Raw genomic sequence first — 115,343 nt, 5'->3', positions numbered from 1 at the left:
AGCTTGATAAACTGATTGCGCAGGAAACCGTCTGGTCGGTGCAGGGCATTTCAGCCCGCCGCAAACGCAACCAGGGCCGTCTGCGCCGTCTTTATGACATGCGCGCCCAGCGTTCACAGCAGGTTGACCGCATCGGTAATGTATCACTTGCGGCCGATGCCGGTGAGACATCCGGCAAAGTCGTGATCGAAGCGACCGATATCGCCAAAGCATTTGGCGACCGTCAGATTATCGCTGATTTCTCGACCCGTATTTTGCGTGGCGACAAGGTTGGCATTATCGGCCCGAACGGGGCCGGTAAAACCACGCTTTTGAAAATGCTGACCGGTCAGATCGAACCTGACAGTGGCACGATCAAGATCGGCACCAACCTTAATCCAAGCTATTTCGATCAGAAACGCGCCGCCCTTGATGACAGCAAGACCCTTTGGGATACGCTGTGTGATGTTGGCGGTGATCAGGTGATGGTGCGTGGCAATCCCCGCCATGTGGTCAGCTATCTGCGTGACTTCCTGTTTGATGAAAAACAGGCCAGAAGCCCGGTTGGCGCGCTTTCGGGCGGTGAACGCAACCGGTTGTTGCTGGCAAAGCAGCTTGCCAAACCGACCAACCTTCTGATCATGGATGAGCCGACCAACGATCTGGATATGGATACGCTCGATCTGCTTCAGGAAATGCTGAGTGACTATGAAGGCACGCTTCTTCTTGTCAGCCACGATCGTGACTTCCTTGATCGCGTTGTGACATCATCGATCGTCATGGAAGGCGATGGGACTGCCATCGAATATGCCGGTGGTTATTCCGATTACATCGCACAACGCAGACTTTCGCGCGCCGAGGCCGCCAAGGAAGAAAAGGCGGCCGCCAAACAGGTCAAAAAGGCCGCACAGGCATCTGCACCGAAATCAAAACCGACAGGCAAGCTCAGCTATAAGGATCAGCGCGAATACGACAATCTGCCTACTGCGATGGCCAAACTGGAAGCGGAAATCGCCACCCTTGAGGACGCGCTTTCTGATAGCAACCTGTTCACCAAGGACCCGAACGGTTTCCAGAAAAAGGTGGATCGCCTTGATGCTGCGCGCTCAGAACTTGAAGCATCCGAGGAACGCTGGCTGGAACTTGAAATGCTGCGCGAGGAACTTGGGCAGAGCTGACCAAGCTGGCACGAATTTCAAGACAGTTTAGGCATGAGTTGAAAACAACTCATTTGTGCTTTGGGCTAAAACATCGGATCAAGGAACTGGAACCCGTCTAAAAAACTTGGGCGGGTGTGCGTATCTATCTGATATTCTTGGGGTCATTATTGCCCCTTATTGCCGAAAGGCCCCGTCATGCCGATCAAAGCCGTAATTATGGCCTTTTCCGTCGCCGTCATTTGGGGCGTGAACATGCTGACCGTCAAAGGGGCGGTTGGTGAAATCCCGCCCTTCATCCTGACGGCGATGCGTTTTGCGGCTGTGGCGATCCTGTTGCTCCCGTTTACCCAGGTTCCGCGCGGCCGTTTTGGCAAGCTGGCCCTGATCTCGGTGACCTTTGGCGGTTTGCATTTCGGGGTTCTGTTCTATGCCCTTTCGATGATTGATGCCGGGCCCGTCGCCATCATCATTCTTTTGGGCGTGCCGTTTTCATCGATGCTTGCGACTTATTTCTTTAATGACCGGCTGGGCTGGAAACGGCTTTCGGGTATGGCGCTGGCCTTTATCGGTGTCACCATCATGTTCTGGGACCCGACTATGACCGAACTGCAATTACCACTACTACTCGTGGTATTTGCATCCTTCATGTGGGCGGTTGCCAATGTCATGATCAAGAAGCTTGGCGATATTGATACCTTCCAGCTGAATGGCTGGATGGCGCTGATGGCGGCCCCGCAACTTCTGATCATGTCCCTGATCTTTGAGCCGAACGGCTTTGAAGCTGTGATGAACGCAAGCTGGGTGGCCTATGCCAACCTTGCCTTCACGGTCGTGATGTCATCGATTGTTGCGTATGGCTTCTGGTATCATTTGCTGAAGACGCAGGATGTAAATGTCGTTGTGCCCTGGACCCTGTTGGCACCGGTGATCAGTGTGATGGGTTCGTTCCTTGTATTTGACGAGCCGTTTTCGCTGCTTAAAATCATTGGCGGCACAGTCGTTCTGTGCGGCGTGGCGGTCATCATGCTGCGCAAGCCGGTTCAACGCAAAGCACAGGGAATGGATTGATCCGCATGGGGGAAAAGATCACCAAAACGCGATCAGCGGGAAACATGATTTCCCACCCCTCCCCCAATTTCGGCGATCGTCCGGATGGATGCCCGATTGATATTCTCGTCCTGCATTACACCGGCATGCAATCAGGCGCCGACGCACTTGAACGCCTGTGCGATCCGGAAAGTTCTGTCTCAAGCCATTACCTGATCGAGGAAGATGGCCGCATCTTTCAGCTGGTTGATGAAGGCAAGCGCGCCTGGCATGCGGGGCTTGGCATTTGGCAAGATTGTAGCGATGTGAATTCTAATTCCATCGGGATCGAGATCGTCAATCCGGGACATGAATATGGCTATCGCCCGTTTCCGGAAATCCAGATCAAATCCGTTATAGATCTGACGCAAGACATCCTCAAACGCCATGAGATCCCCGCCAGCCGCATTATCGCCCATTCCGATATGGCCCCGGACCGCAAGGAAGATCCGGGTGAACTGTTCCCGTGGCAGCAGCTGGCCGAACACGGCATCGGTCTATGGCCCGGATGCCATGGCGTTGCTGAAATCAGTTCCGGCATTTCCGGCACAGCTGCCAGCCCGGATGAGTTCTATCGCCTGCTTGAGGCAATAGGTTATGGTCCGGCAGACAGCGACGAAGATAAAGCCAAACGCACCATCGCGTTCCAGCGTCATTGGCGGCAAAACGACATTTCAGGCGATGTCGATGGAGAATGCATCGCCATTGCCAAGGTGCTTGCCAGCGCGATCATCCGCTAGGCATCCCTGCCCGCACTGCTTTTTCTTGACGCCACCATGGATGTGACCTACATCCCGATCACCAGATGGCCGGATGGCTGCCCTGATTGCTTGCAATCGGGGAGGAAAGTCCGGGCTCCACGGAAACACGGTGCCAGATAACGTCTGGCGGGGGCGACCCTAGGGAAAGTGCCACAGAGAGTATACCGCCGGATCGCGCAAGCCATCCGGTAAGGGTGAAAGGGTGCGGTAAGAGCGCACCGGTCCTTCAGCAATGCGGGACGCATGGTAAACCCCACCGGGAGCAAAACCTAATAGGAATGGTCGGCCGGATGCTTCGGCATTGTCGGCAGGTGGGTTTTCGCACCACCATTCGGGTTGGTTGCAGGAGGCGTTCGGCGACGGACGTCCCAGATGAATAGTCATCCAGTGCGGTTCGCCGCATGGACAGAACCCGGCTTACAGGCCATCTGGTATTATCTTTTCAGACAGAAAAAAGGCGATGACAATTTCCCGTCATCGCCCGGATCGAATGCCTGCGATCAAGAACAGCAGATCAACCGCGCTCGGCAATGGATTGCGCGAAATACTTGTCTACTTCTTCCTGCGTGCTTTCGGGAATATCGGACGCTGTCTGATCCTTGATCATCTTGCCCAAGGTCGGAAGCGTTTTGCGTTCGATCCGGGTTTCCGGATCCCATAGCTTGGAACGCATCAGCGCCTTTGCGCAATGCAGGAAGGCTTCCTCGACCGTGATCTTGATTGCGGTTATTGGTGCCTTGGGCGTGTCGGCAAAAAGCCCGAGCAAAGCCGGGTCGGTGCTGATTTCAGCAACACCATTGATGCGCAGCGTTTCGTTCACGCCCGGCACGAAAAACAGCATCCCGACTTTCGGGTTGTCGACGATGTTTGACAGGGTATCGACCCGGTTATTCCCCGGACGATCGGGCATGACCAGTGTTTTGTCATCAACAACCTTGATGAAACCCGGGCCATCGCCACGCGGGCTGACATCTGCGTTGCCATTGGTATCTGACGAGGAAATGACCGCAAAGGGCGCAAGCGATATGAAGTGCTTGCAGTGCGGATCAGGCGCCGGCAAACATTTGCTGACAGCAAGTCCAAGCGGCTCTCCGTAAATGGCACGGAGCTTTTCCTGAGTATCGATTTTGGTCATTGCAGATTACCTTTGGCGAGAAACGAGGGCAGAAACTGCTTTAGTTGCGAACGCAAGTCAATTGTCGATTAGCCCGCAATGATTTCCACCGCTGTTTTCACCGCTGCAAACTCGCCATTCAGGCTGGCAAGCGCAACATCATGAACCATCTGGGCCGGGAAAACCCGCCCGTCTGGCAAACTGCGATCAAAGGTCGCACAGGCATCCGCCGCAATGGTGGCATCAAATCCAAGATTGGCCGCCATGCGGGTGGTTGTGTTCACGCAATGATCCGTGGTTATCCCGCACAGAACCAGTTTCGAAATGCCTTGCGCACGCAGATCGGCCTCAAGGTCCGTGCCGATCAGGGCAGAATTGACGTTCTTGCCATAGACCGGCTCATCATCCTTGGGCGCAAGACCCGGCTTGAAAGCGTTGCCGGGATGGTCGGGATGCAGGCGCGATTGCGGCTCTGTCGAGTTGTGCTTGGCGTGAAACACAGGCCAACCTTTGGCGCGCCAGTGTGCGAGCAGTTTTTCGCCGTTGGCTTCGGCGTCGGGGTTGTTGCGATTTCCCCAATAACTGAGGTCATCAAATCCATTCTGCCAATCAATCAGGATCAGGGCGGTTTTGCTCATTTGTGGGGCTCCGATATTTGGTGAATGTGCCGGTCAATCTAGCAGCGCAAAGACTGTCCAAAAGGACAGAAGCCCCACGCATTTCGCCATTTGGCCTAAAGCCATCCTTTGCGCTTGAAATACAGCAGCGGCAGGACAGCCGACAGTACCATCAGGCCGATTGCGACCGGATAGCCGAACTCCCACCCCAGTTCGGGCATGAATTCGAAGTTCATGCCATAGATGCTAGCGATCAGGGTCGGCGGCAGGAAGGCGGCCGCAGCAACCGAGAAGATCTTGATGATGTTGTTTTGTTCAAGGCTGATCATGCCAAGGGTCGCATCCAGCAGGAAAGTTACCTTGTTGGCGATGAAATTGGCGTGTTCGGTGATCGAAACAATATCGCGCGACAGGATTTTAAGCCGTGCCTTGGCATCCTTTTTAAGGCGCGCCTGTGTTGAGAGGAACAATCCCAAACGATGCAGGTTCAATAGACTGTCCTTGGCCTTGCCCGACAGGTTACCGGTACGCCCGATCTGACGCAGGGTTTCGCGGTGATCCGCATCCGAGCTCTTCTCGTCGGGGCTGATAAAGACCTGATTGGACAGGCTTTCAAGATCGGTCGCCGTTTGCTCCATCAGGTCGGCAAGTCGATCAACAATCTGTTCAAGCAGACCAAACAAAACGGCCTCGGCGCTATTGGCAAGCGACGGGCTGCGTTTCACACGACGGATGAAGGTCTTGAACGGTACTGGATCGGCATAACGCACGGTGATCAGGGTCTTTTTGACCAGAATAAACGTCACCGCCGTGGTTTGCGGCGCATCGGTGGTTGCCTTGGTCAGAACCGAAACCGTCATGAACAACGCACCGTCTTCGTCATACAAGCGCGATGACAGTTCGATTTCCTGCATTTCTTCGCGCGTCGGTATTTCAATGCCAAAGCGTTCTTCGATCTCGTGAATTTCATCGGGCGTCGGGGCATGCAAATCGACCCAAACCGGAAGGCGTTCGGCCTTGGCAGCAGCCGGTTTGGCGCCAGATTGTTCAGAAGACGTGTTTGCGGCCTCGGTTGCCTGCCCACTGTCACCGACGGCGCTATCAGAAGCAGCCGGACTGGCGGCATTGCCGCTGTCGGTGTTTGCGCGCACCGGGGCAAAGAATTCGTTGGTGTCCATGAGCCTCTCCGTCTCTTCCGGCTTGCCGATGGTTACGGATGCCAGTTTATTGAATGCTTGTCATGTGATGAATGCGTTTCCAAGCAACGCAGGCCTAGAATGGCAAAACCGTCTGGAACGAAAACGGATCAATGTCCGCCGCCGCTCCGCGCTTTTCATCATAGGTCGCATGCACCTGCGCCATGAATTCTTCCTTGCTGATCATCTTGTCACCATCGGCATCAAATTCCGGAAACAGCAATTCAAGTCGGCGGCTTTCGGTGCGCAACCTTTGTCGATTGGCATCCGAAGAACCCGGCAATTTTTCAACTGCGGCAAATTCGCGCGCCACCAAAACATTATCGCCCGTGATATCGCGCCGCCTGAACATCCAGCTGGCATAGGCGGCAGCCTCATCCGCGCTTATCCGGCCATCCTGGTCGATATCAACCGGGTGGTATTGTTCGCGATAGACTTTGACTTGTTCGGGGACGCCCGATGGGGCGACGCCAGCGCCGCCATTTTGCTGGGCAAGCGCCTTTGCAATTGCCTCGCTCAGTCCGGGGATGTTCGACACACCGTCGCCTGTCATACCGGGAACACCTGCACCGGAGCCATCCCCATTCAGGCCATTCAGCCCCGAAAGCCCGCCCAGTCCAAACTGAGACATCAGTTCCGGATTGTTTTGCAGCTGTTGCATGATCAAGGGCAGCAATTCACGCATCTGCGGCGATGAAACTTCGGGCGAATTTGATCCGCCACCGGCCGGGTCAAGACTCAGCCCCTGCGCCGTGGCCTCCCCACCCGTGATCGGATTTAGCCCGGGAACCAATGCGGCCCAGGAAAATGCGCAACCCATTAATAGAATGGCAGCTTTTATCCGCAACAATCGCTTCCTTCGTTTCACTGACGCTGCCCTGCGCCAGAAGACAACGCCCCATTCGGGGACATTTTCATTCGTGATGGCCGATCAAAACCATCAGAGATCATTTTGACATTTTGCAGGAGTTTGCCCGCGCATCAAACCCGATTGGCCATCAAATCGCAAATTGTCTTCGACAACCCCATTCAAATCCAATTCTTGAACTGGTCCATCAAAACCCAAATTCCGGTTTTTCGATAGTCTTCCCATGGGTCCCCATGGAACCGAATTGGGATTTTATGGGCAGAAGATGGATCGCCGCTGGTTTTCCCGCATTTTTGGCCGATTTCAGCCTTTCCGCATATACCGCGGAAACCCTCGGGAAGTGCCAAAACGTCACATTCTTGCCCATCAAATCCCATTGACCCCCATAATTTCCCATGGTACCCCATAAAGAGGCACAAATTCCGTGCCATGCGGGGCATATCCATTTCAGACACACCTCAGTCGCAAGACAGCCCGTCAGGGCCAGTGTTCTGAGATCGGTTTTTTGATCAGGGGAATGGCGAAGTGCTGTTCACAGGGACGCACATTCACAAGCTGGACCGGAAGGGACGCGTATCCGTCCCCAAACGGTTCCGTGCGGCCCTCGATACCGAAGAATTCGCCGGCATCTACCTGTATCAATCCCACAAGGAAAGCGCGCTTGAAGGCTGCAGCCACAGCCATATGGAGCGCATTGCCGCATCGCTTGATGAACTCGACATGTTTTCTGACGAGGCCGACGATCTGGCAGACACCATCCTTGGGTCCTCACATATGCTTCCTTACGACGGCGAAGGCCGCATCATTCTGCCCGCAGAATTGATCGAATTCGCCCGCATCGAAGATCAGGTCGCCTTTGTCGGCCGTGGTCGCACCTTCCGCCTGTGGAACCCTGACATCTTCAAGCCCCTGCAAGAAGCCAGCCGGACCCGCACGCTTAACCGTGGTGCGACATTGAAGCTCAAACCGATGACTGAACTCCCCAAAGGTGCACGTCCCGGCACCGTAACGGAGGAGGACGCATCATGAGCAGCAACGATCTAAGCTTTGCTACCGAAGATCGCCCGCACAAGCCGGTCTTGCTCCGCGAGGTCCTAGAAGCCCTTGCACCGCGTGACGGCGAGATCATGGTTGACGGTACCTTTGGCGCAGGCGGTTACTCCCGCGCCATTCTTGACTCTGCCAACTGCGAACTTTACGGCATCGACCGCGACCCGACCGCTGTTGCCACCGGCAGAAAGCTTGAAGCCGAATATGACGGCCGCTTCCACATGGTCGAGGGTTGCTTTGGCGATATGGCCAAACTTCTCCCGGCGGCAGGTGCGCAGCAGGTCGATGGTATCGTTCTTGATATCGGCGTTTCGTCGATGCAGCTTGATCAGGCTGATCGAGGATTTTCGTTCCGCGAAGACGGCCCGCTTGATATGCGCATGTCGATGTCCGGCCCGACGGCGGCCGATTTCGTCAACACCGCCGAAGAAGAAGACATCGCCAACGTCATTTACCGCTATGGCGAGGAACGCGCATCGCGCAAGGTCGCGCGCAAGATTATCGAAATGCGCGCAGAGGAACCCTTTACCACCACATCCCAGCTCGCGCGTGCCGTGCGTTCTGTGGTGCGCAAATCCAAGGACGGCATTGATCCCGCCACACGGACGTTCCAGGCGCTGCGTATTTACGTCAATGATGAGCTTGGCGAACTTGAACGCGCCATGGATGCCGCTGAAACGCTGCTGAAACCGGGTGGCCGTCTGGTGGTTGTGACTTTCCATTCGCTTGAAGACCGGCAGGTCAAAACATTCATGAAGGAACGCTCTGGCGATCCAAACAAGATGTCACGTCGCCTGCCCGGCGAACCGGAAGTCGCCATTCCGACCTTTACGACAATTACACGCAAGGCCGTCACCGGTCAGAAAGATGAAATTCGCGCCAACCCGCGCGCACGTTCGGCAAAACTGCGCGCTGTTGCGCGCAACGACCAACCGGCTACATCGCAGGGAGATCGCAAATGACCCGTGCGGTAACCATCATTGGCCTCGTTTTGACCATCCTGATCGGCACCGGCACCTATTGGGTCAGCCATCAGGTCGAACGTCTTGAAAAACGTTATGCAGATATTCAGTCCGACATTCTGGCCGAACAGGAAAGCATCCATGTTCTTCAGGCAGAATGGAGCTATCTGAACAATCCGGAACGTATCGAACGCCTGTCCAGGCAGTATCTGAGCCTTGCCCAGATTGATGTGCTTCAGATGGCAAGCATCGACGATCTGCCCGAAGACGCCGATCTGCATCAGTATCGCATCAACAAGTTTGGCGAGGCAGTTGCCTTCATGCCCGTCCCGCGCGCCCGTCCGGGTGATCTGATGTATGACGAGGCGGCTGATACCATGATCATTGATGCCCCGTCCGTCGCAACCGAAACGGGGGGTGCACAATGAGCCTGACCCGTTTTTCATACTGGCTGCGTGGCGACCGTCCGGAACTGGGCCCGGATCAGCGCGAACGTCTTGCGCTTGAAACTGCGCGCAACCGTATCTTTATCACCGGCGCGATGTTCATCATCGGTTTTTGCTGGATCACTTATGGCCTGATTGATGCATCGGTTCTGCGTCAGGGCAATGAACCGGCTGTCGCATCGGGAACCGATACCCGTGAACTCAAGACCGAGCGCGCCGATATCGTTGATCGCAACGGCATGCTGCTTGCGACCGATCTTCCGACCAATTCGCTTTATGCCGATGCCCGTGTCGTCAAGGACCCGGTTGAGTCCGCCGACCTTTTGTTGACCGTACTGCCCGATCTGGACCGCGATTCACTGATCCGTCATCTTAGCTCGCGCAAGGCATTCGTCTGGCTTCGCCGCAACCTGACGCCGGAACAGCAATATGACGTCAACTCGCTTGGCATTCCGGGATTGAATTTCCAGCGTGAAGAACGCCGCGTTTATCCGCATGGGCGTCTTCTGTCACATGTTCTGGGCTTCACCGACATCGACAATAACGGCATCGCCGGGGCCGAGCGCGAATTTGACAACGAATTGCGCATCAATAACGGCCCACTGGAACTTTCGCTTGATACTCGCGTGCAATATGCGCTTGCCGAAGAAGTCGAAAACGCGATGGAAACCTACAGCGCGGTTGGGGCGGCAGGCCTTGTGATGGATGTTTATACCGGCGAAGTCGTTGCGATGACATCGCTTCCGAACTTTGACCCCCATCGCCCGGGTCAGGCACCAGCCGATGCACGCTTTAACCGGTCTACGCTTGGCGTTTACGAAATGGGTTCGGTGTTCAAGCTGTTTAACACGGCCATCGCCCTTGAAACCGGCACGTCGACGCTGAATTCGGTCTATGACGCGACTGAACCGCTGGCAATTGGCGGTTTCCGCATTCGTGACTATCACGGCGAGAACCGCTGGCTGACCTTGCCGGAAATCCTTGTTCACAGCTCGAACATCGGATCAGCCCGCATGGCAATGGCCTTTGGCGGCGAGACCCAGCAAAAATACCTTAAAAAGCTTGGCATGCTCGACAAACCGGAGATCGAGCTTCCTGAAGTTGGCGGACCGCTTGTGCCCAATCCGTGGCGCGACATCAACACCATGACGATTTCATTCGGTCATGGTCTGGCCGTGACCCCGCTTCAGGTTGTCAGTGGCATTTCCACCCTTGTGAATGGTGGTATTCGCCGCCCTGCGACCATCCTCAAACAGGACGGCGCACCGGCAGGCGAACGTGTATTTTCCCAGAAAACGTCGGAACTGCTGCGTCGCCTGATGCGACTGGTCGTAACCGACGGTTCTGGCAAGAACGCCGAAGTGGCGGGTTACTTCCTTGGCGGGAAGACTGGCACTTCGGAAAAACTCGTGAACGGGCGCTATGTCAAGAACGCCCGCATGTCGACCTTTGTCGCCGCCTTCCCGATGCAGGACCCGAAATATGTGGTTCTGGTGACGTTGGACGAGCCCAAAGGCACTAAAGAAACTTATGGATTTGCCACAGCAGGTTGGGTGTCCGCCCCTGCAGTTGGCAAGGTTGTGACACGTATTGCTCCCCTTTTGGGCATTGAACCGGCGAATGCGAAGGCGCCGGAGATTGAGCAAGCGCTGCAGATCGAACTTCGCAAGGGGGAACGCAAACTTGCGTCTTTCTGAGCTCATGGCAGGTGATCAAGCGGCATTGAAACATGCCGAAGGACAGGACCCGGATATCACGGGCCTGACAGCAGACTCACGCACCGTGAAGGATGGCTATATGTTTGCCGCCCTGTCCGGTGCACGTGATGACGGTTCCAAGTATATCGCCGACGCGATCAAGCTTGGTGCCGCGGCCATCCTTGCAAAGGATGGAACGCCAAGACCGGCAGCCCCCACGGTTCCGCTGATCCCGGTGGAAAACCCGCGCAAACGTTATGCCCAGCTTGCTGCACGTTTCTATGGCAAGCAGCCGGCAAACATCGCGGCGATCACCGGCACCAACGGCAAAACATCCACAGCGATCTTTACCGAGCAGCTCTGGACGATCCTTGGCAACATGTCGGGATCGATCGGAACGCTTGGCATTCGGGCCGCTGGGGCAAAGATCCCCGGATCACTGACCACGCCCGATCCGGTTGCCCTACATCAAAGCCTTGATGAAATGTCTGGCATTGGTGTTACCCATGTCGCGATGGAGGCAAGCTCGCACGGGCTGGATCAATACCGCCTGGATGGCGTGAAGGTTACCGTTGCCGCGTTTACCAACCTGTCGCGTGATCATCTTGATTATCACGGCACGTTCGAAAAATATTTCGCCGCCAAGGCCCGCCTGTTCTCCGACCTTTTGGTTGCCGATGGTACGGCTGTGCTGAATGCCGATGTTGAACAGTTCGATCTTTTGAAAAAACTCTGCGCCAAGCGCGGTGTAAATGTTCTGTCCTATGGCCAGAACGCCGATGACATCAAACTGATCAAGGCAACACCAGACAGCTCCGGCACCAAGCTCCGCCTTCTGGCAAACAAGGGCGAATACAACATCCACCTGCCGCTGATGGGAAGCTTCCAGGTGATGAACGCGCTGGCAGCCCTTTCCATCGTGGTGGCATCTGGTGCCGACCTTGATCAGGCGGTTCTGGCCCTTGAAAAACTTGAAGGTGTTCGTGGTCGTCTGGAACTGGTTGGCAAAACCAGCTTCGGCGCACCGGTATTTGTTGATTACGCCCACACGCCCGATGCCCTTGAAACCGTGATCAAGGCGGTCCGTCCGCATTGCAAAGGCCGCATCGTTTGTGTATTCGGGGCCGGTGGGGACCGTGATACCGGCAAACGCCCGTTGATGGGACAGGTTGCGCACGATTTTGCCGATATCGCCATCGTCACCGATGACAATCCGCGCAGCGAGGACCCGGCCACCATTCGTGCGGCCATCAAGGCGAAATGCGACGGTGCTGTTGAGATCGGTGATCGCGCCGAGGCCATCAAACGCGGCATTGGCATCCTGCAGCGTAACGATGTCCTTATTATTGCCGGAAAAGGCCATGAAAGAGGCCAAGTTGTCGGCGATACGGTTCTTCCATTCGATGATGCATCTGTCGCCCGCAGCATCCTTGCTGGTGGCAATTGAACATAAATACCGTTACGGCGCTTTGGCCGTGATGGCCTGACCGGAAAGAAAGTGACGTTATGACGAAGGCTGTTTTATGGACGGCAAAGGATGCCGAAACCGCAACTGGTGGCAAAACCACCGGGGACTGGACGGTAGCCGGCATTACAATTGACAGCCGCAAAGTCAGCGAAGGCGATCTTTTCATCGCCCTGAAAGGCCCGAATTTCGACGGTCACAAATTCGCCCAGGCCGCCCTTGATGCCGGCGCACATGCCGTCATGGTCTCGGATGCCAAAGGCATCACCGATACCGACAAGGTTCTTCTGGTGGATGACACGATGGCCGCCCTTGAGAGCATTGGCCTTGCCGGTCGCGCCCGCAGCAAAGCCAAAATCGTCGCCATCACCGGCAGTGTTGGCAAAACCGGCACCAAGGAAGCGCTTAAATACGTGCTGTCCCAGCAGGGGAAAACCCATGCCAGCCCGGCCAGCTTCAACAATCATTGGGGCGTGCCGATTACTCTGGCAACCCTGCCCGCTGATGCCGACTTTGGCGTTTTTGAAATCGGCATGAACCATCCGGGCGAAATCAGCAAGCTTGTCAAAATGGTCAAGCCAAGTGTCGCAGTGATCACAACGGTGGTCGGCGCCCACACCGAATTTTTCAAGGACGAAGCCGAAATTGCCATGGCCAAGGCAGAGATTTTCGATGGCCTTGATAAGGATGGCACGGTCATTCTGAACCGTGACAACATGCACTACTTCGCCCTTGCCCGCCGTGCCAAGGAACTTGGCCTTGGCAACGTCAAATGCTTTGGCACCGATGCCATGGCGAACTATCGCCTGTTTGAAGCCAACATCGTTACCGATGGCAGTGCCGTCCGCGCACGTGTCGGTGGACGTGATCTGGAATATTTCATCGGCTGCCCCGGTGAACACTGGGTTCTGAACTCGCTTGCAGTGCTGGGATGTGTTGACGCGATTGGTGCGGACCCTGTACGTGCCGCGCAGGATCTCGCGGATGTCACGCCGCCTGCGGGTCGTGGTGAAACACACACGGTCAAGCTGCCCTCCGGGAATGGTACCTTTACCCTGATTGATGATGCCTATAACGCCAATCCGACCTCGATGATGGCGGGGATCAAGGTCCTGTCACAGACCAAACCGAGTGACGGCGGACGCAAGATTGCCGTTCTGGGCGAAATGCGCGAACTCGGCGATATTGCGCCGAAAATGCATGCCGATTTGCATCAACCGCTGACCGCACTTGAAATTGATCGGGTTTACTCGGTCGGGCCAATGATGGCTGAACTCGACAAAACGTTGCCTTCCGAACGAAATGCCGGCCATTTTGACACAGCCGAAGACGCAATTGAGCCAATAAAGGCCGATTTGCGCGATGGCGATGTGGTTTTGGTCAAAGGATCGCTTGGCATTTACGTTTCGAAAATTGTATCGGCCTTAAAATCCTGTGGCGTGGTGGAATAATCCACAACCGCAACAGGATGAGTCGCAAAAGGAACGACCAGAGCAATGCTCTATAATCTGCTTTATCAATTTGCTGATCAGATGCCGGTACTGAACCTGTTTCGGTATATCACCTTCCGTACGGGTGGTGCGATCATCACGTCGCTTGTGCTTGCCTTTGTGATCGGCCCGCACCTGATCAACTGGTTGCGTTCCAAACAAAGCGAAGGCCAGCCGATCCGCGAAGACGGCCCTGAAAGCCATCTTTTGACCAAAAAAGGCACGCCGACCATGGGCGGGCTTTTGTTGTTGCTGTCAACATCCATTGCCACCCTGCTGTGGGCCGACCTCACCAACCCTTATGTCTGGGCGGTTTTGCTGGTTACGATCGGCTATGGCTTCCTTGGTTTCCTTGACGACTTCCTGAAAGTTTCCAAGCGCAACACCAAAGGCCTTCCGGGAAAGCTCAAACTTCTTGGGCAGTTTTCCATCGCAGCCCTTGCCGCATGGTGGATTTCGTATAACACCGCTGATCCGCTTTCGACCGCACTTGCCTTCCCGTTCTTCAAGAATTTCCTGCTGGATCTGGGCTGGTTCTTTGTGCCGTTTGCGATGTTTGTCATGGTCGGTGCCTCGAACTCGGTGAACCTGACGGATGGTCTTGATGGTCTTGCGATTGTGCCGGTGATGATTGCGGCGGCAAGCTTTGCGCTGATTACCTATCTGATCGGTAACGTTCAATTCGCCGAATACCTGCAGGTCCATTACGTCGCCGGTTCTGGTGAGTTGACCATTTTCCTTGGTGCACTTGTTGGTGCCGGCCTTGGTTTCCTTTGGTACAACGCCCCGCCTGCGATGGTGTTTATGGGGGATACCGGCTCCCTCGCCCTTGGTGGTGCTTTGGGTGCGGTTTCGGTTGTCACCAAGCACGAACTGGTTCTGGCAATCATTGGTGGTCTTTTTGTTCTGGAAACCCTGTCGGTGATCATTCAGGTTGGGTCCTACAAACTGACCGGCAAGCGGGTATTCCGCATGGCGCCGCTTCATCACCATTTCGAGAAAAAGGGCTGGCAGGAGCCGACCATCGTGATCCGGTTCTGGATCATTGCCGTGATCCTTGCCCTGGTTGGACTTGCAACCCTGAAACTTCGTTAAGGACATACTGAATTGATTGATCTTTCACATCTGAGCGGCAAAACCATCGCGGTTCTGGGTCTTGGGAAATCCGGACTTGCCAGTGTGAAGGCATTGATCAATGCAGGTGCCATCGTCTGGGCGTGGGATGACAACGCATCATCGCGTGAACAGCTTGAACCGCTTGGCCTTGCGCCGATCAATCTGGCGGAATGTGACTGGACAGAACCCGACATGCTGGTGATCAGCCCGGGTATTCCGTCCACCTTCCCGACCCCGCATCCGGCGGCTGAAAAGGCACGCCGTGCGGGCAAACCGATCATTTGCGACGTCGAGTTGCTTTGTGTGGCGCAGCCTGATGTGCCCACACTTGCCATCACCGGCACCAACGGCAAGTCAACCACCACAGCACTGACCGCCCACATCATCGGGCAGGCAGGGATCAAGACGCAGGCGGGCGGCAACCTTGGTAACGCAGCCCTTGGGCTTGAACCCTCCACCGCCGATGATTGTCTGGTGCTTGAGCTGTCATCCTATCAGCTTGAACTACTGGAACATGCGGCCTTTGATGCCTGCGCGCTGTTGAACATCACGCCGGATCATCTGGATCGCCATGGCGGACTGGATGGCTATATCGGCGCCAAGCACCTGATCTTTGCCCGTGCAAAAGGTCCGAAATGGGCGATCATTTCCGTTGATGACGAGCCATGTGCAAAAATGGCGGTTGAACTGGCCCGTGAAGGCGGTCGGCACATCATCGAGGTTTCCGTCAAGCAACCGGTCGATCACGGCATCTATGTGGACGATCAGGGCTGGCTGATTGATGACATGACCGGTGCGCAAACCCGTATTCTGGATCTTGCGACAGTCACCCACATGCCCGGACAACACAACTGGCAAAACATTGCCTTTGCCTATGGCTTGTGCCGCGCACGTGATGTGGATGCCACCCGGATCATTGACGGGATCATGTCCTTCCCGGGTCTGGCTCATCGACAGGAACTGCTGGGCACCATTAACGGCGTCGTGTTTGTCAATGACAGCAAGGCCACCAATGCCGAGGCATCGGCAAAGGCGCTTTCGGCCTATCACAACATCTACTGGATTGCCGGTGGCAAACCCAAGGAAGGCGGAATTGATGGATTGCAGGAATTCTATCCCCACATCAAGAAAGCCTATCTGATCGGTGCCGCGACCAACGAATTTGCCGAAACCCTTGGTGATGATCTGCCATGGGAGAAATGCGAAACCCTTGATGTCGCAACCAAAATGGCCTTTGCAGATGCCAAGGCCAGCGGCGATGACAAACCGGTGGTGATGCTCACCCCGGCCTGCGCATCGTTTGATCAGTTCAAAAGCTTTGAGGCGCGCGGCGACGCCTTCCGCAATTTGTACAACGCATTAGCGGGTGGTGAAATGACCAGGAAGGCAAACGCATGAAGTCCCTGTTTGGTCATAACACGAATATCGCCTTTTCGCGTGCCGATACCTCGGTTCTCGGGATCTGGTGGTGGACTGTTGATCGCTGGTTACTGGCGGCCATCATCCTTCTGATGGGGATTGGCGCGCTTCTGGTGATGTCGGCAAGTCCGCCGGTTGCCGATCGCATCAATGTTGACAGTTTCCACTTTGTCACCCGCCAGTTCGTTTTCCTTGGCATGGCGACAGTCTGCATGTTTGCCATTTCGCTGTTGCCAGTGAAATGGGTGCGACGTTTGGCGTCCTTCATGTTTCTGGGCGTACTCTTTTTGCTGATCATCACCCCGTTCATCGGATCAGACATCAAGGGCGCAGTACGCTGGATCAACGTTGCCGGGATCAACCTGCAACCGTCCGAATTCCTCAAACCGGCCTTTGCGGTTGTCATTGCCTGGATGTTTGCCGAAGGACGTTTGAACCCGAACTTCCCGGGCTATATCGTTTCCAGCCTGATGTTGGCGGTGTGCATCTTCCTTCTGATGATCCAGCCGGACTTTGGTCAGACTGTTGTTATCACCTCGATCTGGTCGGTGCAGATCTTCCTTGCTGGTCTTCCGATCATTCTGGTGTTCTGTCTTGGGCTTGGCGCAGTTGGACTGGCCGTCACGGCCTATCTGATCCTGCCGCACGTTCAGTCGCGTGTGGACCGCTTCCTTGATCCGGCATCTGGTGACAGCTATCAGATCGAACGATCCATGGAAGCCTTCATGAGTGGCGGCATAATGGGCCGTGGCCCGGGTGAAGGTTGGGTCAAGAACTCCATCCCTGATGCCCATTCCGACTTCATCTTTGCTGTTGCGGGCGAGGAATTCGGGCTTCTGTTCTGTGTGCTGGTTGTCGGTGTCTTTACCTTCATCATCATGCGCGGTCTTTCGCGCCTGATGGGGGAACGCAACCTTTTCGTGGTTCTGGCCGTCACCGGCATTCTCGTTCAGTTCGGTTTGCAGGCCGTCATCAACATGGCGTCCACCCTGCAGTTGGTCCCGCCAAAGGGCATGACGTTGCCGTTCGTATCCTATGGCGGGTCGGCCACGATCGGGATTGCGATTGGCATGGGCTTTGTTCTGGCACTAACGCGAAAACGACCCGGCGAATAATTGCCATCACCCCTTTAAAACTTTCTGCATCAAAACGACAAAATCCGGTGTTACTCCACGCCCGGTTTGAAGGGATATTAACCTTTGTCGGGTTCTGATGGGGGTAACTGTCGGGGACCCTCCCCGCACTGCTGTCGTTTTAGATGTGGACAAGATGACTGACTTCACTAACCCAGAACTTTCTGCCGTCGAGACACCGCTCGCAGGTCAGGTGATCGCCGTTACATCCGGTGGCACTGGCGGGCATATGTTTCCGGCTGTTGCCTTGTCCAAATCGCTGGTGCGTCGTGGTGCAAAGGTCCTGTTTTTCACCGATGCCCGTGCTGCACGCTATACCGAGGGCGTTGAAGGTGTCGAAACCGTCATCCTGCCAGCCGGCGGCATTGCCGGCAAAGGCATCAAGGGCCGCCTGATCGGTGCTGTCCGACTTGGCCTTGGCACGCTTAAGGCCCTCAAACGGATCAAAAAGACCAGACCCGCGGCCGTGATCGGTTTTGGTGGATATGCCTCTATCCCGGCGACCATGTCGGCCAAGTGGCTTGGCATTCCCTATGCCATTCATGAACAAAACGCGGTGTTGGGCCGTGCCAACCGTCTGGTTGCCAGCAACGCACAGCGCATTGCGACGTCCTTTGCCAAGGTCACGATGATTGCACCAAGTGACGAGGCCAAAGTGATCTGGACCGGCAATCCTGTCCGTGCCGAAGTCGCAGCCCTTGCCGCAACCGAATACGACGCCCCGACCAGCGATGGTCCGATCCGTCTTCTGATCACGGGCGGATCACAAGGCGCACGCATCCTGTCAGAAGTTCTGCCAACCGCGTTGGTCAACCTGCCGGAGGCCATCCGCAAACGCCTGATCGTCACCCAACAGGCGCGCGAAGAAGATATCGATACGGTACGCAAGACCTATGACGGATCGCAGATTGACGTGACGCTGGCATCCTTCATCAATGATATCCCCGAACGCCTGCGCGATTGCCATCTGGTGATTGCCCGTTCGGGGGCGTCGACCGTGGCGGAACTGACCGCGGCTGGACGTCCGGGCTTTCTCGTACCCCTGCCCCATGCCATTGATGATCATCAACGCTACAATGCTCAGCAGATCGAAGACGCGGGTGGTGCGTGGCTGATGCCGCAAGAACGGTTTAGCAGCGAAGCCGTCACTGATCGTCTGGCAAAGCTTTTAACCAACCCCGCAGCACTTACCCGGGCGGCAAAGGCCGCCAAAAACAGCGGGCGCGCCAATGCAGCAGAGCGTTTGGCTGACATGGTGCTTGATATGCTGGGCCTGAACCCGGCAGGAAGCCCGGACAACAAGAACATGACGCAAGACCGAGGAGACTCTCAATGAACACCCTGCCGCTCAACATCGGCACCATCCACTTTGTCGGTATTGGTGGCATCGGCATGTCCGGTATTGCCGAAATCCTCAATAACCTCGGCTATTCCGTTCAGGGGTCGGACATTTCAGACAATGCCAATGTGCAGCGCCTGCGCGCCCTTGGCATCAAGGTCTTTGTCGGCCACAAGGAAGAAAACGTCGAAGATGCCAAGGTTGTTGTGATTTCAACCGCCGTCAAGCCGACCAACCCGGAAGTCGTTGCCGCGCGTGCCGCGATGATCCCGGTCGTGCGTCGTGCTGAAATGCTGGCCGAACTGATGCGCCTTAAGGCCGCCATTGCGATTGGCGGCACGCACGGCAAAACCACCACGACTTCGCTGGTTGCGACCATGCTGGATGCGGCCGGCCTTGATCCGACCGTGATCAATGGCGGGATCATTAATTCATACGGCACCAACGCACGTTTGGGCGAAGGTGACTGGATGGTAGTCGAAGCCGATGAGTCTGATGGTACCTTTGTCAAAGTGCCGTCGACGATTTCAGTGGTGACCAACATTGACCCGGAACATCTGGATCACTGGAAAGATTTCGATCAACTGCGCGAAGCCTTCAAGAACTTCGTTCAGAACATCCCGTTCTATGGCTTTGCCGTTCTGTGCATCGACCACCCAGAAGTCCAGGCCCTTATCGGGCGCGTGACGGACCGTCGCATTTTCACGTTTGGCTTTTCGCCGCAGGCCGATGTTCGTGCGGTTAGTGTGCGCACCAATATCGGCGACACCGTCTTTGATGTCGTGATCCGCGAACGCGTCGATAGCGAAGAACGCGTGATCAAGGATGTCCGCTTGCCGATGGTGGGCGATCATAACGTTTCGAACTCGCTGGCGGCGATCACGGTCGCGCTTGAACTTGGCATCCCGGATGAGAAAATTGTCTCCGCCTTTGATGGCTTTACCGGTGTTAAACGTCGCTTCACCAAAACCGGTGAAGTCGATGGTGTCACCATTATCGACGATTACGGTCACCACCCGGTTGAAATCAAGGCGGTGCTAAAGGCCGCCCGTCAGGCAACCCAGAACAACGTGATTGCTGTGGTTCAGCCGCACCGTTATTCGCGCCTGCATGACCTGTTTGAAGATTTCTGCACCTGCTTTAACGACGCTGACAGCGTGATCGTTGCCGACGTTTACGAAGCCGGTGAAAGCCCGATTGAAGGTGCTTCGCGTGATGCCCTTGTTGAAGGCCTGCGCAACCGTGGCCATCGCCATGTCAGCGCACTTGAAGGACCGGAAAAACTGGCCGAATTCATCAAAGCCGAAGCAAAGCCGGGCGATCTTGTCGTTTGCCTTGGCGCTGGTTCCATCAGCGCATGGGCAAATGCCCTGCCCGCCCAACTTGAAGCGATCAAGAACTGAGGCAGATATGAGCACGCCGAAACACCATACGCCCCTGATCGACCGCCTTCCCAAGGTGCGTGGCAAGCTGCGCGAAGGTGCACAACTTGCCAAAGTCACCTGGTTTCAGGTTGGCGGCCCGGCAGACGTGATGTTTCGCCCAGAAGATGAAGCCGACCTTGCCGCCTTCCTGAAAGGCAAACCGGCGGATATGCCGGTAACCGTGATCGGGGTTGGCTCTAACCTGTTGGTGCGCGATGGCGGTATTCGTGGCGTCGTCATCCGCCTTGGCCGTCCGTTCACCGATGTGGTGGTTAAGGATGGCGCGGTTCACGCCGGTGCCGGTGCGCTTGATCTCAATGTGGCGCAAACCGCACAGATGAATGGCATTGCCGGTCTGGAATTTTTGTCTGGAATTCCCGGCACCATCGGTGGGGCCTTACGCATGAATGCCGGGGCCTATGGCACCGAGATCAAGGATGTCCTTGTATCGGCAACCGCAATTGATGGCAGCGGGAACATTCATACCGTCACGCCCGATGAAATGGATATGACCTATCGCCACTGCGGGCTGCCGGAAGACTGGATTTTCACATCCGCTATCTTGCGCGCATCGTCCGGTGATCCCGAAGACATCGCCAAACGCATGGATGAAATCCAGAAGGCGCGCGCGGAATCGCAACCGATCAAATCACGAACAGGTGGGTCGACCTTTGCCAATCCGGTGCCTGATCGCGCCTGGGAGCTTATCGATGCCGCTGGCTGCCGGGGACTGACCATCGGTGGTGCGCAAATGTCCGAACAGCATTGCAATTTCATGATCAACAAGGGCGATGCCACGGCCCTTGATCTTGAACAGTTGGGTGAAGAGGTCCGCAGGCGGGTCAAAGAACATAGCGGCGTTGAGCTGCGCTGGGAAATCCGGCGCATTGGCGAACGCCTTGGCCACTCGATCATAGGAAAAGACGCATGAACAAACATGTCGCTGTCATTCTGGGCGGTTGGTCAGCAGAACGGGAAGTTTCCCTGTCCTCGGGACGCGAATGCGCCAAGGCGTTGCGCGAAAAGGGCTATAAAGTTACCGAAATCGACGCAAACCGTGATCTGGCCCATCAATTGGCGGCCATTGATCCCAAACCGGACGTGATTTTCAATGCCCTGCATGGCCGCTGGGGCGAAGATGGCGCGGTTCAGGGCCTGCTTGAAATCATGAACATCCCCTATACCCATTCCGGTGTTCGGGCATCGGCGATTGCCATGGACAAGATGTCCGCCAAGGCAATGTTTGCCGAATATGAAATTCCCTGCGCACGTCATGTCTGGGTGACGCGCGAAGACATCGCATCGGGCAAGGCATTGCCGCCGCCCTATGTTTTGAAACCCAATAACGAAGGGTCTTCTGTCGGGGTTGAAATCATCCTGACGGCCGAGGAAGAACAAAACATGCTGGCCCGTGATTGGGTCCATGGTGAAGGCGTCATGCAGGAAGAATTCATTCCCGGGCGCGAAATGACCGTGGCCGTCAAGGATGGCGAGGCGATGGAAGTCATCGAAATCCTGACCGGCAATCACGCCTTTTATGATTTTGAATCCAAATATGCCCAGGGTGGCTCCGAACATATCGTGCCTGCCGACATCGAAGGCGATTTGCGCGACCGCCTGCAACGTCACGCCGAAGAAGCTTATAAGGCGCTTGGCTGCAGGGGTGTGGCACGTGCCGATTTCCGCTATGACCCGGAAAACGACCGTTTGGTGATCCTTGAGATTAACACCCAACCGGGCATGACGCCGACATCACTGGTACCGGATGCCGCACGTCATGACGGAATGAGCTTTGCCGACATCGTTGCATGGATGGTGGAGGATGCATCGTGCGAACGCTAGAAGAACAGGCCCGCGAACGGCGCGAAAAGCTTGATAAACAACATAGCGTTGGCACCAACGTCAAAAAGATCGCGCGGGTCATGTGGTGGACCGGCTTCATTGGTGCCATCGTGATTGTTCCGACTGCCCTTGTTTATACCGGCAAGGCCGATAAATGGATGAGCCTGGCGACGCAGGAAAGTGTTCGGCTTTCTGCCGCGTTTGGCATGACGGTCCAGAATATCGAAGTTTCAGGGCGCGAAAAAACCGACCCGAATGCCCTTTTGGCAGCCATCGGACAGAAACCGGGCACGCCGATCATTACATTTGATGTCGACGCCGCCCGCGAACGCATCGAAGAGCTGTCATGGATCCGAAGTGCTACCGTCGAACGCCAGTTGCCCGACACCCTCATCGTTTCGGTTGTTGAGCGCAAACCACTGGCGATCTGGCAAACCGAGGGCCGCGATCATGTGTTGATCGATGGCGACGGCGAACAACTTCAGAATTACGAACTTGGTGATTACCTTGATCTGCCAGTTCTTGTCGGTGACGATGCACCGAAAAGTGCGGCGGAGATGCTGACCACCCTGCAATCCATCCCGCACCTTTATGAACAAATCACCGGTGCCCAGCGCATCGGGCATCGTCGCTGGAACATCCAGCTTGCCAACGGCATGTTCATTCGCCTGCCCGAAGAAAACATGGAAAAGGCATGGCAGCGCCTTGAAGTCCTTGATCGCGAACACAGTATCCTTGATCGCGATGTTCTGATTGTTGACTTGCGCTTGCCCGACCGGACATTTGTCCGCCTGACACCCGGTGCCGCAGAACAAAGGCGCAATCCGCCAAAGAAGGAGGGCGCGGTCTGAACTGACCGCCCCGACACCCTCCCCATCCTGCACCCCGTTTCAGACGCGTAAGGCACTGACTTGCGCAATATCATGATTGTTTTTCCACCTTCTTTGCGTACTTTCGCATGAAGATGCGTTATGCGACGGTCTGCCTTAACCAAATTGCAACCGCTTTTGGTCGAAAACAGGCTTAATAAGGTACGGTCAAAAAAGTCCGACCACATAACCCATAAAAATTCAGAGCATTCAATTGGCACGCGGCAAAACCAGATCAGGATTGATTGCGGCTTTGGACATTGGAACGTCCAAGGTCTGCTGCTTTATTGCGCGACGTGAAAAGGACCAACCGCCAAAAATCATCGGCATTGGTCACAACATGTCCAAGGGCCTGCAAAGTGGATCAATTTCCAATCTTGATGCCGCGCAGGAAGTCGTGCTTGCCGCGGTCAACGCCGCTGAAAAAATGGCGGGTCAGACCATCGACTCAGTCATTGTCAATCTGTCTGGCGGTCGACCGGAATCCGAAACCCACACGGTTGAGCTTCCGCTTGGCTCCCGCCCGATTGGCAATCTTGAGATCCGAAAACTCAATGACCAGAAGGAAGCCCTTCTGCGTCAGGCCGGTGATGAGCTGATCCATACTGTCCCGTTGGGGTTCCGCCTTGACGGTGCCAACACCATGAATGATCCACGCGGCATGTATGGATCGACCCTTGGCCTTGATCTGCATTTTGTCCGAACGCAAACCGCACCCTTGCGCAATCTTGGCACCCTTCTGGCACGCTGCCACCTTGCGATTGAGGAAACGGTCGTCACCCCGCTGGCATCGGGTCTCTCAGCCCTGACAGCTGATCAGCGCGATCTGGGCGCGACCGTGATTGATATGGGCGCAGGTACGACAAGTGTGGCGGTCTTTAATGCCGGTCAGGTGGTCTACACCACGTCTATTCCGGTCGGCGGCGCACATGTCACGCGCGATATCGCCTATGGGCTCAATACATCGCTTAACCATGCGGAACGTATGAAAACCCTGCATGGCAGTGCTTTAACCTCGCCGTCCGATGATCAGGAAATCCTCGCGGTTCCGACAATCGGCGATGAAGACGAAAACAATTTCAATCATGTGCCACGCTCGATGCTGATCAACATCATCAAGCCGCGTCTTGAAGAAACGTTCGAATTGATCCGCGATCAGCTGGAAGAACACGGCTTGTCGCAAATCGGTGGACGCAGCATCGTTCTGACCGGTGGTGCCAGCCAATTGAACGCTATTGCCGATCTGGCCAGTCAGATGTTTGAACGTCCGGCCACGATTGCCCTGCCGCACGGTGTTTCGGGCCTTGCCGAAGCCACCGCGGGCCCAGCTTTTTCGGCCTGTTCGGGGCTCTTGTTGCGGGCTGTTGCCCAACAGAACGATCCCCTGAGCGAAGCCATGGCGCAAATCCGTCAATCGGGTGGGCGTTGGGGCCGTTTGGGTGCCTGGTTCAAAGAGAACTTCTAGTTCGCACGCCCAAACGCACTTTTTTATCCATTTTCCCGAAAACTTTTATCCGCATTAAGAAGGCAATAACTCTTTGCCAGCTAAAACGGACTCGGAGGTCTTTGTGCCCGAAGTATTTCTGGCACGCACAGGCAAAGGGAAGGCCTGTGTGATCTTTAAGCTCTAAAGCGCGGAGAGGAAGAGCAAACAATGAGTACAATCAGTTTTTCCGTTCCTGAAACGGAAGAAAACCTAAAACCAAAGATCACCGTTATCGGTGTCGGTGGTGCCGGCGGCAACGCCGTTAACAACATGATCGCATCCGAACTTGAAGGATGTGACTTTGTTGTTGCCAACACCGATTCTCAGGCCCTGACCCAGGCAAAAGCAACACGCAAGATGCAGCTTGGTCGCAAGATTACCCAGGGTCTGGGTGCAGGCGCACGTCCGGATGCGGGTAGTGCCGCCGCCGAAGAATCCATTGAAGAAATTCAGGCGCAGCTTGAAGGCAGCCACATGGTATTCATCACCGCCGGTATGGGTGGTGGTACGGGTACCGGTGCAGCCCCGGTCATTGCACGTGCGGCCAAAGAAGCCGGCATTCTGACCGTTGGTGTTGTTACCAAGCCGTTCCATTTCGAAGGCACGCGCCGCATGCGCACCGCCGAACAGGGTATCGAACAGCTTCAGCAGTATGTCGACACCCTGATTATCATTCCGAACCAGAACCTGTTCCGGGTCGCGAATGAAAAAACAACCTTCGCAGATGCCTTCCAGATGGCTGATGACGTTCTGCGCAACGGTGTGCGTTCGATTACCGACCTTATGATGGTCCCGGGTCTTGTGAACCTTGACTTTGCCGACATTCGCACTGTCATGAGCGAGATGGGCAAAGCCATGATGGGCACCGGTGAAGCATCGGGTGAAAAACGTGCACTTGAGGCTGCCGAAGCTGCAATAGCCAATCCGCTTCTTGAAGATGCATCCATGAAGGGTGCCCGTGCGGTTCTGATCAACATCACCGGCGGCATGGATATGGCGCTGTATGAAGTTGACGAAGCCGCCAACCGCATCCGCGAGGAAGTTGCATCCGAAGCCAACATCATCTTCGGTTCGACCTTCGATCCGACCATCGAAGGTGCGCTTCGCGTTTCTGTTGTAGCAACCGGTATAGACGCCGAAGAAGTTCGCCGTCCGCAGCCGACCACTGTTTCTGTTGCACAAACTGTTTCCCAGAAACCGGCAGAACAGCACGCCGCTGCACCGTCCTTCGCACAACATGGCGCTGGCAACGCAGCAGCCGCTGCTACCCACAACACGGGTGCTGGTGACTATGCGGGTGGCGCGTCGGTTGATCACATTCCTGCTGATCGCTTTGCTGCCACCGGCAGCGCACAGCAGCCGGAAATCAACCATCAGGCCGAAACACAGGAAACCGGTTCGATTGAAATGGGCCAGACGGTCCTGAAACCGAAACCTGTTCTGCGTGCAGACAAGCCGGTCCAGAAACCCACCAGCAACGGCGACATGGCTTTCATTCCGCCGCGTGCTGTAACGCCAAGCGAAGCTGAGCATGCTCAGCACAGCCCGGACGTATTCGAAGCAGCCGATGCCCAGAATGCAACCTCGCCGCGTTCGGTTCTGAGCAGCCTGTTTGGCAAGAACAAGACCGCCAAGGAACCGCACAACTATGCGGAGCCGAAAGTCTCGCAGCCGCAGGCACCTGCACCACGCCAGACCGAGATGCCGCTTGGCGAAGACAGCGAACATGTCATGAAGAAGGAGCCTGCTTCCCGGGGCAAGACGCAAGGCGCGTCTGACGACCTTCTTGAAATTCCGGCCTTCCTTCGTCGTCAGGCCAACTGACGACGATCTCCGCGCGAAGATGGGGAAGGCTTAATGCCTTCCCCTTTTTTTTGGACGCTCCAGCTTGGATGACGCTGTAATTCGGCAATTGTGACCAAAGCCCGTAAGCTACACGGTTACAACCGGCGCAAGTTGCCGCGCAGAAATGCATTTTATCCATTAATTTCAAATCACTATGAAGTTTACAAAGCGTAACAAAGAGTGATTTGAGTGATTGTTCGATCAACAGTAGTGTTCCAAACTAACAAAGCAGGGGCCATCCGATTTGAAGATGGCTTTGAACATGCTTTGACGTTGATTGATGACAAACTGACTGACCTGATTTGGGGGTTCCTGTGAACAATATTGCCGATCTTGGTTCTGCTATCACGCAGACTGGCTTTTCCGGCGACGGTTATGTGCTCCAGCGCACGCTCAAAGCCTCTATCGGCTGTGCCGGTGTTGGTCTGCATTCCGGTCAGAAGATCCGCATTACCCTTCACCCTGCCCCTGCCGATCATGGCATTGTATTCCGCCGCACGGACCTGGATGACCAGCCGCTGTTTCCGGCACGTTACGATGGCGTGATCGATACCCGTCTTTGCACCTGCCTTGGTGATGCAGCCCGGGGCATCAAGATCGGGACCATCGAACATCTGATGGCCGCCCTTGCCGGTACGCGCATTGATAACGTGCTCATCGATATCGATGCCGACGAGGTTCCGGTCATGGATGGCAGCTCCGCCCCGTTTAACTTCCTGATTGATTGCGTTGGCATCGAAGAACTTGATGCGCCGCGTCATGTCATCGAAGTCCTGAAACCGATTGAAGTCGAATATAACGGCTGCACCGCACGGGTTGAACCGGCCAACGGGTTCGAGATCGATTTCGAGATTGATTTCGCCAGCAAGGCCATTGCCAACCAGCGCATGTCCGTAAAGTTCGATGACGGCGTGTTTGTGGCCGATATCGCACGTGCCCGCACCTTTGGCTTCTTGCATGAAGTTGAAGCCATGCGTTCTGCCGGTCTTGCCCGTGGCGGTTCGCTTGATAACGCGGTTGTTCTTTCCGGTGACGAAGTCATGAACGAGGAAGGCCTGCGTTACGAAGACGAATTCGTCCGCCACAAGATCCTTGATGCGCTTGGCGATCTTTATACTGCCGGCAACCAGTTGCAGGGCAAGGTCACCGCCTACAAATCCGGTCACCATGTCAACAATCTGCTGCTGCAGGCGTTGCTGGCAGACAAGGACGCATATCGTGTTGTTCCGCTGACCAAGGCGGCCTTGCGCGGCGTTTCTGAACCGATGCTTGCCACCGCCTGAAATCAGGTGTCACCGGCATCCAAATTATGAAAATGGCGGCCCGCGTGGTCGCCTTTTTTGTTTTCGGCGTTGGTTTTCAGTCTTCTTATCCGTGTCACAGCATTTAACATGGAATAAAAGTCGGCATTTGACGACACAACTACTTGCCCAAGCACGCCCTTCGCATGATATAGTCCGGCGGATTTTACGGTGAGTGCGTCAAAAATTTCGAGGATACGTCACAGTGCTAAGTACCGTTCGCGCCAAACACGTCATTGCAACTCTCGGCCTGTCGCTGATGCTTGCGGCATGTTCAAGCAATGATGCGCCGGAATATGTCGAACGTCCGGTTTCCGAACTGTATAACGGCGCGCAGGATCTGCTTGACGCCAAGGAATACCAACAGGCGGCCGAGGCATTTGACGAAGTCGAACGTCAGCACCCCTATTCGGTCTGGGCGACCAAGGCGACCCTGATGTCGGCTTATGCCTATTATCAGGACAACAAATACGACGATGCGATCAACGCACTGGATCGCTTTATCTCGTTGCATCCTGCCAACCCGGATGTGCCATATGCCTATTACCTCAAGGCGCTGTCCTATTACGAACAGATTTCCGACGTCGGTCGCGATCAGCAGATGACCCAGCATGCGATGGATGCGCTTGACGACGTTATCCGCCGCTTCCCTGACAGCAAATATGCCCGCGATGCCAAGCTGAAAAAGGACCTGACGGTCGATCATCTTGCGGGGAAGGAAATGGATGTCGGGCGCTATTATCAGGACCGCAACGAGTATCTGGCAGCGATCAACCGGTTCAAGGCGGTGATCGAAAACTATCAGACCACCACCCACGTTCCCGAGGCCCTTGCACGCCTGACCGAGTGCTATCTTTCGCTTGGTCTTGAAGGCGAAGCCAAACGCACGGCAGCAGTTCTGGGCCACAACTTCCCGGGCAGCGAATATTACAGCGAATCCTATAGCCTCATGCTGGGCGAAGAAGCCCCAGAGCGCGAAGAGGAAAGCTGGTGGGACGCTACCACAAACTCCATCTCCAGCCTTTTCTGAATTAAGCTAACCAAACCGTCGCAAGGCCAACGGTTTGCTTGACAATCTGCCTTGCGACAATATAGAACAAAAAAAGAACAACTTGCGGTTAGCATCTGAAATTACTGCAGTTTGACCAAACGCCGTTGCCGTGACCGAATTGCAGACCGTTTCGCCTTCGCAAGGCTTGCAAGGCCGGGCGGGATTGGGCACTCTGCACATTCACCAACAAGTACCTGTCTGCTGCTCCGTTAACAACATCAGTACCCAGCAATGCTTCGACGCCTCAGCATTCGGAATGTAGTCCTTATCGACAAACTGGATCTCGATTTTCACGACGGGCTTAGCGTGCTCACGGGTGAAACCGGTGCTGGTAAATCGATCCTGCTTGATTCGCTTGGACTTGCCCTGGGTGCGCGCGCCGATAGCGGCCTTGTCCGTCATGGCTGCGACAAATGCAGTGTGACAGCAACCTTCAATCTGCCGCAGGGCCATCCGGTTTTCTCCCTGCTTTCCGATCAGGATATTGATCTTGAGGGCGAAGACCTTGTTGTCCGACGGGTGGTAACGTCAGATGGCCGGTCGCGCGCCTATGTGAATGACCAGTCCGTCTCGGTCGGGCTGCTGCGTGATGTTGGCGATTACTGCGTTGAAATTCAGGGCCAGTTTGATCAACACGGCCTTCTTGATCCCACTACACATCGCGCAACCCTTGATGCCCACGGCAATCTTGGCACCCTTGCCATGACCGTGCGTGATCATTGGCGCGCCTGGCGTGAAACGCAAAAGGAACTCAACGCTGCCCGCGCCCGCATTGACAAGGCGCGCGAGGAAGAGGAATGGCTGCGCCACGCCGTCGATGAGCTTGAAAAGCTTGCCCCCGAAGAAGGCGAAGAAGAACGCCTTGCCGAGGAACGCCAGTTCCTGATGCATGGTGAAAAGCTGGTTGCGGCCCTTAATGATGCCGGCACGGAACTTTCGCGTGGCAAGGGTACGGAAAGTGCCCTTCGTAGTGCGCAGCGGTGCCTTGAACGTGAACTTGAAAAGGCCGATGGCCGGTTTGAACCGATCATCGAGGCCCTTGATCGTGCCGCGATCGAACTTGAAGAAGCCAACCGGGCGATCTCGGCCACCTTGGCTGATCTTAATCTTGATACCGGTCATCAGGAAAATGTCGAGGAACGCCTTTTTGCCCTGCGCGCAGCCGCCCGCAAATACAATGTTCCGGTCGATGGGCTGAATGCGCTGATGAAGGATTTCCGGTCCCAGATCGATCAGCTTGAATTCGGCGAGAAGGAACTGAGCCGCCTGACCGCCGCCGTAAGCGATTATCGCAAAGCCTATATCGAAGCCGGCGAGAAACTTCATGCCGCGCGCAAGGAAGCCGCCGCCAAGCTTGATGGCGCGATCAATGCCGAATTGCCGCCGCTTCGCATGGAAAAGGCGCGCTTTGTTACAGACATTGCCGAACTTGAAGAACCCGAATGGGGTCAGGACGGCATTGACCGGGTGCAGTTCACGGTTGCCACCAACCCCGGCAGTCCCCCGGGCGCGCTCAACAAAATCGCATCGGGGGGCGAGCTTTCGCGCTTCCTGCTGGCGCTCAAGGTCGTTCTGGCGCGCGTTTCTGCCGTACCCAGTTTGGTCTTTGACGAGGTCGACAGTGGTGTCGGCGGCGCGACGGCAGCAGCGATTGGTCAGCGCCTGCATCTTCTGGCACAGGAACGCCAGATCCTTGTCATTACCCACAGCCCGCAGGTCGCCGCCCGTGGCCGCACGCATTTCTATATTGCCAAGCGCGAGGCAGACGGCACCATGGTGACCCGCGTCGATGCCCTTGTCGATGGTGCGCGGCGCGAAGAAATCGCCCGCATGCTGGCCGGTCATTCCGTGACGGCCGAGGCACGTGCCGCCGCCGACAGCCTGCTTGAACAACCCAATTGATCCCGGCGTCAACACGTCGGCCCAACCTTGAATACGGAACAAAAAGAATATGAGCGCCGAACACGCGTCAAACATGTCCGAACTTCCCGAATTGCCGTCTTCGAGCACGGAGGCGCGCAAACAGCATGCCGAAATTTCTGAACGTATCCGGTCTTATAACGAGGCCTATCACGTCAATGACGACCCGCTGGTTTCGGATGCGACATATGATGCGCTGTTCAATCGCCTGATCGAACTTGAATCCCACTATCCGACGCTTAAGAAAAACAGCCCGACACAGGAAGTCGGTGCCGCCCCGGCCGAAGGCTTTGCCAAGGTCAAGCATGCCCGCCCGATGCTGTCACTTGGGAATGCGTTTTCGCGCGAAGACATTGTCGATTTTCTTGCCCGTATTCGTCGCTTCCTGAACCTGACGGCGCACAGCCCGGTTGAGGTGGTTGGCGAACCCAAGATCGATGGTCTTTCGCTGTCGCTGCGCTACGAGAACCGCCAACTGGTCACCGCCGCCACCCGCGGTGACGGGTCAGAAGGCGAAGACGTTACCGCCAATGTCGCCCATATTGACGACATCCCCAAGACACTTCCAGATGATGCGCCCGATGTGGTCGAAATCCGGGGCGAGGTTTATATGGCACGCTCTGCGTTTCAGAAACTGAACGCGACCCAGGCCGAAACCGGCGGCAAAACCTTTGCCAATCCGCGCAACGCAGCGGCAGGATCGCTTCGCCAGCTTGATCCATCGATCAGCGCCAAACGCCCGCTTCGTTTCTTTGCCTATAGCTTTGGCGAACTGTCCGAAAGCCTGGCTCAGACGCAGTGGAATTTCCTGCAGAAGGTTGAAGGGTGGGGCTTTGTCACCAATCCGCTGACCCGGTTGCTTCATAACGCCGATGACATCATGGCGTTCTATGACGAACTGGCAACCCAGCGGCCGGACCTTGATTACGACATTGATGGCATCGTCTATAAGGTCAATGACTTTGAACTGCAGCTGCGCCTCGGCTTCGTCAGCCGGTCACCGCGCTGGGCGATTGCGCACAAATTCCCGGCCGAGAAGGCTCGCACTCGGATCAAGGCCATCGACATTCAAGTTGGTCGAACAGGTGCCCTGACCCCGGTCGCTCGGCTGGAGCCGGTTACGGTTGGCGGTGTCGTGGTATCCAACGCCACCCTTCATAACCGAGATGAGATTGACCGCTTGGGCGTTTGGGTTGGCGATCTTGTGGTTGTGCAACGTGCCGGTGACGTTATTCCCCAAGTCGTTGAGGTCATTCTGGACGAGGATGGCAATCATCCGAATGATGCAACACCTTACGAATTTCCCACCGAGTGCCCAAAATGCGGCAGCCACGCCATGCGCGAAGAAGGCGAAGCCGTAACCCGGTGTACCGGCGGCCTAATCTGTCCGGCACAGGCGGTTGAGCGCCTGAAACATTTCGTATCGCGCACGGCCTTTGATATCGATGGCCTGGGCGCAAAGAATGTCGAGGCGTTCTTTGAACTGGGTTGGCTGAAGTCGCCTGGCGATATTTTCCGCCTTGAAAGCGATCACGGCGATGCCATCCGCAAGCTTGAAGGTTGGGGCGAGAAATCCGCAACCAAGCTGTTTGACGGCATCAATGAACGGCGCACCATCGGGCTCGACAAGTTTATCTATGCACTTGGCATTCGCCAGATCGGTCAGGCAACCGCAAAGCTTCTGGCACGCCATTATGGATCGCTTGCCGAATGGCGTAGCGCCATGGTTGCCGCCAATGAAGCCGACAGCGAAGCCCTTCGCGAACTGATCAACATTGATCAGATCGGCCCAGGTGTCGCCAAGGACCTGATCGAATTCATGGCCGAAGATCACAACCGAGAGGTTCTGGATGATCTGCAAGGACTTTTGACCATAACCGATGTCGAAGCCCCGCAGGTCAGCGACAATCCGGTCAATGGCAAAACCGTTGTCTTTACTGGCAAGTTGGAGCTGTTTTCACGCAACGAGGCCAAGGTCAAAGCCGAAAGTCTTGGTGCAAAGGTCGCCGGATCCGTATCGGCAAAAACCGATTATCTGGTTGCAGGACCGGGTGCGGGCTCCAAATTAAAGAAAGCAGAAGAATTAGGTGTTACAGTGCTTGATGAACAGGGATGGCTTGATCTGATTGCCACGGAATAAAAATGATCTAACCGGGGAGTGTGTGCTGATGGAAGACCTTGGAAGTTTTTTTCGCCGTTATGTCGATGCCCATCTGAAGCTTGAAGAAAACGCACTTGATGATTTCTTCCACTTCCCGTGCCTGATCAATGATCTGTCCGGCGTGCAGGCTATTGGCAGTTCAGACGATCTGCACAAATACCATCACTCATTCTTTGATGAACTGAAAAATGCTGATCTTGCCATGGCGAAATCCATGGTGATTGAACAACATTCCGCCCTTCCCGGTGGGGCGCGTGCAATTGTTTCGTTCCGCTTCGGCAATTCGGAAAACAACCTGATCTTTGATTGCGACTATGCGTTCGCGCTGCTCAAGCAGGATGAAAAGTGGAAAGTCATCTTTGCCCAGCTTGATGAAATCAGATACAGCGACCTGTATTGAGGCCCGCATGGTGCCCGCCCTTCCCCACCGCCTGATCACACTTGGTTTTGCCCTGATGCTGGGATGCGTTCCAGCGGTATCAAAGGCCGATCCGGATTTTGATACCCTGTCGGGCCCGGCGCGTGCGATTGATGCTGATACGCTTGAGTTCGGCTTCAAACGTGTTGATCTGTGGGGGGCGGATGCCATGAACCGTTTTCAGGAGTGTCTGATTAACGGCCAAAGCACAGCTTGCGGGGCAGAGGCATGGCAGGTGACCACCAACCTTCTGGTCGCAACACCGATCACCTGCGAAGTGCGTGGGAAAAACCGGTATCATCGCAACATGGCCGTTTGCCGAAATGCCGACGGGGTTGATATTGGACAAAGCCTGATTGTTCGGGGCATGGCGGTTGCCCGCCCCGATCAGATGCCGGAATACGAAGCCTATGAAAATCAGGCGCGACAGGCACGCACCGGCGTCTGGGCAGGAGAATTTATCGATCCCTTGAAATGGCGGCGCGGTGAGCGTTTACCCGAACATGAAATTGAAGTTCGCCGCTGGCAGCGCGACGAATAACATCAAACCCGATTAGCGTTGCGACGTCCCGCCCGATGCGAATGGCCGTGCCAGCAACCTGCCCAGCCCCGCCAGCGTAAAGCTGTTTTTAAGTGACGCCACACCGAGTGTCACCACCACAAACCCGACCAATTGCGGCACTGTGAGCACCTCACCCAGGAACAGCCAGGCGGCAAAGAAGGTCATGGCTGGCCCGGAAAGCGATATCAGCGAAGCCTGCGTCGCACCGACCCTTCGAATGCCCTCGTACAGCAGGAAGAATGGAATAACGGTGCAAAAAATCGAAATGCCTGCCGTCCACATGATGCCCGCCACGTTCAGGTTCAGCGGGTTTTGGACGATCAGTTGGTAAATCACCATGCAAATACCGGCCATGGTGTTGATCAGGGCTGCAAAATGCATCGACCCGATAACGGTAATCATCCGCTGACCGAAATAGAGATAAATCGCATAGGTCACAGCAGAACCGAACGCCCAAGCCGCTCCGTACCAAAGCGCCGGCGAAACTTCGCCAAACCCGCCCGGTGCCAGGACCAGAACAAGTCCGACATAGGTTATGACAAAGCAGACAATCTGTCGAAATGGTGGAAAGCGCCGTTTATGGAGCGCCTCAAGGATCATCACAACAGCCGGAAACGTAAACAGCACGATCCTTGAAACGGTCACTTCAATCAACGAAACAGCGGTAAAATCAAACAGGGCCGCAAGGAAAAACAGCCCGCCATAAAGCCCGCCCCACGCGAGATCGACCGGTTTCATCTTGCGGTCGCCCGGCCGGTTCTTGCCAAACAAAACCACACCAAGCCAGAAGAGCGGCATGGCAATCAGAAACCGCAACAGCAACAAGCCATCCACTGTCATGCCCGTGGCATAAACAAATTTTGCCAGAAGGCCTTTCATGGCCAAGGCAGCTGTCGCAAGCAACACAATGGTCAGTGCGGAACCGGCCGGCGACACGACAGGCGTGACACCCTGTTGCCCGGGCTCAGAAGGTGACGGTGGTGGCGTCATGGGTTTCTCCGATCCTCTATCGGTTGCCATAGTTACCCGTGAACTGCCATTATTCAATTCGAATTAATTGCTATCAGATATCAGCTTTGGCTATATCTAGCAGGCACATGGATGCGCAAAGCTGCTCAGGATCACGCCCGATGGATATCAAACAACTTCGAAGCTTTGTACATATTGCCGAACTCGGCAGCCTGTCACGCGCGGCAGAGCGGCTTAATTTGTCGCAGCCCGCACTCAGTAGGCAGCTTAACCTTCTCGAAGAGGCCCTTGATACCAAACTGTTGGAACGCACCGGACGCGGCGTCAAATTGACCGAAGCAGGTCAGATGCTTGCCGAACGGGCCCGCGTAATCCTGACCGATCTTGCCCGTCTTGAAGCCGATCTGTCGGCCCGCAGCAGTCAGGTGACAGGCCATGTGCATGTCGGCGTTCCGCCCAGCGCCGGGATCGTGATTACCGGGGCACTGATTGAAACTCTGCGCGATCGGTACCCTGACCTTAACATTACGGTCGCCGAAGACCTGACAGGCGATGTGCAGGAAGGATTGCTGTCCGGGCGACTTGATATCGGCATCCTACATGACGGCATGATTTCACGCAGCCTGCATGCCGAACAGCTATGGCGCGAAGACCTGTTTCTGATTTCCCACCCGTCACAGGTCGGCGAACAGGAAACCGAAATCGCCTATGAAGATGTTTTGTCCCTGCCACTCATCATGCCGACCAACAAGCACGGGCTACGCGCCATGATGCAGGAGGCGGCATTTCGGGCGGGACGGCCGTTGACCCCGGTGGTTGAGGCCGATGCCCTTCGCGTTTTGGTCGATCTGGTGACGCGTAATGTCGGTCATACCGTCTTGCCGCGCAGTTCGCTGGTTCAGGAACTTTCGACCGGGCGCCTAAAGGCACGGCGCATCACCAACCCGGAACTGTCGCGCAAGGTAATGCTGTCATGGTTACAGGATCGCCCGCTGAGTACCGGGGGCAAGGCGGTTGTCGATACATTGCGTGATCTTGCCGGCACCGTTCCGATGGCCAACCAAAAATAAGCCAACACTGGCTCTGATAAACAAAACCCCGACCGAAGCATCTTTCGGTCGGGGTTTTTATCATTGTATCAATCGTTGGGATCAGACGGGTGCCTGACTGTCCGACGACTTCTGCCAAAGATTGATACCGGCATCGCCGGCATATTTATCAATTTCGGCCAACTCGTCTGCACTGAATTCAAGGTTATTGAGCGCATCAAGGCTGTTATCAAGCTGCTGAACATGCCGCGCCCCAATCAGGGCAGAGGTCACCTCGGGACGGCGCAGCACCCAGGCAATCGCCATCTGGGCCAAGCTTTGACCGCGGCGTTTGGCGATTTCGTTCAGTGCTCGAACGCGATTGATGTTTTCCTCGGTCAGCATGCCTTTCTGGAAAGATCCTTCGAGGGCGGCACGGGAATCCTCGGGCACGCCATTCAGGTACTTGTTGGTCAAAAGACCCTGTGCGAGCGGCGAAAAGGCAATGCAGCCCATGCCAAGCTCGGAAAGGGTATCAAGCAGACCATCCTCGACCCAGCGATTGACCATCGAGTAGGACGGCTGATGAATCACGCATGGCGTTCCCATGTCCTTGAGGATCGCATGCGCTTCACGGGTCATTTCCGGCGAATAGGACGAAATCCCGACATAAAGCGCCTTGCCCGAACGCACGATCTGATCAAGTGCGCCCATGGTCTCGGCAAGCGGGGTGTTGGGATCAACCCGGTGGGAATAGAAGATATCGACATAATCCAGCCCCATCCGCTTAAGGCTCTGATCAAGGCTGGAAATCAGATATTTGCGTGATCCCCATTCGCCAAACGGCCCCGGCCACATGCGATAGCCAGCCTTAGTGGAAATGATCAACTCATCGCGATGGCGTTTAAGATCCTGCGATAGAACCTTGCCAAAGTTTTCTTCGGCCGAGCCCGGCGGCGGGCCATAGTTGTTAGCAAGATCAAAGTGGAACACACCGCGATCAAACGCGCGACGGATCATCGCCCGCTGGGTTTCATAGACATCCACGCCACCGAAATTCTGCCACAGACCAAGCGTGATTTTCGGCAGAAGCAATCCACTGCGCCCGCAACGGTCCCAGTTTTCGTCGTTATAGCGATCAGGATTAGCCATCCACTGCGCTTCGACTTCAGCCATATATTCCTCCTGCTTTCAGAAGCGGTTTACCGCTTTTCTTGAATCGATCCAATGCAGTCTTAATAGGGCATTCGACCCTGTTTGTCAGTGCCAAGTACGCAGCGTGAAATCAGTCCGATTTCTTTTTGATCGGCGCTGTTGCGTTTTGCAGCCATTCACGATGATCATCATCGAGATCATCGGCATACATCGCATAGACCTGCGCGTGGTAATCGTTAAGCCACTGCAACTCGTCCCTGGTCATCAATTCCGGATCGATCAGTTTGCGGTCAATCGGCGAGAAAGTCAGCGTTTCAAAGCCAAGCATCTTGCGATCTGCCCCAATCGGCGCATCGATTTCAGTTACCGCAATCAGGTTTTCAATGCGAATGCCGTATTCGCCTTCCTTATAGAAGCCCGGCTCGTTCGAGAGGATCATGCCCGGTTTCAGGGCCACCGTGTTCGGGGCCTTGGAAATGCGTTGCGGACCTTCATGCACACCAAGGTAGCTGCCAACGCCGTGGCCGGTGCCATGGTCAAAATCAAGCCCGGCTTCCCAAAGCGGCATGCGTGCCAGCGTATCAAGCTGTTGGCCTGTCGTTCCAACCGGGTATATGGCGCGGGCAAGCGCAATATGCCCCTTCAGCACGCGGGTGAACCGGTCGCGATGTTCCTGCGTCGGGTTCCCGATCACGGTCGTCCGCGTGATATCGGTGGTGCCATCAAGATATTGCGCCCCGGAATCAATCAGGAAAATCTCGCCCGGGGTCAGATTGCGGTTGGTTTCCGGGGTATTGCGGTAATGGCAAAGCGCCCCGTTCGGGCCACTGCCCGGAATGGTTTCAAAGCTTGAATCACGGAACAGCGGATCTTCGGCACGCATCGACAGCAACATATCAGCAGCGGCGCGTTCATCGATATCACCGGTGGCCGCGGTTTCATCAAGCCATTTGAAATAACGAATGATCTTTTCGCCGTCGCGTTTGTGGGCCTTGCGCGAACCTTCAAGTTCGACCTCGTTCTTGCAGGCCTTCGGAATGGCGACCGGATCACGCCCAACACGCACGGTGGCACCGGCGTCGGACAATTTCATGCGCAGCCAGTCGGCTGCAGTGGCTTCATCCAGACGGACGGCCTGATTGCCCATCGCCTTCAGGGCATCCCCGAGTTCGCCCGGTGCCCGCAAGGTTGCCTCACCTGACAGCCATTTGAGCGTTTCTGGCGCGACCTTGCGTTCGTCCATGAAAAGTTCGACCGAGGCATCGCCGTTGATGATCGCATAGCCAAGTGCAAGCGGTGTTTGCGGCACATCGGCACCACGGATATTCAAAAGCCACGCGATGCTGTCAGGTGCCGACAGAATGGCGCTGTCGCACGAAATGCGCGACAGGATTTCGGCAATCTGGGTGCGCTTTTCAAAGCTCGATTTACCGGCATATTCCATCGGATGTGGCCGAACCGGGCCAAGCGGCAGGTGCGGCTGGGCATGCCAGATGGCGTCAATCGGGTTGGTATCAATCGCAATCAGTTCCGCCCCGACCGCCTCACAGGCAGACCGCAGATGGGTCGCCTGTTGGACCGTATGCAGCCAAGGATCATAAGCCAGCTTCTCACCCGATTTCAGGTGGTCATGCAACCAGCCGACGACTGGTTCTTCGACCAGGTGGCGGTACTCGAACAGATCACGGTTAACTTGCTGGCGCACCTGAATGGTGTAACGGCCATCGACAAAAACGGCGGCCTTGTCGCGCAAGACAACAGCCGCACCCGCAGATCCGGTAAAGCCGGTCAGCCACGCCAGACGTTCGGCCCGTGCCGGTACGTTTTCACCCTGATGTTCGTCCGCACGCGGCACAATAAAGCCGTCAACGCCCTTGGCCGCCAGATAGTTGCGCAAGGCATCCAGTCGATGGGCGGCGTCAAAATCATCCTTGGCCATTTTAAAACGTGTTTTGCGTTCATCCCGCAGGGCCAGCAATTCGGCTCGCAGGGCATCATCCGGGGATTGGCAAATCAGATCAATCCAGTCTTCTCGCGTGCTGCCCTGGGCTGCGGCCAGAACACCGTCAATCAGGTCGATGACAGCGCTAACATCCTTGTCGACATTGGCGGCTTCAAGCAGTTTGGCAAGTTGAGCATCACCGGAAATGGCCATGAAGATCCTCTTTAAAACATGTGGGGCATTGGGCAGGTGGTAAGACCTATGTAAGGGTTTGTGCCGATGTCGCGCAAGCACCAAAGAACTTTCGGACATACTACGCCCTTTTCCCCGCCCGAAACACCGGCGCATGCATCCCGCGTATGAATGCGTTGCAACCTTCGCAATGCACATTAGCCAAAGGTTAACGTATGACAGTCCCGCGACAAAAAGATGGCCCGTCGGGACGTCAATTTGCTGGAGACCATGAACGGTGATCCGTTTTCCTATTACTGCCTTGAGCGTCATACAATCCCGTCGTCGCCAGACGGCCTATGACGGCCTTGAGCGCCTGGCCCTTGGTCAGAAAACTGCGCTCGGTCTTGATACTGGCCCTGCCCATCCGGCAGACGACATTGCGGATCGAACTAAAACCGACCCGCAAGATGCCAAGGATACGGAATAACGGATCAATCCCGCCCGGGTTGGTCTGCATCAAAAGACGAAGCGCAGGATCACGGTTCATGATCCTTGCGGCATTTTTGTCTTTTCCCTCTGAAACGGCCCTGCTTCTCCACAGCAGGGCCGTTTCTTTTTGACCAGTCGCAGGCCAGCACGCCATAGTGCCCCAAACAGTAAATCATCATCACGATGCGGAGTGGAAATGACCAAGACAGTTCTGATCACCGGTGGATCACGCGGTATCGGACGCGCAACTGCTGTTCTATTTGCCGCCAAAGGCTGGAACGTTGCGCTAAGCTTTGTTGGCAATCAGGAAAGTGCTGATGAAACATGTGCGATGTGCGAGCGCGCCGGATTTACCGGCAATGTGATTGCCCGCAAATGCGATGTCCGCGATGAAGACAGCGTTATTGCCTTGTTTGAGGCCGCACGTGATCGGTTTGGCGCGATTGACGCCGTGGTCAATAATGCAGGCATTGTCGCCCGGCAAAGCACACTTGCGGATATGGATATTGATCGCATGAAATCCGTGTTCGATACCAACGTGCTTGGGGCCTATCTGGTTGCACGCGAAGCCGCACGAACCCTTCGTTCCGGTACCGCCATCGTAAATGTTTCGTCCATTGCGGCAAAGCTTGGGTCACCTGGCGAATACATTGATTACGCCGGATCAAAAGCGGCAATCGACACGCTGACCATCGGCCTTGCCAAGGAACTCGGTCCGAAAGGGATCCGTGTCAATGCCGTGCGCCCGGGCATCATCGAAACCGATATTCATGCCAGTGGTGGCCGCCCGGAACGGGCCCATGAACTCGGCCCGAATTGCCCGTTGGGACGTGCCGGCGACCCGCAGGAAGTCGCCCAAAGCATCTTTTGGCTGATCTCGGGTGACGCGTCCTATGTCACAGGCAGCATCATTGATGTATCCGGTGGCCGGTAGCGCAACCGATCAAGCCTGATACCCGACCACTTTCTGAATTTAGTTACTCTTAGGGGGTTTCAGGCTTTCCCGGCAAATCGGCAGACACCATCGCCACGTCCTTTGTTTCGCCAAACACCGCGGCCAAGCCATCATGCAGTTCAATGATATCAAGAGGCTTGGCCAGTATGCGCGCAACCCCCAAAGCATTGAAGGCGTCGGTCACCTCGTCTGAGGCATACCCGGTCATGACGACAACTGGGATTTCGTTACCAGCCTCTCGCAGCTTTTCGATCAATTTCTGGCCGGTCATGCCCGGCATGGTCTGATCGGTCAGAAGCGCATCAAAATGTGCATCCGGAGCACTCAGCGCTTCAAGCGCCTTGGCGGCCTCGTTAAACGTATCGACGGAATATCCGATCCGCTCCAACATCCGTGCGCACAGCCTGAGGTTCTTTTCCTCATCATCCACGACCGCAAGATGCCCGCCCGCACCTGCCGACAGACTGCGGGTTTCGCGCTTTTCGTCCGTGGCTTCGCGATCATGTTCCGGCAACAGGATTGCGAACCGGGTTCCCTGCCCCAGACGGCTATAAACCGATATCTCGCCCTTGTGACCGGTCACGATGCCATGCACCGTAGACAGGCCAAGACCAGTACCCTTACCCGGCTCCTTGGTGGTAAAGAACGGATCAAAGATCCTTTTGGCTGTTTCCGGCTCCATACCGACGCCGTTATCCACGACGCTAATCTGGATGTAGCGCCCGACCGTCAACAACGGATGTATTTCCAGACTGTCTTCGGTGACTTCGAAGCGGCTTGCCTTTACGCGAATTTCACCCTGATCGCCGACCGCATGACAGGCATTGGTGATCAGGTTCATCAGGCACTGATCAAGCTGTGTTGCGTTGCCCATGACGGTCATGGATTTCGCCCCCAGTTCGACCTTGATCGACACACTCGATGGCATGGACCCGCGCGCAAAACGAACCGTACCCGTGATCATCAAACCGACATCAATCGGGGAACGCTCGGTTTCGGAATTCCGACTGAATGCCAAAATTTGCCGCACAAGATCACGTGCCCGATCAGCCCCTTGGCGAATTTCCATGACATCGTCACGCAGCGGAGAATCTTCGGGCAGATCGGAATAAAGCAGTTCGGCATAGCCACTTATTGGCTGCAGGATATTATTAAAATCATGTGCAATCCCGCCTGCCAGAACACCGATAGTTTCCATCCGCTGGGAATGACGCAATTGCTCTTCGAGTTTTTCACGTTTGCGTTCGGATTGCAGCCGCTGGAGTTCGGCAGACGCACGGGACGCGAACACTTCAACGATGGATTTGGCCAGTTCCGGATCAGCAAGTGGCTTGTCAGATACGGTCACCAGAATACCAATCGGTCGCCCGTCGCTGTCATAAAGCGTAGCCCCGACATATCCAAGGACTTCAATATCAGTGACCTTTTGGACATCCTGCATCAACGCACGGAAATTATCTTTGCACACAAACGTCCCGGCCTTGATAACCCGTTCCGCCGCCGATCCAGCCAGCACAAAATCAAGTCCACCGCGACGGCCATCCGGGGAATGGAAGGCAACTGATTTCACCCGGTCACCGACAAGTTCAGCGATGTGGCAATAGGTCATATCAAGTGTTTCACACAGAACCTTTGTCAGGTTTTCAAAGAACCCGGCACCGACCTGATAGCGAATGCCACGATAAATCGATTCCAGTGTCTCCTGATGGCGTTCGCGATCCGTCACATCCAGTGCGAAACTGGCGATACAATCAAGTGCGCCATTGGCATCAAAGATCGGGCTTTCATACCATTCGCATATGATGCGACTGCCATCACGCGTGACGTTCTCGAACCGGTTATTGACGCTGTTTTGCGTTTCCATGATCCGTTCGATCAGAGTGCCAAGACGCGCCCGGTCTTCCTCTGGCACCAGAAGCTCAAGCTTCTTGCCGACCATCTCATTGGCACTATAGCCAAACAGCTGACAGGCGGTTTCGTTCACCTCGATGATGGTTCTGTCGGGCGTCCAGTAAAACACGCCGATTTTCGCATTGTTGAAGTGCGCGCGCAGACGACGCTGGTTGGCCTCCAGATCGCTTTTGGCAACCTCGAGATCCTGGCGATAGCGGATGCGTTCGGTGATATCGCGGCAACTGATCCTGATGCCAAGGTTCCCTCCGTCGCTATCAGCGATCGGTTGCCATGACATGTCGATACCGACCTTGCGGCCATCCTTGTGAACACCGGTGAATTCGCGGTCACTGCCTGACAGGCCATCAAGACCTTCGTCAATATAGTGGCGCACACGGTCACGATCCTCGGGCGCAACAAATGACAGCGGATAATCACCACACGCCATGCATTCCTCGACAGTGTAGCCCAGAACGCGTTCAATCCCCGGATTTACCCAGATCAGTTTGCCATCAGGCGCGATCCAGCTTTCCCAGCCATACGTGTAATTGGCAACCGCCTCAAAACGACGGCGCGAGAAGCTAAGCTCGTCATTGGCCTCCATGACATTTTTCATGCCTGCGGCGGCTGCCAACAACCCACCCGCCATATGCGCGAAAACGATTTCCTCAGGGCGCCATACTCTGGTCCGCCCGACAGACTCAAAGCACAATATGCCCATTCGGCCCGCAGCCGAAATCAACGCAACATCAAGGATTGCCTTGATATTCATCGGGATCAGATAAGCGTCTTTAAGTTCCGAAGTACGCGGATCTTCAACGGCGTTGTCCGCATCGACAATCTGCCCGGATTCCAGCGCTGAAAAATATCGCGGCAGTACAGCGCGTTTCAGAATCATGCCGTCATGTTTCGCCGACGGATCATTGGCATCAAACAGCCCGACGCACTCAACGTCACCATCATCTTTTTCCAACCACAGACTTGCCCGCTCGCAATTCATCAGGTTGGCAAAACGCTTCAATGTCGGTCGGAAAGACGCATTTTCGATGCGATCAAGTGACGAGAAATGGTTGGCAACTTCGGACGCACTTTCGCGGATTTGCTCAAGAAACTTTTTGCCCGACATCAGTTCGTTCTGCGAACGCAACTGGTCCATGCTGGTTTGCAATAGCGCCTGCCGCATCCAGACGATCCCGACAACAAGTGACGCGGTCATCCAGACATACCCAAACAGCGCCGATCCCCAAACCGGCAACGTGTAGGGAACGGTGCCACTATCTGTGATCAAGCCCCCGTCGAGGTTGAAAACACGCATCACGCCGACGCTTGCAATCGCGACAAAGCAGAACACCGCATATCGAATGGTGACGGAAAATCGCCAGAACAGCGCTACGATCACGGTCGACACAATCATCATCGCCATGCCGCTTGCGGGCGAAAACCTGACGATATAAAGCAACGACATGCTTGTCATTGCGGCGACAATCACAACCGACTTGGTAAAGGTCGATAAGCGCTTGCGCAGTACAAGACCGGCAACAACGGCCAGAAAAACCAAAAGATGGATGATCTCGACCGTGATCGAACGCTGGCTTGCTTCGCGCAACATCGAGGAAACCAATGCGGGCAAACCGCCAATCGACATCACAAACAGCATAAAGTCTGCGATGCGGTTTCTTGTCCGGTCCAGATTGGCGCTTAATCTTTTTGGCATGAGTTATCGGGCCCCATTCTCAGACCAACTGGTCGGGCATGCTGTTATAGATGCTTTCAAAGCGCAGATGATTATCGGCAAACAGCCCCAAAAGTTTCGGATCGAACATCTCCGGGGAGGTTCGCTCGTCACCTTTGGTGATGATATTGACGGCTTCCGAGTGGCCGTAGGCCGGTTTGTATCGGCGCGCACTGCGAAGGGCGTCATAAACGTCTGCCAGTGAGACGATCCGCGCAATCATCGGAATATCCGCGCCCGACAGGCCCACACAATAGCCCGACCCTTCCCAATGTTCGTGATGATAGCGCGCAATGATTGCGGCCTGTCCCAGAACCGGGTTGTCTGATGAATTGAGCATCGCAAAGCCGATCTCGGTATGGCGCTGCATGACCTTGAATTCGTCGTCAGTCAGCTTTCCGTTTTTCAGAAGTACCTCATCAGGCACGCCGACTTTTCCGATGTCATGAAGAATGCCGGCCAGACGGATTGTCCGTTGAACATTCTGATCCAGACCAGCCATCTCTGCCAGCAATTGGGAATAAAGACCAACGCGAACACAGTGCTCCGCGGTTTCGATGTCCCGATACTGGGAAATCAGGCTGAGCCGGTCGATCATTTCCTGTTCTGCACCGCCAAGTTTGCGGCTGATGTCATCAAGGGTTTTCGACTGACTGATATTTTCTAGTTCGAGTTTACGAACACGTTCGACTTCTCGGTCCCGTTCCTGCAGTCGTGCCTGCGCATCAAGTGCGGCGCGTTCAAGATCGGCACGTTCAATCGGCTTATCAAGAAATTCCCGAACACCAAGACGCAGTGCCGTCACGGCATCGGTCTTGTCACCATCCCCGGTCAGCAGGATGAATTCGAAATCCCGTTTGTATTCGTTGATTGCCCGTTTGACGAAGTCCAGACCACTGCAATTTGGCATGCGCAAATCAGAAACAACCAGACGCAATGATGCGTCCGATTTTACTGTCTCAAGCGCTTCAAGTCCGTCAGATGCAACCACCACTTCAAAACCGGCACGTTCCAAAATACGTGCCAGCAATTTTCGGATCGGCGGTTCGTCATCTACAACCAAAATGCGACGTTCAAGCTCACTCAATCACTCTGCCCCATGCCAGATATAAAATTCTACGAGCGAATAGATAAAACCTATCCGTTGGTATTGTATATTGCAACATACGCAAAAAGTGTGAGATCGGTTCTCAGGCTATTTTTTGCCCTGTTTCCAAGGGATTTCGCGGGAAAAGCAGTGAAAACCTTTGATTGAAATTTGATGGAGAAGTTCTGGTATCTCAGGGATTTCAGTTGCGACGGCCCGATTGCAATGCGAATCGAAGAAAATCAGCATACCGAAAATGGATCAAAGCAACCGGATCGTGCACCCGGTCATCATGCAACAGCGACCGACAAGGCGGTTTTGGTTATGGGCGTTTCCGCGTCCCGGTGCAAACCTGATAGGCATTGCCGGTTATCCGTGGGCACCTAATTGTCAAAAGTCTCGTGGCATTAATGCATAACGGCAATGCCACCCAAAAATCACAACGCAATATCGCATTGCCGCCAACTTGCTAAACTTTGCAGCATCGTATCCATGCCTGGAGCTTGCGGCGAAGATGGATGAGTTTTTCTGGTGGATCGTTCTGATTGGGTTTATCGCCCAATTGATTGATGGTGCCCTTGGTATGGCCTATGGCCTGACCTCAACTTCCCTTTTGATCACGCTTGGCTTACCCCCCGCACAGGCAAGTGCAACTGTTCACGCCGCCGAGATTGCCACCACCGCTGTTTCCGGTACGGCCCACCATTTTGCACGCAATGTCGATTGGCGCATGGTCCGTCAACTGGCACTTGCCGGTGCAATAGGCGGCTGTGCTGGCGCTGCTCTTTTATCATCGGGGATCGGGGACTATCTGGCACCGTTTGTCGCGGTATATCTTAGTGCACTTGGTGTTCTTGTAATTGCCAAGGCGCTTCGCAAAGTTCAGCCGCCTGCGGCGATCCGCGGGCTTACCCCGCTTGGCATGATCGGTGGATTTCTTGATGCAATCGGGGGGTGGCGGCTGGGGACCGATCGTATCAAGCACGCTGGTCTATCGCGGCAATGAACCGCACCGCATGCTTGGAACGTCTGCCGCGGCCGAGTTTTTTGTAACCGTGACGATTACCGTTACATTTGCCGGATCATTCGGATTGGAAAGCTTCGGCATGGCGGCACTAGCACTTGTAATCGGCGGTGTGCCGGCCGCCCCGTTGGCGGCCGTGCTTGTCAAAATCATCCCGCGAAAGCCGCTTATGATTGCGGTTGGCATCCTTATCGTCGGCCTTGGTCTTTTGGGGATATATCGCTTTGTCTTCGCCCTTTTGGCTTAGCCGACGACAAGTGTTGTCCAGTTTTCGACCTCGAAACGGTTGATCAGGGAAAGCCCGACGTCACGATAGGCCGACAGAACAAACTGTTCCTGATGCGAAAGAAGGCCCGAGAGGATAACAACACCGTTTTCCGAAAGCGTGCTGGTCAGGTCATGCGCCATGCCACGCAGCGGACGGGCAAGGATGTTGGCGCAGACAATGTCGTAATACCCGGCATCACGAATACGGGCATCCTGAAAACCGTTTGAATGAATAGCTGTGACAAGATCCGCGATCTTGTTGGTTTTGGCATTTTCGCGTGCGACCCGAACCGATGCGGCATCAATATCGGCCATCATCACCGGGCACCGCCAGGTTTTGGCACATGCCATGCCCAAAATGCCGGACCCACAACCCATATCAAGCGCATTCTGACGCGGTCCGCGTTTGGCCAGCCAGTCAATCGCAGCCAAGCATCCCTTGGTGGTTTGATGCTCGCCAGACCCGAATGCCAGACCGGCGTCGACCTGAAGCGCTGTTTTGGATACCGGGATTTCCTCGTTCCAGTGCGAACCATGGACAAAGAAACGTCCGACCGAGATCGGCTTGAAGCTGCGCAAGTTTTCGCTGACCCAGTCCTTTGGCTCATAGGTACCAAAGGTCACGGTTGGCGCATCAATACCAACTGCAGATGCCATGATCGACACTGCGGTCTCAACCGCACCCTTGTCAAACATCTCACCGGCAAAGCCTTCGATACGCCAAGGTCCATCAGGGTTGCCATCACGCTCGAAATGCGAAAGCGCATCGCAATAATCAAACAGCGCGTCGGCAAACATCTGTGCATAGGCGCCATCAACTTCGAATTTGAAGTTATAGCAAAGGACGGGTTCGGTCATATCGCTTCTCGCTCGTGTGGGCGGCAAATGTGCTCCGCCCGGTTAAATCGGTCATCCGAAAATGTTGTCCGGGGCTTACCCCGGCAGGATGAAGCTGTCGACCACTTTCTTGGTGCCGACACTTTCGAAATGGATTTCCAGTTTGTTGCCATCGACCGCACGGACGGTTCCCGACCCGAACTTGCGATGGCGCACCGTATCGCCCACCTTGTATTTCGATGAGTTGGAACTGGTGGAATAACTGGTTTCACCGTCGGGCTTCACATCAATCACGTTCTTGCGCACGCGATCCTGCCAACCGCTTGAGGCGAATTTACGCTCCCCCGCACCCGACACTGGATTGCGTGATGGGGTGCTGCTGTCACTCGCCCAGCTTGGCATTTTCATCCAGTCATCGGCACCCCACGCACCCGGCGAATGATTGCCACCATGCCCGCCAAGACCGGTATCGCTGCTGCGTTCGATATGTTCGTCGGGCAACTCATCAACAAAGCGCGATGGCAGGGCTGATTGCCACTGATTATAGATGCGCCGATTGGCGGCATAACAGATGGTCGCACGTTTGCGCGCCCGGGTAATACCGACATAGGCCAAACGACGCTCTTCCTCGAGGCCCTTGACCCCGTTTTCATCCATCGCACGTTGATGGGGGAAGACGCCCTCTTCCCAACCAGGAAGGAAAACGTAATCGAACTCAAGTCCCTTGGCGGCGTGCAGGGTCATGATGGTGACTTTTTCCTCATGATCGTTCTGCGCGTTTTCCATCACCAACGAGACATGTTCCAGGAAGCTGGTCAGGTTCTCGAACTCGCCAATTGCAGATACCAGTTCTTTCAGGTTTTCCAGACGGCCGGGCGCATCAATTTCCTTGGATGTCCGCCACATATCGGTATAGCCGCTTTCATCCAGAACGGTTTCAACGACTTCGACATGGCTGCTGTTGCCAAGCATTTCGCGCCAGCGTTTGAAATCCCCCAAAAGACCGCCGATACTTTGACGCATCTTGGGTTTGAGTTCCTCTGTATCCAACAAATCGCGCGCCGCCGCCGGCAGCGAAATCGCCTGATCACGCGAATATTGATGCAGTGTCTGAAGCGATGCCTTGCCAACCCCGCGCTTGGGCACATTCACGATGCGCTCAAACGCCAGACTGTCATCGGGCTGCGCAACAAGCCGGATATAGGCCAGCGCATCACGGATTTCCTGACGTTCATAGAAGCGCGGACCACCGACAACGCGGTACGGGATGCCCAGCGTGATCAGACGTTCCTCAAACTCGCGGGTCTGGAAACCGGCGCGCACCAAAATGGCAATCTGGGATGCGCCAACGCCCTTGCGCTGCAGGGCTTCGATATCTTCACCGATCAGGCGTGCCTCTGCTTCCCCGTCCCAGACACCTTTGACAAGCACCTTGTCGCCAGTATCAATCTCGGTCCACAGCTCCTTGCCCAGACGGCCATCGTTAAACGTGATCAGTTGGGATGCAGCGGCCAGAATATGCGGGGTCGAACGATAGTTTTGTTCAAGACGAACCACCTTGGCACCCGGGAAATCAGACTCAAAGCGCAGGATGTTGCCAACCTCGGCCCCGCGCCAGCTATAGATCGCCTGATCATCATCACCAACGCAGCAGATATTGCGATGAACCATCGCCATTGCACGCAGCCACAGATACTGGGCAACGTTGGTATCCTGATACTCGTCGACCAGAATATAGCGGAAGGTGTTCTGATACTGCTTCAGGACTTCCGGATGCTGCTGGAACAGGGTCAGGCAATGCAGCAACAGATCACCAAAATCGCACGCGTTCAGGACTTTGAGGCGTTCCTGATAAATCTTGTAAAGGTGCTTGGCCCCGCCATTGGCGAACTCAACACTTTCATTGACCCGTTCAGGTGTCAGACCCTTGTCCTTCCAGCGCTGAATGATCCCCATAAGCTGCTTGGCTGGCCATTTTTTCGGATCGATCTGTTCGGCATCCATGATCTGCTTAAGCAGGCGGACCTGATCATCGCTATCAAGGATGGTGAAGTTTGACTTTAACCCGATCAGGTCGGCATGACGGCGCAACAAGCGCGCTGAAAGCGAGTGGAAGGTTCCCAGCCACCAGCCTTCAACCGGACGACCAAGGGCTTGGGCCACACGTTCCTGCATTTCCTTTGCCGCACGGTTGGTAAAGGTTACGGCAAGTATCTGTTGCGGATGCAGGCGTTCGGTCTGTGCCTTGGTTTCCAGAAGATGCGCCAGACGCGTGGTCAAAACACGTGTTTTCCCGGTTCCGGCACCTGCAAGCACCAACAGCGGCCCATCCAGCGTTTCGACAGCATCGCGCTGCTCGGCATTCAGATTGTCGAGATATGCCGGGGTCGGTGTATCGGCCAGACGCATTTCGGGGCTGGCGGCGAATTCATCAATTTCGAAGGGATCATCCATCATGACCGCATATATATCACGCTGTGCGAAGGGGGCCAGTCTCGTTCCATATTGACCCGACGATTTTTACATTCTGCACCACATTGCGGGCATCAACCAAACCCTTCGCGGGAACGTTTGTATCAACCGGCTCTGCCCGGCAGAAAGGCTTCGAGTTCCCGAACAACACGCGACGCAGTCTTACCGTCCCAAAGCGGGATTTTGGTTGGCATCCGCTTGCAACCGTCGGAAACACTTAGCGCGGACATCACCGCATGGCTCAACTGATCAAGTCCTACAAGCTGATTGGTTCCCTGCGTGATCGTGATTGGACGTTCGGTTGAATTGCGCAGCGTCAGACATGGCACGCCCAGAAGACTGGTTTCTTCCTGCACACCACCGGAGTCTGTTACGACAACGCCTGCATCCTGCATCAAACTGGTAAACCCGACATACCCCATCGGCGGCAGCAAACGAACACCGGCAGTATGTAGCGCCGCCATCAAATTTGATGTCCGAAGGCGCTTTTCTGTTCTGGGATGAAGGACAAAACAGATGTCCGCTTTGGTGGTGAGCGCCATCAACGCATGGCATATCTGATAGAGCCGTCCGAGATCATCGACATTGCTTTGCCGATGCAGGGTTACAAGGACATAGCGACCTTTAACGAGATTGAGCTTGCGGGCGGCTTCCTCGTTATCAATCCTTCCTTTCATCATCGCCAACGTATCAGCCATGATATTGCCGACACGCTTGATGCGGTCGACCGTGATCCCCTCTGTCCGTAAATTTGCATCTGCATCCATCGACGGCGTCAGCAACAGATCTGCCTTGTGATCTATCTCGATACGGTTTTGCTCTTCGGGCATGTCGGGATCAAAGCATCTGAGACCCGCTTCCAGGTGAACAAGGGGCACGTTTATCTCAGTTGCAACGATGGCTGCGGCACGGGATGAATTCACATCCCCGACAACCAGAACCATGTCGGGCCGGTCTTCACGACAAAGTGCCTCATATGCCTGCATCATTCCGACAATGGGATCGCCATTTTCGAATGGCTCACAGTTCAGGACATGATCAGGGTCCGGCAATCCAAGCTCCCGCCAGATAGTCGAAGACATCGCGTCGTCGAAATGCTGGGCCGTATGGACAAAAGACGGACGGATTACTGGATGGTTCGCCAATCCGCGCAACAGCGGCGCGATTTTCATGAAGTTGGGTCTGGCACCGGCAACGAGATGAAGCTTCATCTTATATCGATACATCCTGCTTTTGGAAAAGCTTGGCCGTTTTCACATAGCCTAATAGATAAGTCCGGCTTCCCATAACCCTCTTTGGTATCGGTATTTTTTGCCGCAGGTCGTCACAGCTGCGGGATCAGAAATACCAAATAACATCATCAGCCTAATTCATGTTCTCTGTATGTGACTTGCTCACCCGCACTTTCAGCATCCATGGTCTGAAAATTGCTTTGATTTCCGATGGTATGCATGTCTGACGCCCCCGGAGGTCTTCTGGGAGTGCCAGCTGTGCTTTGTGCATCCCAGAAGAAAGGTATCTCGAAATGAGTGCTATTTTTGGATTGGGCAACGGGTTGCCGATATCAACCCGGGCCAGTTCTGCGGAACGGTCAGGTGCACCCGAAAGTATCGAAAGTTTTAGCGCAGGTAGCGCTGCACCTGTTTCAGGCGTTGCGGCAATCGGATCTGATGGAGGCTCCTCCACAAGCCAACTTTCGGACGCGATTCAAGCCGTCATGCTTGAATTCCAGAATATCGGAAGCGGGTCATCAAGCTTTGCTGCGGCCATGGACGCAGTCAAAGCCAATGACAGCGCAAATGGTATCAAGACCACTGATGACCCGATCTCGTCGAATTCCGATCCGGCAAAAGATGATCCTGCACTTGCAGAGCAGGATGCCGAGGAGGAATTCAAGTCTGCCGCTCGTGACAGTTTCAATCTACCGACAAAAGAGAAGGAACGTAACGAACAGGCTAGAATTGAGAAACGCAAAGAACGTCAGGAAATTGACGATGCAGCTCAACAGGCTGCAACGGATCTTCCAGAAAACGTTGCCGGTCTTGATAGCCGGGTTGCAGCCCAAGTCATGTCTGGTTCGCCAGCACGACAGCAACCTGCATTGGCCGCCTGATTAAATCGGCCTAAAAACCTTGAACGGAGCAGCGCAAAATAGCGCTGCTCTTTTTCATTGCGGATCGGACTAGAACAGCTTCGGCGGCGCATCACCGCGTTCTTCGCTTTGCAGTTCCAGCAAGGCGTTGTTATAGGCCATCATCGCATCCTTTTCATGAACGAAGCCGATGATATGGCGCTCCTCAGCGCTGTTAAGAACCGGCAGATGTTCTTCGCCGGTTTGCTCCATCAGCTTGATGGCCTTTTCGATATTGTCTGTCCGGTAAAGGACCGGCGGCTTTGAACGTGCGACCTCGCCCGCCGTGACTTCATCGCCAAGATTGGGATCAAAGGCAGCATGGCGCAAATCGGTCAGTGTGATCGTTCCGTGCAGTTTGCCCTGATCATCAATGACAAAAAGTTCCGAATAGGGTGCGTTGATCAGCTTTTCACGAACAGTCGTCAGCCCCTCGGTCAGCGGGACGGTTTCGTATTCGCGCTTCATGATCTCGTCCACCTTGATCGTACGCAGCAAATTGACTTCCCGGCCCCAGCGCGTCGACAAACCACGGCATTTCAATTGCCACTGGAAAAACGATCCGCCCTGGAACTGATCCATCACCACCGTCGCCAGCACAGATGCCACCATCACCGCAACCGTCAACGCATAGTCACCGGTCAATTCAAAGATGATCAGGGTCGTTGAAATCGGTGCACCAAGGATGGCCGCGGCAACAGCCCCCATCCCAACAAGCGTGTAGGCCGAATAGCCAGATGAAAGCTCGGGAAAGGCACTGGTTGCGATCATCCCGAATGCCCCGCCCAGCATCGCCCCAAGGAAAAGTGCCGGGCTGAACATGCCGCCCGCAAAACCAAGCCCCATGCAGATCGAAACGGCAAAGCCCTTGGCAAGCAACAAGCCGATCAGGAAAGTCAGGCTGTAGCTTTCATTAAGCGCATCGTTCATCGCCCCATAGCCAACACCGACAATCTGCGGAAAGACCAACGCAATCAGACCAACAATCAGCCCGGCAACCGCCGGTCGCAGCCAAAGCGGTGCATTGGTCCGGTTTGCGGTTTTTTGCACGACCGGGATGGCACGCACGACCAGAACCGCCGCCACACCGGCAATAATCCCCAAAAGTGCAAAGGCCGGGAACTCCCAGAAAGACTGGATTTCGTGACCGGGGATCAGGAAGGCGACCTCATCGCCGTAATAGATGCGTGTTATGACCGTACCGGTAACCGATGCCAGCACAATCGGCGCAAAAGCCGTCAGGGCATAATGCCCCAGTGCAACTTCGTGGGCGAAAAGGGCGCCTGCCAGCGGCGCATTGAATGATGCCGCCACCGCTGATGCCACGCCACATCCCAGAAGTGTTCGGGATGCCGAACGGCGCAAGTGAAGAATGCGGGCCAGCCACGCCCCAAATGATGCGCCCATATGGACAACCGGCCCTTCGCGGCCAAGAGATGCTCCACTGCCAAGCGATACCGCACTGGCAATCGCACTTTTGATCCCGCAGCGGGTCGACATGCGCGCATCATGGAACGATGCCGCGTCGATCACATCGGCAACCCCGTGCGGTCGTTTTTCCGGCAGGAACTTATAAATGAAAATCCCGACAATCAGACCGCCCACCGCCGGGGCCAGGATAAGTTGCCAAACGGGAATTTCACTGAGATGCCGATGCAGGGCTTCTTCGCCAGACCCGAAAAACAACGACTGGACAAGCAACAAGCCATCTCGAAACAGGATGGCGCCGCACCCGGCCAGTGCCCCGACAATCATTGCCAAAATCGACAGAACCAGTTGCTCGCTTTTGACGATGCGGCGCATGCGGTTCAAAAAGATGTTCGATTTCAAAAGCTTTTCAGCCATATCAGCAATACCGGGGTTGGCGAATTGATTGTGCGTATGATCTTAGGATCAGCTTTTCCTGCGAATAAAGGGTAAAGACAAGAACCACCATGTTTAATTTCGCATTCCTGACGCCCGTTGATTGATCAGGATAGATATGCCACAACAAGTGACCCGGATTCAGCGGATCCCCAGTGCCGCGATCCCGTTTCAGAAAACCGTCATTGCCAAAATCATACGAAATACAGCATTCTGCCCGTCTCGCGTGAAAGCAGGGCCAGAAACGCCACCAATCGTTCTCAACGGAACCAAAAACAATGAATGACCACCGACCAACGGGTACACAGGCGGCGCGGCCGCTGCCCGGTCTTGTTGAATTTATCTGTCTGATGGCAATCACCATCGGGCTTGTTGCCCTGTCGATTGACAATCTGCTGCCGGCCTTTGGTCCGATCGCGCAAGACTTTGGCATCGAAGACGGCAACCGCATGCAGATGCTCATTTATGTCTTCATGATCGCGTTTGGCCTGATGCAGATCGTTTATGGCCCGCTTGCCGATAGTTTTGGTCGCCGCCCCACCCTGATCGCAGGACTTGGCATTTATTGCATCGGCACCGTGATGGCGATCTTTGCCGACAGCTATGAGCACCTTCTTATTGCACGTTTCGTGCAGGGTCTTGGCGCGGCTGCACCGCGGGTTTTGACCATGGCGATCACGCGCGATTGTTTCGAAGGGCGTGAAATGGCCCGCGTCATGTCGTTTGTCATGATGGTGTTCATCATTCTGCCTGTGTTCGCCCCGGCATCAGGCAGCCTGATTTTGGCACTGGCCAACTGGCATATGATTTTCGTCAGCACCTTGGTCCTCGCGATTGCGATTGTGTGCTGGTACCTGCTGCGCATGCCTGAAACCCTGCATCCGGAATATCGGCATAAATTGTCGATGCGCCGGATAGCACGCGACATCAAAACCACCGTCACCAATCGTCAGACATTCGGCTATGCCACGGCGATGGGCGTCATGTTTGCCTGCCTGATGGCCTATATCGGATCGGCCCAGCAAATCTTTGAAACCGAGGTTTACGGGCTTGGTGTCTGGTTCCCGCTGGCCTTTGGCATGATTGCCGCCTGCATGAGTTTCTCGTCATTCATCAATGCACGACTGGTGCGCAAGATCGGCATGCACAAGATTTCTCATGTCGCGCTGTTCTTCTTGACCGCCAGCAGCCTGATCAATGTGCTGATTGCGCTGTGGTTTGACGGGCATCCGCCCCTGTTCGTCTTTGGCATCGGCCTGACAACGATCCTGTTCTGTTTTTCGCTGACCATGCCGAACTTCAACTCACTTGCGATGGAGCCGGTCGGCGCGATCGCCGGTACTGCCTCCTCGATCACGGGTGTTTACAGCACGTTGATCGGCGTCATTGCCGGCGGGATTATCGGGCAGCAGTTCAATGGCACCGTCATCCCGCTTCTGGTCGGTTACTTCGCGCTTGGCCTGATTGGCATTGTGATTGTTGGCATCACTGAACGCGGCAAGTTCTGCCACGCAACCCACTAGGCACCGATATTCCTGGACACAAAAAAGCCCCGCAGAGTGCAGTCTGCGGGGCTTTTCCTTGCGACCGGACAGGCGTTTATTTCGCCTGACGCGGATCGTAATTCAAATTTGGGGCAAGCCAACGTTCCGCCTCGGCCAGGGTCATGCCTTTGCGCTCGGCATAGCTTTCCACCTGATCGCGTTCGATTTTGCCAAGGCCGAAATACTTGGCACCCGGGTTGGCAAAATAAAAACCACTCACCGATGAAGTTGGCGTCATGGCATAGCTTTCAGTCAGCGACACACCAACATTCTTCTCTGCGTCCAAAAGATCCCAAAGAATGCCCTTTTCAGTGTGTTCCGGGCAGGCCGGATAACCCGGTGCCGGACGGATACCACGATATTTTTCGGCAATCAGATCATCATTGCCAAGCGCCTCGTCCGGTGCATAGCCCCAAAGCTCCTTACGAACTTTTTCGTGCATATGCTCGGCAAAGGCCTCGGCAAAACGGTCGCCCAGGGCTTTGACCAGGATGGCATTGTAATCATCATGCTCTGCTTCAAGCTTGGCAGAGATTTCTTCTACTTCTGGCCCGGCGGTAACAACAAAGGCGCCGATATAGTCGGTCTTGCCGCTGTCTTTTGGCGCGATATAGTCGGCCAACGCGCGGTTCGGACGCTTGTTGTTCTCGCGATACATCTGCTGACGCAGGGTATGGAGCATCACCGGCTCATTCTTCTCCGGTGCCGGGGTAACTTCGATATCATCACCGACCGAGTTGGCCGGCCACAGACCGACAACCGCCTTGGGCTTGAACCATTTTTCGGCAACGATTTTTTTAAGCATTTCCTGCGCGTCCGCATAAAGGCTACGAGCCGTTTCGCCTACCTTTTCATCCTTCAGGATGTCGGGGAAACGCCCATGAAGTTCCCAAGTCTCGAAGAACGGTTTCCAGTCAAAGCGCGACACCAGTTCTTCCAGATCGAAATCTTCAAACAGGGTGATACCGGGTTTAAGCGGAACCGGTGCTTCAAAGTTGTCCCAGTCAAGCTGAACCTTGTTGGCACGTGCATCGACAATCGAGAACCGCTTTTTCTGCAGTTGCTGTGCGGCATGCTTTTCAGCCATCGCGATATATTCGTTGCGGATTTCCTCAGCAAAGCGTTCGCCATTGGTTTTTGAAAGCAGATTGCTGGCAACACCGACCGCACGGGATGCGTCGATCACGTAAACCACCGATGATTTCAGATAGTTCGGCGCGATTTTAACCGCGGTATGAACCTTCGACGTTGTCGCGCCGCCAATCAGAAGCGGAATATCCAGCCCCTCGCGTTCCATTTCGGCCGCGACATAGGTCATTTCTTCAAGCGACGGGGTAATCAGGCCCGACAAACCGATCATGTCGACCTTTTCGGCCTTGGCGGTTTCGATGATTTTCTGGGTCGGCACCATCACGCCAAGGTCGATGACCTCGAAGTTGTTACATTGCAGAACCACACCAACAATGTTCTTGCCGATGTCATGCACGTCGCCCTTAACGGTCGCGAGCAAGATCTTGCCGTTGGTTTCGTGCTTGCCATCTTTTTCCTCTTCGATGAAGGGGATCAGATAGGCCACCGCCTTTTTCATCACACGCGCGGATTTCACGACCTGCGGCAGGAACATCTTGCCGTCACCGAACAGGTCACCAACGATGTTCATGCCGTCCATCAACGGACCTTCAATCACATGCAGCGGCTTGTCCGCCTGTTGACGGGCTTCTTCGGTGTCTTCTTCAACGAACTCGGCAATACCGTTGATCAGGGCATGGGCCAGACGTTCCTTGACCGGCTTTTTACGCCATTCAAGGTCGGCCTTCTTCTCTGGCCCGCCGGTACCTTTGTATTTCTCGGCCACTTCGAGCAAACGGTCGGTCGCATCCGATCGACGGTTCAGGATGACGTCTTCGACGCGTTCACGAAGTTCTGCCGGGATTTCTTCATACACAACCAACTGACCGGCATTAACAATCCCCATATCCAGTCCCGCCTTGATGGCGTGATAGAGGAAGACCGAGTGCATCGCTTCGCGGACCGGGTTGTTGCCGCGGAACGAGAAGGAAACGTTGGAAACACCACCGGAAATCTTGGCGTATGGCAGGTGTTTTTTGATCAGCTTGCAGGCTTCGATGAAGTCGACAGCATAATTGTCGTGTTCTTCGATACCGGTCGCGACGGCAAAGATGTTCGGATCGAAAATGATGTCTTCGGGCGGGAAGCCAACCTTATCGACCAGCACGTTATAGCTGCGCTTGCAGATTTCGAACTTGCGATCGACTGTATCGGCCTGACCTTTTTCATCAAAGGCCATGACGACAACTGCCGCGCCATAGCGGCGCAGTTTTTTGGCCTGTTCGATGAAGGGTTGTTCGCCTTCCTTGAGGCTGATCGAGTTAACAATACCCTTGCCCTGGAGGCATTTCAGACCGGCTTCGATCACGTTCCATTTGGAACTGTCGACCATAATCGGAACGCGGGCAATGTCTGGCTCGGCCGCAATCAGGTTGATAAACTTGACCATCGCCGTTTCGGCGTCAAGCATCGCATCATCCATGTTGATGTCGATGATCTGCGCGCCGTTTTCGACCTGCTGACGAGCGATCTCAAGGGCTGCATCGTAATCTTCTTCGACGATCAGCTTCTTGAATTTCAGCGATCCGGCGACGTTGGTCCGCTCACCAATATTGATAAATCTGGAAATGTCGGTCATGGGTCTTTTCGATCTCTTTTCAGCTATCAATATCAGATTTACGCAGCATCAAACGGCTCGAGGCCGGACAGACGCATTCTTGGCTCAAACTTGGGCACAACGCGCGGCTTGGCATCTGCCACCGCATCGGCAATCGCCTTGATGTGCGGCGGCGTCGTACCACAGCAGCCCCCCAGCAGATTGACCATGCCGGTATCGGCCCATTCCTTGACCAGTTCGGCCATTTCGGCGTCGGTCTGGTCATATTCGCCAAACTCGTTGGGAAGACCTGCATTGGGGTAAACCGAAACGCGGCATTCGGCAATGCGCGACAGTTCCTGAACATACGGGCGCAGCTGTGCGGCACCGAGTGCGCAGTTCAGCCCAATCGAGAACGGCTTGGTATGACGCACGGAATTATAAAACGCTTCGGTCGTCTGCCCCGAAAGCGTCCGACCGGATGCATCGGTGATCGTGCCGGAAATCAGCACCGGTACATCTTCACCACGTTCGTCGAGAACTTCGTCGATGGCAAAAAGCGCAGCCTTGGCATTGAGTGTATCAAAAATGGTTTCCACCAGCAGCGTGTCCGCGCCACCATCCAGCAAACCGGTCGTGGCTTCCTTGTATGCCTCTTTGAGCTGATCAAAGGTGATGGCACGGAAGCCGGGATTGTTCACATCCGGCGAAATCGATGCCGTGCGGTTGGTCGGGCCGATCGCACCATTTACAAAGCGCACATCCCCCGGATGGGCTGCTTCCCATTCATCACAGGCAGCGCGTGCAATCTTGGCACTTTCGAAATTGATCTCGTAGGCCAAGTCTTCCATGCCGTAATCGGCCTGGGCAATGGTTGTCGCGCTAAACGTGTTGGTCCCGTTCAGGTCCGCACCGGCCGCGATGTACTGCAGATGGATGTCCTTGATGATATCCGGCTGGGTCAGTGACAAAAGATCGTTATTGCCTTTGACGTCCTGCTTCCAGTCAGCAAAGCGTTCGCCGCGATAGTCTTCCTCGGTCAGCTTGTGCTTCTGGATCATCGTGCCCATTGCGCCATCAAGGATCAGTATCTTTTCCTCGGCCCGTTTGCGCAGCAGGGCAATGCGTTCCTTGCGATCATTCATCTTTTTCATCCAATCAATTCTTCATGCGTCCGGGTTACAGGGCAAAAGCACCTTCAGGCTGCAACCTGTTCGGTTCCGCGAATGCCCAGCGCATGGCAGATGGCATATGTCAGTTCGGCACGGTTAAGCGTATAGAAGTGGAAGTCGGTCACCCCTTCGCTGATCAAACCCTCCACCTGCGAAATGGCTTCGTGGAATGCGACCATGCGACGGGTATCGGGATCTTCATCAAGCCCTTCGAAACGCCAATGCAAACGCTGCGGCACAGAAGCACCACACATATCGGCAAATTTCAAGAGCGACGCAAAGTTTGTCACCGGCAAAATGCCCGGAACGATGGGCGCTTCGATGCCCGCAGCCACACATTTGTCACGGAACCGCAGATAGGTTTCGTTATCAAAGAAGAACTGGGTAATTGCCCGCTTGGCGCCCGCATCGATCTTGCGTTTGAGATAATCGATTTCGAAATCGGAACTCGGCGCATCCGGGTGCGTTTCCGGATAAGCAGACACCGAAATATCAAAATCGGCAATTTCCTTAAGGCCGGCAACCAGATCAACCGCATAGGCATAGCCACCCGGGGTCGGTTCATACTTATCGCCCGCGTCCGGCAGGTCCCCACGAAGGGCAACGATGGATCGGATACCCTCGTTCCAATAACTGCGCGCGATCTGATCGATCTCTTCCTTGGTGTGACCAACACAGGTCAAATGCGCCGCAGCCGGAATACCGGTTTCACCCTGAATGCGGGTGACACTGCCATGGGTGCGATCACGTGTGGTGCCGCCCGCCCCATAGGTTACCGAAACAAAAGACGGATTGAGCGGCGCAAGCCGATGGATCGACCGCCACATGGTTTCTTCCATCTTCTCCGTTTTCGGCGGGAAGAATTCGAACGAAACCTTGAGGTGTTTGCGTACTGCGTTGATTTCTGGAACCGTCATCATATTGATATCTCAATCCTGTCTTCGCTTTCCCGCAGGCTGAGCCCTTGGGTCGGTCTTTCTATCTGGTTATTTTCAATACATGCTGCGCGTTATTCCGCAGCCTTTTCAGAATTTCTTTGACTTTTGTCCGCTGTTTGGGTCGATGTCGGGCGAGCCATCCAGATCCGAACCGTCAGTGGTTTACCCGGCAAACTGACAACGTTACCAGGCTCAAGACCGCTGGCGCGGAACCAGTCATTGATGGACCCATCATCGAAACCAAGACGTCGATGCGCATGTTCTTCGCGCAGTTCTTCCTGTTCGTGCTGGGCAAAGTCGACAATGACAAGCTTACCCCCGGGGGCCAGAACGCGCGCTGCCTCGGCAAGGGCCGCCTCGGGCTTTTCAGCAAAATGCAGCACCTGATGCAGGGTCACCACATCAAACATGCCGCCGGGATAAGGCAATTGGTACATGTCGGCTTGTCGAACAAGGCAGTTGGACAGGTCTGCACGCTGCAAGCGTGCGCGCGCAACAGCCAACATTTCGCGCGACATATCAACGCCAACGCCCTCTTCGGCATTGCGCCCGAGAAGCTCAAGAATACGCCCGGTACCTGTTCCGACATCGAGAATCCGGCCACCGGTCAGATCACCAACCGCTTCAAGCAATGCTTTTTCAACAACCGCCTCGTCGACATGCAGCGAGCGAATCCGATCCCAGTCTTCGGCGTTGGCGCGGAAGTATTCTGTCGCGATCTTTTCCCGTTCTGCCTTCACCTGATCCAGACGGGCACGATCAAGTGCAAGCGTCTCGTCATCTTTTGGCAACAGATCCAGCACAGGCTGCACAAGGTCGGCACCCGGCCCGGAATGCGGTGTGCGATAGAAGACCCAAGTCCCTTCGCGGAACCGAACAAGCAGGCCTGCCTCGCACAATAATTTAAGGTGTCGGGAGACGCGCGGCTGGCTCTGACCGATGATCTGGGTGATTTCGCTGACGGTCAATTCACACTCGGCACAGATCGCCAGCAAGCGAAGCCGCGTTGCTTCAGCAGCTGCGCGCAATCTTGCCAGAACCTGTTCCATACCAATGCCCTCCACGTTGACAAGAAAGATATAAAGATATGTTTATATTTGTTCAAGCGCTATTTTCGCGTGAAAACTTGTTGCCTAAATGCAACACCTGAAAACCGCTTGATCCTGATCAACTTTTTGTATGCTGGTGTTTAATTTCACCCTATGCTAACCAAATGGATATCTGAGGCGTGCGCGTTACATGATCGCCCTTCGAGCAGGGGATTGATCGGTAACGTTTTTTGGTATTCCGCATCAAAAGCGTTTCGGGTCGGGGAAGTCTGTGTATCGAACATCGGTTGGCTAAAAATAATGAAGTTTCGAATTTTGCTTTCGCTTTGTGCCGCAGGATCGCTGTCTTTGCTGACCGCGTGCGCATCGACAGAACCCGCTCAGGACACGAGTGATTATGATCCGCTTGAGCCGGTGAACCGCGTGGTTCACGGTGTTAACGGCGCGGTCGATTTCATGGTCCTGTATCCTGCTGCAATGTGGTACCGCGACATTGCCCCGGAACCTGTTAAAACCTCCGTCGCGAGCTTCGTGCGCAACATCAACGAACCGTTGAACTCGTTCAACGCGTTGCTGCAGGGTGACCCGGATCAGGCTGCTGCCTCGTTCCAGCGTTTCATCATGAACTCGACGCTTGGCTTCCTTGGTTTCAATGATGTCGCATCTGATTTCGGCATTCCGTACCGTCGCGAAGATTTTGGTCAGACCCTTGCCCATTACGGCATTGGCGGCGGCCCTTACATTGTGCTGCCGCTGCTTGGCCCGTCCAACCTGCGTGATACAGCCGGCATAGGGGTTGACTATGTTGCCAACCCGCTGACATGGGGCGCACAGAACAGCGATACCGCCGAAGCCCTTTATCTTGGCTCGGTCGGTCTTACAGCCCTGCATTATCGTTACGCGACGATCAATCAGCTGAACGAACTGCAAAAGTCGTCTATCGACTATTACGCAGCCCTGCGCAGCCTCTATCGTCAGCAACGCAATCAGATGATTCGCAATGGTGGCCCGTCACCAGAATTCGCCGTAGAAGACGAAAGTGCATCTTTTGACTTCGACGATGCTGTCGAAGCGGCAAGCCAGTAAGAGCCAGTCATGGTAAACAGCAAAATCGCCATATCAACCGCCGCGATGATCGCCATCGCGGCCGCTTGGTCTGGTCCGGCATCGGCAACGGGTTTGTCTTCAAACGTTGTTGCCGAAGTCGCTGCCGAAACCAGCGCAGCAAATGTCATTCAGAGCATGGCTGACCAGGCCATGAATGAACTGACGGATCAAAGCCTTGCTGACGACGTTCGCCGCAAAAAGTTCGTGTCCCTGATGGACCGCTATTTTGCAATGGATGTCGTTTCGCGCTTCGTTCTGGGGCGTTACTGGCGTTCGATTTCCGAAGCGGAGATCGAGGAGTTTTCAGTCCTGCTTCAGAACTATCTGGCGCTCAACTACGCAAACCAGTTCAAGGAATTCAACGGCGAACAGTTTGTCGTCGGTGATGAGACTCAGAAGAACAAGGACACCTTTGTCGATTCGCAGTTCGTCCGCCCGGACGGCCCACCGGTAAACATTGTTTGGCGGATGCGGATGTTTGATGACAGCTACAAGATCATTGATGTTTCCATCGAAGGTCTGAGCATGGGCATCACCCAACGCGATGAATTCACATCGGTCATCCAACAGAACAATGACGATGTCGGCGCCCTGACCGCTGCACTCAAGGCAAAAACCGGTCTCTGATCAAAGCCCGCCTTAATATCCGAATATAAAAGCCACCATCCTTGCGACGGTGGCTTTTTTACATCTCGCATCCGGGCATAAAAAAAAGGCCACCCGAAGGTGGCCTTTAATCTCAAAGCACATAAACCGTTTTAGCGGGTCAGCGGCTTGTATTTGATGCGGTGGGGGCGACTTGCCTCTTCACCATAGCGACGTTTGTAGTCGGCTTCATATTCCTGATAGTTCCCTTCGAACCACTCGACATGCGAGTTGCCCTCGTAGGCCAGAATATGGGTCGCAATACGGTCAAGGAAGAAGCGATCGTGCGAGATGACCACAGCGCAACCGGCAAACTCAAGAAGACCTTCCTCAAGCGCACGTAGCGTATCAACGTCAAGATCGTTGGTCGGTTCATCAAGCAGCAGAACGTTCGCGCCAGATTTCAGCATCTTGGCAAGGTGAACACGGTTACGTTCACCACCGGACAACTGGCCGACTTTTTTCTGCTGATCTGCGCCCTTGAAGGCGAACTGTGACACATAGGCACGCGACGACATCGGACGCTTGCCCAAAAGGATCTCGTCGAGGCCGTCGGAGACTTCCTGCCAAACCGTTTTGTTCGGATCAAGCGAGTCACGCGACTGATCGACATAGCCCATCTTGACGGTATCACCGATCTTGAGCGTTCCTGCATCCGGGGTGTCAGCACCCGTCAACATTTTGAACAGGGTGGTTTTACCCGCACCGTTCGGACCGATCACACCAACGATACCACCCGGCGGCAGACGGAAATCAAGGTTTTCAAACAGAAGCTTGTCACCATAAGCCTTGGTCAGACCTTCGGCGGTGATAACTTCGTTTCCAAGACGCTCGGCAATCGGAATAACGATCTTGGTGGAATCCGGCACCGCTTTTGCGGCCTCGGCGACAAGATCGTCATAGGCACGGACACGGGCCTTGGATTTTGCCTGACGGCCCTTCGGGTTCTGGCGGATCCACTCAAGTTCGGTGGCAAGCTGTTTCTGGCGGCTGCCTTCCTGACGGGATTCCTGTTCCAGACGCTTTTGCTTCTGCTCAAGCCAGGAGGAATAGTTGCCTTCGAACGGAATGCCCTGACCGCGGTCAAGTTCCAGAATCCAGCCCGTGACGTTATCAAGGAAGTAACGATCGTGGGTGACCAGAATGACGGTACCCTGATAATCTTCAAGGTGGCGTTCAAGCCACGCAACCGATTCAGCGTCAAGGTGGTTGGTCGGTTCGTCAAGCAGCAGAATGTCAGGCTTTGCAAGCAACAGGCGGCAAAGGGCGACACGACGGCGCTCACCACCGGAAAGCTTGGTTACATCCGCATCCTTGGGCGGGCAACGCAGGGCGTCCATCGCGATCTCAAGGGTGCGTTCCAGATCCCAGCCATTGGCCGCATCGATGCGTTCCTGAAGTTCACCCTGCTCGGCAAGGAGATCATTCATTTCGTCATCGGTCATCGGCTCGGCAAACTTGCCGCTGATTTCGTTGAAGCGTGCAAGATCGTCAACAATCGAGCCACACCCTTCCATGACGTTGCCAAGAACGTCTTTCTCTGGGTTAAGCTGTGGTTCCTGCTCAAGATAGCCGACATTGACACCTTCGGCAGGCCAGGCTTCACCGGCGTAATCCTTTTCGATGCCGGCCATGATTTTCAGCAGGGTGGATTTACCTGCGCCGTTGTTGCCGAGAACACCGATTTTTACGCCTGGCAGGAAGGACAGTGTGATGCCCTTGAAAAGTTCGCGACCGCCCGGAAGGATCTTGGTCAGGTCCTTCATGACGTAAATATACTGGTAGGATGCCATTAAATTCCCCATCCAAAAGTCGTTGGGTCCGCCCTGTTGGGCTGAAACACTTCGGCATACTCATACGCATGCCTGAAATACTGTGCCCGTTTGTAACCGACAGGCAGGCTCTTAACAACTTCAAACCGCAGACAGCTCACATGCTATCAAAACATGCCAAGTGGCGAGCTGAAACAAGGTGCATCAAGCAATCTCGCGTCGGCGACATCAATCGGGTTAGGCAAACGAAATTTGCGTCGATTTCAGTCAAAAAATAGCCGTGTCGGACCGTGATGGGGCCTTTAAGTTATAAAAACGTCACTTTTTAGGCACTTAGACGCAATGTTTTTCAACCTTAAAATGCTGCAATGCACACAGTGAAAACCGCCCGGATTCTGTCACTATTTTTATTCGACGTTGGGGCAGAACACCTTCTAACACCCTGTTCTATACGACTAATGATTAGCTTATAGCGACTCTCGAAAACTGGTATCGAGCTTTACAGGCAATGAGTGTGTCTTGATGCATTCAACGCCACGCATTCATGCGGCCGACAAACACAGCATAAAAATATGTCGGCAGGGAAAGTTATCATTTCTAGGAAGGAGACGCGCGATGGATGAACAAAGCGCAGCCTACTGGAAGAGAAACGTGAAGCTGGTCTCGGTCCTTATCGCGATCTGGTTCATCGTTTCCTACGGTTTCGGCATCTTGTTTGTCGATGCCCTCAACTCTATCGAAATCGCGGGCTTCCAGCTTGGTTTCTGGTTTGCTCAACAGGGGTCCATTTACGTCTTTGTCGCACTGATTTTCGTCTATGTGGCCAAGATGAACAAACTGGATCGCGAATTCGGCGTTCGTGAAGACGACTGACGCAGGATCAGGGAGACAGACAAGATGGATCTTACCACCCTTACATATATTGCCGTCGGCTTGAGCTTCGCGCTGTATATCGGCATCGCGATCTGGGCCAAGGCAAGCACCACCGGCGAATTCTATGTCGCTGGCAAAGGTGTTAACCCGGTCGTCAACGGCATGGCGACCGCAGCAGACTGGATGTCGGCTGCTTCCTTTATCTCTATGGCTGGCCTCATTGCCTTCCTTGGCTATGGCGGCTCGGTTTACCTCATGGGCTGGACAGGTGGCTACTGCCTGCTGGCGATGCTTCTGGCACCGTACCTTCGTAAGTACGGCAAATTCACCGTGCCGGAATTCATCGGGGATCGTTATTATTCCAAAACCGCCCGTATCGTTGCTGTTATCTGCCTGATCTTTATCTCGTTTACCTATGTGGCAGGTCAGATGCGCGGCGTTGGTATCGTGTTCTCGCGCTTCCTTGAAGTTGAGCTCCTCACCGGCCTGATCGTCGGCATGGGCATCGTCTTCATCTATGCTGTTCTTGGCGGCATGAAGGGCATTACCTATACCCAGGTTGCACAATATTGCGTTCTTATTATTGCCTACACCATCCCGGCAATCTTCATTGCCTTCCAACTGACCGGCAATCCGCTGCCGCAGCTGGCATTTGGCTCGACCGTGAATGGCACCGGCGAATACATGCTTGATCGCCTTAACCAGGTTGTGACGGAACTCGGCTTCCTCGAATACACCACCACCAACAAGTCAACGATTGATATCTTTGCAATCACGCTTGCACTGATGGTTGGTACTGCCGGTCTTCCGCACGTTATCGTTCGCTTCTTCACCGTTCCGAAAGTACGTGATGCACGTTCTTCGGCCGGTTGGGCGCTGGTCTTCATCGCGCTGCTGTACACCACTGCTCCGGCAGTTGGTGCAATGGCTCGCCTGAACCTGACCGACACCATCCAGACCGGTGAAGTGGGCGCAGAAGACGGTAACCTCGTCTATGAAGAACGTCCGGACTGGATGAAGCGCTGGGAAGCAACCGGCCTTCTGAAGTTCGAAGACAAGAACGGTGACGGCCGCATCCAGTATTACAACGATGCGAACGCAGAGTTTGCGACCAAAGCAGCTGAATATGGCTGGGCTGGTAACGAACTGAGCGTTGACCGTGACATCATGGTACTTGCCAACCCGGAAATCGCACAGCTTCCGAACTGGGTCATTGCCCTGGTCGCAGCTGGTGGTATCGCAGCAGCACTTTCAACGGCTGCTGGTCTGCTGCTTGTGATTTCGTCGGGCGTTTCACATGACCTTCTCAAAGGCACGTTCACACCGAACATGACAGAAGGACAGGAACTGATGGCCGGGCGTGTTGCGGCTGCGGTCGCGATCGTGATTGCCGGTTATCTGGGCTACAATCCTCCGGGCTTTGTGGCACAGGTGGTGGCCTTCGCCTTCGGTCTTGCCGCATCCTCGCTGTTCCCGGTTATCATCATGGGTATCTTCTCCAAGAAGGTTAACCGTGAAGGTGCTATTGCCGGGATGCTGGTCGGTCTGATCTTCACCATGGGTTATATCATGTCCTACAAGGGCATCTTTATCCCGGTGTTGATCGAAAACGTCGAAGCAAACTGGCTGTTCGGCATATCGCCGGAAGGCATTGGCGTCGTTGGTATGCTTCTGAATTTCATCGTTGCTTTCGCTGTGTCGAAAGTCACCGCTGAACCGCCAGAGCATATCCAGCACATGATTGAAGACATCCGCGTTCCGAAAGGAGCCGGTGGCGCAGTTGACCACTAATCAGTCAACTGGTTTGCCAGGAACTGTTGCAGGCCCCCGGATCATTGATCCGGGGGCTTTTCTTTTCGGCCTTAGTCAGGCAACAATGCACTCAGGGCATGCCCTTGCGGAGGAAAACAGTCATGAGCATCGAACTCGAAGAAATTGCCGAATTTCTAAAACAGCACCACCCGTTCGATCTGTTACCTGACGAAGAAATCAACGCCCTGCCAAAGCGCCTCTCGGCCCGTTATTTCCGCGCAGGGACCAAGGTCCTCTCGCCCGAGGAACAATGCCTTCATCTATACATCATCCGCACCGGCGGCACCGAAACCCGCGACCCGAACGGGCAGTTGCTTGCCCGTCTGTCAGAGGGCGAATGCTTTGGTGTGCGCGCGATGTATCAGAATGGACGGGCCGCGAACAACATTACAACTCTCGAAGACAGCCTGTGTTACTTGCTGCCTGAAAAGGATTTTCATGCGCTAACTGGAAAGTATCCGCAATTCAGCTATTTCTTCGCCCAGATGGGTGGCGAACGCCTGCGCAGTGGCATGCAGTTGCTCGAAAGTCGCGATGACGATCAGCTCAAACTGATGAGTGTGAAGGTCAGTGACCTGATCGCGCGCGAACTGGTCAGCATCGACAAGTCCGCCTCCATCCTCGAAGCAGGCCAGTTGATGAGCAAGGAACGCGTATCCTGTCTGCTGATCACCGAAGGAGGTGACGGCGTTGCCGGAATCATGACCGACCGTGACCTGCGCAATCGTGTCATCGCCAAGGGCCGCAGTTATGATGAGCCAGTGACGGCCATCATGACCGAAAAGCCGATCTCGATCGATCCCGATCAGTACGCCTTTGATGCGCTTCTGACCATGACGCGCAACAATATCCGCCATCTGCCGGTGATGAAGGATGGCAAGGCAGTTGGCATGATCACCACCAACAACTTGCTGGCACGCCAGTCGCTGTCGGCTGTTTACATGGCAGGTCGGATCGGCAAACTGACCGAACCCGAAGAAATGGCAAAGGTCATCGCCCAAGTCCCCGAACTTCTTAGTCACCTTATTGAGGCGGGCGCGACATCGCAAAATGCCGGACATATCGTAACGACCCTGTCGGATGCGGCGACCGCCCGGCTGTTGCAACTGGCAGAGGAAGAATTCGGCCCCCCACCCGTCCCCTATGTCTGGATGGCAGGCGGATCACAAGGCCGTCAGGAACAAACGGCACTTTCGGATCAGGACAATTGCCTGATTATAGATGACGCCTATAACGCGGATCAGCACGGGGAATATTTCAAAAATCTTGCCGACTTTGTCTGTGATGGCCTGAACAAGGTTGGCTACGTTTATTGCCCCGGTGAAATGATGGCCAGAACAGATGAATGGCGGCAACCGGTGCGCACCTGGCAGCATTACTTCAACAAATGGATCGAACAACCCGAACCAAAATCCTTGATGCTGTGTTCGGTCTGGTTTGATCTGCGCCCGGTCCACGGCACCAAGAGCCTGTTTGAAGACCTGCATCGCATGATCATCTCCAAGGCCAAGGACAACCGTATTTTCCAGGCCTATATGGTGGGCAATGCGCTGAGCCATCACGTCCCGCTTGGTTTCTTCAAGAATTTCGTCATGATCCGTGGCGGCGAACATGACAAGACCCTTGATCTGAAACATAACGGCGTGGTGCCAATCGTTGATGTTGCCCGCATTCACGCCCTTGCCAACGGGGTCGAGGCCGTAAATACCTACGAGCGGCTCAATGCCGTAAAGGCATTCCCATCCATCAGTAATCAGGGGGCGTCAGACCTTCTTGATGCCTTTGAATTCATCAGCATCACCCGCCTGAAACATCAGGTCCGTCAGATCCGGCGTGGCGAAAAACCCGATAACTTCCTGCAACCTGAAAGCCTGTCGGCGTTTGAGCGCAGCCATCTCAAGGATGCGTTCTCGGTGATCAAGAACCTTCAGGGCGCGCTTGAGCACGCCTTTGGCAAAAGCGGGACGTAAGCCATATGGGATTGCGCCAGAAAATCCTCGACAGTCGGCTGTATCGTGACTTCATCCAGCGCAAGGCAACCGGGCCTTTGCGAACCTATTACGATGTGCCGCCTGCCGATCCTGAAAGATCCGTGATGGAAACCGAATTCATCGCTCTTGATCTTGAAACCACCGGCCTTGATCCCAAAAAGGACGAAATCGTCAGCCTCGGCTGGGTGATTATCCGTCAGCTTTCGGTCGATTTTTCAAGTTGCGAACATATTCTGGTGCGGCCAACCAAGGAGCTCAGCGAAAGCTCGGTCGTGGTCCACCGGATCTTTGATAGCGATGTCGCCGATGCACCCAGCATTGAAGCGGCCCTTGAGCATCTTTTGCCTCAGATGGCTGGCCGGGTTCTGTTATCCCATCATGCGCCGATTGAACTGGGTTTCCTTGGCCAAGCCTGCAAACAGTCCTTTGGCGCGCCGCTGCAAATCCCGACAGTGGATACCCTGGTTCTGGCGCTCCGTGACATCCGGCGCAGCGGTGAAACCATGAAATCCGGGGCGCTCCGGCTTGATACATTGCGCCGAAATCATAACCTGCCCCCTTTCCGGGCCCATAACGCATTGTCTGACGCGATTGCCGCGTCGGGCCTATTTTTGGCCCAGATCGCCAAACGTGATCCGAAAGGCGAACTTGAGCTCGACCGGATACTGCGCTAATCGGTTATCAGGGCTCAAAAAATGCCCCACCAATAATAACAGCAGATCGGGAGCCACCAGCCTATGTACGTCTTTATCTTCTCAACCGTTGTTATCGGGTTTGCGTCGGCTGGCGTGGTCATGTTGCTGTTCCGGCTTTGGGGCCGCAAGGCACCGAAATATGTCATTCCGCTCGTCGCAGCGATTGCGATGTTTGGCTACATGATCTGGGATGAATACACATGGTTTGATCGCTACGAGGCCCGCCTGCCTCAGACCATCAGCGTCATTCAGACCTTTACTGACGAAAACATTTTCGCGCCGTGGACACTGGTTTCCGCACCGACCAACCGCTTTACGGCGATTGATCGCGAAAAACTGGTATCCAATCCCCAAAACCCCGATGAAAAACGCGTCATGACCCTGCTGCTGCGCAAGGGTGGAGAAACCCTTGCCCTGACCCATCTTGTTGATTGTGCGCAAGGACGGCGTGGCTATATCACGCCCGATACGTCACTCGACAGCAATGGTTTCCCGACCGCAATGAATGAATGGTTTGATATGGATGCCGACGACCCACTGCGCGCGGCGGTCTGTTCCTGAACGCGTTTCCATCGCAAAATCGGACAATCTTTGGCCCGCCCTGTGGCGGGCCTTGTCATGTGTGGCAACAAAACTGATTTCGGCTATAGTGATGCAATCGTGCCCTTTTTCTTAAGTTACGGGTCCCTATGCCCAATTTTCGATCCCTATTGCCATCTGCAGCCACCTTCTTTCTGATCGCGGTCGTATTTGTCGGCAGCATCTCAACAGCGGCCCGTGCGCGCGATATCACTGTGTTTGCCGCCGCGAGCCTGACCAATGCCATTGAAACTGCGGCCGCCACCTATAAAAAGGAAACCGGTGATACAATACGCCTGTCACTGGCAAGTTCCTCGACACTGGCGCGCCAGATCGCCGCAGGGGCGCCAGCAGATGTCTTTATCTCTGCCAACGAAAAATGGATGACCTGGTTAAATGATCAGGGCTTGCTTGTCCCCGGCAGCCGTCATGACCTGCTGACAAACCGTCTGGTTATTGTCGCCCCCAAAGATAGCAATCTTAACCCGATTAAAATGACCAAAACATCAGACCTGACAACATTGATCGGACCCAATGATCGCATTGCAGTCGGCGACCCGGACCACGTGCCGGCTGGCATTTACGCCAAACAGGCACTGACATCCTTGGGGCAGTGGGAAACGGTCGCACCAAGACTGGCGCGTACTGACAATGTTCGTGCGGCCTTGGCGCTGGTTGAACGGGGCGAAGCACCGATTGGCATCGTCTATCAAACTGACGCCGGCATTTCCGATAACGTCAAAATCATCGGCACCTTCCCCGAAAACAGTCACCCGGTCATTACCTATCCTGTTGCCCTGACGGGTGATCCGTCCGAAACCAAAGCCACGAAATTCCTGCTATGGCTTTTGGGGGATGACGCGGGCCGCATTTTTGCCGACTATGGTTTTGAACCCGTTGCAACAACGCAAGCAAACGTGCCCGGAAAATGATCAGTTTGACCCCCGCCGAAATAGAGGCACTTCTGCTAAGCTTGCGCATCTCAGGCGTTGCTGTTGCTTGTGCCCTGCCCTTTGCGATTATTGTCGCAACTGCGCTTGCCCTTGGTCGGTTTCCCGGACGCTTTATTCTTGATGCGATTGTGCATCTACCGCTGATCCTTCCGCCCGTTGTGATGGGCTATTTATTATTGATCGCGATGGGCACCCGCGCACCCTTGGGTGCTTGGCTGTACGAGACCTTTGAGCTGCGCTTTGTCTTTAGCTGGACGGGCGCGGCACTGGCATCGGCGATTGTCAGCTTCCCGTTTCAGGTCCGCGCCATTCGGCTTAGTCTTGAAAACGTCAATCCGGGCCTTTATCAGGCTGCCGAAACCCTTGGTGCCGGGCCGATTGATCGGTTCTTTTCGCTGACATTGCCCTTGGCTCTTCCGGGCATCATTGCCGGTGCGATCACGGCCTTTGCCGCAAGCCTTGGCGAATTCGGTGCGATCATCACCTTCGTGTCAAACATTCCGGGTGAAACCCGCACCCTGCCACTGGCGATTTATACTGCGATCCAGACGCCGGGCGGTGAACTGGCCGCGGCGCGCTTGGCCGCCCTGTCGATCGGCTTGGCCTTTGCCGGGTTACTTCTGTCTGAATTGGCGCTCCGTCGTATTCGCAAGAGGGCCGCGTCATGAGCATCGGTGTCAATGTTGAACGCAATCTCAAGACTTTCCAGCTTTCCGCCGAGTTCAATATTCCTGAACCGGGGATAACCGCCCTGTTTGGCCCATCAGGCAGTGGCAAGACGACACTTGTTAACATGATTGCGGGTTTGGTCCGCCCGGATCGCGGCCATATTCAAATCAACGATCATGTACTGTTTGAACATTCACGTGGCATCAACCTTCCGGTTCGCAAGCGTCGGGTTGGCTGCGTGTTTCAGGATAATCGCTTGTTCCCGCACAAATCGGTGCGCGACAACCTGTTTTACGGGGCACGCCGCAATCCCCACAAACTGCCACAGGATGAACAACAGGCCATCCTTGAGATGCTTGATATCTGGGATCTGATGGATCGCCGCCCCAACCTTCTGTCTGGCGGGGAAAAGCAACGGGTGGCACTTGGGCGTGCGCTTTTGTCCAATCCGGACGTATTGTTGCTTGATGAGCCGCTTTCTGCCCTTGATCACGCCCGCAAACAGGAAATCCTGCCGTACCTCGAATGGTTACGCGATCATCGCAAAATACCGATCCTGTATGTCACCCACGCGATTGACGAGGTCGCCCGCCTAGCCGATCACATGGTAATCATTGATCAGGGCAAGACACTTGCGACCGGGTCGGTTTTTGACATGCTGGGCCGCACGGACTTGGCGCCGCTGGCCGGGCGCTTTGATGCCGGAACGGTTTTGGCCGCCCGAATTGTCAGTCGTGACCCCAAGGCTGAGGTCAGCTTCCTTGAATGTGGCGGGCAACGACTTGTCGTGCCCTATCTCGGCCGTCCGAAAAGTAATCGTGTCCGACTGCATATTCGTGCCCGTGACGTCATGATTGCCCGTACCCCGCCGCACGATATCAGTGCGAACAACATCATTCCCGTCACCGTCACCAAAATCAGTGACGAGCCCGGTGACACCATAGATGTGACCATGTGCTTTGGTCAGGATGCGGATGCCACCCTTCTGGCCGAAACCAGTGGCCGCCCCAAAATTCATGCCCGCATCACGAAATGGTCGGGATCACGCTTAAAACTGCAGCCCCATCAAAAGGTCTTTGCCGTGATCAAGTCGGTCACAGTCAATGGGCAGCTGCGCGATCGCTAAAACTGACACACCCAGAAACGACAAACCCCCGTCGGCATCCTCGACGGGGGTTTGTTTTAAGGCTTAAGGATGCTGATACGCACTGGGCGCTGGCCAGTCCCATTTATCCTGCAAGGCCGGATCGGTTTCATAAATCTCGACCTTTAGCGGATAACAGGCAGCCTCATCACTTGAATGGCCAGTGCTGCAATCCCCACCCGGGCAGGTCGACAGATTGCCCAGCAAATCGATCTCGGCAAACATTTCAAGATAGTCCCCCGGGCGTACCGGGCTTGCCTTCATGAAATACTGATGGGTGTCCTTGGTAAAGCCGGTGCACATGAAGACATTCAACACATCATGCACATAGTGATCGGCTTTCTGCATCGACATGCCGGTCTCATCACTGAAAGCCCGGCAAAGGTTGGAGTGGCAGCAATGATGATAATCATTGCCTGACAACAACCGGTTGGTAAACGGATCGCAGCGGGTGCCAATCACATCATGCACACTGCCGCCATCCTCATCAAAGCCATACCAATCAAGGGTATCTTCGCTGATGAGCGCCATCGAACGCAGATAGGGCATGTTGGACCACAAACGATCACCTGTGGTCAGGTGGGTCCGATGCAGGGCACGGGTCTTGCCGCTGAAAAACCGTTCCTTCAGGTCATTTGCATTCCAAAGGTTCAAATCACCGACCTGCGGCCCATCAACACTGACAATGCGGAAAAAGTATCCCTTGGGCACATGAAACGTGCGCGCATCGCGTGGTGGAACGATAACCTCGTTCACTTTCTTCATTGATGCCCTGAACTCGGAGAGCGTCGCAAAGTCAGGCTCGGACAGAGTTCCGTTGGGATAAACAACGACCGGCTTAATCGCGCGTCGCTCGGCGGCGTCTGTTGGGGCTTGGTGCTGGGGCTTGAAAGTCATGGAGTGGCCTCGATAACAGGAAAATAGATGGGCGACAGAATGGCACAGTGACAGGTTGACACAAACCTGTTTCAAGCTGTCCGACTGGCAGATCAAACAAACAACTAAACAAGCGGTGTGATCAATTCTCGGCGTTCGTCCCAGGCATCAAGATTATCAACAACCAGTTGGCCCATGGCATCGCGAGTTTCCACCGTTCCACTCGCCAGATGCGGATACAGCACAACGTTATCAAGCTTGGCAAATGCCGGATCGATGTCCGGTTCATTTTCAAACACATCGAGGCCCGCGCCGGCAACCAATCCTTGCTGCAAAGCCCGGATCAAAGCGAGTTCATCAATCACCGATCCCCGTGCGATATTGATCACGACACCATCTTTGCCAAGGGCTTTAAGCACCGCTTCATTGACGATCCCGTTGGTCGCGGCCCCACCGGGGCAGGACAACACCAAGATATCCGACCATGTCGCAAGTGCCGTCAGATCATCAAAGAACCGGTACTCGACATCCTTCTTGCTGCGCCCGAAATAGCCAACCTCTACCCCGCTTGGCATTGCGCGTGATGCGATTGCCTGTCCGATCCGACCCAGCCCGACAATGCCAAGCTTCTTGCCGCGTACACTTCTGGTCAGTGCCATCGGACCTTTTGCCGCCCACTTTCCGCTGCGCACCCAGTCGTCGCCCAAAACAAGCTGTCGCAAGGTGGCATGCATCAACATGATCGCCGTGTCGGCAACATCATCGGTCAGAACGTCGGGTGTGGTCGAAAGACGAATACCGCGGTCACGCAGTGCCTTCAGGTCAAAGACATCATGCCCAACGCCAAAGCTTGTAATGACTTCAAGGTTCGGTAGTTGCGCCAGCAAGTCTTCCGGAACACCAAACCGCGCTGATGTCACAACAGCTCTGATCTGATCGCCCATTTCATCAAGAAATTTCTGCTTGTCCGCAAGCAGGTCATAGCGATGCAGATCGTGGCCTTCTGCCAACATGGCCGTATAGGCCGGGCGAATATCAAGAAGGGCGAGGACGGAACGTATCATTGGGGCGTCTTTCGATGGCTGCGTGTGCCCCAAAGACTAACCGCCTCAATCACCTGAGACAAGTTGATGCGCAGTTTCACATCGCCAGGAAACCACATTCAACCCAATACGTTTCCCCGGACACAATAAGGGCGGGGATGGCAATCGCCAAATCCCCGCCCCAATGCAGATTATTCTGCCGCGAATTCCTTGCAGCCGGTGCACAGCAGATCGATGATGTGCAGGGCGAACGAACGCCAAATATCCATGCGGAAACTTTGCTCAGCATCCCGCCAAAGAACAACCGTGACACCGTCAATCACCGTACGGCAACCACCACCCACCGGGATGCTGTCGATATCGCGCGGGCAACCGATGGTCAGCAACTCGCTCGCACGTTCGCCTTCGATCCGGACCGTGACTTCGCGGGCCGAAACCTCTGTCAGGCTGTGGGTTGCGGATGAATAGACATCCGCGCACGCCTTGGTCACCGTTTCCGCATCATCCGGCTTGGCGATGATCAGCCATTCATCCGGGCCGAGACAGATGGACTCAGTCGTGCCGTTGGCCGCACGTACGCCAACGGTGGTTGCCATATCCACACCAATCGCCTTGGATACGGCCGGAATATTGGTCGCCCGCAAACGTAGCGAGAAACGGGCAACCGGTGCCATCAGGGTCAGCTTGACCGGGCCGGACGCAACGATCGGACCTGGCGTAAATGCGTGTGTAAGTACCGTCATTTTTCTGTTCCCCGCCTAAAGTTTCAACCGTGCGCCTTCAGGATCGTAAAATACGGTCCCGGTGACTTGCGCCTTGATCACACGATCAGGCATCGGAATGTAAATGGTTTCACCCATACGATTGAAACCGTCTTCAAGCAGCGCCATGGCAATCGGGCGACCTGCGGCATCGCTGTGATAGCTTGATGTCACATGGCCGACCATTTTCATCGGCTTGGGTTGGTTCGGATCAAGAACGATCTGTGCCCCTTCCTCAAGCTTGGTTTTGCCATCTTCGGTCAGAAGACCGATCAACTGCTTGCGGCCTTCGGCAACCAGATCCGGACGTGCCAGACCGCGCTTGCCGACGAAATCTGGTTTCATTTTGCCGATTGCCCAGCTTAACCCGGCATCATGCGGGGTAACCGTGCCATCGGTATCCTGACCGACAATGATATAGCCCTTCTCGGCACGCAGCACGTGCATGGTTTCGGTACCATAAGGGCAGATATCGTATTTCTTGCCCGCTTCGAACAGCATTTCCCAAAGTGCACGCCCGGCATGGGCCGGCACATTGACCTCAAAGCCGACTTCGCCGGTAAAGCTGATGCGGAACAGACGCGCCGGGAAACCACCAACGCGGCATTCCGAAACCGACATGTGCGGGAAGGCCTCGTCAGACATGTCCTGACCTTCGACAAACGGCTCAAGCACCTTCCGGGCATTCGGGCCGTTCAGCGCAATGGTCGCCCACTGCTCGGTCGTCGAGGTCAGCCAGACATCAAGGTCCGGCCATTCAGTCTGAAGGTAGTCTTCCATCATGTTCAAAACGCGCGCCGCACCACCGGTCGTGGTGGTGACATGGAAGCGATCATCAGCCAGACGGCCAATGACACCGTCATCACGGATAAACCCGTCATCACCCAAAAGCAGACCATAACGCGCGCGCCCCGGTGCCAGCTTGGTCCAGGGATTGGTGTACATGCGGTTCATGAATTCCACCGCATCCGGGCCAACCACCTCGATCTTGCCAAGGGTCGATGCATCAAAGATACCGACACTTGCACGCGTCGCACGGCATTCGCGCGACACGGCGGCATGCATGTCTTCGCCGTCTTTCGGGAAGTACCATGCACGGCGCCACAGGCTGACCGGCTCGTACGCGGCACCGTTTTCTTCGGCCCAGCTGTCAATCGGGGTTTTACGCGTCACTTCGAAGTGACTGCCCTTGTGATAGCCACAAAACGCCCCGAAGGTCGTCGGGGTGTAAGGCGGGCGGAAGGTCGTCAGACCGACTTTCGGCTGCGGCACACCCAGTGCGTCAGAGGCAATGTTAAGGCCGTTGATGTTTGACATCTTGCCCTGATCGGTTGCCATGCCGTTGGTGGTATAGCGTTTGACATGCTCAATCGAACGCATGCCTTCACGTACCGCCAGACGCAGGTCCTTGGCCGTCACGTCATTCTGGTAATCGACGAAGGCACGGGCCTTGCCTGCATCCAGATCGGTCGGCAGTTCCTTGTGGCTAACACCGGTTCCCGGACGGTCATTGGCAACGCCGTAGCTTGCCGCCTTGGCCTTCTTGCCAAGGCTTTTGGCCACAGCCGCGCCCATTTCAGCCCCGTCATTCAGGACTGCTTCAATGCCCCACAGGCCACGGCCTGCACCGGCGATTTCGCATTCCTCTGCCTTGTGATCAGGCAGGAAAGTCTGGCGTTCCTCGTCCCACTTAAGCGTTCCCTTGGTATGGGAAAACAGGTGCAGCGACGGCGTCCAGCCCCCCGACATCATAAGGCAATCACAGCCGATAACTTCGGGCGCACCAACCGACGATCCGGTGACCGGGTTGACCCGAACCGATTTGACGCGCAGGCGGCCTTCGGTTCCGGTAACGGTGTGACCAGCCATGATGCGGATACCGCGTTTGGTCGCTTCAGCAACCAGATCGGCATTCGGTTCGGCGCGGGTATCAACAATCGCGGCAATTGTGGTGCCAGCGTCTGCCAGATCAAAGGCCGCATACCATGCACTATCGTGACTGGTGAGGATGACAGCCTTGTCACCAACCCGCACGCCATACCGGTTCAGGTATGTCTGGGCAGAACCGGCCAGCATCACGCCCGGGCGATCGTTACCATCAAAGACCAGTGGTTTTTCAAGTGCACCTTGCGCCAGAACAACCTGCTTGGCACGGACACGCCACATGCGTTCGCGCGGGGTTTCGCCGTCCGGGCTAGCAAGGTGGTCGGTCAACTTTTCGCACAGACCAACCATGTTCTGGTGGTAGTAGCCAATTGCGGTCGTGCGTGTCATCAGCTTGACGTCAAGCTCTTTGAGTTCGGCGACAGTTTTGCCAACCCAGTCCCATGCCGACATGTCTTCGATCTGAGCAGACGGCTCGGACAGAAGCGATCCACCGGCTTCGGGGTTTTCATCAACAAGGGTCACACGCGATCCGGCACGGGCCGCCGACAGGGCCGCTGCAAGACCGGCAGGACCGGCACCGACGATCAGAACATCGGTATGCAGGTAACGCGATGCATAGTGATCCGGATCGGGTTCGGTCGGCGAAACGCCAAGACCAGCCGCCGCACGAATGAACGGCTCATAAACCTTGTCCCAGAAGGATTTCGGCCACATGAAGGTCTTGTAATAGAACCCGGCCGAAAACAGCATATAGGCCTTGTCGTTGATCGCACCAATGTCAAAGGACAGGCTGGGATAACGGTTCTGGCTGTTGACCTGAAGACCGTCCCAGATTTCCTGAACAGTCGCACGAGTGTTCGGCTCAAACCGGCCCGGACCACGGCGCGTGCCAACAAGTGCATTTGGTTCTTCGGAACCGGCGGTCACGGCACCACGCGGGCGGTGATATTTAAACGAACGGCCCATAAGGTGGATGCCATTGGCCAGCAGGGCCGATGCCACGGTATCACCTTTGAAACCTTTGATTTTCTTGCCATCAAAGGTGAACTGGATCGGTTGGGTGTGATCGACGCGACCACGCCCGGAAACGCGGAAGCTGCTCATTTCGATTTCTCCAACAATTTGGACAGTTCAGGACGGGGATCATCGGTTTTATAGGTGATCAGGAACCGGTCACTGACGGTGTCACGCACAGCGTTGAAATATCGACCACAGCCATGGAAGTGGCGCCAACGTTCATAATGCGGGCCCTTCACGTTGGTACGGATGAACAGGAAGTCGCGCCATTCTTCGTCACTGACCGACGACGGATCGGCCGGACGTGCGATATGGGCTTCACCGGCATAGGTAAATTCCAGTTCCGGCAGGGTCTGATTGCAATAGGGGCAATGGATCAGAAGCATGTCCGGTCTCCTTAGTGCGCAACAGCGGCAGCAGCGGCTTCGTCAATCAGACGACCGGTGCTGAAACGTTCAAGAGTGAAGGGCGCGTTGGCCGGGTGGGGATCATCCTTTGCCACGGTCCATGCCAGTGTGTGGGCGGCACCCGGGGTCGCCTTGAACCCGCCGGTGCCCCAGCCGCAGTTGACATAAAGACCCGGCACCGGCGTCTTGCCAAGAATGGCCGAACGGTCCGGGGTCACATCAACAATACCGCCCCATTTACGCAGCATGCGCATGCGGCTAAAGATCGGGAAGATCTCGCAGATCGCAGCAACCGTGTGCTCGATCAAAGGCAGACCGCCACGCTGGGAATAGCTGGTGTACTGATCAGTGCCCGATCCAATAACGAGCTCGCCCTTGTCAGACTGGCTGATATAGGCGTGCACGCTGTTGGACATGACAACACAGGGGAAGATCGGCTTGACCGGCTCGGATACCAGCGCCTGCAGCGGATAACTTTCAAGCGGCATGCGAACACCCGCTGTATCCATCACGACCGAGGTATGACCAGCCGCCGAAACAGCAACCTTTTTCGCGCCGATAAAGCCCTTGGCGGTTTCAACACCGGTCACACGACCATCCGGGCCACGGCGAATGGCGGTTACCGGGCAGTTCTGAATGATATCAACACCACGTGCCGCCGCCCCACGGGCATAACCCCATGCCACCGCATCGTGGCGTGCCGTGCCCGCGCGACGCTGAAGGGCAGCACCGACGACCGGATAGCGCGCATTTGGCGAGATATCGAGCGGCGGGCAGAATTCCTTGGCTTCTTCCTTGGACAGCCAGACGTTATCCACACCGTTCAGGCGGTTTGCATGAACATGGCGCTGGAAGCTTTGAACATCATGAACGTTATGCGCAAGCATCAGAACGCCGCGCTGCGAATACATGACATTGTAGTTCAGTTCCTGGCTCAGCCCATCCCACAGATCAAGTGCGTGATCATAAAGCTTGGCGCTTTCGTCATAGAGATAGTTCGACCGAATGATCGTCGTGTTACGACCGGTGTTGCCACCGCCAAGCCACCCCTTGTCGATCACGGCCACATTGGTGATGCCGTGTTCCTTGGCCAGATAATAGGCCGCACCAAGACCATGCCCACCCGCGCCGACGATGATGACATCGTACTCGGCCTTCGGCTCACTGTCGGGCCATTGCGGCTCCCAGTTTTTTTGGTCGCTAAGGGCGTTCTTGATAAGCGATAGCGCAGAAAAATGGGTCATGATTATACGATCCCCCGATTTACCATTGCCGGAACTCTATCAATGTCCTTGTTTTACGGACTGGATAATTGCGACAAATTCATTGTATATTTTTGCCATGAACTCTTTTTCGAACCCGCGTTCTGACCTTGGCAAAACCCCAGTAAAAAAGCGCCTTCGTGTCGCCTTTCTGCTGGCGGATAATTTCACGCTGACAGCGTTTGCAAGCTTTGTCGATGTTTTGCGCCTGTCGGCTGATGAAGCGGACCGTTCGCGGCCCATTCACTGCGACTGGACAGTGCTGTCTGATACCATGAACCCGGTGCGATCAAGTTGCGGGGTCAAGGTCCAGCCCGACACGCGCCTGCGCAATGCCAGTGACTACGACTATATCGTGGTTGTCGGCGGCCTAATTCAAGAACAAGGCGGGTTCTCACCTGATTGCATTGCTTATCTCAAGGCCGCTGCGGCGCAGGGCAAGAACCTGATCGGCTTGTGCACCGGGGTTTTCGCACTTTATGAGGCAGGGCTTCTTGAAGGTTATCGTTGCTGTGTCAGTTGGTTTCACCATGACGAATTTGTCGAACGCTTCGAGGCAGCCCAACCGGTTTCCGATCAGATTTTCGTTGTTGATCGGGATCGCCTGACCTGTTCGGGCGGGCACGGCACGGCCCATCTCGCTGCCTGGGTAGTGGAAAAACACATCGGGCGCACGGCCGCAACCAAAAGCCTCAGCATCATGATCATCAACGAGGCCATGACCGGCGAAAACCCGCAACCGGGCTTTCAGACCGATCTAGTTGCCAGAGACGCACTGGTCAAAAAGGCGCTGTTGCGGATGCGCCAGAATATTGAGTCGCCAGAAACAATTGCCAAACTGGCCGAAAAACTTGGTGTAACGCGCCGCAAGCTTGAACGCGCGTTTCATGCTGACATTGGCATTTCACCGTCTCGCGCGGCACTGCGTATCCGGATTGATGCGGCCAAAAAGCTACTTGCTGAGCCAAACAAGACCACGACCCAGATTGCGCTAAGTACCGGCTTTTGCGATGCATCGCACTTCATTCATGCCTTCAAGGCCGAAATCGGCATGAACCCGACGGAATACAGAAATACTGTGCCAACGCCCCTGCCCTGATCAGGCATCAATGGTGACCTGCCCGATCGGGTTTGAACAACAGGCCAAGATACTAATGGGTTCGAAAGTAAGCGAACATCATTTATAATGTAGGCTCCGTTCGCCAAGCTTATCGGATATTTACACACATGCGCCACGATGACGGTCGTAAACTTGATCACAAAACATTAGAAGCCATTCGCGTTCGCGCCGTTCAACGGGTCATGGATGGCGAGAGTCCAGAAGTCGTCATCAAAGCGCTGGGGATGAGCCGAGCACGAATCTATGAATGGCTGGCTGCCTACCGCGAGGGTGGCTTTGACGCGCTCAAGGCCAAGCAGATTTCCGGTCGTCCCAAGAAACTGAGCGGTGCTCAGATCCGGGAGCTGTATATCTGGATAACGACCTTTACGCCGGACCAGTTGAAGTTTGATTTTGCCCTGTGGACTCGGGGCCGAGTGCGTGAGCTCATCCGGCAAAAGTTCAACGTCCGGTTAAGCGATGTCTCGGTCGGTCGTCTGCTTCGAAACCTGGGGCTGACGCCTCAGAAACCCCTGCATCGGGCCTACCAGCAAAAGCCAGAGGCCGTGAAACAATGGAAAGAAGAGACCTACCCGGAAATTCGCAAGGAAGCAAAAAAAGTCGGCGCCACCATCTATTTCGGCGATGAAGCCAGCATTCGGTCTGATTATCACAGTGGCACCACCTGGGCACCCAGGGGTGAAACTCCGATCATCCGTAATACGGGCAGTCGCTTCAGCATCAATCTGATCTCGGCCATCTCGCCTCGCGGCGAGCTTCGCTTTAAGACCATTCAGGGCAACATGAACACCGATGCGTTTCTTGGTTTCCTCAAGGCTCTGGTGCAAGACGTTGACAAGCCGGTTTTCCTGATCCTCGATAACCACCCGGTTCATCATGCTCGTCGGGTTCGAGACTATGTTGAGAGTCTCGACGGCAAGCTCAGGTTGTTCTTCCTGCCGCCGTACTCGCCGGAGCTGAATCCTGACGAGTCTGTTTGGGGCTATATCAAATACCATCACGTCGGTAAAAAGATCATTAACAGCAAAGAACAACTTCGGAGCACTGTTTACCGGCAGCTTCGACGTTTGCAAAAATTGCCACGACTATTGAAATCGTTTTTTGGCCATCCGGATTTGGCTTATATCTCCGGGTAATATTCGCTTACTTTATTTCGAATTAGTATAACCTTCTTCGATATCGTCGTCAGTTATCCCGCCATTATGGACCATGTGAACTTGGCCCTGCGTCTTGCGCACCTTGCAGGTTCCGCAAATCCCCATCGAACAGCCTGACGGGATTACAAGCCCTGCGGTACGTGCCGCAGCAAGGACGGTATCGGTTTGCGTGCAATTGGCGGTGATGCCAGATGCCGTGAATGCGATGACCGCCTTGCTCTCCTCATCCGGGACAACATCATCGGGCACGTCTTCAACATCAATTGTCGGCGCATGGAAGCTTTCCTGATGATAACGTTCCATGTCATAGCCAAGCCCGACAAGCACCTCGCGCACGGCCTGCATGAAGGGTTCCGGCCCGCAACAGAACACTTCGCGTTCCAGATAATCCTGCGCCATCAGGCCCAACATCAACTGATTGAAGGTGCCAAGATACCCGGTCCATGGCTTGTAGGAATCTTCTTCCTCAACCACCCATTTCAGGGAAATGCCGTTGATCCGCGATGCGCTGTGTTCCAGGCGTTCGCGAAAGATGATTTCGGACGGGCGCCTTGCACAATTGACGAATACAATGTCGGGATCACGCCCGGCATCATAAAGATAGGTCGTCATCGACATCATCGGTGTGATGCCCGAGCCCGCCGAAATGAACAGGTATTTATTCGCCGGATGATTAACCAGTGAAAAGCTTCCAGCCGGTCCCTTGGCCCGAATGCGCATGCCCGGACGCAAATGATCCAGCATCCAGCGCGTACCGACCGACCCCGCCTGCGCCTTGACCGTGACGGTCAAGGATGTCGGCCGCGATGGCGAAGATGAAATCGTATAGGTCCGATAAAGCGGCCCACCCGGCACCGGGAGCTCCAACGTCAAGAACTGCCCGGGGTCATAGCTGAACAACGCGCCCGACACCGACTGGAAGCAGAACGTCATGACATTGGGGGCTTCTGGCAGGAACGAAACACATTCCAGTTCCTCAGCATCCGACCAGAAGGCAAGTTTAGGTTTCTCGATCACAGACATCGCCCTACTCCGCCGCGATCAATCTGGTTTCGGTCAGCCTGTCAGACAGGGTTTTCGCATACCAGTTGCCAAACTGGGCAACACCGGCTTCGTGGATTTCGGAATACGGACCGACCTTGTAGGCTGGTGTCGCAATGCCACGCTGATTGTTTTCGACCACTTCCTTGTCTTCGGCATTTGTCGCAAGCCAGACTTCGGTCAGTCGTTTCAGATCATAGTCACGGCCTTCAACCGCGTCCTTGTGCACAAGCCACTTGGTGACGACTTCGGTTTCCATCGGGCTGATCGGGGTTACACGGAAAACAAGCGCATGGTCAGACAGGAAATGGTTCCAGGTCGATGGATAATGGAACTTCAAAAGCGATCCGGCATTTTTGAACGGGATGCTGGAGTTCGGCAGGCTGACAGCTGCCTTGGTATCAAGCGTGTAGCTTTCTGCTTCCCCCAAAAGCGGCACACGCACCAGACGCCATTCACCACTATCAGCCATCTGATAAGCAGATGGCGCGCCGACCGCCTCGCAGCGGGCGACATGATCATCAAGCACACTGGCCACAACACCATCGGACGTACTGCCGATCGCACGCGCATCTTCCGGGAAGGTCCGGCACAGGGATGGGTGGTTCCCCCCACAATGATAACATTCCCGATTATTCTCCCAGACCAGCTTCCAGTTGGCCTTTTCGATGATCGTGCTTTCAAACGCGACCTTGGAATTTTCCAGATCGTGCGGTGCAAGGTATTGTTCTGCAGCCTTGGCAAACGGTTCGATATCCGGCGCGTTTTCAGCTAGGCAGATATAAACCAACCCGTGGATAACCCGGCAATGAACCGGGCTTAACCCGAATTTTGAGTTATCAAAATCCGGACCCATATCACGCGCCCAAAGCAACTTGCCATCAAGGTCATAGGTCCACTGGTGATACGGGCAAACCAGCCTTGGATTCCGGCCCTTTTTGGTTTTACACAGAACCGACCCGCGATGACGGCATGAATTGTGAAATGCCCGCACGACCTGATCATTGCCGCGCACGATCACAACGGAATAAGCACCGACTTCATAAATGACGTAATCGCCCGCCTTGGGGATTTCGCATGCCGGGATCGCAAACAACCATTCCTTGTAATGAATGTTTTCAAGGTCGAGCTCAAAGATCGACTGATCCGTATAGAACGGCTGTTCCAGGGAATATCCGGGAACGCGACGCGCCAAAAGATCTTGGACTGAATGCGGCATAACGGGCATGGCGGAAATCCGTTTCTTGATGGTTGGAAGCAACCAAAAGTGTGAACTTCATGCCATGATTTGCAACGGCATTAATTTTCATCTTGGTTTAGCTCAGCTAATCTGAAAAACTCACAGAAGTTACCCGGTGCTGTTTTCAGGAGAGGCCGTTGGCCCGCCCATATGATCTGTCTTCAATAAACGCCCTGATCTGCTTTGAGGCGGCGGGCCGCAACATGAGCTTCAAGGATGCGGCGGCAGAACTTAATGTCACGCCAGCGGCTGTAAGCCATCAGATCAAGGCACTTGAGACCGATATTGGCAGCGCCCTTTTCATTCGCCGCAACCGGGGCGTGGAGCTGACCGAGAAAGGTGCATTCCTTCTCGTCGCCCTGCAAAGGGGCTTTGAAACCATTTCCGATACGGTCATTCAGTTGCGCGATCAACCCGAAACGGTTGATGTCACAATCCGGACGACAACCGCTGTCAGTTCACTTTGGCTTACGCCAAAAATTGCCGCCTTCTGGAAAATTCATCCCAATATCACGGTGTCGCAAATTGTCTCGGATGTACCGGGCATGACTGGGTATTGCGATCTTAGCATCCATTACAGCAACCCCGATGACGGGGCGGACGGATACTACAAACTGTTTCAGGATCGCGTGGCCGCCATCGGCACACCGGCGTTTAAGGCCGAACAAAACATCGAAACGATTGATGATCTTTTGCGTGCACCCCTGATCCACCTGCATAACGAGGAAACGGACTGGACAACATGGACCGACTGGTTCCGTGCATTGGGACGCCCGGCCCCAAAGGGCCGCAGCTTCAAGCTCAACAATTACACGATTGCGCTTCAGGCCGCGCAGGATGATGTCGGTGCGGTGCTTGGCTGGGACGAACTGGTTGGGCCACTGCTGGAAGACGGACGCCTGATCAAACTTGTGCCTGACGAAATTCCGTCGCCGATGGGATTTTATCTACGCGTCCATCCGCGCGCATCCGAAAAGGCCCGCATCTTTGTCGACTGGTTGATAAACGCCGCCTGACAGGAAGGCAAATGGCAAGCGCGACACATAGCCACGCTTGCCGTACGCATCAGACGTCTTTTAACAAACGCAGTGCGTCATAGATCGCCGCATGGGTGTTGCGTGCCGATACCGCATCGCCAATCCGGAACAGTTGATAGGCCCCATCGGGATTGCGGACAACTGATTGTGGTTTTCCGGCCAGAAGGTCGTCATGCGACATTTCGCCATGGTTCGATGAGCCGGGCTTGAGATCAAAATAGATATCATCAAGCGGAATGGTGCCGTGGTTGACCACGATCTGATCAACAATGCGTTGCTTGGTAACCCCGCCATAATCGCTGCCAACATGGGCGACCAATTGGTTGCCCTGCTTCTCCACCGCTTCAAGGCGATAGGTCACCGTAAAGGTGGTATCAAGCTTCTGCATGCTGCGCATATAGGGCACAAGGTTCATCGCCATGACTTCGGGCGCGAATGACCGATCCGGCGTCATGATTTCGACCTTGGCACCACTTTGGGCAATCAGTTCGGCTGCCTGTAAACCGGCATGATCCCCGGCATCATCATAGACCAGAACATTGGTCCCCGGCTTGACGTCGCCCGAAATGATATCCCAGGTCGACACGACCAGATCATTGCCCTTTGACAGGACTTCGGTATCGGGCATGCCGCCGGTGGCGATGATGACGACATCGGGGTTTTCGGCCGTAATCGTGTCGGCCTCTGCCCAGGTATTGAAATGAAAACTCACGCCAAGTCGGGTGCATTCAGCCATACGCCATTCAATGATGCTGATCATTTCGCGGCGGCGTTCATTCTGCGCGGTCAGGCGGATCTGTCCGCCCGGATTGGGGGCGGCTTCATAGACAACAACTTCATGACCACGTTCGCCGGCAACACGGGCGGCTTCCATCCCGGCCGGGCCGGATCCGACAATCACGACCTTCTTGCGGGTTTCAGCCGCCTCGATGATTTGGGGCATCGAAAGCTCACGCCCGGTGGCGGCGTTATGGATGCAATAGGCCGACCCGCCCTGATAGATGCGATCTAGGCAATAGTTGGCCCCGACGCACGGGCGGATCTCATCTTCGCGCTTTTCAATAATCTTACGGACAATATGCGGATCGGTGATGTGCGCGCGCGTCATGCCGACCATATCAACCTTGCCCGATGCAATCGCATGGCGTGCAGTCGCGACATCGGGGATCTTGGCAGCATGGAATGTCGGAAAATCTGTGGCGGCGCGAATTTCACCGGCAAAATCCAGATGCGGCGAGTTCGCCATGCCCTGGATCGGAATCACATCGGTCAGACCGGCGTCCGTATCGATATGCCCGCGAATGACATTGAGGAAATCGACCATGCCACTGTCTTTAAGCCGCTTGGAAATAGACAGGCCGTCTTCCTTGGTCAATCCACCCTCAAGGTCTTCATCACCGGTATAACGCACACCGACAATGAAATCCGGCCCAACCCGTTTGCGAATTTCAGTCAGCACATCAAAGGTAAAGCGCAGGCGGTTATCGATGCTGCCGCCATAAGGACCATCAAGCTCGTTGGTCAGCGGCGACCAGAACTGATCCATCAGATGGCCATAGGCCTGAAGCTCGATCCCGTCCATACCGCCTGCCTTCATGCGTTCGGCCGCATCGGCATAATCCTTGATGATGCGTTCGATATCCCAGTCTTCCATCTTTTTCGGGAAGGCCCGGTGGGCAGCTTCGCGTTTGTGCGACGGGGAGACCACCGGCAACCAGTTTGCCTTGTCCCAACGCGTGCGACGGCCAAGATGGGTCAGCTGGATCATAACCGCGGCACCCTGTTCATGCACCGCATCGGTCAGGTCCTTCATCCACGGAACGACTTCGTCTTTCCAGACCAGCAGGTTGTTGAAAACCGGCGGGCTGTCTTTGGACACGGCGGCCGATCCTGCCGTCATGGTCATGGCAACCCCACCCTTGGCACGCTCCACATGGTAGGCGCGATAACGGTCCTTGGGCATGCCATCCTCGGGATAGGCCGGTTCGTGCGACGTCATGATGATGCGGTTGCGCAGCGTCAGATGTTTAAGCTGATAGGGCTGAAGAAGCGGGTCGTTGGACATGTGCGGGGCTCCGGGTTTGGACTCTCTGCCTATGACGATATCCAGAAATGTACAGTTATGTCAATTTTAAGTTCACTAGTGTATATTTCAGATACATTGATGTACACTGTGCTTGTCCGGACTCGGGCAGTTTGCTAAGGACAGATCCATGGAAGAACAGATTGAAAATACCGCCGGACAAACCAGCTCCGGGCAAAATAGTGGATGGCGCGGATCGGCCGAGATCTGGCTGAACGCTGCCTATGACGCCCTGATTGAAACCGGGGTGGATGGTGTGAAGATTCAGCCATTGGCAAAGCGCCTCAGCCTGTCACGCACCAGCTTCTATTGGTTTTTCAAGGACCGGAAGGAATTGCTCGGCGCGTTACTTGATCTGTGGCGCGAAAAAAACACCGGTAATCTGATCAAACAGACAGAGGCCTATGCCGAAACCGTCTCGGAAGCGATGCTGAACATCATCGACTGCTGGCTGATGCCCGACCTGTTTGACTCGCGTCTTGAATTTGCCGTACGCAGCTGGTCGATGCAGTCCGACGATGTCCGGGCCGAGATTGAAAAGGCCGATCAGCAACGCCTTGATGCGCTTGCCAAACTGTTCATCCATTTTGGACAGGAAGAACGCATGGCCGACGTCCGCGCCCGTGCGATCTATCTGGTACAGATCGGCTATATCTCGATGAAAGCAAACGAAGATCTGGCCGTGCGCATGGCACGCATTCCCGGCTATGTCGAAACATTCTGCGGCCAGGCGTCGACGCAAAGCGAACTCAACCGGTTCTACGCCCGGCACAGTTTTGTGCCCTGAACCAGTCAGCGGCATTCATCAGATTTTCAGTGCGGGTAAATCCACCTGTCGGCTCAGAACTCAGCCTTGAAAATAGTATCATCAAGGAATTGATCCATACCAACAAGTGATCGATCCGGTGCGTCTGCGGCACCTTCGACGCGCCAGTCATCCTGCGGAACCAGAACATCCAGCCCGGCAACTGCCGTTCGATAAAGGTCCGGTCGGAAGACATCGGGAATGACGGCTTTAAGATCCGTGTCTTGGGGAATTTGTCGCCAACGCTTCATTTGTTCACCAATCCAGCGGCCCTGTGACAACCACGGGAAAGTTGCGGTGTAGCGGTAAAAAACGTGGCGGTCAGGAAGATCTATCGGTGGCTCCCCCGGACGTAACACCGGCTTACCGCTCAGCGATGCCTTCAGCACTTCGAATGGCGCACCGACATTGGCCTCCTCAGACAGTATATGGGCCAGCTCAACACGGTTGCCAGGTTGATCGGCCCATTCAGCCGCGCGGACAAGCGCACGGACAAGTGCCGAAACAAGTTCCGGATTGCCTTGCGCCCAGTCTTCACGCAGGCCCAAAACCTTCTCCGGGCTTCGTGACCAGATATCATCCTTAAGCGCAACAATCACACCATCGCCGTGAAAGACTGCGCGCTGATTCCAAGGTTCGCCCACGCAATAGCCGTCAACCCAGCCATTACGCAAACTGTCAAACATGCGTGGCGGCGCAATCACGCCGATATTCACATCCATGTCCGGATCAATGCCTGCTGCCGCCATCCAGTAGCGAAGCTCATAGTTATGGCTTGAGAACGGAAACACGGTGGCAAAAGACAGGATCGGCCGCCCTTCGGCCTTGTCTTCATCAATGACCTTTTTAAGCGCCCTTGCCGACCGCCCGCGCGGACCAAGCATCGCATTCGTGTCGGCCTCCAACATACGTTGATAAAGCTGGGTCGAGACCGTAATCGCATTACCACCACGGCCCAACGCCATCGGCACGACGATATTTTGAACCGGCAAGCCGCTAAGCCCAAGGCGTGCGGCAATCGGGATCCCCGCCAAAAGGTGGGCTGCTTCAAACATACCAAAGGAAAGTTTGTCACGAATGGCTGCCCATGACATTTCACGGACCAGTTCCAGATCGATATCTTCCTGCTGGGCAAACCCCATGGCACGTGCCACCACCGGAATGGCACAATCGACCAGTGGAACAAAACCGAGACGAACCTTGTTAGCCATCCATCAAAACTCCAACTGAAACGCCGTGATGACGCTTTGGGCGATTTCATAAATCTTGCGATTTTGCTTCATGGCGTTTTTGCGCAGCAGCGCATAAGAATCTTCTTCGGACAGACCTTTTTCTTTCATCAGGATGCCCTTGGCCCGTTCAATCAGTTTGCGTTCATTGAGCTTTGCCTGTGCTTCATCACGTTCGCGGCGCAGCTGATCAAAGACGTTGAACCGTGAAATCGCCATTTCGACAATCGGGCGAATGCGGTCCTGACGCAGGCCATCAACCACATAGGCACTGACACCTGCCGACACCGCCTCGTGGATCATGGATGCGTCGCTTTGATCAACGAACATCGCAATCGGGCGTGCAATGGCGCGTGACACCTGAAACATCTGTTCAAGCGTATCGCGGTCGGGGTTTTCAAGATCGATGATGATGATGTCTGGCGCCAACGCCTGGATGCGTTCGACCAGATTGTGGGACGTGCCAATACGGGCCACGCGGGTATAGCCGCTTTCAACCAGACCACGTTCGACAATCGCCGCACGGTCCGGATTTTCGTCAATCACCAGAATATTGAATTCTTCCAGCTTCACCAACTAACCCTAACTCCCTGACAGCCTGAAATGGCTGCGCCTCTCTGAGATATTTTTTATATGCTCCGTCCCGTTTACGGGTCCGGATTATTGGTTTCGGGATGCGGTTCCGACCGCATCCCGAAAAGATCATATCAAACAGCGTATCTTATTCAGCCGGAACCGGCTGCGCTGTACCCGAAGTCCCGAAACGTTCTGACTGTGCTGCATCGAAACGCGCCTTTTCTTCGGCCTGGGTTTCCGCCGAGAACCGGACAGCCAAAGCCGCGAACGAGCAGATGATCACTGCCAGACCGAGATACAGAAGACCTTCCTGATAGGTAAGTGCTTCGGACTTGAACAGGAAGCCCGCTGCGACCGCACCAGCATTACCGCCCGCACCGACAATACCGGCAACAGAGCCAAGCGCCCTGCGGTTGACGAACGGCACAATCCCGAAGGTCGCACCTTCTGACATCTGAACAAACAGCGAGAAGACGATCATCACCGAAACGGCCACAACCAGTGCTTCCATCTGCGAGAAGGCAACAAGTGCGACGCCTTCGATGAACAGTGCCATGAACAGGAATTTCACACGACCCGAAAGGCCACCCTTGGCAGCAAATTTGTCAGAGAACACACCACCCAACGTACGGGCAAAGATGTTCATCAAACCAAACAGACCGGCAATCATGCCAGCGGTTGCCAATGAAAGCTCGAACTTGTCGAAGAAATAGATCGCCGCAATGTTGTTGATCGTCAGTTCGACACCAAAGCAGGCGGCATACACCAGGAACAATGCCCAGACACGGTAATCGGAAACGGCCGCCATCATGCCCTTGGCGGCACCGTCAGTATCGTCTTCCGGCTTAAGCGCGCCACTTTTGCGCATGTCGGCATAGTTGCCTTCCGGGCAATCGGTTGTGAAGACCCAGTACAGCACGGCAACAACCAGCATGATTGCACCCGGGAACACCATCGCCAGACGCCAGCCCATGGTTTCAGCCACGCCAAAACCAAGAACCATCGCAAGGATTGCTGGCATGACCATCTGGGTCACGCCACCGCCTAGGTTACCCCAACCCGCCGTCGTGGCATTGGCCGTACCGACAACGTTTGGCGCAAACATCATGGAGGTATGATACTGCGTGATGACAAAGGATGCGCCGATTGAGCCAATGGCCAGACGGGCAAGCAGGAAGGTTTCATAACTGTCGGCAAGACCAATCAGCATGACCGGAAGCGACCCCAGCACCAGAAGACCGGTATAGGTCTTGCGCGGGCCGATCTTGTCGCAGAGCGGTCCGATCAAAAGCCGGACCAGAACCGTAATCGCGACAGAGGCAATGATGGTACTGCCGATTTCGCTTTTGCTAAGACCCAGATCATCGCGCACCAGCGGCATCAGCGGTGCGATCCCGAACCAGCCAAAGAAGCACAGGAAAAATGAAAGCCAGGTGAGGTGGAAAGTACGCATCTGGACAGTCTTGAGACTGAATAGATTTATGCGTGTAGCCTTGTTCTTGATTTCCATAACATTGAAGCCCTTCGTTTAGGTCGCGCAGAGCTTGATGTTTGCTTTGTACGACCGACGGTTTTTCCCCATGGGCCTCATGCTTCATCTGGAAGATGTCCGCAGGCGGCCCGTCATTCGTATCGGAAAGGCTGCGCGCTCATCGCGCTGCTGTTCCAAACGTCTGATCGTCCGCCGTTGGACGAAGAACTGTGAGCCACCCGTCATTGGGAATGCTTTCGTCAAAGCTGCTCACACGAAACCGGTATTGCAAACACCGCGCCAGTTCTTCCGCGATGCGGGACAATTCCATCAAATCGTTGAAAATAATCATAATTTGACGACCGCATCTGCACAGAATGTTTTTCAGGGCGCCAAAATGACTATTTTTTGCACAAATTTAAATCACTCACTTCTCGCAGTGACTATTTTTTGAACATTTTAATGAATTCAGCCAAATTCCCCAATCTGCCGGACAAGTCTTTTCATCAATATTTTCAGTTTGTTAAAAGATAATTTTCTCAAATTTCAATTCTGGCACGGCACTTGAATATATTGAAGGAAGAGCGCGGGCAGTGTCGCCTGCGGCTCCGGCGAAAAAGCCGATTGTATGTATAAAGAATCCAAAGACGGGTTCACCGGATAACGACGTCCGTTGCGAAATGCCTCTTTTGAGGGCAGGCCGCATCGGGCGTTTTTTTGTGCCAATTCGCATCCCGCGACGAGGAGCCAGAGACAAATGAACCACGTCACTGCTGCATTACGAACCGCCAAAGCCCGCCTGGTTGTCATCGGCAACGGCATGGCCGGCATGCGGACCGTTGAAGAAATCCTGAACCGCGCACCAGACAAATATGACATCACCGTTTTCGGTGCCGAGCCGCGCGTGAACTATAACCGCATCATGCTGTCGCCACTGCTGTCTGGCGAAAAGGATTTCGACGAAATCGTGATCAACAGCCCGGAATGGTACACCGAAAACAACATCCATCTTTATTCCGGTGACCCGGTGATCAAGATCGACCGCGACCGCAAAGTGGTGATTTCCAAAAGCGGAACCGAAACTGAATATGACCAGCTTTTGCTGGCAACCGGTTCTGATCCGATCATCATCCCGGTTCCCGGTCACAAGCTTGACGGCGTAGTCACCTTCCGCGATGTCGATGATGTCGACACCATGCTGGGTGCTGCTGCCAAGGGCGGCCCGGCTGTCGTCATCGGCGGCGGCCTTCTGGGCCTTGAAGCGGCCGTTGGCCTGCAATCGCGCGGCATGGATGTCACGGTTTTGCATCTGGCAGGCCATGTAATGGAACGCCAGCTTGACCCGTCGGCAGGTTATCTTCTGGCGCAAGAACTGGAACGTCGCGGCATCACGGTGATTACCGAGGCCGATACCGCCGAGATCGTTGGCAGTGAACATGTTACCGGCGTTCGCCTTAAAGACGGACGCATGATCCCGGCTGATCTGGTGGTTATGGCTGTTGGCATTCGCCCCAATGGGCGCCTTGCCGCAGACGCGGGTGTTGCAGTCGAACGCGGCATCGTTGTTGACGATGTCATGACCACCAGTGATCCGGCGATCTTTGCCGTTGGCGAATGCGTTCAGCACCGCGGTCAATGTTATGGTCTGGTTGCCCCGTTGTTTGAAATGGCCAAATCGCTGGCCGATCACATGGCCGAAATCGAAACTGATGGCTATACCGGTTCGGTCACCTCGACCAAGCTTAAGGTGACAGGTGTCGATGTCTTTTCCGCAGGTGATTTTTCCGGCGGCGGCGAGACAGAGGAAATCGTTTTCCGCGATGCAGGTCGCGGCGTTTACAAGCGCATCGTTCTTGAAGACGGCAAGATCAAGGGTGCGGTCCTGTATGGCGACACATCCGATGGCGGCTGGTATTTCCAGCTGATGAAGGACGGCGAAGACGTCACCGAACTGCGTGACACACTTGCCTTTGGTCAGGCATTTGCAGCGGGATCTTCTGGAAACCCTCTTGATGCCGTTGCAGCCCTGCCAGACGATGCAGAGATTTGTGGCTGTAACGGCGTTTGCAAAGGATCGATCGTTGCCGCCATCAGTGAAAAGAGCCTGACCACCCTTGATGAGGTCAAAGGCCATACCAAGGCATCGGCATCCTGCGGGTCCTGTTCAGGTCTTGTTGAAAACCTGTTGGCCGCTACCCTTGGCGGGGATTATCAGGCCGCGACGGTCAAGCCGATCTGCACCTGCACCGATCATGATCATGACAGCGTCCGTCGTCTGATCATTGCCAAAAACCTGAAATCCATGCCGGCTGTCATGCAGGAACTGGAATGGAAGTCATCTGATGGCTGTCATGTTTGCCGCCCGGCATTGAACTATTACCTGCTGGCGGCGTGGCCGGGTGAATATGTCGATCACGGTGCGTCACGCTTTATCAACGAACGCGTTCACGCCAACATCCAGAAAGACGGCACCTATTCGGTTATTCCGCGCATGTGGGGTGGCTTGACCAACCCGCGTGAATTGCGTGCGATTGCCGATGTTGCCGACAAGTTCGAAATCCCCACCGTCAAGGTTACCGGCGGTCAGCGCATTGACCTTTTGGGGGTCAAAAAAGAAGACCTGCCGGCTGTCTGGGCCGACCTGAATGCAGCGGGCATGGTATCGGGTCATGCCTATGGCAAATCGCTTCGAACAGTCAAAAGCTGCGTTGGGCAGGAATGGTGTCGCTTTGGCACACAGATGTCGATGGGCATGGCCGTCGAACTCGAAAAAATGACATGGGGGTCCTGGATGCCCCACAAGTTCAAAATGGCCGTATCGGGCTGCCCACGCAACTGCGCCGAAGCAACCATCAAGGATTTCGGCGTTGTGGCCACCGATGGTGGCTGGGACCTGCATGTTGGTGGCAATGGCGGCATTCATGTCCGTGCGACCGATCTTCTGTGCAAGGTCACCTCTGACGACGAGGTCAAGGAATATTGCGGCGCGTTTATTCAGCTTTACCGTGAAGAAGCCCGATACCTTGAACGCACGGCCCCATGGATCGAACGGGTCGGCCTGAAACATGTTCAGGAACGGGTCGTCGATGACGAAGCCAACCGCAAGGCGCTGTTTGAACGCTTCATGATCAGTCAGAAAACAGCGCAGATTGATCCATGGGCAGAACGCGCATCCGAAGGCGTTGACGCGCACGAATTCACCCCCCTTTCGATGGTCGCAGCGGAGTAAGACAGATGAGCAACACTCTGACATGGGTAGAAGTCGGACCCGCTGCCAACATCCCGCAGCAAGGGGCACGCACCCTGCAAACCGAAACGGATCGCATTGCGATTTTCAGAACGCTTGATGATCAGATCTTTGCGTTGCTGGACCGCTGCCCGCACAAACAAGGGCCACTGGCACAGGGCATCGTCCATGGTCATTTCGTGACCTGTCCGTTGCACAACATGGTGTTCTCGCTTGAAACCGGCGAGACACAGGGACCCGATGACGGCTGTGCTGCCAAGGTGGAATGCCAGGTCATTGATGGGATTGTCCGTGTTGGCCTGACCGAACTGCAAGCTGGATTGCGCCATGCAGGATGAGGTCAAAACAACCTGCCCCTATTGCGGTGTTGGCTGTGGCCTGATCATTTCGCCAACCCGTGATGGATGGGCTGTCGGCGGCGATCCGGATCATCCGGCCAATTTCGGGCGGATATGTTCCAAGGGTGCCGCGCTGATCGATACCATCATGGCCGAGGAACAGCGCGATATTCGCCTGCTGGAACCCGAAGTCGATGGCAAGCCGGTCGCATGGAATGATGCGATTGGCGAAACGGCAAAGCGCCTGCGCGATACCATCGAACAGCATGGTCCGAAGTCGGTGGCGTTTTATGTCTCGGGTCAACTTCTGACCGAGGATTACTATGTCGCCAACAAGCTGATCAAAGGCTTCATCGGATCACCGCATATCGATACCAATTCCCGGCTGTGCATGGCATCAACCGTAGTCGGACATAAGCGGGCGTTTGGTGCGGACGTTGTGCCGGGCTGTTACGAGGATCTTGAAATCGCCGATCTGGTCATTCTGACCGGATCAAATCTGGCATGGTGTCACCCGGTGCTAAACCAGCGCCTGCGTGCGGCCAAGGAAAAACACGGCACAAAGATCGTCGTGATTGATCCCAGGCGGACGGCAAGTTGCGATATTGCCGATCTGCACCTGCCGATCAAACCGGGCAGCGACGTTGCCCTGTTTAACGGGTTGCTGGCCTGGCTTGATCAAACCCGCAATACTGACCTTCGTTACGTGGCCCGTCATGTGACCGGCTACGAACGCGCCGTGGCAGAAGCACGTGCTGACTGCCCTGATATCGAGACAACCGCAGAAAAATGCGGGCTCGACACCCATGAAAGCGCTGATGAACTCGGCTCGGGTCTGGGAAAACTGGAAACGTTCTTTAACTGGTTTGCTGCCTTTGAACGCACCGTCACCGTGTTCTCGCAAGGGGTAAACCAGTCCTCAAGCGGATCGGACAAGGTCAATTCGATCCTGAATTGCCATCTGGCAACAGGACGCGTCGGAAAGCCGGGTTCAGGCCCGTTTTCCGTCACCGGCCAGCCCAATGCCATGGGCGGACGCGAAGTTGGCGGGCTTGCCAATCAATTGGCCGCCCACATGAACCCCAATGACCCGATTGATGTTGATCGCGTGCGTCGGTTCTGGAAATCCGATGTTCTTGAACAGGGCGAAGGATACAAGGCGGTTGATATGTTCCGCGCCATTGAGCGTGGTGAAATCAAGGCTGTGTGGATCATGGCGACCAATCCGGCTGTCAGCCTTCCGGATGCCGATCGCGTACGGCTTGCGCTTTCGCGCTGTCCTTTGGTGATTGTTTCGGATGTGGTGAACGATACCGATACATTGCGCCATGCCGACATCAAACTCCCCGCTGCCGGTTGGGCCGAAAAATCGGGCACGGTCACCAATTCCGAACGACGCATTTCGCGCCAACGTCCGTTCCGAGAGGCCCTTGGCAATGCCAAGCCAGACTGGTGGATCATGTCCGAAGTCGCCAAGGCCATGGGCTTTGCCAAGGCGTTCAAATACAAGGACCCAAGCGACATCTTTGCCGAGCACGCCGCCCTGTCGGAATTCGAAAATGATGGCACACGTGCCTTTGATATCGGTTCATGGCACAAGGCCAGAAAATCGGCCTACGATAGCATGGCACCGTTTCAATGGCCGGCCTCGCGCAAATCTCAGCCTGCGAATGGCGCAACCCGCCTTTATGGCGATGGGATCTTCACCACATCAAGTGGGCGCGCCAAGATGCTTGGAATTACGCATAGTGGCCCGCAATCTCAAACCAGCCGGGAATATCCGCTGATTGCCAATAGCGGTCGTTACCGCGATCAGTGGCACACCATGACGCGCACGGGCACTGCCGCCCGGCTCAGCGCGCATCGCCCTGAACCCTTGCTTGAAATTCACCCAACGGATGCTGCGCTTTACGGCCTTGCTGATGGCGGGATCGCACGGATCAAAAGCCCGCATGGCACTGCGTTGATGCGGGTGGCAATTACGGATGCACAAACACCAGGACAGGTTTTCGTTCCGATGCACTGGAACGATGTCTTCTCGGCCGCGGGTGGGATTGGTCGACTACAGCCCCCCAATGTTGACCCCCACTCCGGCCAACCCGAAAGCAAGCATATTCCGGTCGCCCTCGAACCGTTTAGCGCCAAATGGCAGGGATTGCTGTTTTCAAGCACACCGGTCGATCTTTCCAAACTGCCCTACTGGGTGGGTGCGACCGGACCGGGCAGCATGGTTTACGAAATCGCCGGTGATGCCCCGATCCTGTTTAAATCCCTTTTGCCGATTGCCGCAAACAGGGACGTTGAGCAGATCATTGAATATTCCGATGCCAACAAGGGGGTTCATCGGTTTGCCCGCCTCGAGGGTGATCGCATGACCGGGGCGCTGTTTGTCGACCCTGATCGCCCGGCACTTGGTCGTGACTGGGTTTCAAACCTGTTTGGTGCGGATGCCATCGCGCCGGTTGAACGCAACGCGCTTTTGGCCGGGCGGATGCCCGATGCCGGGGCGATCAATGATCGCCTGATTTGTTCGTGCTTCTCGGTTGGCTTGGCCGCAATCAGCAAAGCCATCTCTGAACAGAATGCCGTGACGGCGACCGATATCGGCCGCTTGCTTCAGGCCGGGACAGGATGCGGATCCTGCTTGCCGGAAATAAAGGAGATTCTCGATGACGTATTACCGCGCGCCGCAGAATAGTACTCTGAACGCCACGGCACCTCGGGCAACCACCGATCAGCCGGACGAAAAATTCGCCTACTTCCCGGCATTTGTGAAAGTGCAGGGCAAGAAGGTTGTTGTGCTTGGGGGCGGCGAAGTTGCCGCAGGCAAGCTCCGCCTTCTGCTGCGCAGTCACGCCGATATCACGGTGATTGCGCCAGAAGTGTGCGATGATGTTGCAAAGATGCACAATACCGGTCAGATCACTTGGGAACGCGCCCCGTTTGTCGATACCATGATTAACGGCGCGATCATGGTGTTTGACGCGACGGACAATCCCCATCTGACCAAGCGGGTCAAGGCGGCAACCAAACGACGCAACATCTTGCTGAATGTCGTCGACAAGACCGCGCATTGCGATTTCATTGTGCCCGCCATACTTGATCGCGCACCGATCATGATCACGATTTCGACGGGTGCCTGCGCCCCGGCACTGGCGCGCATGTTACGGCAACGACTTGAAACCGTGTTCCCGGCAACCTTGTCAAACCTCGCCAAGATCGCCCGTGACGCCCGCGAAACCGTGGCCGCACATTTGAACGACAGCTTGTCTCGACAGCGCTTCTGGACCCGTTTTTTCCAAAACGCCTTGCGCGCGGACAACACTGGCAAAGTCACACCCGATGACCTCGCACATGATCTCCGCACCTTTGTCCCGCAAGGCAGCAGCGCAACCGTGCCATCCGGTCAATCCTTGCACGTCACAATCAGTGCCGATAACGCCTATGACATCCCGCACGGCGTTGCCGGCAACATCGAAACAGCCGATATCATTTTCCACGACAAGGACGTGGCACCCGACATCCTTGCCCTGGCCCGCCGGGATGCAACCCTTATCAGCATGAGTCTCTCTAACGACAAACACGGCGAAATACCTGACACCGGATTGGCGATCAGCAAACAAATCCAGTTCTTCACCCAACAGGGCATGAACGTCCTGCGGCTTTGTCAAAACTGACCGACAAAGCAAGCAGTTGAAGGTTATTCACCCCCGCGACGACCAAGACCACTGGTGGCTTTTGCAACGTAAAGCGAGGTGATATCAAACCTCACTCGAAATCAAAATCCGGTTTTAATACGACCACCCGCATGGTGTTGAATAGCGCGCTTTTGCAGGGCTTCCGCGTTCAGGTTGTTTGTAATCTGGCAGGCCCTTAAAGAGCCAGGTCCTACACGCCATGCCCGTAATCGGGGAAACTTCGGTCGCCTCGTTCATAATGTTGGAGCTGAACACCACAAGCACGCTAAGCACAGCCATGACTACATGCACCGCAAGGCTTGTCACCATGTTGCAATTGTGTGCCCCGTTGGGTCCTGGATCAAACAACGGCATCACTTGCTGTCGCGCTGGAATATCCAGTCATGGTCCGGATGGTTCTGAAACCGCCATTTGCGCATAGGGCCTGCCATGACATTCAGGTAATACATCTCATAGCCATAAGGGCTGCCACATGGATGATGGCCTTTGGGCACCAGCACAACATCACCGTCTGACACCGCCATGGTTTCATCTAGTTCGCCATCTTCGGTAAAGACCCGCTGGAAACCAAATCCCTGTTTGGGATTGAGGCGATGGTAGTATGTTTCCTCAAGATAGGTCATGTCGGGATAGTTATCCTCGTCATGACGATGCGGCGGATAGCTTGACCAATTGCCTTGTGGAGTAAAGACTTCGGTCACCAAAAGACTGTCGGCAATGTCTTTTTCTTCCATTGCAATCGGGTGAATATAGCGCGTATTCGCGCCTTTGCCACGTTCCACCAGTTCGATATTCTCGATCACGCGTGCCGGGTAATTTCCCTTGCCCGGTGCGGTGCAGACGCCGATTGTGCAATCCGTGGTCGCCACCGCTTGCCATTCACTGTCATTCGGGGCGTACACACAGGCTGGTGGAATGCGCTCAAACACGCTCATACGCTTGCCAAGCTCACCAAAATCCTGATCACCGACCGAAATCTGCGCCTTGCCTTCGACCAGAACCAGAATGACCTCGCGATCGCCGGTTACTTCGGCTGCACTCTCACCGGCCTTGAGGTGATAGAGGCCAAAGCCGACATATCCCCAATTGGCACTTTCAACCGTGATATCGTGGACCTTGCCTGTGGTTCCATTTGGTTTTCTGAGCAGGTTGGCCATCAGGCTTCTCCCTTATCCAGTCCGGTTTTGCGTGCCATATCTCGAAGTGATTTCAGTCCCAGAGACTGATACTCAAACGGGTTGCGAACATTTGGGTCCTGTTCGGCCTCGATCACCAGCCAACCGGAATAGTCGTGGTCACCGGCAATTTTCAAAACCGGTTCGAACGCAACGCCACCCTCGCGATCGCCGGGCACGGTAAACACACCCCGGCGGACACCTTCAAGGAAACTAAGCCCCTCTTCACGAACCTGTTTGCTGACTGCCGGACGCACATTCTTACAATGGATATGACCAACCCGGTCCATGTACCGCACAGCGAGCTCTTCCGGATCAGCCCCGCCAAACCAGGCATGCCCGGTATCAAGCAAAAGCTTGGTCTTTGGGCCTGTATTGGCCATGAAGGCATGAATTTCATCGGCTGTTTCAACAATCGTGCCCATGTGATGGTGGTACACAAGATCAATGCCCTGCTCGGCACAGTAGGCCGCGATTTTTTCGATATCTGCGCCAAACTTCGCCCAGTGATCTTCATGCAGAACCGGGCTGTTATTCAGTGCCATGTCATCATTTCCATGAATGGCGTTTGACGTTTCACAGACAATGCAAACCTTACATCCCATCGCCTTAAGAAGATCCAGATGAGGCTGGATCGCCTTTTTCTCATCTTCGACCGAATGCACCAGCAGATTAAGCGAATGCCAACCCGAAACGAACTTCAGTCCATGCGGGTCAAGGGCTGCTTTAAGTGCCGCCGGCTCAGTCGGCATTTTGTGGCCTTTTTCAATGCCATCAAACCCGATCTTGCCTGCTTCGAACAGGCAGGTTTCAAGGCTGATTTCTGCACCCAGTGTCTGGTCATCATCATTGGACCATGCAATCGGATTGGTACCGTAAAGGATCATGTTCTTAACCTCCGGGACGCTGATTTTTCAGCGCAGCTTCGTAATTTTTTCTGGCTTCGTTGACGCTTGGGCGAACCGATACTTCCGGCACGGCGACATCCCACCAATGACCACCGGCCTCCGTGCTTGGCAACGGATCGGTATCAATGACAATGACGTAGGATCGATTAGCCTCTTTGGCGCGCACCATGGCGTCTTCAAGCTCGGTGATCGAAGACACCTTTTCAGATATTGCGCCCATCGCACCGGCATGCGCGGCAAAATCAATTGCCGAGGGCACAACATGACGCGCGGTATCAAGCAGATTGTTAAAGCTTTCCCCACCGGTCGCCATCTGCAAACGGTTGATACAGCCAAAGCCCCGATTATCAAGGATCACAGTGATGATCTTATGCCCCAGCATCACACTGGTCGCGAGCTCGGAATTCATCATCATGTAGGATCCATCCCCCACCATCACGACAACCTCGCGATCCGGGCAGGCCATCTTGACACCGAGCCCACCGGCAATTTCGTATCCCATGCACGAGAAACCATATTCAACGTGATAGCCATTGGGCCGGGCTGCTTTCCAAAGCTTGTGAAGTTCGCCGGGAAGACCGCCAGCTGCACAAACAACAATCGCATTTTCATCTGTGCTGCGCTGAACCGCACCAATCACCTGTGCATCGGTCGGCAGCGCGTTTCCTGTTGGTGCTGCGGTGACGCCCCCAACGGCATCCATCCAGCTTTTCTTGAGTGCCGGATCCACCGCATCTGCACGATACGAACCCAGCGCGTTGGTGAGCTCCGCCAGTGTGACCTTGGCATCACCAACGACCGAAATCGCGTCATGTTTACGCGCATCATAGGCCGCCACATTGATCGAAAGAATACGACGATCGGGGTTCTTAAAAAGCGACCAGCTGCCCGTCGTGAAATCCTGAAGACGTGTGCCAACCGCAACGATCAGATCGGCGTCCTCGGCAATGGCATTGGCGCTGCTTGCCCCGGTAACACCAATCGAGCCCATATTGAGATCATCATCCCAAGGCAGGGCAGATTTGCCCGCCTGTGTTTCGGTCACCGGGATATTGTGACGATGGGCAAAATCACGCAGATCACCGCATGCCTGGGCGTAATGCACGCCACCACCGGCAATGATCAGCGGTTTTTTCGCAGATCTGATCGCGCCAATCGCGTCTTCAATTTGTTGAACGTCAGCCCGCGGACGCAGGTGTTTCCATGTTTTCGGCGCAAAGAAGCTTTCTGGCCAGTCATAGGCTTCTGCCTGCACATCCTGACAAAACCCCAAGGTCACCGGCCCACAATCGGCCGGATCTGTCAGAACCGCCATTGCGCGCGGCAATGCTGTCAAAAGCTGTTCCGGGCGGGTAATACGATCAAAATACCGACTGACCGGTTTGAAGCAGTCATTGGCTGAAATCGTGCCATCCCCGAAATCTTCGATCTGTTGCAAAACAGGGTCCGGTGCACGGTTGGCAAATACATCGCCGGGTATAAAGAGAACCGGTAACCGGTTCACATGCGCCAGTGCCGCGGCTGTCACCATATTGGTCGCACCCGGCCCGATTGACGTGGTCACCGCCATGGCACGTTTGCGATTTGATGCCTTGGCATAGGCAATCGCCGCATGGGCCATGCCTTGCTCGTTGTGGCCACGCCATGTCGGGAAACTGTCACCGGCACCATGCAGGGCTTCACCCATTCCGGCGACATTGCCGTGACCGAAAATCGCCCAACAGCCCCCGAAAAAACCTTCGCCATCGTGATTAAGCTGCACACTCAGATACCGCACCATGGCTTGGGCTGCGGTTAATCGAACGGTTTTCATTCCGCTCCTCCCGATTTCTTGCGTGCCGCGTCCCAGGTTTCACACAGGGCGCGATACTTTTGAGCCATTGATGCAATGGCCTGATTATCTGTCATCGTACCTTGCATCCAGTCGCGCGCAACGTCGATAAAGATGGTGCGTCCAACAGCAAAGCCTTTGACCATGTTAAAGCGTGCGGCGACCTCGAAACTCTCGACAAGCTCCGCCTCGGGCGCATCAAGACCAAGCACGACGATACCCCGGCAATACGGATCGTTGTTGGCGATGGCGTCACAGGCATTGCGCCATGCCGTATCCGTTTTCATCGGTTCAAGTTTCCACCAGTCGGGATAAACCCCGATTTCATAGAAACGTTCAATCACCCGGGCCGTTGTTTCATCATCACAGGCGCGCACTTTGGATGGAATGACTTCAAGCAGAAATTCCAATCCATTGCCACGTGCCGCGTCGGCAAGACGCAAAATGGTAGCTTCCTGATTGGCCTTGGTTTGATCATCATCATCGGGATGATAGAAGCACAGAACCTTGACCACATGTTCAACCGGCCATTCGCTCAAATCAGTGCCAAGATCCGGGCCGATTTCAAGTTCAAGTGGACGCGAACCCGGAAGCTCTACCGGTCGTCCGATCCAAAGCCCGGTGCCAGCCGCCGCATAAAGCGCATCACGACCAAGTCGGCGGTCACACAGAATACCGTACCCTTCCTTGCCGCCCGAAACTTCACGAACAGTACTCAGACAAAGTTCCTTGAACGGTCCGATACGATCCCGTGAAACGCTGAGCTCATCTGCAAGGTCTTCAAGCTGCATTCGGTGGTCAAAGGCAAAAACCCGCATGTCCGGCCATTCACCGGTCCGATTGGTTGACCAGTGGATTTGCTCCAACTCCGCGTCATTGCGCAATTCCGGGGTCTTGAGCCCGCGATCAAAGAAGAATTGCAACTCTTCCCAACTTGGGTAAGCCGGCGTACAGCCGTGGCGCGACACGGCAAAGGCCCCGCATGCATTGGCATATTTAAGTGATTTTTCCCAATCCTCATCACTCAACCAACCTTTGAGAAGGCCGGACATAAATCCATCACCAGCGCCAAGAACGTTGAAAACATCGACGGCAAATCCCGGCCCGGAAATACCGTCATCAAGACTTTTGCCAATCCTGTCGGAAAACGCCACGGCCCCCATTGGTCCGCGCTTGCAAACCAGCGTCGCGTTTGAAACCACGCGCACATTTTCCAGTGCTTCCAGCGTTTCGGTAACACCGCCGGCAATGTGGAATTCTTCCTCGGTCCCGACGATAAGATCAAACAGATGCAAGGTCGCCTGTAGTTCCTTGGTGACTGCGTCCGAGGCAATAAAGCGGTTTTCACCATCCCCATGCCCCGACAATCCCCAAAGGTTAGGACGGTAATCAATATCCAATGCAGTCTTGGCACCTGCTTCACGGGCAAGCCTGACAGCCTTAAGAACGGCCGCACGGGTTTTCGGATGGGAAAGGTGCGTCCCGGTTACCGTCACACAACGTGCGCTTGCGATAAAATCAGGATCGATATCATCCTCGCACAGCGCCATATCGGCACAGTTTTCGCGATAGAAAATCAACGGGAACTGTTCCTGATCGCGCACCCCCAAAAGAACAAGTGCAGTCAGGCGGTCAGGATCAGTTATCACCCCCTGGACGTCGACACCCTCGGCAACCAGCTTTTCGCGGATAAACCGCCCCATATGCTCATCCCCAACACGGGTGATCAGCGCAGACTTAAGCCCCAACCGCGCAGTCCCGCAGGCCATATTGGTCGGAGAACCACCGATATATTTTTTGAACGACGCCATATCCTCAAGACGCCCGCCAATCTGGGCGCCATAAAGGTCGACGGATGATCGCCCAATTGTAATGACATCAAGCCGCTTCATTAAATCGTCCCTCCGAGCGACCCTTCGAGTTCGGCCAGTTCCTGACCGCCCGCCATAAGATCCTGAAGCTCTTCCGGTTTGATTTCACCACGTTTTGCCGTGCCGTGGGTTTGACCTCGGTTCAAAACCGTAAACCTGTCGCCCACTGCCATCGCGTGGCGCACATTGTGCGTAATGAAGATGACGCCAATTCCGGCTTTGCGCACCCGATCAATGGTCGCCAGAACGTTTGACGTCTGGCGCACTCCAAGAGCCGATGTCGGTTCATCAAGGATCAGGACCTTGGCGCCAAAATACACAGCACGCGCAATCGCAACGGTCTGCCGCTCCCCACCCGACAGCGTGCCAACCGCCTGTTCAGGTTCGCGCAGATTGATGCCCATGGATGCCATTTCATCCAAGGTCACCTTGTTGGCATGCTTGAAGTCGATCCATTTGAATGGGCCAAAGCTTTTGCGCGGTTCGCGTCCCATCCAGAAATTTCGTGTCACCGACATCAACGGGATCATTGCCAAATCCTGATAGACGGTGGCGATACCGGCTTCCATCGCATCACGCGGACTGTCGAAAACGGTCTCCTGACCACTGACGCGCATGACACCCTTGGTCGGCTTGTGTACGCCTGACATGGTTTTGATGAAGGTCGACTTGCCTGCACCGTTATCACCCAGAAGACAGTGGCACTCGCCTTCCATGACGTTGAAGGAAACACCACCCAACGCGATTACCGGTCCGAAATGCTTTTCGATATTGTCCATTTCAATCAATGGTGTGCTCATTACCGTTCTCCCGTAATCATGCGGCGGATATAGGTATTCATGATCACAGCAAAGATCAGGATACCGCCGAGGAACACGCGGAACAGCGAACTTTCCGCACCGGCAAAGAACAACCCTTGCTGAACGACACCAAAGATCAGCGCGCCCAATGCCGCACCGATGACCGAACCATAACCACCCGTCAGGAGCGCTCCGCCAATCACCACACAGATGATGGCTTCAAATTCCTTGAGCAAACCACGATCAGCCGCAGCCGACCCAAATTCCATGACCTGACAAGTCGCAAACACGGTTGCGCAAAAGGCCGTAAACATGAACATCAGGATTTTAACGCGATTGACCGGAACGCCGACATACCGCGCGGCTTGCGCATCGCCACCAGACGCAAAAATCCAGTTACCAAATCGGGTTTTGGTCAAAAGCCAGTGACCGAAAATGATCAGAGCCAGCGCCCAGATCACAAGCATCGGCAGACCTTCAACAACGGGCTGCCCCATGCGTGAGCCACGGGTAAAGGTATCAATGACGCCGATATCACCAAGCCACTGGAACAACCCTTTGAAGATGACGCCACCAAACAGCCAGGCAAGCGGATCACCTTCAGCAGCTTCCTTTACGCCGCCAATAATGGTTTGGCGTGTGGTCAGAATGGACAGCCAGATGGTCAGGCCGCGCAGAATATACAGAAACGCAAGGGTAACGATAAAGCTCGGCAATCCTGTTTTGATCACCAGAAATCCGTTTAGTGCGCCCAGTGCCGTGCAAACGATGAAGGCCGCAATAATCGACAGCCAAACTGGCAGTCCCCACTGAACAGACAGGATGGCGATCACTACCCCTGCAAACCCGATCATCGATCCAACGGAAAGATCGAATTCTCCTGCGATCATCAACAGGCAGGCGCCAACGGCAATAATGGCAAACTGGGCAGATACGACCCCCCAGTTCTGAATGCCTTCCGGGGAAAACATGCCGCTATCACCGGCAATCATAAAGAAGAAAACAAAGACCAGGATCGTACCGCAGATCGCACCGAGCTCGGGCCTGATCATGGCACGGCGAATGGCTGAGACTTGCTTGAGCCGCTCGTCCGACATGGCATTACTCTTTTAACTAACGGGTGGGTGCCAAGGGCGGCCAAAGGCACGCCCTTGGAGGGAGGAAGTCTTAACGGTATTCGCCAGCGTATTTTTCGACCTGCGCGATGTTGTCCTTGGTAATGAACCCGGGGCCCGAGTTGATATGACCGGACGGCAGGACGCTATAGCGGGCATAGTTGGTCAAAATGACGACCGGAAGATAGCCCTGAAGGTAGGGCTGCTGATCAATTGCAAAGTTGATTTCACCAGCTTTGATCGCCTCGGCGATCTCCGAGGACAAATCGAACGTGCCAAACATGATTTCGCCCGCAAGACCTGCATCACGAAGTGCCGCAAGGGTTGGATGGGCAGAGTTCGGACCAAGCGTCAGAACGGCATCAACATCCTGATGGGCGTTCAGATACGCGCTAACCTTGTTTTTGACTTCCGACGGGTCCTGGCCGCTATCAATCATCTGGCTGCCAAGCTCGACACCAAGCGCGTCGGCAAAACCACGGCAACGCTCAACAGATGCCGGGTTGGTGATGTAGTGGTTTACACAAACAAAACTTTTCGCACCGGCTGCAGCCGCACGTTTACCCGCACCAAAGCCAGCATCATATTCCGGTTGTCCGACATGCATCAGAGCACCAAGTTCTTCGGACTGCTCCTGCGTGCCCGAGTTGATGGTGATGACCGGAATGCCTTTGTCAACGGCGTCGGTGATCGGTCCTTTAAGAACGTTAAAGTCAGCGATGGTAACGATGATGCCGTCAGGATTGGTCGCAGCAGCCTGTTCGACAATACGCGCCATGTCGGCAAGGTCACCGGTCGGCGGATTACGATACTCAACTTCCGCACCCATCTGATCACCCGCGACTTTGATCGCGTTTTTGATCACGTTCCACCAGCTATCAGAATCCGGTGCATGACTGATCAGAACAAACTTTTCATTTTCTGCAGATGCAGTTCCGGACAAACCGGCAAATGCAAATGCTGCTGCCGCAATGGCAGTAAGCGCCTTTTTCATCTGTTGCCTCCCTAGTCGGCTGAAATATTGGGATTTTCCCATTGAACTTATATGTTCTTCCTGCAGCCAGTCGTCTTTACGCAACTTTACTGCATCTGTCGGCGTGGCTGCGTTGAGCCCGTGAAACCGTTAAATAGAATTTTTGTTCTATTTATTGATTAAATCAACATTTTTTTTCTATTGCACTGCGACATAGCCCTGAATTGGCGGCGCAGAATTTTGACAAATAGCCAGTAAACCGCCGTACAGCGGCCATGTGATCAAATCTGGTCGGATGGACAGTCATGGCCAATTTAAGCCGATATCAGGTGGCGTTTTTCAGGTCTGCAAACGACTCGCCCAGCAGAGTCCCCTAAACGACAAACAAAAACCGGCACCACTCATCGCAGTGCCGGTCTGTTTCCAAGCGCTGATCAGCATAGAGTTTGATCAGGCGAGAATTTCTGTTGCAACATCAACGCTACGCCCCTCACGGGCTGACAATGCAGCCGCCTCGGCAACGATCAAGGCATTGATGCCGTCCTTTAAGGTCACAGGCAGCGCCGCAGATCCCTCAACACCCTCAATGAAACTGTTCCATTCAATTTGATAGGCCTTGGCATAGCGCTCAAGGAAGAAATGCTCCGGCTTGGCCTTGGTTGCGCCATCAGCGGTGATTTTCTCAACCGTATTTTCCAAAACGTTATGCGCCGCAAGCAATCCTTCAGATCCAAGAAACTCTATACGCTGATCATAACCATACGCCGCGCGGCGGCTGTTTTTGATCACAGCCATGCGCCCGCCGGAGAATTCCAGTGTCGTAACCGCTGTATCAAAGTCACCTGCCTTGCCAATTTCCGGATCAACGATACTCGACCCGATTGCCGTAACTTTGTCTGGAAGTGCGCCATACATCCAGCAGGCCATGTCAAAATCATGGATCGCCATATCGCGGAAGATGCCGCCCGAAACCTTCACATAACTTACGGGCGGCGGGGCCGGATCAAAGGAGGTGATCGAAAGCAATTCGCCCTTGCCTATTTCACCTCGGTCAAAGGCTGCCTTCAGACTGGCGAAGTTCGGATCAAAGCGACGATTAAACCCAACCATCACAGGCTTGCCATAAGGCTCACATCGCGCAAGACAATCCAAAGCACGCTTAAGGTCAAGATCAACCGGCTTCTCGCACAGAACCGCCTTCCCGGCAGCCGTCGCAGCTTCAAGCAAATCTGCATGAGTATCGGTCGAGGTGGCGATCAGAACCGCATCAATCGCTGGATCTGCAATGATATCTTCACTGCTGCGAACAGCGGCACCATGTATCTTTGCAAGCTTCTGGGCAGGCTCATCAAACTTGTCCGAAACCGCGACCAGTTCACTTTGCGGATGCGCGACAATATTCACCGCGTGGACCTGGCCGATACGCCCTGCGCCCAACAAACCTATTTTAAGCATTCCGATATTCCTTCCCTTTGGCGTAGCCGCCTTGATTGGCGATGATCGTCCCATCTGCGCGCCAAATGCCTGCAGGATCTGAGCAGGTAAATCGGCAGAGCGATGATTTCGGGATGATCATGCGGATGTCTATCGCATCCGTTTACGGTGATATCATGGAATATTTATTCCATTATTTTTGTTTTTCAATAATTATTTTCCATGACTAAGCTTCTCGCGCTTTGCCCCGACCGACACGGCCAAGGCAATCGCCAACGAGATCGTCGCCGAAAGCGCCCTGAACGCGCCCACATCCACTTCGGACACGGATAACATCAACGCATCGGTTTTGCGCATCGGTCCGCTAAGCGAATCGCTGATCGCCACAACCTTGTTTCCAACGTCATGCGCATAGGCGGCAAGATCGATCGTTTCCTGTGAATAGGGCGCAAAAGTGATGGCGATTACGATGTCCCCCTTCCGGATCGCATGGTATGGATTGAGGTTCCCCACACCGTCATGCAGCACTGCAGCAATATTCATTTTTTCAAATGCATAAGACAGATAACTCGCGACCGGAAAGGCACGACGAAAGCCAACCACATGGATCATCGGGGCCGCGGCCAGGACGTCGACTGATTTTTCCAACGTCTCTAGATCCACCGTCGAAGCCAGATTTTCCAGCGACAAACGCCCGGCTTCAACAAATTCCGCCAACAAGGCACTCGGACTGTCATCCCCGTTCGCGCGCAGGTTTTCCAGTCTGGTGGCGTAATCAGGCCATTTTTGCGCATAGGTTTCGCGAAACATCTTCTGCATTTCGGAAAAACCGGAAAACCCCATCAATTGGCAGAACCGCATGAAGGCCGATGGTTGAACACCTGCGCCGACAGAAAGTTCAGCAACTGTGGAAACGGCGATGCGATCCGTATTTTGCGCAACATACTCCGCACATTGGCGCAATCTTTTGGGCATGGTTTCCGATATTTCGGCCAAGCGGTGATTGAATTCCTCAAGCGAGACAGGTGCGATCTGATCACTCATGGCGTTTATTCTTCCTTGTTTTGTTTCTGCTTGACGCGTGGCACGTTCCATGACCATCCATTAAATAGAACAAAAATTCTATTTTGACTAGATGAGGAGTTCCGGCAAATGAAATCTCTTGGTATTGGCCTGATTGGCACTGGTTTCATGGGAAAGGCGCATGCGCTGGCATTTGGTGCAGCACGGGCTGTTATGGGCGATATGCCGGAGTCTCATCTTGCGGTTTTATGTGATACGCCGGTCGAAAAAGCCAAACAGATGGCCGACCAGTTTGGCTTTGCAAAAAGTACTGCCGACTGGACATCGCTGATTTCAGATCCGGATGTCGATATCGTCTCGATCACCACGCCGAATGCGCTTCACTTCGAAATGGCAATTGCCGCCATCAAGGCGGGCAAACATGTTTATTGCGAGAAACCCTTGGCTCTCACGCTGGATCAGGCGCGTGAAATGCGCGATGCCACCCGCAAGGCAGGCATCAAAACCATGGTCGGGTACAACTACATCAAAAACCCGGCATTCACACACGCCTGTCGGCTGATCCAGGGTGGTGAAATTGGTGAGATCGTCCATTTCCGCGGCTGCGTGGACGAGGATTATCAGGCTGACCCGGCACTCCCTTGGACATGGCGGGCCAAGCTTGCCGATGCTGGTCTTGGGGCGTTGGGGGATATGGGATGCCATCTGGTATCAATGGCATACGGCCTTGTCGGACCAATCGACAGCTTGATTGCCGATATGCAAACTGTTCACACCACGCGCCCTCTCCCCGATGGAACCGGGCGGGCCAAGGTCGAAAACGAGGATACGGCATCTGCCTTGGTGCGGTTCGCCAATGGCGCTCAGGGCAGCCTTTCGACATCGCGCTCCGCCTGGGGGCGAAAAAACCGGCTGGCTTGGGAAGTTCATGGCACCAAGGGTATGATCTGCTTTGATCAGGAGCGTATGAACGAGTTGCAGCTTTATCGCAATTCCGGCGACAAGGCGCAGCAGGGTTTCACCACCATCCTGACCGGCCCGGCACATCCGCCCTACGGTGAATTCTGCCCAGCACCGGGACATCAGCTTGGCTTTAACGATCTCAAGGTCATCGAAGCTGCCGCACTGCTTCGTGCGATCCGCGATGACAGTCCGGCCTCCCCCGATTTCGAACACGCTTACGAATTCGAAAAAGTCATCCACGCAATTGCCAAGTCCGCGACTGACGGCACAAGAGTCTCGTTATCCGAGGTATAGCCCCGAGTTATGAGAACGTCCGAGGCAATAAAGTACGACAATTGGAAGATCGGGAGAGGTTATGACGCAAAATAGTCATATAATATTACTATTTACCCCAAAATGAACTCAGTCGACGCTACTTCCGGCAACTTCGACTTCCCTTCGCGTGACCGACATTCCCTCATTCTCACCGCGTTCAATTGCAAACCGATCAAACGCAGAGACCCTCAAAACGCTCTCTTCATTGTGCAGATCTCTTAAAACCCGCACGCCATCTTGCAAGGCTGCACGATCAAAATCATCAGGATCAATGCCGATGACTCCCATCTCAATGGGCACACCCGAGTTAGGGGTATGATACAGGCGGGACTTAACCCGCCTGAAATCAAGCGGCTCGCTTCCTGACGATAACTCTTCTTCTATTCCTATGCTGTAACGCCCGGGCAAAAAGCTTTGCACGCGACCGTCAAGGCTGAATGGGTAGGCAAAGTCGTAGGTTTTATGCGTTGTTTTCATCGCATTCATGACTGCCAACTTCCCTGATGCAAAACGTATGTGCCGCATGAATATGCGTCACAGAGTAATCAATTCTAAACAGTCACGAACATCTCACAAAATAAAACTCAAATACACATCACAGGTTAGTTTGTGCTTTTAAAACACGTCCATAATGAATTTTCCAAAATGAGAAAAATCAACCAAAGGAAAATGACATGTTTGGATTTACAGGTGGCGAGACGCCCGAAACGCTTAAACGCAAAAAAGGCTACCTTGCCGACGCCAAAAACAATTGGGACTTCCTGACCCACTATGACCTGTCAACTATCAAGACCAAGGGGCAGCTGTGTAACATGATCAAAGTGCGCCGCGCCATTTCCGAGGAAGAAGCCGTTGCTGATGTAGAAAAGTGGATGATTGGCAAAGATTTCTCGTAACCAACAAAATTGATCAGGATGACTTACGATACAAGTACAGGGCCAACCTGATCGAGGTATCCCATTTCAAACTCAGCAAGTTCGGTCAGTTTTTTCAAATCGTTGAACTGGACAACTCCCTTTTGGAAAGTGACCAAATTCTGTTCACGCAGTTGGCGCAAAACGCGATTGATGTGGATGGCGCTAAGGCCAAGCGTATCGGCCAGTTGGTATTGCGATAAAGGACACGGATAACCTTGCGCATCACCGACACCGATTGATCTGAGCCGCGCACCTAGTTCCAGAAGGAAGTGTGCAGTTCTCTCGATCGCCGAGCGCCTGCCGATATTGACGAGATGCTCCACAACCATCGCCTCGTCGCAGGACACTGACCACAATATCGACATCGCCAAACGCGGCGCTGATGAGAAAGCCGATAGCATGTCTTGCGCTTTGACTTCGCCAACCAGAACATCCGTTACCGCCTCAAAGCTATGGTCCGACGTTCGAAGCAACAAACTTCGCAACCCAAGGAAGTCACCGGGCACCTGAAAGTCAATAATCTGGCGCGCACCTTCGGGAAGCAACTTGTAGGACATCACCCAACCGTCCTGCAAAATGAAGGCACGGTGCCCGCTTTGCCCCTCGTGAACGATTTCTCCACCTGCAGAAATCATCCGCGACGGACCAATCATTCTTGAAAGGGTATCGAGCTCCTGCTCTGTCAGGTCGATATAGTTTTTCAGTCGCTTTGAAACAGCCGCCGTCGAGGAAACCATCAAACCTGTCCTCACCATTGAATATCGGCACCCCTCATTGTCGCAAGGATGTCAGCACACCTTGTGAAGGCCGACCTGCCGATGCAACGCCAGACCGAGGGGCGATATGAAAAGCTGAACCCGAACCACGGCATTGCGTACCGAAGCGCACAGAAGAAAGGGCGAACCATGAATTATTCTATGGATATCCAGGGATCTGCAGCGCTGTCGATTTGCGAGTCTACTCTAATATGCCTGGGCGATCTTGGAATTCTCAGCACGGAGGATATCGCCGGTATTCTTGAGGATGCGAGAGACGCACATAATCCCGCATCCGCAGGCACCTCATCCCAAACAGATCATCAGGCTGTCCACCACCTGATCGACAGGATCATCAAGGGCGGGAATGCGCTGAAACTCAAATAGATCAAATTCGCTGGGTAGATTAATTAGCAAAAACAAGTTTACTGAACTGGCGCGGGATTTAAGTGATGAAGACGGCAACGTTCATGTCAATAAGTGCGCCCCTGCCCCCTGTGAACTCGCCGGCAACCGGAACGGCCTGCGTCATTTCACGAACCACGGCGACCGAAATAAGATTGCCCGATCCCACACTGCGGTTTGTCGGATCAAAGGCAACCCAACCGGCACCAGGAAGAAAGACCTCCGCCCAGGCATGCGTTGAACCTGACCCATCTGATCCTCTTAAGCTGCTATCTGTATTTACCAGATACCCGGACACAATTCTTGCCCCGAAACCAAGGCAACGCGCCGCGGCAACGAACAAAACAGCAAAATCGCGACACGATCCTTCCTGATTGTCCAGAGTTTCCAGCGGTGTTTGAGTGCCTTCGCTCTCCCGCCTTCTGTAGTTCGTGCGTTGCGATATCCCGAAGCTAATGTCCTTTAACAAGGACAGCGTGTCTGTCGGGCTGCTGAAAATAAAACCATTCACCCAGTCTGATAACCGCCCGGTCGGATCTGGGTAATGCTGTGCTGTCAAAGCACCGAGATCAATCCATTCGTCGTCTGAATATGAGAACGGAAAAGTACACGCCGCGGCCGAGATTGTAAAAACCGGCCATTGCGAAGCGGCCATCTCGATTTTGGACCGGCTTTCAATTTTAAGATAGTCGGTCTTGTCCTTGAAATTTGCTGTTGCGATCGCGTTGCCGGCAACATCATGAGTCCAGACCAACTCTGTCTCCGGGCTCATTGTGACCTCAAAGGACACCAGACGGGTATCGCGCGCCTCTCGTGGGCGGAGCATCAATCGATGCGGCCCAAGTAAAACCGGCCAGTGATAGCGGTAGATCGTTGAATGGACCAGATCAACAGACAGCATAAGCTGGCCCCGCTATCTCTTGAGCGGTTTTTTGGAACCCATCATGAAAAAGCATCACAATTCTTCCGTCCAAACACGGAAGTCTCGCAAAATGCTTTCGCCAAAGGTTTGCAGCAATGGCACATCGGCCGCATCCCGTCCTCTGGCGATCAATACACGACCAACCCGCGGGGAATTGTTTCTGGGATCGAACACCCACCATCGGCCAGAAAGGTAAACCTCCATCCATGCGGCAAAATCGCCGCTCGGATGGGGCAAA

Annotated in this window: 97 protein-coding genes and 1 other RNA gene (2 of these 98 only partly in view); 55 read left to right on the top strand and 43 right to left on the bottom strand. The window is 54.8% G+C overall.

Annotated features, from left to right (window positions below; translation table 11 throughout):
- The 4 genes from DY252_RS06490 to rnpB all read left to right on the top strand — a co-directional run.
- A protein-coding gene (locus DY252_RS06490; protein WP_064789415.1) for an ATP-binding cassette domain-containing protein crosses the window boundary here: on the top strand, positions 1-1,157 show its 3' portion. It extends 667 nt beyond the left edge of the window; 1,157 of the gene's 1,824 nt are visible here — the last part of the coding sequence; its start codon lies beyond the left edge, outside the window; it ends in the stop codon at positions 1,155-1,157.
- Positions 1,158-1,334: 177 nt separating this feature from the next.
- Entirely contained in the window at positions 1,335-2,207 is an 873-nt protein-coding gene (locus tag DY252_RS06485; protein ID WP_064789416.1) for a DMT family transporter, read from the top strand.
- 5 nt (positions 2,208-2,212) lie between these two features.
- A complete protein-coding gene (locus tag DY252_RS06480; protein ID WP_064789417.1) occupies positions 2,213-2,965 on the top strand; it encodes an N-acetylmuramoyl-L-alanine amidase in 753 nt (250 codons plus the stop codon).
- 61 nt (positions 2,966-3,026) lie between these two features.
- Positions 3,027-3,422: RNase P RNA component class A (gene rnpB / locus DY252_RS06475), an RNA gene on the top strand.
- 78 nt (positions 3,423-3,500) lie between these two features.
- Here the strand turns inward: rnpB and DY252_RS06470 are convergent.
- The 4 genes from DY252_RS06470 to DY252_RS06455 all read right to left on the bottom strand — a co-directional run bounded on the left by DY252_RS06470 (position 3,501) and on the right by DY252_RS06455 (position 6,760).
- On the bottom strand, positions 3,501-4,121 hold the full coding sequence (locus DY252_RS06470; RefSeq protein WP_064789418.1) for a pyridoxamine 5'-phosphate oxidase family protein: 621 nt from the start codon (positions 4,119-4,121) through the stop codon (positions 3,501-3,503).
- Positions 4,122-4,189: 68 nt separating this feature from the next.
- A complete protein-coding gene (locus DY252_RS06465) occupies positions 4,190-4,738 on the bottom strand; it encodes a cysteine hydrolase family protein (protein WP_064789419.1) in 549 nt (182 codons plus the stop codon).
- Between the two features lie 95 nt (positions 4,739-4,833).
- Positions 4,834-5,895 carry a magnesium/cobalt transporter CorA gene (gene corA, locus DY252_RS06460; RefSeq protein WP_064789420.1) on the bottom strand — a complete coding sequence of 354 codons (1,062 nt, stop codon included), beginning with the start codon at positions 5,893-5,895 and terminating at the stop codon, positions 4,834-4,836.
- 94 nt (positions 5,896-5,989) lie between these two features.
- Complete coding sequence (locus tag DY252_RS06455; RefSeq protein ID WP_231959744.1) at positions 5,990-6,760, bottom strand: EF-hand domain-containing protein; 771 nt, start codon at positions 6,758-6,760, stop codon at positions 5,990-5,992.
- A 546-nt stretch (positions 6,761-7,306) separates the two neighbouring features.
- On the opposite strand from DY252_RS06455, the gene DY252_RS06450 reads away from it, so the two are divergent.
- The 22 genes from DY252_RS06450 (at position 7,307) to DY252_RS06345 (ending at position 33,756) form a co-directional block, all read left to right on the top strand.
- Positions 7,307-7,810, top strand: a complete 504-nt coding sequence (locus tag DY252_RS06450; RefSeq protein ID WP_064789423.1) for a division/cell wall cluster transcriptional repressor MraZ — start codon at positions 7,307-7,309, stop codon at positions 7,808-7,810.
- Positions 7,807-8,793: a 16S rRNA (cytosine(1402)-N(4))-methyltransferase RsmH gene (rsmH, locus tag DY252_RS06445; protein WP_064789424.1), complete on the top strand. Its 987-nt coding sequence runs from the start codon at positions 7,807-7,809 to the stop codon at positions 8,791-8,793. The genes DY252_RS06450 and rsmH overlap by 4 nt, the downstream gene beginning before the upstream one ends.
- Complete coding sequence (gene ftsL / locus DY252_RS06440) at positions 8,790-9,221, top strand: cell division protein FtsL (protein WP_064779592.1); 432 nt, start codon at positions 8,790-8,792, stop codon at positions 9,219-9,221. Before rsmH ends, ftsL begins: the two co-directional genes overlap by 4 nt.
- The gene (locus tag DY252_RS06435; protein ID WP_064789425.1) at positions 9,218-10,936 is read left to right on the top strand and encodes a peptidoglycan D,D-transpeptidase FtsI family protein; all 1,719 of its coding nucleotides are present in this window, start codon (positions 9,218-9,220) and stop codon (positions 10,934-10,936) included. Before ftsL ends, DY252_RS06435 begins: the two co-directional genes overlap by 4 nt.
- Complete coding sequence (locus DY252_RS06430) at positions 10,923-12,383, top strand: UDP-N-acetylmuramoyl-L-alanyl-D-glutamate--2,6-diaminopimelate ligase (RefSeq protein WP_064789426.1); 1,461 nt, start codon at positions 10,923-10,925, stop codon at positions 12,381-12,383. Before DY252_RS06435 ends, DY252_RS06430 begins: the two co-directional genes overlap by 14 nt.
- Positions 12,384-12,442: 59 nt before the next feature.
- Positions 12,443-13,852: a UDP-N-acetylmuramoyl-tripeptide--D-alanyl-D-alanine ligase gene (locus tag DY252_RS06425; RefSeq protein WP_064789427.1), complete on the top strand. Its 1,410-nt coding sequence runs from the start codon at positions 12,443-12,445 to the stop codon at positions 13,850-13,852.
- Between the two features lie 45 nt (positions 13,853-13,897).
- On the top strand, positions 13,898-14,986 hold the full coding sequence (gene mraY, locus DY252_RS06420) for a phospho-N-acetylmuramoyl-pentapeptide-transferase (RefSeq protein ID WP_063088838.1): 1,089 nt from the start codon (positions 13,898-13,900) through the stop codon (positions 14,984-14,986).
- Between the two features lie 12 nt (positions 14,987-14,998).
- Positions 14,999-16,405 carry a UDP-N-acetylmuramoyl-L-alanine--D-glutamate ligase gene (gene murD / locus DY252_RS06415; RefSeq protein WP_064789428.1) on the top strand — a complete coding sequence of 469 codons (1,407 nt, stop codon included), beginning with the start codon at positions 14,999-15,001 and terminating at the stop codon, positions 16,403-16,405.
- On the top strand, positions 16,402-17,541 hold the full coding sequence (gene ftsW / locus DY252_RS06410) for a putative lipid II flippase FtsW (protein ID WP_008889595.1): 1,140 nt from the start codon (positions 16,402-16,404) through the stop codon (positions 17,539-17,541). The genes murD and ftsW overlap by 4 nt, the downstream gene beginning before the upstream one ends.
- A 154-nt stretch (positions 17,542-17,695) precedes the next feature.
- On the top strand, positions 17,696-18,895 hold the full coding sequence (gene murG, locus DY252_RS06405) for an undecaprenyldiphospho-muramoylpentapeptide beta-N-acetylglucosaminyltransferase (RefSeq protein WP_064789429.1): 1,200 nt from the start codon (positions 17,696-17,698) through the stop codon (positions 18,893-18,895).
- Positions 18,892-20,301: a UDP-N-acetylmuramate--L-alanine ligase gene (murC, locus tag DY252_RS06400; RefSeq protein ID WP_064789430.1), complete on the top strand. Its 1,410-nt coding sequence runs from the start codon at positions 18,892-18,894 to the stop codon at positions 20,299-20,301. The genes murG and murC overlap by 4 nt, the downstream gene beginning before the upstream one ends.
- 7 nt (positions 20,302-20,308) lie before the next feature.
- Complete coding sequence (murB, locus tag DY252_RS06395) at positions 20,309-21,253, top strand: UDP-N-acetylmuramate dehydrogenase (RefSeq protein WP_064789431.1); 945 nt, start codon at positions 20,309-20,311, stop codon at positions 21,251-21,253.
- Positions 21,250-22,164 carry a D-alanine--D-alanine ligase gene (locus DY252_RS06390; protein ID WP_064789432.1) on the top strand — a complete coding sequence of 305 codons (915 nt, stop codon included), beginning with the start codon at positions 21,250-21,252 and terminating at the stop codon, positions 22,162-22,164. Before murB ends, DY252_RS06390 begins: the two co-directional genes overlap by 4 nt.
- Positions 22,152-23,015 (top strand): cell division protein FtsQ/DivIB, encoded by an 864-nt coding sequence (locus tag DY252_RS06385; RefSeq protein WP_082923521.1) that lies wholly within the window; start codon positions 22,152-22,154, stop codon positions 23,013-23,015. Before DY252_RS06390 ends, DY252_RS06385 begins: the two co-directional genes overlap by 13 nt.
- Positions 23,016-23,286: 271 nt before the next feature.
- Positions 23,287-24,498: a cell division protein FtsA gene (gene ftsA / locus DY252_RS06380; RefSeq protein ID WP_231959745.1), complete on the top strand. Its 1,212-nt coding sequence runs from the start codon at positions 23,287-23,289 to the stop codon at positions 24,496-24,498.
- A 189-nt stretch (positions 24,499-24,687) separates the two neighbouring features.
- The gene (ftsZ, locus tag DY252_RS06375; RefSeq protein WP_064789433.1) at positions 24,688-26,343 is read left to right on the top strand and encodes a cell division protein FtsZ; all 1,656 of its coding nucleotides are present in this window, start codon (positions 24,688-24,690) and stop codon (positions 26,341-26,343) included.
- Between the two features lie 335 nt (positions 26,344-26,678).
- Complete coding sequence (lpxC, locus tag DY252_RS06370; RefSeq protein ID WP_082923522.1) at positions 26,679-27,647, top strand: UDP-3-O-acyl-N-acetylglucosamine deacetylase; 969 nt, start codon at positions 26,679-26,681, stop codon at positions 27,645-27,647.
- Between the two features lie 277 nt (positions 27,648-27,924).
- Positions 27,925-28,695: an outer membrane protein assembly factor BamD gene (locus DY252_RS06365; protein WP_064789476.1), complete on the top strand. Its 771-nt coding sequence runs from the start codon at positions 27,925-27,927 to the stop codon at positions 28,693-28,695.
- A 252-nt stretch (positions 28,696-28,947) separates the two neighbouring features.
- Complete coding sequence (gene recN / locus DY252_RS06360; protein WP_064789434.1) at positions 28,948-30,618, top strand: DNA repair protein RecN; 1,671 nt, start codon at positions 28,948-28,950, stop codon at positions 30,616-30,618.
- 49 nt (positions 30,619-30,667) lie between these two features.
- Positions 30,668-32,776: an NAD-dependent DNA ligase LigA gene (ligA, locus tag DY252_RS06355; RefSeq protein ID WP_063088829.1), complete on the top strand. Its 2,109-nt coding sequence runs from the start codon at positions 30,668-30,670 to the stop codon at positions 32,774-32,776.
- A 28-nt stretch (positions 32,777-32,804) separates the two neighbouring features.
- Entirely contained in the window at positions 32,805-33,197 is a 393-nt protein-coding gene (locus DY252_RS06350; RefSeq protein ID WP_063088828.1) for a hypothetical protein, read from the top strand.
- Positions 33,169-33,756 carry a thermonuclease family protein gene (locus tag DY252_RS06345; RefSeq protein WP_064789435.1) on the top strand — a complete coding sequence of 196 codons (588 nt, stop codon included), beginning with the start codon at positions 33,169-33,171 and terminating at the stop codon, positions 33,754-33,756. Before DY252_RS06350 ends, DY252_RS06345 begins: the two co-directional genes overlap by 29 nt.
- A gap of 12 nt (positions 33,757-33,768) precedes the next feature.
- Here the strand turns inward: DY252_RS06345 and DY252_RS06340 are convergent, their stop codons facing one another.
- A complete protein-coding gene (locus tag DY252_RS06340; RefSeq protein WP_064789436.1) occupies positions 33,769-34,767 on the bottom strand; it encodes a DMT family transporter in 999 nt (332 codons plus the stop codon).
- Between the two features lie 140 nt (positions 34,768-34,907).
- Between DY252_RS06340 and DY252_RS06335 the strand changes: the two genes are divergently transcribed.
- Positions 34,908-35,816, top strand: coding sequence for a LysR family transcriptional regulator (locus DY252_RS06335; RefSeq protein WP_064789437.1), 909 nt, complete (start codon positions 34,908-34,910; stop codon positions 35,814-35,816).
- Between the two features lie 81 nt (positions 35,817-35,897).
- Here DY252_RS06335 and mgrA read toward each other — a convergent pair whose 3' ends face one another.
- Positions 35,898-36,950, bottom strand: a complete 1,053-nt coding sequence (gene mgrA, locus DY252_RS06330; RefSeq protein ID WP_008889579.1) for an L-glyceraldehyde 3-phosphate reductase — start codon at positions 36,948-36,950, stop codon at positions 35,898-35,900.
- A gap of 109 nt (positions 36,951-37,059) precedes the next feature.
- Complete coding sequence (locus DY252_RS06325) at positions 37,060-39,084, bottom strand: aminopeptidase P family protein (protein WP_064789438.1); 2,025 nt, start codon at positions 39,082-39,084, stop codon at positions 37,060-37,062.
- A 256-nt stretch (positions 39,085-39,340) separates the two neighbouring features.
- On the opposite strand from DY252_RS06325, the gene DY252_RS22340 reads away from it, so the two are divergent.
- Both DY252_RS22340 and DY252_RS06315 read left to right on the top strand, forming a co-directional pair.
- Positions 39,341-39,532, top strand: a complete 192-nt coding sequence (locus DY252_RS22340; RefSeq protein WP_156518945.1) for a hypothetical protein — start codon at positions 39,341-39,343, stop codon at positions 39,530-39,532.
- Positions 39,533-39,730: 198 nt separating this feature from the next.
- Positions 39,731-40,468 carry an SDR family oxidoreductase gene (locus tag DY252_RS06315; RefSeq protein ID WP_064789440.1) on the top strand — a complete coding sequence of 246 codons (738 nt, stop codon included), beginning with the start codon at positions 39,731-39,733 and terminating at the stop codon, positions 40,466-40,468.
- 49 nt (positions 40,469-40,517) lie between these two features.
- Here DY252_RS06315 and DY252_RS06310 read toward each other — a convergent pair whose 3' ends face one another.
- Together DY252_RS06310 and DY252_RS06305 are read right to left on the bottom strand one after the other, a co-directional pair.
- Entirely contained in the window at positions 40,518-44,096 is a 3,579-nt protein-coding gene (locus tag DY252_RS06310) for a PAS domain S-box protein (protein WP_082923524.1), read from the bottom strand.
- A 19-nt stretch (positions 44,097-44,115) separates the two neighbouring features.
- Positions 44,116-45,201: an HD domain-containing phosphohydrolase gene (locus tag DY252_RS06305; protein WP_064789442.1), complete on the bottom strand. Its 1,086-nt coding sequence runs from the start codon at positions 45,199-45,201 to the stop codon at positions 44,116-44,118.
- 514 nt (positions 45,202-45,715) lie between these two features.
- Here DY252_RS06305 and DY252_RS22450 point away from each other — a divergent pair.
- On the top strand, positions 45,716-46,207 hold the full coding sequence (locus DY252_RS22450) for a sulfite exporter TauE/SafE family protein (RefSeq protein ID WP_245960873.1): 492 nt from the start codon (positions 45,716-45,718) through the stop codon (positions 46,205-46,207).
- Positions 46,143-46,472 carry a TSUP family transporter gene (locus tag DY252_RS22445; RefSeq protein WP_245960872.1) on the top strand — a complete coding sequence of 110 codons (330 nt, stop codon included), beginning with the start codon at positions 46,143-46,145 and terminating at the stop codon, positions 46,470-46,472. Before DY252_RS22450 ends, DY252_RS22445 begins: the two co-directional genes overlap by 65 nt.
- Here the strand turns inward: DY252_RS22445 and DY252_RS06295 are convergent.
- The 3 genes from DY252_RS06295 to wecB form a co-directional block, all read right to left on the bottom strand.
- Positions 46,469-47,350 (bottom strand): 50S ribosomal protein L11 methyltransferase, encoded by an 882-nt coding sequence (locus tag DY252_RS06295; RefSeq protein ID WP_064789444.1) that lies wholly within the window; start codon positions 47,348-47,350, stop codon positions 46,469-46,471. The genes DY252_RS22445 and DY252_RS06295 overlap by 4 nt on opposite strands.
- A gap of 75 nt (positions 47,351-47,425) precedes the next feature.
- Entirely contained in the window at positions 47,426-49,783 is a 2,358-nt protein-coding gene (locus DY252_RS06290; RefSeq protein WP_064789477.1) for an ATP-dependent helicase, read from the bottom strand.
- 122 nt (positions 49,784-49,905) lie between these two features.
- Entirely contained in the window at positions 49,906-51,012 is a 1,107-nt protein-coding gene (gene wecB, locus DY252_RS06285; RefSeq protein WP_082923529.1) for a non-hydrolyzing UDP-N-acetylglucosamine 2-epimerase, read from the bottom strand.
- Between the two features lie 314 nt (positions 51,013-51,326).
- Between wecB and DY252_RS06280 the strand changes: the two genes are divergently transcribed.
- Positions 51,327-51,914 (top strand): hypothetical protein, encoded by a 588-nt coding sequence (locus tag DY252_RS06280; protein WP_064789446.1) that lies wholly within the window; start codon positions 51,327-51,329, stop codon positions 51,912-51,914.
- 69 nt (positions 51,915-51,983) lie between these two features.
- On the opposite strand, the gene DY252_RS06275 is transcribed toward DY252_RS06280, so the two are convergent.
- Positions 51,984-53,777 carry a chloride channel protein gene (locus DY252_RS06275; protein WP_064789447.1) on the bottom strand — a complete coding sequence of 598 codons (1,794 nt, stop codon included), beginning with the start codon at positions 53,775-53,777 and terminating at the stop codon, positions 51,984-51,986.
- A gap of 296 nt (positions 53,778-54,073) precedes the next feature.
- Here DY252_RS06275 and DY252_RS06270 point away from each other — a divergent pair, with 296 nt between their 5' ends.
- Positions 54,074-55,318: a multidrug effflux MFS transporter gene (locus tag DY252_RS06270; protein WP_008889567.1), complete on the top strand. Its 1,245-nt coding sequence runs from the start codon at positions 54,074-54,076 to the stop codon at positions 55,316-55,318.
- A 76-nt stretch (positions 55,319-55,394) separates the two neighbouring features.
- On the opposite strand, the gene metH is transcribed toward DY252_RS06270, so the two are convergent.
- From metH to DY252_RS06250, 4 genes are all read right to left on the bottom strand, one after another.
- The gene (gene metH, locus DY252_RS06265; RefSeq protein WP_082923525.1) at positions 55,395-58,046 is read right to left on the bottom strand and encodes a methionine synthase; all 2,652 of its coding nucleotides are present in this window, start codon (positions 58,044-58,046) and stop codon (positions 55,395-55,397) included.
- 38 nt (positions 58,047-58,084) lie between these two features.
- A complete protein-coding gene (locus DY252_RS06260) occupies positions 58,085-59,149 on the bottom strand; it encodes a homocysteine S-methyltransferase family protein (protein WP_231959746.1) in 1,065 nt (354 codons plus the stop codon).
- Positions 59,150-59,202: 53 nt separating this feature from the next.
- Positions 59,203-60,096, bottom strand: a complete 894-nt coding sequence (gene metF / locus DY252_RS06255; protein ID WP_082923527.1) for a methylenetetrahydrofolate reductase — start codon at positions 60,094-60,096, stop codon at positions 59,203-59,205.
- Positions 60,097-60,185: 89 nt separating this feature from the next.
- On the bottom strand, positions 60,186-61,163 hold the full coding sequence (locus DY252_RS06250) for an ArsR/SmtB family transcription factor (protein ID WP_064789448.1): 978 nt from the start codon (positions 61,161-61,163) through the stop codon (positions 60,186-60,188).
- Positions 61,164-61,463: 300 nt separating this feature from the next.
- Between DY252_RS06250 and DY252_RS06245 the strand changes: the two genes are divergently transcribed.
- Positions 61,464-62,249 carry an MlaA family lipoprotein gene (locus tag DY252_RS06245; RefSeq protein ID WP_231959747.1) on the top strand — a complete coding sequence of 262 codons (786 nt, stop codon included), beginning with the start codon at positions 61,464-61,466 and terminating at the stop codon, positions 62,247-62,249.
- 9 nt (positions 62,250-62,258) lie between these two features.
- A complete protein-coding gene (locus DY252_RS06240) occupies positions 62,259-62,897 on the top strand; it encodes an MlaC/ttg2D family ABC transporter substrate-binding protein (protein WP_064789449.1) in 639 nt (212 codons plus the stop codon).
- Positions 62,898-63,028: 131 nt separating this feature from the next.
- Here the strand turns inward: DY252_RS06240 and ettA are convergent, their stop codons facing one another.
- Positions 63,029-64,708, bottom strand: coding sequence for an energy-dependent translational throttle protein EttA (ettA, locus tag DY252_RS06235; protein ID WP_008889560.1), 1,680 nt, complete (start codon positions 64,706-64,708; stop codon positions 63,029-63,031).
- Between the two features lie 594 nt (positions 64,709-65,302).
- Here ettA and DY252_RS06230 point away from each other — a divergent pair.
- The 8 genes from DY252_RS06230 (at position 65,303) to modC (ending at position 73,385) form a co-directional block, all read left to right on the top strand.
- The gene (locus DY252_RS06230; RefSeq protein WP_008889559.1) at positions 65,303-65,560 is read left to right on the top strand and encodes a DUF4212 domain-containing protein; all 258 of its coding nucleotides are present in this window, start codon (positions 65,303-65,305) and stop codon (positions 65,558-65,560) included.
- A gap of 24 nt (positions 65,561-65,584) precedes the next feature.
- Positions 65,585-67,351, top strand: a complete 1,767-nt coding sequence (locus DY252_RS06225) for a sodium:solute symporter family protein (RefSeq protein WP_064789450.1) — start codon at positions 65,585-65,587, stop codon at positions 67,349-67,351.
- A gap of 122 nt (positions 67,352-67,473) precedes the next feature.
- Complete coding sequence (locus tag DY252_RS06220) at positions 67,474-69,342, top strand: DUF294 nucleotidyltransferase-like domain-containing protein (protein WP_064789451.1); 1,869 nt, start codon at positions 67,474-67,476, stop codon at positions 69,340-69,342.
- Between the two features lie 5 nt (positions 69,343-69,347).
- On the top strand, positions 69,348-70,037 hold the full coding sequence (locus tag DY252_RS06215; protein WP_064789452.1) for an exonuclease domain-containing protein: 690 nt from the start codon (positions 69,348-69,350) through the stop codon (positions 70,035-70,037).
- Between the two features lie 63 nt (positions 70,038-70,100).
- Positions 70,101-70,619 carry a hypothetical protein gene (locus DY252_RS06210; RefSeq protein WP_008889555.1) on the top strand — a complete coding sequence of 173 codons (519 nt, stop codon included), beginning with the start codon at positions 70,101-70,103 and terminating at the stop codon, positions 70,617-70,619.
- Between the two features lie 149 nt (positions 70,620-70,768).
- Positions 70,769-71,569: a molybdate ABC transporter substrate-binding protein gene (gene modA, locus DY252_RS06205; protein ID WP_231959748.1), complete on the top strand. Its 801-nt coding sequence runs from the start codon at positions 70,769-70,771 to the stop codon at positions 71,567-71,569.
- Positions 71,566-72,258, top strand: a complete 693-nt coding sequence (modB, locus tag DY252_RS06200; RefSeq protein ID WP_082923528.1) for a molybdate ABC transporter permease subunit — start codon at positions 71,566-71,568, stop codon at positions 72,256-72,258. The genes modA and modB overlap by 4 nt, the downstream gene beginning before the upstream one ends.
- Positions 72,255-73,385: a molybdenum ABC transporter ATP-binding protein gene (gene modC, locus DY252_RS06195; RefSeq protein ID WP_064789454.1), complete on the top strand. Its 1,131-nt coding sequence runs from the start codon at positions 72,255-72,257 to the stop codon at positions 73,383-73,385. Before modB ends, modC begins: the two co-directional genes overlap by 4 nt.
- Before the next feature lie 63 nt (positions 73,386-73,448).
- Here modC and DY252_RS06190 read toward each other — a convergent pair whose 3' ends face one another.
- From DY252_RS06190 to DY252_RS06165, 6 genes are all read right to left on the bottom strand, one after another.
- A complete protein-coding gene (locus tag DY252_RS06190) occupies positions 73,449-74,300 on the bottom strand; it encodes an urea carboxylase-associated family protein (RefSeq protein WP_064789455.1) in 852 nt (283 codons plus the stop codon).
- A 104-nt stretch (positions 74,301-74,404) separates the two neighbouring features.
- Complete coding sequence (locus tag DY252_RS06185; protein ID WP_064789456.1) at positions 74,405-75,343, bottom strand: 2-hydroxyacid dehydrogenase; 939 nt, start codon at positions 75,341-75,343, stop codon at positions 74,405-74,407.
- Positions 75,344-75,513: 170 nt separating this feature from the next.
- Positions 75,514-76,065, bottom strand: a complete 552-nt coding sequence (locus DY252_RS06180; protein WP_064789457.1) for a sarcosine oxidase subunit gamma — start codon at positions 76,063-76,065, stop codon at positions 75,514-75,516.
- A gap of 15 nt (positions 76,066-76,080) precedes the next feature.
- On the bottom strand, positions 76,081-79,074 hold the full coding sequence (locus DY252_RS06175) for a sarcosine oxidase subunit alpha (RefSeq protein WP_064789458.1): 2,994 nt from the start codon (positions 79,072-79,074) through the stop codon (positions 76,081-76,083).
- Entirely contained in the window at positions 79,071-79,373 is a 303-nt protein-coding gene (locus DY252_RS06170; protein ID WP_008889547.1) for a sarcosine oxidase subunit delta, read from the bottom strand. The genes DY252_RS06175 and DY252_RS06170 overlap by 4 nt, the downstream gene beginning before the upstream one ends.
- A gap of 11 nt (positions 79,374-79,384) precedes the next feature.
- The gene (locus tag DY252_RS06165; RefSeq protein WP_064789459.1) at positions 79,385-80,638 is read right to left on the bottom strand and encodes a sarcosine oxidase subunit beta family protein; all 1,254 of its coding nucleotides are present in this window, start codon (positions 80,636-80,638) and stop codon (positions 79,385-79,387) included.
- 97 nt (positions 80,639-80,735) lie between these two features.
- On the opposite strand from DY252_RS06165, the gene DY252_RS06160 reads away from it, so the two are divergent.
- Both DY252_RS06160 and DY252_RS06155 read left to right on the top strand, forming a co-directional pair.
- On the top strand, positions 80,736-81,755 hold the full coding sequence (locus DY252_RS06160; RefSeq protein WP_064789460.1) for a GlxA family transcriptional regulator: 1,020 nt from the start codon (positions 80,736-80,738) through the stop codon (positions 81,753-81,755).
- Between the two features lie 128 nt (positions 81,756-81,883).
- On the top strand, positions 81,884-82,912 hold the full coding sequence (locus tag DY252_RS06155; protein ID WP_054645368.1) for an IS630 family transposase: 1,029 nt from the start codon (positions 81,884-81,886) through the stop codon (positions 82,910-82,912).
- A gap of 12 nt (positions 82,913-82,924) precedes the next feature.
- Here DY252_RS06155 and DY252_RS06150 read toward each other — a convergent pair whose 3' ends face one another.
- Positions 82,925-83,956, bottom strand: coding sequence for an FAD-binding oxidoreductase (locus tag DY252_RS06150; protein WP_064787232.1), 1,032 nt, complete (start codon positions 83,954-83,956; stop codon positions 82,925-82,927).
- 4 nt (positions 83,957-83,960) lie between these two features.
- Positions 83,961-85,202 (bottom strand): aromatic ring-hydroxylating oxygenase subunit alpha, encoded by a 1,242-nt coding sequence (locus DY252_RS06145; RefSeq protein WP_082923394.1) that lies wholly within the window; start codon positions 85,200-85,202, stop codon positions 83,961-83,963.
- Positions 85,203-85,351: 149 nt separating this feature from the next.
- On the opposite strand from DY252_RS06145, the gene DY252_RS06140 reads away from it, so the two are divergent.
- On the top strand, positions 85,352-86,230 hold the full coding sequence (locus DY252_RS06140) for a LysR substrate-binding domain-containing protein (RefSeq protein WP_064787233.1): 879 nt from the start codon (positions 85,352-85,354) through the stop codon (positions 86,228-86,230).
- A gap of 49 nt (positions 86,231-86,279) precedes the next feature.
- On the opposite strand, the gene DY252_RS06135 is transcribed toward DY252_RS06140, so the two are convergent.
- The gene (locus DY252_RS06135) at positions 86,280-88,316 is read right to left on the bottom strand and encodes an NADH:flavin oxidoreductase (protein WP_064787234.1); all 2,037 of its coding nucleotides are present in this window, start codon (positions 88,314-88,316) and stop codon (positions 86,280-86,282) included.
- 148 nt (positions 88,317-88,464) lie between these two features.
- Here DY252_RS06135 and DY252_RS06130 point away from each other — a divergent pair, with 148 nt between their 5' ends.
- Positions 88,465-89,121, top strand: a complete 657-nt coding sequence (locus tag DY252_RS06130; RefSeq protein ID WP_064787235.1) for a TetR/AcrR family transcriptional regulator — start codon at positions 88,465-88,467, stop codon at positions 89,119-89,121.
- 53 nt (positions 89,122-89,174) lie between these two features.
- Here the strand turns inward: DY252_RS06130 and DY252_RS06125 are convergent, their stop codons facing one another.
- From DY252_RS06125 to DY252_RS06115, 3 genes are all read right to left on the bottom strand, one after another.
- On the bottom strand, positions 89,175-90,350 hold the full coding sequence (locus tag DY252_RS06125; RefSeq protein WP_064787236.1) for a CmpA/NrtA family ABC transporter substrate-binding protein: 1,176 nt from the start codon (positions 90,348-90,350) through the stop codon (positions 89,175-89,177).
- Between the two features lie 3 nt (positions 90,351-90,353).
- Positions 90,354-90,941 (bottom strand): ANTAR domain-containing response regulator, encoded by a 588-nt coding sequence (locus tag DY252_RS06120; protein WP_008889538.1) that lies wholly within the window; start codon positions 90,939-90,941, stop codon positions 90,354-90,356.
- Between the two features lie 148 nt (positions 90,942-91,089).
- Entirely contained in the window at positions 91,090-92,397 is a 1,308-nt protein-coding gene (locus DY252_RS06115) for a NarK family nitrate/nitrite MFS transporter (RefSeq protein ID WP_231959601.1), read from the bottom strand.
- 94 nt (positions 92,398-92,491) lie between these two features.
- Here DY252_RS06115 and DY252_RS06110 point away from each other — a divergent pair, with 94 nt between their 5' ends.
- From DY252_RS06110 to DY252_RS06090, 5 genes are all read left to right on the top strand, one after another.
- Positions 92,492-92,869 (top strand): hypothetical protein, encoded by a 378-nt coding sequence (locus DY252_RS06110; RefSeq protein ID WP_064787238.1) that lies wholly within the window; start codon positions 92,492-92,494, stop codon positions 92,867-92,869.
- Positions 92,870-93,172: 303 nt separating this feature from the next.
- Complete coding sequence (nirB, locus tag DY252_RS06105; protein ID WP_064787239.1) at positions 93,173-95,644, top strand: nitrite reductase large subunit NirB; 2,472 nt, start codon at positions 93,173-93,175, stop codon at positions 95,642-95,644.
- A gap of 5 nt (positions 95,645-95,649) precedes the next feature.
- Entirely contained in the window at positions 95,650-96,000 is a 351-nt protein-coding gene (gene nirD / locus DY252_RS06100; protein WP_064787240.1) for a nitrite reductase small subunit NirD, read from the top strand.
- Positions 95,990-98,698, top strand: coding sequence for a nitrate reductase (locus DY252_RS06095; RefSeq protein ID WP_064787241.1), 2,709 nt, complete (start codon positions 95,990-95,992; stop codon positions 98,696-98,698). The genes nirD and DY252_RS06095 overlap by 11 nt, the downstream gene beginning before the upstream one ends.
- A complete protein-coding gene (locus DY252_RS06090; RefSeq protein ID WP_064787242.1) occupies positions 98,670-99,677 on the top strand; it encodes a siroheme synthase in 1,008 nt (335 codons plus the stop codon). Before DY252_RS06095 ends, DY252_RS06090 begins: the two co-directional genes overlap by 29 nt.
- A 374-nt stretch (positions 99,678-100,051) precedes the next feature.
- Here the strand turns inward: DY252_RS06090 and iolB are convergent, their stop codons facing one another.
- From iolB to DY252_RS06045, 9 genes are all read right to left on the bottom strand, one after another.
- Complete coding sequence (iolB, locus tag DY252_RS06085; protein WP_064787243.1) at positions 100,052-100,855, bottom strand: 5-deoxy-glucuronate isomerase; 804 nt, start codon at positions 100,853-100,855, stop codon at positions 100,052-100,054.
- On the bottom strand, positions 100,855-101,760 hold the full coding sequence (iolE, locus tag DY252_RS06080; protein ID WP_064787244.1) for a myo-inosose-2 dehydratase: 906 nt from the start codon (positions 101,758-101,760) through the stop codon (positions 100,855-100,857). The genes iolB and iolE overlap by 1 nt, the downstream gene beginning before the upstream one ends.
- A 4-nt stretch (positions 101,761-101,764) precedes the next feature.
- Positions 101,765-103,594: a 3D-(3,5/4)-trihydroxycyclohexane-1,2-dione acylhydrolase (decyclizing) gene (gene iolD / locus DY252_RS06075; protein WP_064787245.1), complete on the bottom strand. Its 1,830-nt coding sequence runs from the start codon at positions 103,592-103,594 to the stop codon at positions 101,765-101,767.
- The gene (locus DY252_RS06070; RefSeq protein ID WP_064787246.1) at positions 103,591-105,504 is read right to left on the bottom strand and encodes a bifunctional 5-dehydro-2-deoxygluconokinase/5-dehydro-2-deoxyphosphogluconate aldolase; all 1,914 of its coding nucleotides are present in this window, start codon (positions 105,502-105,504) and stop codon (positions 103,591-103,593) included. Before DY252_RS06070 ends, iolD begins: the two co-directional genes overlap by 4 nt.
- A complete protein-coding gene (locus DY252_RS06065) occupies positions 105,504-106,283 on the bottom strand; it encodes an ATP-binding cassette domain-containing protein (protein WP_063088785.1) in 780 nt (259 codons plus the stop codon). The genes DY252_RS06070 and DY252_RS06065 overlap by 1 nt, the downstream gene beginning before the upstream one ends.
- Entirely contained in the window at positions 106,283-107,380 is a 1,098-nt protein-coding gene (locus DY252_RS06060; RefSeq protein ID WP_064787247.1) for an ABC transporter permease, read from the bottom strand. Before DY252_RS06060 ends, DY252_RS06065 begins: the two co-directional genes overlap by 1 nt.
- Before the next feature lie 70 nt (positions 107,381-107,450).
- Positions 107,451-108,392, bottom strand: a complete 942-nt coding sequence (locus DY252_RS06055; RefSeq protein ID WP_064787248.1) for a sugar ABC transporter substrate-binding protein — start codon at positions 108,390-108,392, stop codon at positions 107,451-107,453.
- A gap of 429 nt (positions 108,393-108,821) precedes the next feature.
- A complete protein-coding gene (gene iolG, locus DY252_RS06050; protein WP_064787249.1) occupies positions 108,822-109,826 on the bottom strand; it encodes an inositol 2-dehydrogenase in 1,005 nt (334 codons plus the stop codon).
- A gap of 192 nt (positions 109,827-110,018) precedes the next feature.
- Positions 110,019-110,849: a MurR/RpiR family transcriptional regulator gene (locus DY252_RS06045; protein WP_064787250.1), complete on the bottom strand. Its 831-nt coding sequence runs from the start codon at positions 110,847-110,849 to the stop codon at positions 110,019-110,021.
- A 108-nt stretch (positions 110,850-110,957) separates the two neighbouring features.
- Between DY252_RS06045 and DY252_RS06040 the strand changes: the two genes are divergently transcribed.
- Positions 110,958-112,085, top strand: coding sequence for a Gfo/Idh/MocA family protein (locus DY252_RS06040; protein ID WP_064787251.1), 1,128 nt, complete (start codon positions 110,958-110,960; stop codon positions 112,083-112,085).
- Between the two features lie 108 nt (positions 112,086-112,193).
- On the opposite strand, the gene DY252_RS06035 is transcribed toward DY252_RS06040, so the two are convergent.
- On the bottom strand, positions 112,194-112,592 hold the full coding sequence (locus DY252_RS06035) for a hypothetical protein (protein ID WP_064787252.1): 399 nt from the start codon (positions 112,590-112,592) through the stop codon (positions 112,194-112,196).
- 188 nt (positions 112,593-112,780) lie between these two features.
- On the opposite strand from DY252_RS06035, the gene DY252_RS06030 reads away from it, so the two are divergent.
- Entirely contained in the window at positions 112,781-113,002 is a 222-nt protein-coding gene (locus DY252_RS06030) for a hypothetical protein (protein WP_064787253.1), read from the top strand.
- Positions 113,003-113,025: 23 nt separating this feature from the next.
- Here the strand turns inward: DY252_RS06030 and DY252_RS06025 are convergent, their stop codons facing one another.
- Complete coding sequence (locus DY252_RS06025; RefSeq protein WP_063088777.1) at positions 113,026-113,760, bottom strand: Crp/Fnr family transcriptional regulator; 735 nt, start codon at positions 113,758-113,760, stop codon at positions 113,026-113,028.
- Positions 113,761-113,823: 63 nt separating this feature from the next.
- On the opposite strand from DY252_RS06025, the gene DY252_RS06020 reads away from it, so the two are divergent.
- Complete coding sequence (locus DY252_RS06020; RefSeq protein WP_245960871.1) at positions 113,824-114,165, top strand: hypothetical protein; 342 nt, start codon at positions 113,824-113,826, stop codon at positions 114,163-114,165.
- Between the two features lie 58 nt (positions 114,166-114,223).
- Here DY252_RS06020 and DY252_RS06015 read toward each other — a convergent pair whose 3' ends face one another.
- Together DY252_RS06015 and DY252_RS06010 are read right to left on the bottom strand one after the other, a co-directional pair.
- Positions 114,224-115,084 carry a transglutaminase family protein gene (locus DY252_RS06015; RefSeq protein ID WP_064787254.1) on the bottom strand — a complete coding sequence of 287 codons (861 nt, stop codon included), beginning with the start codon at positions 115,082-115,084 and terminating at the stop codon, positions 114,224-114,226.
- 54 nt (positions 115,085-115,138) lie between these two features.
- Positions 115,139-115,343, bottom strand: partial view of a transglutaminase-like domain-containing protein gene (locus DY252_RS06010; RefSeq protein ID WP_064787255.1) — the end only. It continues 599 nt past the right edge of the window; only the last 205 of its 804 coding nucleotides appear in the window; its start codon lies off the right edge, out of view — the gene reads right to left on this strand; the stop codon is at positions 115,139-115,141.

It is taken from the genome of Thalassospira indica, assembly GCF_003403095.1.
GTDB lineage: Bacteria > Pseudomonadota > Alphaproteobacteria > Rhodospirillales > Thalassospiraceae > Thalassospira > Thalassospira indica.
Note: the sequence above shows the minus strand (reverse complement) of the source record. Positions and strands in the feature narration are given on the sequence as shown.

Excerpts from the sequence above, each read along its gene's own strand:
- DY252_RS06485 (WP_064789416.1), top strand. The coding sequence starts at position 1,335 with ATGCCGATCAAAGCCGTAATTATGGCCTTTTCCGTCGCCGTCATTTGG.
- DY252_RS06480 (WP_064789417.1), top strand. The coding sequence starts at position 2,213 with ATGGGGGAAAAGATCACCAAAACGCGATCAGCGGGAAACATGATTTCC.
- DY252_RS06470 (WP_064789418.1), bottom strand. The coding sequence starts at position 4,121 with ATGACCAAAATCGATACTCAGGAAAAGCTCCGTGCCATTTACGGAGAG.
- DY252_RS06465 (WP_064789419.1), bottom strand. The coding sequence starts at position 4,738 with ATGAGCAAAACCGCCCTGATCCTGATTGATTGGCAGAATGGATTTGAT.
- corA (WP_064789420.1), bottom strand. The coding sequence starts at position 5,895 with ATGGACACCAACGAATTCTTTGCCCCGGTGCGCGCAAACACCGACAGC.
- rsmH (WP_064789424.1), top strand. The coding sequence starts at position 7,807 with ATGAGCAGCAACGATCTAAGCTTTGCTACCGAAGATCGCCCGCACAAG.
- ftsL (WP_064779592.1), top strand. The coding sequence starts at position 8,790 with ATGACCCGTGCGGTAACCATCATTGGCCTCGTTTTGACCATCCTGATC.
- DY252_RS06435 (WP_064789425.1), top strand. The coding sequence starts at position 9,218 with ATGAGCCTGACCCGTTTTTCATACTGGCTGCGTGGCGACCGTCCGGAA.
- DY252_RS06425 (WP_064789427.1), top strand. The coding sequence starts at position 12,443 with ATGACGAAGGCTGTTTTATGGACGGCAAAGGATGCCGAAACCGCAACT.
- mraY (WP_063088838.1), top strand. The coding sequence starts at position 13,898 with ATGCTCTATAATCTGCTTTATCAATTTGCTGATCAGATGCCGGTACTG.
- ftsW (WP_008889595.1), top strand. The coding sequence starts at position 16,402 with ATGAAGTCCCTGTTTGGTCATAACACGAATATCGCCTTTTCGCGTGCC.
- murG (WP_064789429.1), top strand. The coding sequence starts at position 17,696 with ATGACTGACTTCACTAACCCAGAACTTTCTGCCGTCGAGACACCGCTC.
- murC (WP_064789430.1), top strand. The coding sequence starts at position 18,892 with ATGAACACCCTGCCGCTCAACATCGGCACCATCCACTTTGTCGGTATT.
- murB (WP_064789431.1), top strand. The coding sequence starts at position 20,309 with ATGAGCACGCCGAAACACCATACGCCCCTGATCGACCGCCTTCCCAAG.
- DY252_RS06390 (WP_064789432.1), top strand. The coding sequence starts at position 21,250 with ATGAACAAACATGTCGCTGTCATTCTGGGCGGTTGGTCAGCAGAACGG.
- ftsZ (WP_064789433.1), top strand. The coding sequence starts at position 24,688 with ATGAGTACAATCAGTTTTTCCGTTCCTGAAACGGAAGAAAACCTAAAA.
- DY252_RS06365 (WP_064789476.1), top strand. The coding sequence starts at position 27,925 with ATGCTTGCGGCATGTTCAAGCAATGATGCGCCGGAATATGTCGAACGT.
- recN (WP_064789434.1), top strand. The coding sequence starts at position 28,948 with ATGCTTCGACGCCTCAGCATTCGGAATGTAGTCCTTATCGACAAACTG.
- ligA (WP_063088829.1), top strand. The coding sequence starts at position 30,668 with ATGAGCGCCGAACACGCGTCAAACATGTCCGAACTTCCCGAATTGCCG.
- DY252_RS06350 (WP_063088828.1), top strand. The coding sequence starts at position 32,805 with ATGGAAGACCTTGGAAGTTTTTTTCGCCGTTATGTCGATGCCCATCTG.
- DY252_RS06345 (WP_064789435.1), top strand. The coding sequence starts at position 33,169 with ATGAAATCAGATACAGCGACCTGTATTGAGGCCCGCATGGTGCCCGCC.
- DY252_RS06340 (WP_064789436.1), bottom strand. The coding sequence starts at position 34,767 with ATGACGCCACCACCGTCACCTTCTGAGCCCGGGCAACAGGGTGTCACG.
- DY252_RS06335 (WP_064789437.1), top strand. The coding sequence starts at position 34,908 with ATGGATATCAAACAACTTCGAAGCTTTGTACATATTGCCGAACTCGGC.
- mgrA (WP_008889579.1), bottom strand. The coding sequence starts at position 36,950 with ATGGCTGAAGTCGAAGCGCAGTGGATGGCTAATCCTGATCGCTATAAC.
- DY252_RS06325 (WP_064789438.1), bottom strand. The coding sequence starts at position 39,084 with ATGGCCATTTCCGGTGATGCTCAACTTGCCAAACTGCTTGAAGCCGCC.
- DY252_RS06315 (WP_064789440.1), top strand. The coding sequence starts at position 39,731 with ATGACCAAGACAGTTCTGATCACCGGTGGATCACGCGGTATCGGACGC.
- DY252_RS06310 (WP_082923524.1), bottom strand. The coding sequence starts at position 44,096 with ATGCCAAAAAGATTAAGCGCCAATCTGGACCGGACAAGAAACCGCATC.
- DY252_RS22450 (WP_245960873.1), top strand. The coding sequence starts at position 45,716 with ATGGATGAGTTTTTCTGGTGGATCGTTCTGATTGGGTTTATCGCCCAA.
- DY252_RS22445 (WP_245960872.1), top strand. The coding sequence starts at position 46,143 with ATGCAATCGGGGGGTGGCGGCTGGGGACCGATCGTATCAAGCACGCTG.
- DY252_RS06295 (WP_064789444.1), bottom strand. The coding sequence starts at position 47,350 with ATGACCGAACCCGTCCTTTGCTATAACTTCAAATTCGAAGTTGATGGC.
- DY252_RS06290 (WP_064789477.1), bottom strand. The coding sequence starts at position 49,783 with ATGGATGATCCCTTCGAAATTGATGAATTCGCCGCCAGCCCCGAAATG.
- wecB (WP_082923529.1), bottom strand. The coding sequence starts at position 51,012 with ATGAAGCTTCATCTCGTTGCCGGTGCCAGACCCAACTTCATGAAAATC.
- DY252_RS06280 (WP_064789446.1), top strand. The coding sequence starts at position 51,327 with ATGAGTGCTATTTTTGGATTGGGCAACGGGTTGCCGATATCAACCCGG.
- DY252_RS06275 (WP_064789447.1), bottom strand. The coding sequence starts at position 53,777 with ATGGCTGAAAAGCTTTTGAAATCGAACATCTTTTTGAACCGCATGCGC.
- DY252_RS06270 (WP_008889567.1), top strand. The coding sequence starts at position 54,074 with ATGAATGACCACCGACCAACGGGTACACAGGCGGCGCGGCCGCTGCCC.
- metH (WP_082923525.1), bottom strand. The coding sequence starts at position 58,046 with ATGACCGACATTTCCAGATTTATCAATATTGGTGAGCGGACCAACGTC.
- DY252_RS06260 (WP_231959746.1), bottom strand. The coding sequence starts at position 59,149 with ATGAATGATCGCAAGGAACGCATTGCCCTGCTGCGCAAACGGGCCGAG.
- metF (WP_082923527.1), bottom strand. The coding sequence starts at position 60,096 with ATGATGACGGTTCCAGAAATCAACGCAGTACGCAAACACCTCAAGGTT.
- DY252_RS06250 (WP_064789448.1), bottom strand. The coding sequence starts at position 61,163 with ATGGAACAGGTTCTGGCAAGATTGCGCGCAGCTGCTGAAGCAACGCGG.
- DY252_RS06245 (WP_231959747.1), top strand. The coding sequence starts at position 61,464 with ATGAAGTTTCGAATTTTGCTTTCGCTTTGTGCCGCAGGATCGCTGTCT.
- DY252_RS06240 (WP_064789449.1), top strand. The coding sequence starts at position 62,259 with ATGGTAAACAGCAAAATCGCCATATCAACCGCCGCGATGATCGCCATC.
- ettA (WP_008889560.1), bottom strand. The coding sequence starts at position 64,708 with ATGGCATCCTACCAGTATATTTACGTCATGAAGGACCTGACCAAGATC.
- DY252_RS06230 (WP_008889559.1), top strand. The coding sequence starts at position 65,303 with ATGGATGAACAAAGCGCAGCCTACTGGAAGAGAAACGTGAAGCTGGTC.
- DY252_RS06225 (WP_064789450.1), top strand. The coding sequence starts at position 65,585 with ATGGATCTTACCACCCTTACATATATTGCCGTCGGCTTGAGCTTCGCG.
- DY252_RS06220 (WP_064789451.1), top strand. The coding sequence starts at position 67,474 with ATGAGCATCGAACTCGAAGAAATTGCCGAATTTCTAAAACAGCACCAC.
- DY252_RS06215 (WP_064789452.1), top strand. The coding sequence starts at position 69,348 with ATGGGATTGCGCCAGAAAATCCTCGACAGTCGGCTGTATCGTGACTTC.
- DY252_RS06210 (WP_008889555.1), top strand. The coding sequence starts at position 70,101 with ATGTACGTCTTTATCTTCTCAACCGTTGTTATCGGGTTTGCGTCGGCT.
- modB (WP_082923528.1), top strand. The coding sequence starts at position 71,566 with ATGATCAGTTTGACCCCCGCCGAAATAGAGGCACTTCTGCTAAGCTTG.
- modC (WP_064789454.1), top strand. The coding sequence starts at position 72,255 with ATGAGCATCGGTGTCAATGTTGAACGCAATCTCAAGACTTTCCAGCTT.
- DY252_RS06190 (WP_064789455.1), bottom strand. The coding sequence starts at position 74,300 with ATGACTTTCAAGCCCCAGCACCAAGCCCCAACAGACGCCGCCGAGCGA.
- DY252_RS06185 (WP_064789456.1), bottom strand. The coding sequence starts at position 75,343 with ATGATACGTTCCGTCCTCGCCCTTCTTGATATTCGCCCGGCCTATACG.
- DY252_RS06180 (WP_064789457.1), bottom strand. The coding sequence starts at position 76,065 with ATGACGGTACTTACACACGCATTTACGCCAGGTCCGATCGTTGCGTCC.
- DY252_RS06175 (WP_064789458.1), bottom strand. The coding sequence starts at position 79,074 with ATGAGCAGCTTCCGCGTTTCCGGGCGTGGTCGCGTCGATCACACCCAA.
- DY252_RS06170 (WP_008889547.1), bottom strand. The coding sequence starts at position 79,373 with ATGCTTCTGATCCATTGCCCCTATTGCAATCAGACCCTGCCGGAACTG.
- DY252_RS06165 (WP_064789459.1), bottom strand. The coding sequence starts at position 80,638 with ATGACCCATTTTTCTGCGCTATCGCTTATCAAGAACGCCCTTAGCGAC.
- DY252_RS06160 (WP_064789460.1), top strand. The coding sequence starts at position 80,736 with ATGAACTCTTTTTCGAACCCGCGTTCTGACCTTGGCAAAACCCCAGTA.
- DY252_RS06155 (WP_054645368.1), top strand. The coding sequence starts at position 81,884 with ATGCGCCACGATGACGGTCGTAAACTTGATCACAAAACATTAGAAGCC.
- DY252_RS06150 (WP_064787232.1), bottom strand. The coding sequence starts at position 83,956 with ATGTCTGTGATCGAGAAACCTAAACTTGCCTTCTGGTCGGATGCTGAG.
- DY252_RS06145 (WP_082923394.1), bottom strand. The coding sequence starts at position 85,202 with ATGCCCGTTATGCCGCATTCAGTCCAAGATCTTTTGGCGCGTCGCGTT.
- DY252_RS06135 (WP_064787234.1), bottom strand. The coding sequence starts at position 88,316 with ATGTCCAACGACCCGCTTCTTCAGCCCTATCAGCTTAAACATCTGACG.
- DY252_RS06130 (WP_064787235.1), top strand. The coding sequence starts at position 88,465 with ATGGAAGAACAGATTGAAAATACCGCCGGACAAACCAGCTCCGGGCAA.
- DY252_RS06125 (WP_064787236.1), bottom strand. The coding sequence starts at position 90,350 with ATGGCTAACAAGGTTCGTCTCGGTTTTGTTCCACTGGTCGATTGTGCC.
- DY252_RS06115 (WP_231959601.1), bottom strand. The coding sequence starts at position 92,397 with ATGCGTACTTTCCACCTCACCTGGCTTTCATTTTTCCTGTGCTTCTTT.
- DY252_RS06110 (WP_064787238.1), top strand. The coding sequence starts at position 92,492 with ATGTTTGCTTTGTACGACCGACGGTTTTTCCCCATGGGCCTCATGCTT.
- nirB (WP_064787239.1), top strand. The coding sequence starts at position 93,173 with ATGAACCACGTCACTGCTGCATTACGAACCGCCAAAGCCCGCCTGGTT.
- nirD (WP_064787240.1), top strand. The coding sequence starts at position 95,650 with ATGAGCAACACTCTGACATGGGTAGAAGTCGGACCCGCTGCCAACATC.
- DY252_RS06095 (WP_064787241.1), top strand. The coding sequence starts at position 95,990 with ATGCAGGATGAGGTCAAAACAACCTGCCCCTATTGCGGTGTTGGCTGT.
- DY252_RS06090 (WP_064787242.1), top strand. The coding sequence starts at position 98,670 with ATGACGTATTACCGCGCGCCGCAGAATAGTACTCTGAACGCCACGGCA.
- iolB (WP_064787243.1), bottom strand. The coding sequence starts at position 100,855 with ATGGCCAACCTGCTCAGAAAACCAAATGGAACCACAGGCAAGGTCCAC.
- iolE (WP_064787244.1), bottom strand. The coding sequence starts at position 101,760 with ATGATCCTTTACGGTACCAATCCGATTGCATGGTCCAATGATGATGAC.
- iolD (WP_064787245.1), bottom strand. The coding sequence starts at position 103,594 with ATGAAAACCGTTCGATTAACCGCAGCCCAAGCCATGGTGCGGTATCTG.
- DY252_RS06070 (WP_064787246.1), bottom strand. The coding sequence starts at position 105,504 with ATGAAGCGGCTTGATGTCATTACAATTGGGCGATCATCCGTCGACCTT.
- DY252_RS06065 (WP_063088785.1), bottom strand. The coding sequence starts at position 106,283 with ATGAGCACACCATTGATTGAAATGGACAATATCGAAAAGCATTTCGGA.
- DY252_RS06060 (WP_064787247.1), bottom strand. The coding sequence starts at position 107,380 with ATGTCGGACGAGCGGCTCAAGCAAGTCTCAGCCATTCGCCGTGCCATG.
- DY252_RS06055 (WP_064787248.1), bottom strand. The coding sequence starts at position 108,392 with ATGAAAAAGGCGCTTACTGCCATTGCGGCAGCAGCATTTGCATTTGCC.
- iolG (WP_064787249.1), bottom strand. The coding sequence starts at position 109,826 with ATGCTTAAAATAGGTTTGTTGGGCGCAGGGCGTATCGGCCAGGTCCAC.
- DY252_RS06045 (WP_064787250.1), bottom strand. The coding sequence starts at position 110,849 with ATGAGTGATCAGATCGCACCTGTCTCGCTTGAGGAATTCAATCACCGC.
- DY252_RS06040 (WP_064787251.1), top strand. The coding sequence starts at position 110,958 with ATGAAATCTCTTGGTATTGGCCTGATTGGCACTGGTTTCATGGGAAAG.
- DY252_RS06035 (WP_064787252.1), bottom strand. The coding sequence starts at position 112,592 with ATGAATGCGATGAAAACAACGCATAAAACCTACGACTTTGCCTACCCA.
- DY252_RS06030 (WP_064787253.1), top strand. The coding sequence starts at position 112,781 with ATGTTTGGATTTACAGGTGGCGAGACGCCCGAAACGCTTAAACGCAAA.
- DY252_RS06025 (WP_063088777.1), bottom strand. The coding sequence starts at position 113,760 with ATGGTTTCCTCGACGGCGGCTGTTTCAAAGCGACTGAAAAACTATATC.
- DY252_RS06015 (WP_064787254.1), bottom strand. The coding sequence starts at position 115,084 with ATGCTGTCTGTTGATCTGGTCCATTCAACGATCTACCGCTATCACTGG.